The 112,846-nt window shown below is 71.1% G+C and carries 108 protein-coding genes, 2 tRNA genes and 2 pseudogenes; 52 read left to right on the top strand and 60 right to left on the bottom strand.

Translation table 11 applies throughout. The features are described from left to right. Nucleotides 1–59: 59 nt before the first annotated feature. Both ABZ714_RS09340 and ABZ714_RS09335 read right to left on the bottom strand, forming a co-directional pair. Entirely contained in the window at nt 60–305 is a 246-nt protein-coding gene (locus ABZ714_RS09340) for a hypothetical protein (RefSeq protein ID WP_358824544.1), read from the bottom strand. Next, nucleotides 302–550 (bottom strand): hypothetical protein, encoded by a 249-nt coding sequence (locus tag ABZ714_RS09335; RefSeq protein WP_358824543.1) that lies wholly within the window; start codon nt 548–550, stop codon nt 302–304. Before ABZ714_RS09335 ends, ABZ714_RS09340 begins: the two co-directional genes overlap by 4 nt. Nucleotides 551–739: 189 nt before the next feature. Between ABZ714_RS09335 and ABZ714_RS09330 the strand changes: the two genes are divergently transcribed. Further along, nucleotides 740–1,450 carry a GNAT family N-acetyltransferase gene (locus tag ABZ714_RS09330; RefSeq protein ID WP_358824542.1) on the top strand — a complete coding sequence of 237 codons (711 nt, stop codon included), beginning with the start codon at nt 740–742 and terminating at the stop codon, nt 1,448–1,450. 263 nt (nt 1,451–1,713) lie between these two features. On the opposite strand, the gene ABZ714_RS09325 is transcribed toward ABZ714_RS09330, so the two are convergent. The 3 genes from ABZ714_RS09325 to ABZ714_RS09315 are packed head-to-tail and all read right to left on the bottom strand — an operon-like array spanning nt 1,714 to nt 2,337. Then, nucleotides 1,714–1,896, bottom strand: a complete 183-nt coding sequence (locus tag ABZ714_RS09325; RefSeq protein WP_358824541.1) for a hypothetical protein — start codon at nt 1,894–1,896, stop codon at nt 1,714–1,716. Further along, on the bottom strand, nt 1,893–2,138 hold the full coding sequence (locus tag ABZ714_RS09320) for a hypothetical protein (RefSeq protein WP_358824540.1): 246 nt from the start codon (nt 2,136–2,138) through the stop codon (nt 1,893–1,895). Before ABZ714_RS09320 ends, ABZ714_RS09325 begins: the two co-directional genes overlap by 4 nt. Beyond that, nucleotides 2,128–2,337: a hypothetical protein gene (locus tag ABZ714_RS09315; RefSeq protein ID WP_358824539.1), complete on the bottom strand. Its 210-nt coding sequence runs from the start codon at nt 2,335–2,337 to the stop codon at nt 2,128–2,130. Before ABZ714_RS09315 ends, ABZ714_RS09320 begins: the two co-directional genes overlap by 11 nt. Before the next feature lie 104 nt (nt 2,338–2,441). Between ABZ714_RS09315 and ABZ714_RS09310 the strand changes: the two genes are divergently transcribed. From ABZ714_RS09310 to ABZ714_RS09295, 4 genes are read left to right on the top strand one after another with little or no spacing between them, the layout of a single operon-like run. Then, complete coding sequence (locus tag ABZ714_RS09310; protein WP_358824616.1) at nt 2,442–3,269, top strand: helix-turn-helix transcriptional regulator; 828 nt, start codon at nt 2,442–2,444, stop codon at nt 3,267–3,269. Next, nucleotides 3,266–3,469 (top strand): DUF397 domain-containing protein, encoded by a 204-nt coding sequence (locus tag ABZ714_RS09305; RefSeq protein ID WP_358824538.1) that lies wholly within the window; start codon nt 3,266–3,268, stop codon nt 3,467–3,469. The genes ABZ714_RS09310 and ABZ714_RS09305 overlap by 4 nt, the downstream gene beginning before the upstream one ends. Before the next feature lie 53 nt (nt 3,470–3,522). After that, nucleotides 3,523–3,726: a DUF397 domain-containing protein gene (locus ABZ714_RS09300; protein WP_358824537.1), complete on the top strand. Its 204-nt coding sequence runs from the start codon at nt 3,523–3,525 to the stop codon at nt 3,724–3,726. Continuing rightward, nucleotides 3,723–3,938, top strand: coding sequence for a DUF397 domain-containing protein (locus tag ABZ714_RS09295; protein WP_358824536.1), 216 nt, complete (start codon nt 3,723–3,725; stop codon nt 3,936–3,938). The genes ABZ714_RS09300 and ABZ714_RS09295 overlap by 4 nt, the downstream gene beginning before the upstream one ends. A 13-nt stretch (nt 3,939–3,951) precedes the next feature. On the opposite strand, the gene ABZ714_RS09290 is transcribed toward ABZ714_RS09295, so the two are convergent. Further along, nucleotides 3,952–4,503, bottom strand: a complete 552-nt coding sequence (locus ABZ714_RS09290) for an alpha/beta hydrolase (protein ID WP_358824535.1) — start codon at nt 4,501–4,503, stop codon at nt 3,952–3,954. Between the two features lie 122 nt (nt 4,504–4,625). On the opposite strand from ABZ714_RS09290, the gene ABZ714_RS09285 reads away from it, so the two are divergent. After that, nucleotides 4,626–5,081, top strand: a complete 456-nt coding sequence (locus ABZ714_RS09285; RefSeq protein WP_358824534.1) for an Lrp/AsnC family transcriptional regulator — start codon at nt 4,626–4,628, stop codon at nt 5,079–5,081. 19 nt (nt 5,082–5,100) lie between these two features. Here ABZ714_RS09285 and ABZ714_RS09280 read toward each other — a convergent pair whose 3' ends face one another. The 4 genes from ABZ714_RS09280 to amcB are packed head-to-tail and all read right to left on the bottom strand — an operon-like array spanning nt 5,101 to nt 7,802. Then, nucleotides 5,101–5,817, bottom strand: a complete 717-nt coding sequence (locus ABZ714_RS09280; protein WP_358824533.1) for a hypothetical protein — start codon at nt 5,815–5,817, stop codon at nt 5,101–5,103. 13 nt (nt 5,818–5,830) lie between these two features. Next, nucleotides 5,831–6,505, bottom strand: a complete 675-nt coding sequence (locus tag ABZ714_RS09275) for a pentapeptide repeat-containing protein (RefSeq protein WP_358824532.1) — start codon at nt 6,503–6,505, stop codon at nt 5,831–5,833. A 60-nt stretch (nt 6,506–6,565) separates the two neighbouring features. Then, the gene (amcA, locus tag ABZ714_RS09270; protein ID WP_358824531.1) at nt 6,566–6,751 is read right to left on the bottom strand and encodes a multiple cyclophane-containing RiPP AmcA; all 186 of its coding nucleotides are present in this window, start codon (nt 6,749–6,751) and stop codon (nt 6,566–6,568) included. Next, nucleotides 6,729–7,802, bottom strand: a complete 1,074-nt coding sequence (gene amcB, locus ABZ714_RS09265) for a cyclophane-forming radical SAM peptide maturase AmcB (protein ID WP_358824530.1) — start codon at nt 7,800–7,802, stop codon at nt 6,729–6,731. Before amcB ends, amcA begins: the two co-directional genes overlap by 23 nt. Before the next feature lie 223 nt (nt 7,803–8,025). Here amcB and ABZ714_RS09260 point away from each other — a divergent pair, with 223 nt between their 5' ends. The 6 genes from ABZ714_RS09260 to ABZ714_RS09235 all read left to right on the top strand — a co-directional run bounded on the left by ABZ714_RS09260 (nt 8,026) and on the right by ABZ714_RS09235 (nt 13,918). Further along, nucleotides 8,026–9,246, top strand: a complete 1,221-nt coding sequence (locus ABZ714_RS09260; protein ID WP_358824529.1) for a helix-turn-helix transcriptional regulator — start codon at nt 8,026–8,028, stop codon at nt 9,244–9,246. Between the two features lie 168 nt (nt 9,247–9,414). After that, nucleotides 9,415–10,062 carry a hypothetical protein gene (locus tag ABZ714_RS09255; RefSeq protein ID WP_358824528.1) on the top strand — a complete coding sequence of 216 codons (648 nt, stop codon included), beginning with the start codon at nt 9,415–9,417 and terminating at the stop codon, nt 10,060–10,062. Between the two features lie 88 nt (nt 10,063–10,150). Continuing rightward, nucleotides 10,151–10,600: a nuclear transport factor 2 family protein gene (locus ABZ714_RS09250; RefSeq protein WP_358824527.1), complete on the top strand. Its 450-nt coding sequence runs from the start codon at nt 10,151–10,153 to the stop codon at nt 10,598–10,600. A 275-nt stretch (nt 10,601–10,875) separates the two neighbouring features. Further along, nucleotides 10,876–12,393 (top strand): hypothetical protein, encoded by a 1,518-nt coding sequence (locus ABZ714_RS09245; protein WP_358824526.1) that lies wholly within the window; start codon nt 10,876–10,878, stop codon nt 12,391–12,393. Beyond that, nucleotides 12,387–13,037 carry a hypothetical protein gene (locus ABZ714_RS09240; protein WP_358824525.1) on the top strand — a complete coding sequence of 217 codons (651 nt, stop codon included), beginning with the start codon at nt 12,387–12,389 and terminating at the stop codon, nt 13,035–13,037. Before ABZ714_RS09245 ends, ABZ714_RS09240 begins: the two co-directional genes overlap by 7 nt. A gap of 230 nt (nt 13,038–13,267) precedes the next feature. After that, complete coding sequence (locus ABZ714_RS09235) at nt 13,268–13,918, top strand: LysE family translocator (protein ID WP_358824524.1); 651 nt, start codon at nt 13,268–13,270, stop codon at nt 13,916–13,918. A 223-nt stretch (nt 13,919–14,141) separates the two neighbouring features. Here ABZ714_RS09235 and ABZ714_RS09230 read toward each other — a convergent pair whose 3' ends face one another. Continuing rightward, entirely contained in the window at nt 14,142–14,597 is a 456-nt protein-coding gene (locus tag ABZ714_RS09230; RefSeq protein WP_358824523.1) for a MarR family transcriptional regulator, read from the bottom strand. 92 nt (nt 14,598–14,689) lie between these two features. Here ABZ714_RS09230 and ABZ714_RS09225 point away from each other — a divergent pair, with 92 nt between their 5' ends. After that, on the top strand, nt 14,690–15,808 hold the full coding sequence (locus ABZ714_RS09225; protein WP_358824522.1) for an epoxide hydrolase family protein: 1,119 nt from the start codon (nt 14,690–14,692) through the stop codon (nt 15,806–15,808). Between the two features lie 237 nt (nt 15,809–16,045). Continuing rightward, the gene (locus ABZ714_RS09220) at nt 16,046–16,870 is read left to right on the top strand and encodes a maleylpyruvate isomerase family mycothiol-dependent enzyme (RefSeq protein WP_358824521.1); all 825 of its coding nucleotides are present in this window, start codon (nt 16,046–16,048) and stop codon (nt 16,868–16,870) included. Between the two features lie 249 nt (nt 16,871–17,119). Here ABZ714_RS09220 and ABZ714_RS09215 read toward each other — a convergent pair whose 3' ends face one another. Together ABZ714_RS09215 and ABZ714_RS09210 are read right to left on the bottom strand one after the other, a co-directional pair. Beyond that, nucleotides 17,120–18,367, bottom strand: a complete 1,248-nt coding sequence (locus ABZ714_RS09215) for an MFS transporter (protein WP_358824615.1) — start codon at nt 18,365–18,367, stop codon at nt 17,120–17,122. 155 nt (nt 18,368–18,522) lie between these two features. Continuing rightward, nucleotides 18,523–19,230 (bottom strand): GntR family transcriptional regulator, encoded by a 708-nt coding sequence (locus ABZ714_RS09210; protein ID WP_358824520.1) that lies wholly within the window; start codon nt 19,228–19,230, stop codon nt 18,523–18,525. 332 nt (nt 19,231–19,562) lie between these two features. Here ABZ714_RS09210 and ABZ714_RS09205 point away from each other — a divergent pair, with 332 nt between their 5' ends. Beyond that, nucleotides 19,563–20,480, top strand: a complete 918-nt coding sequence (locus tag ABZ714_RS09205; RefSeq protein WP_358824614.1) for a serine hydrolase — start codon at nt 19,563–19,565, stop codon at nt 20,478–20,480. A 111-nt stretch (nt 20,481–20,591) separates the two neighbouring features. Here the strand turns inward: ABZ714_RS09205 and ABZ714_RS09200 are convergent, their stop codons facing one another. The 3 genes from ABZ714_RS09200 to pdhA (ABZ714_RS09190) are packed head-to-tail and all read right to left on the bottom strand — an operon-like array spanning nt 20,592 to nt 24,252. Beyond that, nucleotides 20,592–22,070, bottom strand: coding sequence for a dihydrolipoamide acetyltransferase family protein (locus tag ABZ714_RS09200; RefSeq protein ID WP_358824519.1), 1,479 nt, complete (start codon nt 22,068–22,070; stop codon nt 20,592–20,594). A gap of 23 nt (nt 22,071–22,093) precedes the next feature. Then, entirely contained in the window at nt 22,094–23,074 is a 981-nt protein-coding gene (locus ABZ714_RS09195; protein WP_358824518.1) for an alpha-ketoacid dehydrogenase subunit beta, read from the bottom strand. Between the two features lie 2 nt (nt 23,075–23,076). Further along, complete coding sequence (gene pdhA, locus ABZ714_RS09190; RefSeq protein WP_358824517.1) at nt 23,077–24,252, bottom strand: pyruvate dehydrogenase (acetyl-transferring) E1 component subunit alpha; 1,176 nt, start codon at nt 24,250–24,252, stop codon at nt 23,077–23,079. A 386-nt stretch (nt 24,253–24,638) separates the two neighbouring features. On the opposite strand from pdhA (ABZ714_RS09190), the gene ABZ714_RS09185 reads away from it, so the two are divergent. The 3 genes from ABZ714_RS09185 to ABZ714_RS09175 all read left to right on the top strand — a co-directional run bounded on the left by ABZ714_RS09185 (nt 24,639) and on the right by ABZ714_RS09175 (nt 27,446). Continuing rightward, complete coding sequence (locus ABZ714_RS09185; RefSeq protein ID WP_358824516.1) at nt 24,639–25,322, top strand: response regulator transcription factor; 684 nt, start codon at nt 24,639–24,641, stop codon at nt 25,320–25,322. A 501-nt stretch (nt 25,323–25,823) separates the two neighbouring features. Then, nucleotides 25,824–26,171 (top strand): pyridoxamine 5'-phosphate oxidase family protein, encoded by a 348-nt coding sequence (locus ABZ714_RS09180; protein ID WP_358824613.1) that lies wholly within the window; start codon nt 25,824–25,826, stop codon nt 26,169–26,171. Nucleotides 26,172–26,186: 15 nt separating this feature from the next. Beyond that, nucleotides 26,187–27,446, top strand: a complete 1,260-nt coding sequence (locus ABZ714_RS09175; protein WP_358824515.1) for a phosphotransferase — start codon at nt 26,187–26,189, stop codon at nt 27,444–27,446. Between the two features lie 159 nt (nt 27,447–27,605). Here ABZ714_RS09175 and ABZ714_RS09170 read toward each other — a convergent pair whose 3' ends face one another. Next, complete coding sequence (locus tag ABZ714_RS09170) at nt 27,606–29,276, bottom strand: protein kinase (RefSeq protein ID WP_358824514.1); 1,671 nt, start codon at nt 29,274–29,276, stop codon at nt 27,606–27,608. Nucleotides 29,277–29,941: 665 nt separating this feature from the next. Between ABZ714_RS09170 and ABZ714_RS09165 the strand changes: the two genes are divergently transcribed. From ABZ714_RS09165 to ABZ714_RS09140, 6 genes are all read left to right on the top strand, one after another. Further along, entirely contained in the window at nt 29,942–31,846 is a 1,905-nt protein-coding gene (locus tag ABZ714_RS09165) for a protein kinase (protein ID WP_358824513.1), read from the top strand. 309 nt (nt 31,847–32,155) lie between these two features. Continuing rightward, nucleotides 32,156–32,941: a hypothetical protein gene (locus ABZ714_RS09160; RefSeq protein ID WP_358824512.1), complete on the top strand. Its 786-nt coding sequence runs from the start codon at nt 32,156–32,158 to the stop codon at nt 32,939–32,941. A gap of 112 nt (nt 32,942–33,053) precedes the next feature. Further along, nucleotides 33,054–33,710 carry a PadR family transcriptional regulator gene (locus tag ABZ714_RS09155; protein ID WP_358824511.1) on the top strand — a complete coding sequence of 219 codons (657 nt, stop codon included), beginning with the start codon at nt 33,054–33,056 and terminating at the stop codon, nt 33,708–33,710. Nucleotides 33,711–34,003: 293 nt separating this feature from the next. Beyond that, nucleotides 34,004–34,780: an ABC transporter ATP-binding protein gene (locus ABZ714_RS09150; protein WP_358824510.1), complete on the top strand. Its 777-nt coding sequence runs from the start codon at nt 34,004–34,006 to the stop codon at nt 34,778–34,780. Nucleotides 34,781–34,967: 187 nt separating this feature from the next. Next, a complete protein-coding gene (locus tag ABZ714_RS09145; RefSeq protein ID WP_358824612.1) occupies nt 34,968–37,724 on the top strand; it encodes an ABC transporter permease in 2,757 nt (918 codons plus the stop codon). 203 nt (nt 37,725–37,927) lie between these two features. Beyond that, on the top strand, nt 37,928–38,473 hold the full coding sequence (locus tag ABZ714_RS09140) for a bacterial proteasome activator family protein (RefSeq protein WP_358824509.1): 546 nt from the start codon (nt 37,928–37,930) through the stop codon (nt 38,471–38,473). A 181-nt stretch (nt 38,474–38,654) separates the two neighbouring features. Here the strand turns inward: ABZ714_RS09140 and ABZ714_RS09135 are convergent, their stop codons facing one another. Together ABZ714_RS09135 and ABZ714_RS09130 are read right to left on the bottom strand one after the other, a co-directional pair. Further along, a complete protein-coding gene (locus ABZ714_RS09135) occupies nt 38,655–39,635 on the bottom strand; it encodes an NAD(P)H-quinone oxidoreductase (protein ID WP_358824508.1) in 981 nt (326 codons plus the stop codon). A 57-nt stretch (nt 39,636–39,692) separates the two neighbouring features. Beyond that, nucleotides 39,693–40,388 (bottom strand): annotated as a pseudogene (locus ABZ714_RS09130) (NAD(P)-binding protein); the annotation flags it as partial. 171 nt (nt 40,389–40,559) lie between these two features. Between ABZ714_RS09130 and ABZ714_RS09125 the strand changes: the two are divergent. After that, nucleotides 40,560–41,669: a potassium channel family protein gene (locus tag ABZ714_RS09125; protein WP_358824507.1), complete on the top strand. Its 1,110-nt coding sequence runs from the start codon at nt 40,560–40,562 to the stop codon at nt 41,667–41,669. A gap of 108 nt (nt 41,670–41,777) precedes the next feature. Here ABZ714_RS09125 and ABZ714_RS09120 read toward each other — a convergent pair whose 3' ends face one another. From ABZ714_RS09120 to pdhA (ABZ714_RS09100), 5 genes are all read right to left on the bottom strand, one after another. Continuing rightward, the gene (locus ABZ714_RS09120; protein WP_358824506.1) at nt 41,778–43,496 is read right to left on the bottom strand and encodes a molybdopterin molybdotransferase MoeA; all 1,719 of its coding nucleotides are present in this window, start codon (nt 43,494–43,496) and stop codon (nt 41,778–41,780) included. Then, nucleotides 43,493–44,398 carry an NTP transferase domain-containing protein gene (locus ABZ714_RS09115; protein WP_358824505.1) on the bottom strand — a complete coding sequence of 302 codons (906 nt, stop codon included), beginning with the start codon at nt 44,396–44,398 and terminating at the stop codon, nt 43,493–43,495. Before ABZ714_RS09115 ends, ABZ714_RS09120 begins: the two co-directional genes overlap by 4 nt. Before the next feature lie 294 nt (nt 44,399–44,692). Then, nucleotides 44,693–46,216, bottom strand: coding sequence for a dihydrolipoamide acetyltransferase family protein (locus ABZ714_RS09110; RefSeq protein ID WP_358824504.1), 1,524 nt, complete (start codon nt 46,214–46,216; stop codon nt 44,693–44,695). Beyond that, nucleotides 46,216–47,250, bottom strand: coding sequence for an alpha-ketoacid dehydrogenase subunit beta (locus ABZ714_RS09105; protein ID WP_358824503.1), 1,035 nt, complete (start codon nt 47,248–47,250; stop codon nt 46,216–46,218). The genes ABZ714_RS09110 and ABZ714_RS09105 overlap by 1 nt, the downstream gene beginning before the upstream one ends. Continuing rightward, on the bottom strand, nt 47,247–48,461 hold the full coding sequence (pdhA, locus tag ABZ714_RS09100; RefSeq protein WP_358824502.1) for a pyruvate dehydrogenase (acetyl-transferring) E1 component subunit alpha: 1,215 nt from the start codon (nt 48,459–48,461) through the stop codon (nt 47,247–47,249). The genes ABZ714_RS09105 and pdhA (ABZ714_RS09100) overlap by 4 nt, the downstream gene beginning before the upstream one ends. Before the next feature lie 190 nt (nt 48,462–48,651). Here pdhA (ABZ714_RS09100) and ABZ714_RS09095 point away from each other — a divergent pair, with 190 nt between their 5' ends. Beyond that, entirely contained in the window at nt 48,652–49,182 is a 531-nt protein-coding gene (locus tag ABZ714_RS09095; RefSeq protein ID WP_358824611.1) for an Lrp/AsnC family transcriptional regulator, read from the top strand. Between the two features lie 202 nt (nt 49,183–49,384). On the opposite strand, the gene ABZ714_RS09090 is transcribed toward ABZ714_RS09095, so the two are convergent. Then, a complete protein-coding gene (locus ABZ714_RS09090) occupies nt 49,385–49,996 on the bottom strand; it encodes a TetR/AcrR family transcriptional regulator (protein ID WP_358824501.1) in 612 nt (203 codons plus the stop codon). After that, nucleotides 49,993–51,657: a 3-hydroxyacyl-CoA dehydrogenase gene (locus tag ABZ714_RS09085; protein ID WP_358824500.1), complete on the bottom strand. Its 1,665-nt coding sequence runs from the start codon at nt 51,655–51,657 to the stop codon at nt 49,993–49,995. The genes ABZ714_RS09090 and ABZ714_RS09085 overlap by 4 nt, the downstream gene beginning before the upstream one ends. 125 nt (nt 51,658–51,782) lie before the next feature. On the opposite strand from ABZ714_RS09085, the gene paaN reads away from it, so the two are divergent. Next, nucleotides 51,783–53,456 (top strand): phenylacetic acid degradation protein PaaN, encoded by a 1,674-nt coding sequence (paaN, locus tag ABZ714_RS09080; protein WP_358824499.1) that lies wholly within the window; start codon nt 51,783–51,785, stop codon nt 53,454–53,456. A 27-nt stretch (nt 53,457–53,483) separates the two neighbouring features. Here paaN and ABZ714_RS09075 read toward each other — a convergent pair whose 3' ends face one another. The 3 genes from ABZ714_RS09075 to ABZ714_RS09065 all read right to left on the bottom strand — a co-directional run bounded on the left by ABZ714_RS09075 (nt 53,484) and on the right by ABZ714_RS09065 (nt 56,589). Beyond that, complete coding sequence (locus tag ABZ714_RS09075; RefSeq protein ID WP_358824610.1) at nt 53,484–54,140, bottom strand: TrmH family RNA methyltransferase; 657 nt, start codon at nt 54,138–54,140, stop codon at nt 53,484–53,486. Between the two features lie 146 nt (nt 54,141–54,286). Then, nucleotides 54,287–55,516, bottom strand: coding sequence for an HTTM domain-containing protein (locus ABZ714_RS09070; protein ID WP_358824498.1), 1,230 nt, complete (start codon nt 55,514–55,516; stop codon nt 54,287–54,289). Next, on the bottom strand, nt 55,513–56,589 hold the full coding sequence (locus ABZ714_RS09065; RefSeq protein WP_358824497.1) for a DUF5819 family protein: 1,077 nt from the start codon (nt 56,587–56,589) through the stop codon (nt 55,513–55,515). Before ABZ714_RS09065 ends, ABZ714_RS09070 begins: the two co-directional genes overlap by 4 nt. Nucleotides 56,590–56,702: 113 nt before the next feature. On the opposite strand from ABZ714_RS09065, the gene paaA reads away from it, so the two are divergent. From paaA to ABZ714_RS09040, 5 genes are read left to right on the top strand one after another with little or no spacing between them, the layout of a single operon-like run. Beyond that, nucleotides 56,703–57,764: a 1,2-phenylacetyl-CoA epoxidase subunit PaaA gene (gene paaA / locus ABZ714_RS09060; RefSeq protein WP_358824496.1), complete on the top strand. Its 1,062-nt coding sequence runs from the start codon at nt 56,703–56,705 to the stop codon at nt 57,762–57,764. After that, nucleotides 57,761–58,060 (top strand): 1,2-phenylacetyl-CoA epoxidase subunit PaaB, encoded by a 300-nt coding sequence (gene paaB / locus ABZ714_RS09055; protein ID WP_358824495.1) that lies wholly within the window; start codon nt 57,761–57,763, stop codon nt 58,058–58,060. Before paaA ends, paaB begins: the two co-directional genes overlap by 4 nt. Continuing rightward, complete coding sequence (gene paaC / locus ABZ714_RS09050; protein ID WP_358824494.1) at nt 58,057–58,833, top strand: 1,2-phenylacetyl-CoA epoxidase subunit PaaC; 777 nt, start codon at nt 58,057–58,059, stop codon at nt 58,831–58,833. Before paaB ends, paaC begins: the two co-directional genes overlap by 4 nt. Further along, nucleotides 58,827–59,345 carry a 1,2-phenylacetyl-CoA epoxidase subunit PaaD gene (gene paaD, locus ABZ714_RS09045; protein WP_358824493.1) on the top strand — a complete coding sequence of 173 codons (519 nt, stop codon included), beginning with the start codon at nt 58,827–58,829 and terminating at the stop codon, nt 59,343–59,345. Before paaC ends, paaD begins: the two co-directional genes overlap by 7 nt. Continuing rightward, nucleotides 59,346–60,431, top strand: a complete 1,086-nt coding sequence (locus ABZ714_RS09040; RefSeq protein ID WP_358824492.1) for a 2Fe-2S iron-sulfur cluster-binding protein — start codon at nt 59,346–59,348, stop codon at nt 60,429–60,431. It abuts the gene before it with no gap. Nucleotides 60,432–60,505: 74 nt separating this feature from the next. On the opposite strand, the gene ABZ714_RS09035 is transcribed toward ABZ714_RS09040, so the two are convergent. From ABZ714_RS09035 to ABZ714_RS08995, 9 genes are all read right to left on the bottom strand, one after another. Beyond that, on the bottom strand, nt 60,506–60,850 hold the full coding sequence (locus ABZ714_RS09035; RefSeq protein WP_358824609.1) for a rhodanese-like domain-containing protein: 345 nt from the start codon (nt 60,848–60,850) through the stop codon (nt 60,506–60,508). Between the two features lie 75 nt (nt 60,851–60,925). Then, on the bottom strand, nt 60,926–61,888 hold the full coding sequence (locus tag ABZ714_RS09030; RefSeq protein WP_358824491.1) for a hypothetical protein: 963 nt from the start codon (nt 61,886–61,888) through the stop codon (nt 60,926–60,928). Between the two features lie 78 nt (nt 61,889–61,966). Next, complete coding sequence (locus ABZ714_RS09025; protein ID WP_358824490.1) at nt 61,967–63,460, bottom strand: DUF2252 domain-containing protein; 1,494 nt, start codon at nt 63,458–63,460, stop codon at nt 61,967–61,969. A 212-nt stretch (nt 63,461–63,672) separates the two neighbouring features. Continuing rightward, entirely contained in the window at nt 63,673–64,344 is a 672-nt protein-coding gene (locus ABZ714_RS09020; protein ID WP_358824489.1) for a response regulator transcription factor, read from the bottom strand. Between the two features lie 104 nt (nt 64,345–64,448). Next, complete coding sequence (locus ABZ714_RS09015; protein WP_358824608.1) at nt 64,449–66,200, bottom strand: histidine kinase; 1,752 nt, start codon at nt 66,198–66,200, stop codon at nt 64,449–64,451. Between the two features lie 447 nt (nt 66,201–66,647). Then, on the bottom strand, nt 66,648–67,823 hold the full coding sequence (locus tag ABZ714_RS09010; RefSeq protein WP_358824488.1) for a methyltransferase domain-containing protein: 1,176 nt from the start codon (nt 67,821–67,823) through the stop codon (nt 66,648–66,650). A 12-nt stretch (nt 67,824–67,835) separates the two neighbouring features. Then, nucleotides 67,836–67,967 (bottom strand): hypothetical protein, encoded by a 132-nt coding sequence (locus tag ABZ714_RS09005; RefSeq protein ID WP_358824487.1) that lies wholly within the window; start codon nt 67,965–67,967, stop codon nt 67,836–67,838. Between the two features lie 243 nt (nt 67,968–68,210). Beyond that, nucleotides 68,211–68,399 (bottom strand): hypothetical protein, encoded by a 189-nt coding sequence (locus tag ABZ714_RS09000; RefSeq protein ID WP_358824486.1) that lies wholly within the window; start codon nt 68,397–68,399, stop codon nt 68,211–68,213. Then, nucleotides 68,399–68,599: a hypothetical protein gene (locus ABZ714_RS08995; protein ID WP_358824485.1), complete on the bottom strand. Its 201-nt coding sequence runs from the start codon at nt 68,597–68,599 to the stop codon at nt 68,399–68,401. The genes ABZ714_RS09000 and ABZ714_RS08995 overlap by 1 nt, the downstream gene beginning before the upstream one ends. A 314-nt stretch (nt 68,600–68,913) precedes the next feature. Between ABZ714_RS08995 and ABZ714_RS08990 the strand changes: the two genes are divergently transcribed. Both ABZ714_RS08990 and ABZ714_RS08985 read left to right on the top strand, forming a co-directional pair. After that, the gene (locus ABZ714_RS08990; protein ID WP_358824484.1) at nt 68,914–69,741 is read left to right on the top strand and encodes a helix-turn-helix transcriptional regulator; all 828 of its coding nucleotides are present in this window, start codon (nt 68,914–68,916) and stop codon (nt 69,739–69,741) included. After that, nucleotides 69,738–69,950, top strand: a complete 213-nt coding sequence (locus ABZ714_RS08985) for a DUF397 domain-containing protein (protein ID WP_358824483.1) — start codon at nt 69,738–69,740, stop codon at nt 69,948–69,950. Before ABZ714_RS08990 ends, ABZ714_RS08985 begins: the two co-directional genes overlap by 4 nt. Before the next feature lie 254 nt (nt 69,951–70,204). Here ABZ714_RS08985 and ABZ714_RS08980 read toward each other — a convergent pair whose 3' ends face one another. The 3 genes from ABZ714_RS08980 to ABZ714_RS08970 form a co-directional block, all read right to left on the bottom strand. Next, entirely contained in the window at nt 70,205–71,038 is an 834-nt protein-coding gene (locus ABZ714_RS08980; protein ID WP_358824482.1) for a recombinase family protein, read from the bottom strand. A 1,046-nt stretch (nt 71,039–72,084) separates the two neighbouring features. After that, nucleotides 72,085–72,456: a hypothetical protein gene (locus ABZ714_RS08975; protein ID WP_358824481.1), complete on the bottom strand. Its 372-nt coding sequence runs from the start codon at nt 72,454–72,456 to the stop codon at nt 72,085–72,087. 99 nt (nt 72,457–72,555) lie between these two features. Further along, a complete protein-coding gene (locus ABZ714_RS08970) occupies nt 72,556–72,738 on the bottom strand; it encodes a helix-turn-helix domain-containing protein (protein WP_358824480.1) in 183 nt (60 codons plus the stop codon). 138 nt (nt 72,739–72,876) lie between these two features. Here ABZ714_RS08970 and ABZ714_RS08965 point away from each other — a divergent pair, with 138 nt between their 5' ends. Next, nucleotides 72,877–73,416, top strand: coding sequence for a hypothetical protein (locus ABZ714_RS08965; protein ID WP_358824479.1), 540 nt, complete (start codon nt 72,877–72,879; stop codon nt 73,414–73,416). Nucleotides 73,417–73,443: 27 nt separating this feature from the next. After that, the gene (locus ABZ714_RS08960; protein ID WP_358824478.1) at nt 73,444–74,712 is read left to right on the top strand and encodes a tyrosine-type recombinase/integrase; all 1,269 of its coding nucleotides are present in this window, start codon (nt 73,444–73,446) and stop codon (nt 74,710–74,712) included. 95 nt (nt 74,713–74,807) lie between these two features. Here the strand turns inward: ABZ714_RS08960 and ABZ714_RS08955 are convergent. Beyond that, nucleotides 74,808–74,894, bottom strand: a tRNA-Leu gene (locus ABZ714_RS08955). 527 nt (nt 74,895–75,421) lie between these two features. Between ABZ714_RS08955 and ABZ714_RS08950 the strand changes: the two genes are divergently transcribed. The 6 genes from ABZ714_RS08950 (at nt 75,422) to pknB (ending at nt 83,696) form a co-directional block, all read left to right on the top strand. Continuing rightward, nucleotides 75,422–76,255 carry a DUF3662 and FHA domain-containing protein gene (locus ABZ714_RS08950; RefSeq protein ID WP_358824477.1) on the top strand — a complete coding sequence of 278 codons (834 nt, stop codon included), beginning with the start codon at nt 75,422–75,424 and terminating at the stop codon, nt 76,253–76,255. Between the two features lie 10 nt (nt 76,256–76,265). Continuing rightward, nucleotides 76,266–76,793 (top strand): FHA domain-containing protein, encoded by a 528-nt coding sequence (locus ABZ714_RS08945; protein ID WP_358824476.1) that lies wholly within the window; start codon nt 76,266–76,268, stop codon nt 76,791–76,793. Between the two features lie 140 nt (nt 76,794–76,933). Then, on the top strand, nt 76,934–78,424 hold the full coding sequence (locus ABZ714_RS08940; protein WP_358824475.1) for a PP2C family serine/threonine-protein phosphatase: 1,491 nt from the start codon (nt 76,934–76,936) through the stop codon (nt 78,422–78,424). Between the two features lie 26 nt (nt 78,425–78,450). Continuing rightward, nucleotides 78,451–79,863, top strand: a complete 1,413-nt coding sequence (locus tag ABZ714_RS08935; protein ID WP_358824474.1) for an FtsW/RodA/SpoVE family cell cycle protein — start codon at nt 78,451–78,453, stop codon at nt 79,861–79,863. Further along, a complete protein-coding gene (locus tag ABZ714_RS08930) occupies nt 79,860–81,329 on the top strand; it encodes a penicillin-binding transpeptidase domain-containing protein (protein WP_358824473.1) in 1,470 nt (489 codons plus the stop codon). Before ABZ714_RS08935 ends, ABZ714_RS08930 begins: the two co-directional genes overlap by 4 nt. Nucleotides 81,330–81,695: 366 nt before the next feature. Then, nucleotides 81,696–83,696 carry a Stk1 family PASTA domain-containing Ser/Thr kinase gene (gene pknB, locus ABZ714_RS08925; RefSeq protein WP_358824607.1) on the top strand — a complete coding sequence of 667 codons (2,001 nt, stop codon included), beginning with the start codon at nt 81,696–81,698 and terminating at the stop codon, nt 83,694–83,696. Between the two features lie 196 nt (nt 83,697–83,892). On the opposite strand, the gene ABZ714_RS08920 is transcribed toward pknB, so the two are convergent. The 5 genes from ABZ714_RS08920 to ABZ714_RS08900 all read right to left on the bottom strand — a co-directional run bounded on the left by ABZ714_RS08920 (nt 83,893) and on the right by ABZ714_RS08900 (nt 87,710). Beyond that, nucleotides 83,893–84,573: a class E sortase gene (locus ABZ714_RS08920; protein WP_358824472.1), complete on the bottom strand. Its 681-nt coding sequence runs from the start codon at nt 84,571–84,573 to the stop codon at nt 83,893–83,895. Nucleotides 84,574–84,660: 87 nt separating this feature from the next. Further along, the gene (locus ABZ714_RS08915; protein ID WP_358824471.1) at nt 84,661–85,854 is read right to left on the bottom strand and encodes a class E sortase; all 1,194 of its coding nucleotides are present in this window, start codon (nt 85,852–85,854) and stop codon (nt 84,661–84,663) included. Continuing rightward, nucleotides 85,851–86,507: an aminodeoxychorismate/anthranilate synthase component II gene (locus ABZ714_RS08910; RefSeq protein ID WP_358824470.1), complete on the bottom strand. Its 657-nt coding sequence runs from the start codon at nt 86,505–86,507 to the stop codon at nt 85,851–85,853. The genes ABZ714_RS08915 and ABZ714_RS08910 overlap by 4 nt, the downstream gene beginning before the upstream one ends. Further along, on the bottom strand, nt 86,504–86,722 hold the full coding sequence (locus ABZ714_RS08905) for a hypothetical protein (protein WP_358824469.1): 219 nt from the start codon (nt 86,720–86,722) through the stop codon (nt 86,504–86,506). Before ABZ714_RS08905 ends, ABZ714_RS08910 begins: the two co-directional genes overlap by 4 nt. A 253-nt stretch (nt 86,723–86,975) precedes the next feature. After that, complete coding sequence (locus ABZ714_RS08900; protein WP_358824468.1) at nt 86,976–87,710, bottom strand: DUF881 domain-containing protein; 735 nt, start codon at nt 87,708–87,710, stop codon at nt 86,976–86,978. 251 nt (nt 87,711–87,961) lie between these two features. On the opposite strand from ABZ714_RS08900, the gene crgA reads away from it, so the two are divergent. Further along, nucleotides 87,962–88,216, top strand: coding sequence for a cell division protein CrgA (crgA, locus tag ABZ714_RS08895; protein WP_358824467.1), 255 nt, complete (start codon nt 87,962–87,964; stop codon nt 88,214–88,216). Between the two features lie 481 nt (nt 88,217–88,697). Here the strand turns inward: crgA and ABZ714_RS08890 are convergent, their stop codons facing one another. Both ABZ714_RS08890 and ABZ714_RS08885 read right to left on the bottom strand, forming a co-directional pair. After that, nucleotides 88,698–89,597: a rhomboid family intramembrane serine protease gene (locus ABZ714_RS08890; protein ID WP_358824466.1), complete on the bottom strand. Its 900-nt coding sequence runs from the start codon at nt 89,595–89,597 to the stop codon at nt 88,698–88,700. A 257-nt stretch (nt 89,598–89,854) separates the two neighbouring features. Beyond that, the gene (locus ABZ714_RS08885) at nt 89,855–90,388 is read right to left on the bottom strand and encodes a peptidylprolyl isomerase (protein ID WP_358824465.1); all 534 of its coding nucleotides are present in this window, start codon (nt 90,386–90,388) and stop codon (nt 89,855–89,857) included. 276 nt (nt 90,389–90,664) lie between these two features. Between ABZ714_RS08885 and ABZ714_RS08880 the strand changes: the two genes are divergently transcribed. Further along, complete coding sequence (locus tag ABZ714_RS08880) at nt 90,665–91,405, top strand: DUF5324 family protein (protein ID WP_358824464.1); 741 nt, start codon at nt 90,665–90,667, stop codon at nt 91,403–91,405. A gap of 234 nt (nt 91,406–91,639) precedes the next feature. On the opposite strand, the gene ABZ714_RS08875 is transcribed toward ABZ714_RS08880, so the two are convergent. Together ABZ714_RS08875 and ABZ714_RS08870 are read right to left on the bottom strand one after the other, a co-directional pair. Then, complete coding sequence (locus tag ABZ714_RS08875; protein WP_358824463.1) at nt 91,640–91,891, bottom strand: hypothetical protein; 252 nt, start codon at nt 91,889–91,891, stop codon at nt 91,640–91,642. Nucleotides 91,892–92,162: 271 nt separating this feature from the next. Then, nucleotides 92,163–92,252: pseudogene (locus tag ABZ714_RS08870) on the bottom strand (DUF6344 domain-containing protein); the annotation flags it as partial. A 790-nt stretch (nt 92,253–93,042) separates the two neighbouring features. Here ABZ714_RS08870 and ABZ714_RS08865 point away from each other — a divergent pair. Then, nucleotides 93,043–93,978, top strand: a complete 936-nt coding sequence (locus ABZ714_RS08865) for a sigma-70 family RNA polymerase sigma factor (RefSeq protein WP_358824462.1) — start codon at nt 93,043–93,045, stop codon at nt 93,976–93,978. Nucleotides 93,979–94,069: 91 nt separating this feature from the next. On the opposite strand, the gene ABZ714_RS08860 is transcribed toward ABZ714_RS08865, so the two are convergent. The 4 genes from ABZ714_RS08860 to ABZ714_RS08845 all read right to left on the bottom strand — a co-directional run bounded on the left by ABZ714_RS08860 (nt 94,070) and on the right by ABZ714_RS08845 (nt 97,060). Further along, on the bottom strand, nt 94,070–94,432 hold the full coding sequence (locus ABZ714_RS08860) for a hypothetical protein (protein ID WP_358824461.1): 363 nt from the start codon (nt 94,430–94,432) through the stop codon (nt 94,070–94,072). A 109-nt stretch (nt 94,433–94,541) separates the two neighbouring features. After that, nucleotides 94,542–96,113 (bottom strand): MFS transporter, encoded by a 1,572-nt coding sequence (locus ABZ714_RS08855; RefSeq protein ID WP_358824460.1) that lies wholly within the window; start codon nt 96,111–96,113, stop codon nt 94,542–94,544. Nucleotides 96,114–96,231: 118 nt separating this feature from the next. Next, nucleotides 96,232–96,687: a penicillin acylase family protein gene (locus tag ABZ714_RS08850; protein WP_358824606.1), complete on the bottom strand. Its 456-nt coding sequence runs from the start codon at nt 96,685–96,687 to the stop codon at nt 96,232–96,234. A gap of 103 nt (nt 96,688–96,790) precedes the next feature. Continuing rightward, on the bottom strand, nt 96,791–97,060 hold the full coding sequence (locus ABZ714_RS08845; protein ID WP_358824459.1) for a hypothetical protein: 270 nt from the start codon (nt 97,058–97,060) through the stop codon (nt 96,791–96,793). A 550-nt stretch (nt 97,061–97,610) separates the two neighbouring features. Between ABZ714_RS08845 and ABZ714_RS08840 the strand changes: the two genes are divergently transcribed. Further along, nucleotides 97,611–105,026 (top strand): LamG domain-containing protein, encoded by a 7,416-nt coding sequence (locus ABZ714_RS08840; RefSeq protein WP_358824458.1) that lies wholly within the window; start codon nt 97,611–97,613, stop codon nt 105,024–105,026. 360 nt (nt 105,027–105,386) lie between these two features. On the opposite strand, the gene ABZ714_RS08835 is transcribed toward ABZ714_RS08840, so the two are convergent. Further along, nucleotides 105,387–105,459: transfer RNA gene (locus ABZ714_RS08835), tRNA-Ala, on the bottom strand. Nucleotides 105,460–105,643: 184 nt separating this feature from the next. On the opposite strand from ABZ714_RS08835, the gene ABZ714_RS08830 reads away from it, so the two are divergent. Both ABZ714_RS08830 and ABZ714_RS08825 read left to right on the top strand, forming a co-directional pair. Then, the gene (locus ABZ714_RS08830) at nt 105,644–106,192 is read left to right on the top strand and encodes a DNA-binding protein (RefSeq protein WP_358824457.1); all 549 of its coding nucleotides are present in this window, start codon (nt 105,644–105,646) and stop codon (nt 106,190–106,192) included. A 123-nt stretch (nt 106,193–106,315) separates the two neighbouring features. Beyond that, nucleotides 106,316–107,797 (top strand): serine/threonine-protein kinase, encoded by a 1,482-nt coding sequence (locus tag ABZ714_RS08825; protein ID WP_358824456.1) that lies wholly within the window; start codon nt 106,316–106,318, stop codon nt 107,795–107,797. Between the two features lie 150 nt (nt 107,798–107,947). On the opposite strand, the gene ABZ714_RS08820 is transcribed toward ABZ714_RS08825, so the two are convergent. From ABZ714_RS08820 to ABZ714_RS08805, 4 genes are all read right to left on the bottom strand, one after another. Beyond that, entirely contained in the window at nt 107,948–108,082 is a 135-nt protein-coding gene (locus ABZ714_RS08820; protein ID WP_003958712.1) for a DLW-39 family protein, read from the bottom strand. 435 nt (nt 108,083–108,517) lie between these two features. Then, nucleotides 108,518–109,771: a tyrosine-type recombinase/integrase gene (locus ABZ714_RS08815; RefSeq protein ID WP_358824455.1), complete on the bottom strand. Its 1,254-nt coding sequence runs from the start codon at nt 109,769–109,771 to the stop codon at nt 108,518–108,520. A gap of 267 nt (nt 109,772–110,038) precedes the next feature. Continuing rightward, a complete protein-coding gene (locus tag ABZ714_RS08810; RefSeq protein WP_358824454.1) occupies nt 110,039–110,272 on the bottom strand; it encodes a hypothetical protein in 234 nt (77 codons plus the stop codon). Between the two features lie 148 nt (nt 110,273–110,420). Beyond that, nucleotides 110,421–110,855 carry a transcriptional regulator gene (locus ABZ714_RS08805; RefSeq protein WP_358824453.1) on the bottom strand — a complete coding sequence of 145 codons (435 nt, stop codon included), beginning with the start codon at nt 110,853–110,855 and terminating at the stop codon, nt 110,421–110,423. Between the two features lie 233 nt (nt 110,856–111,088). Between ABZ714_RS08805 and ABZ714_RS08800 the strand changes: the two genes are divergently transcribed. The 4 genes from ABZ714_RS08800 to ABZ714_RS08785 form a co-directional block, all read left to right on the top strand. Beyond that, nucleotides 111,089–111,577: a hypothetical protein gene (locus ABZ714_RS08800; protein ID WP_358824452.1), complete on the top strand. Its 489-nt coding sequence runs from the start codon at nt 111,089–111,091 to the stop codon at nt 111,575–111,577. 41 nt (nt 111,578–111,618) lie between these two features. Further along, nucleotides 111,619–111,825, top strand: coding sequence for a hypothetical protein (locus tag ABZ714_RS08795; RefSeq protein ID WP_358824451.1), 207 nt, complete (start codon nt 111,619–111,621; stop codon nt 111,823–111,825). A gap of 96 nt (nt 111,826–111,921) precedes the next feature. Then, on the top strand, nt 111,922–112,311 hold the full coding sequence (locus tag ABZ714_RS08790) for a hypothetical protein (RefSeq protein WP_358824450.1): 390 nt from the start codon (nt 111,922–111,924) through the stop codon (nt 112,309–112,311). After that, nucleotides 112,311–112,846 (top strand): hypothetical protein (locus ABZ714_RS08785; protein WP_358824449.1); only part of this gene is annotated, 536 nt, incomplete at its 3' end. The genes ABZ714_RS08790 and ABZ714_RS08785, both read left to right, overlap by 1 nt.

The raw sequence follows: 112,846 nt of genomic DNA, 5'->3' as shown, positions 1-112,846 counted from the left end.
GCGGGACGTCCGATCCGGTCACACGGCCTGCCAGGGCCCTCACTGATCACGCTCTGGTGTCACGGCGGAGGAACCATCCGAACCACCGTGATCTTCACAATGTTCTCGGCGACGTAGTAGCGAATGAAGACGCCCGCGATGGTCGCCTCCCGACGGTCGCGCTCCCCGCCGACAGCCGTGGATCCATGGCCGTACGGGTCCCGGCCCAGCGTCGACGCCATCGCGGCCCGGAATCCGGCGGCCCCGGAGTACTGCTTGAGTGCTGACTCCGCGACTGGCGCGTACGCGATGGCATAGCGGCTCACGCCACCCCCCGGTTTTCCGCCTCCAGCCGTGCGAACTCCTCTTCGTCCTCCGGATCGGAGGCGAGTTCGAGGATCCAGTGCCGTACGACGTCGGCAACCGTCTCCACCGTGGCCCGGCCCAACTCCTCATCGAAGAGAAGCCTCTGCGCATCGGGCAGCGCGGCCCGGACGGCATCGACCGTGGTCGGCACGTCCACCCGCTCCTCATGGCGAACCGTCCATCGCGACGGCCCGGGTTCGGACATCTCTGGTTCCTCTCCTTGGGCTCCGGTGGAGCGCCTGCCGCCCGCCGGGGCGGGGCCAGCGTAGGTCGAGAGGCCCCCTCCGGTGGCGTATGAAGAAGGGGCGCGCGCGGCAGTTCAGGGGCGCATAGGCATATGCCCGCGAGGGAAGATCTCCCCTCCCAGCCGAAAACCGAAGCTAGCCTCTCGGCCATGAGCTGGGACGAAGGACGACTGCTGGCCCTGGAGATCGACGCGAACTACGGACTCGTCCCGGACGCGGTGCCGGGCAGAGCGACCCTGAGAGATCCGTCCCCGCTCGCGGTGTGGGCCTGGTCCCCGCGCGCACGGCTCCTGGCACTCGCGCCCGGACTCCCGCTCCCCGGCTCCCTCGACGGCATGGAGCAGGAGTACGTCCCCGACCGGCTGCCCGACGTCGTTCGGCATCTGGGCACGTCCCTCGAAGACCGGACCGTGTCCGTCGAGGGCGGCCCGTGTTGCGTCTTCCCGGACCGTCTCACCGTGCCGGAACCGGCTCCGTTGCCCGTCATCGCCTCCACCTCCGAAGGCCGGGACACCGCCCGGGATCTCGTACGGCCCGACAATTGGCAGCCCGGCGAGTGGGACGAGCTGATCGGCGGGCGGATGGGGAAGTGGGCGATGGCCGTTCACGACCGGGAGCCGGTCTCGATCTGCTTCACCCCGGCGTCCAACGCCACCGCCGCCGAGACCGGCATCTGGACCCGCCCCGACTGGCGCGGCAAACGCCTCGCGCCCGCAGTCGTAGCGGCTTGGGCGGAGCGTGAGCGCCGTACGCGGTCCGTGCTCTTCTACAGCACCACCGCCGACAACCACGCCTCCCGATCCGTCGCCCGCGCGCTCGGCCTCACGCCACTGGGCTGGATCTGGACCGCACGCTGTTGACGTCTTCGTCGGGGGTGGGTCCGGCGGTGTGACGGAGTACGCAGCGGGGACAGGCGTACAGCACGACGGGCGGCCCGCTCGTCCGCTCTATCACCCCGACTTCGACGGGTGCGCAGGTTCGTTGCCCGCATTGGACGCAGGTGGCGTCGACGGGCTCGGGCGCCTGGGAGAGCAGGGCGTCGCGGGTCATGGCGGGGTTCTCCACGGTTCCCCCGGCGGGCGGTCGGCGGGTCCGCCGGGGGAAGTCCTTCGTGCGGGGTGGATCAGTCCTCGGCCGTCGTCCGGGGCCGGTGGTGCTCGGCATCCCGGTGGCGCTGGAGGAGTACGCGGCAGTCGACGGCCAGGGACTGATCCCCCGCGGCCTTCGCCGCCCGCTCCTGCTCCACCAGCTCACGACAGAGCGTGCACCCGGCGGCGGCGGGGGCGGTGATGGGCTGCTCGGTCATCCGAGGTCCCCCTTGCTGGAACGCTCGTTGGCCTCAGCGACGGCCTCAGCGAGCAGCTCGGCCGTGGTAACCGGGCGGAGGTCGGCGGCGGGGACGTCCCACTCGATCCCGCCACCGATGGGCCGGAGCCAGTAACGGCCGTACGTACGGTCCATCACCCGGCCGACCTTGTCGCGGGTCGCATCGCGGGCGTTGCCGCCGATCTGCGGGGTCCAGTCAGGGGTGTTGTTGTCAGTGCGCATGGGTCCGCCCCCTCCGCAGCCGCGCCGTCTCGTTCTGCACCAGCCGCCGGAGGGCGGCGAGGGCCGTGATCAGAGTGTCCCGGTCACGGGCGTATCCGGTACGCGGCACCCAATCCGGCGCGAGCCCCCAGTAACCACCGGCCGCGATCAGAGCATCCAACTGGGACTCCCGGGCCGGACTGTGGACAACAACAGGCATGACCACTCCTCTCTGTAGCGTTCCCACTACGCGGAGCATCAGAGTCGCCTACAGTCGGAGTCTCCTCAACTTGCGTGAATTGCACGGATAGTTAGGTGGGAACGTTGAACAGGAAAGAACTCAACCCCGACGAGTCCCCGGGCGCCGCCTTCGGCCAACGTCTCCGCGCCTTACGGGACGAACGCGGCTGGACACAGGACGACCTCGCGGACCGAATGGGGTACTCCGGCACGCATATCTCCGCCATCGAAACTGGTCGGCGGTCTCCAACTGCTCGATTCGCGGCAAGTGCCGACAAGGCGTTCGGAACGGGCGACAAACTTGAGCGTCAGGGCCAGGCCGTGCGAAACAGCGCGATCCTGGAGGGGTTCCCGGAGTACGCCGCACAAGAGGCGCACGCGGTGGAAATCCGGATGTTCGAAGTGGGTATCGTCCCGGGCCTGCTTCAGACTCCTGAGTACGCGCAGGTGCTGGCGGACGCCGACGTACGGCGAGGGTTGTTCACCGAACAGCAGGCTGAGGAACGGCTGGCACTCCTTGCACGACGACAAGCGTCCCTGGAGCGGACTCCCGCCCCGCTCGTGTACACGGTCCTGGACGAGAGCTGTATCCGGCGCCCCATCGGTGGCCCCAAGGTAATGGTCGCCCAGATGGACCGCCTGATCGAGTTCGCCGAGCAGCCAAATGCTGCCCTCCAAATCGCGCCGTACGGCATGGGAGAGCGGCGGTCCTTGGATCTCCCAGTATGGCTCCTGACCCTCGCAGATCGATCAACGGTGTCCTACGCGGAATCGGCCGCTCAGGGGCGGCTGGACAGGGATATTCGAATCGTCGTACGACTGTTGACGGCCTACCATCAGCTACAGATTGAAGCGCTCCCCCAGGCCGCTACCGTGGCCATGATCGACCAGCTACGAAAGGGCACACTGTGACCGAGCCGCAGTTCTTCACCTCCTCGTACAGCAACCACGGCGGTGCATGCGTCGAGGTCGCCGCCAACCTGGTCATATCTCACGGCACTGTCCCGGTTCGGGACTCCAAGAACCCCACCGGACCGGCCCTCGCCCTCCCCGCGCAGGCATTTTCAGCCTTCCTGACGGGCGTCAAGACCGGCGACTTCAAAGCCGTCTGACCCCGCCCTACGCTGAGCCGGGTAGCTCCACGACCGCTGCGAAAGAGGTCACTGTGATCGCACCCGCGTTCCTCAAGTCCTCGTACAGCAACCACGGCGGCGACTGCGTCGCGATCGCCGCCAACCTGGCCGACACGTACGGCATCGTGCCCGTCCGGGACACCAAACTCCCGGACGGGCCCACCCTCACCATCCCCACCCCCGCCTTCGCCGCCTTCCTCACGGGCATCAAGTCCGGCGAGGTGGTCTCGCCATGACGGCGTCACCCGACACCCTGGCGTGGATCAAGTCCTCGTACAGCAGCAACGGCGGTGCCTGCGTCGAGTGGGCCCCCGAACACACCGCGACAACCGGCGTCGTCCCGGTCCGGGACTCCAAGAACCCCACCGGACCGGCCCTCGCCATCGCCGCACCCGCCTTCGCCGCGTTCGTCAACGGCGTCAAGACCGACGGTCTTCGCGGCGTCTGAGCAACCGCCCCGTTCAACTGTCGCCGTCGACCAGCCCCCGCAGCAGTTCCAGCCCTTTCGGCCAGTCCCCCAGACCGCTGTCCGAGTTGATGTGACCCCGGCCCTCAAGAACGAGGGCCCGCGTCTGCCAACCCTTCGCGAGGGACAGGGATGTCTCCGCGTCGCAGTACGGATCGTCGTCACTGGCCACCAGCAGGCTCGGGCCCGGCAGGGGAAGGGCCTCCAGATCCACGAACGTCCGGGCCGCGTCGCGCGGGAAGCGGGGGTCATGGGTGTCGGGCGGGGCGACCAGGAAGGTCGTCACCGCGTCGGGGCGGGTCTCCCGGAGCCAGTGCGCGACCGCCCAGCAGCCGAGGCTGTGTGCCACCAGCGCCACCCGGTGGTCGCGCCCGGCGGCGATCTCGTACGCGGACTGGATCGCGGCGACCCAGTCCGGCAGATCGGGCTCGCTCCACGACGCCGGGGCGGTCCGGACCGCCGAGGAGCCCCATCGCTTCTCCCACCGGCTCTGCCAGTGGCGCTCGTCGGAGCCGTAGATCCCGGGGATGATGACGTACGCGACCATCGTCTGTCGCCCTTTCCGTCTCGGGCCCCGCCGATACGGGGGCGCCTCGGGGCGATTCTCGATGGAACGGCGACGGAATCGGGCCCCCGCAAGCGATCTCAAAGAAAGTGGGGGCGACAGCGATGGAATCACTCGACCCGATCGACCGGGCCATCCTGGAACTCCTCCAGAACGACGGCCGTCTCACCGGCGCGGAGGTCGGCCGCCGCGTCGGACTCTCCCAGCCGGCCGCCGCCGCCCGCATCCAGCGCCTGGAAAAGCTCGGGATCATCACCGGCTACCGGGCCGTCGTCGCCCCGGCCGAGGTCGGTCTGAACATCCATGCGGTGATCCGGCTCCGTACCACCCCCGTACGGCTCGCTCCGGCGCTCGCCCTGGCCGCCGGGACCCCCGAGATCGTCTCGACGTACCGGATCACGGGCGAGGAATGCCTCCTGCTCGACGTCCACTGCTCGCACGCCGAACGCCTCGAACAGATCGTGGACTCCCTGGCCCGGTACGGACCGGTCTCCACGTCGCTCGTCCTGCGCAGCTACCCGCCGAAGCCACTGCCGACGACACCACCGGCCTCGTCCTGAGCCGCCCGCCGCCCGGCGGCTAGATCAGCGACGGCAAGATCCCCGATGCCCAGTTGCCGAGCCAGAACGCGGCGGTCGAGGGGTGGTCCTGTCCTTCGGTCGAGCCGTCGTGCAGCAGATATTCGGTGGGAGCGATGTAGCCCTCTCCCGGCGCAAGGCGGATGCGGTGAACCTGGATCGTCTGCCCGGCACCCACGTGCTTTCGGTAGTCGTCGGTAGCGGGATACCGGTACATGTAGTCCTCGGGATACACCGCCCGGCACACAGCTTGCGCGTCGAGCGTGCCGACGATGAGGTACCGGGTGCCCGGCCCCAGGTTCAGGGCGAGGCGCCGCCGACCTCCGGGTTTCTTCCCGTAGATCAGTTTGTCCCAGTTGTCGAGGTGCAGGCCGATCAGTCTGCCGTCCCGGTAGTTCTCCGTCGTCGTTGCCGTGCCGGGCCCGGAATGAGTCTGCCCGAGGTAGTGCGCATCGTCGTCGCCCAGCGGTTTCGCCAGATCTTCCAGCCCCTTGTCGCTCGGAGCAGGTGGGCGGACGATCTCCACCAGTGTCGTAGCCCGTGTACCGGGCCGGGCGGCCAGCGAGAGGGCATCCGCCTCCGTGAGCGGCTGCCACGGGCCGGAGGGGACCACAGCCCCCTCTTCGTATGCCGGATCCACGTTCACCGTGTGAACCGTGGCCGTCTCGCACCGCTCCCGCAGTACGTCCAGGTCGTTCAACGCGATGTGCAGGGGCACGTGGGCCTCCTGTTCAGTCGTCTCCGATGGTGATGTCGAGTTCGTTCACAAGGGCCTGGGCAAGGTCCATTTGCTGCCCCGGGTCGATCCGGACCTTCGCCAGGTTGGTGACACCCCGGATCCGCGAGAGGTCGTTACCCCGCAGATCGGTGTCCCGGTACCGGCCGCCCCCGAACTCGGTCAGTCCGAAAACGCATTCCGAGAACACCGCACCGGACAGGTCGCAGTCGGTGAAAGTGGCCTCGGTGAAGACGCAGCCGACGAAAGCGACGGGGCCGGTGGCCCGGACCCTTTCGAAGGCGGTGTAGTCGAAACGGCACTTCTCGAAGAGCACGTCGTCCAGGACCAGGTCGTCCATCGCGGCCCCCATGACCTTGCAGTCGCGGAAGTGGACCCGGGTGAGCTTGCTGCCGCGCCAGCGGACGGAACCGAGGTCGCTGCCGGTGACCTCGACCCCATGAAGGTCGACGGCGTCGAACTCCACGTGCTCCGCGCGGACGTCGCTGATTCTGCCGGTGAGGAGTTGCGCATCGGCGAGGACGAGTGCGCGCAGGCCCATGTCCCCGTACGCAAAGTCCTGCACAGTGCCACGAGGGCTGTCCAGCGAATCGACCCTGGTCAGGTACAGGCCAGGTTCGTCGAGGTCGGGAGTGGTCACTGTGGTGTGGCCGAAGGTACGGCTGGCCATGGTGCTCCTTCAACGCGGTACCGAGACCGCCCGCCATCGCCGACGGGCGGCCCCATCGGACTACTTCTTCTTCCAGTTGTCCCAGGTGGGACGGTTGTCGAAGACGGGCGTGGGGTTGTCCCAGGTGGGACGGTTGTCGAACGGACCGCTGTTGCGCGGGGCGGGTCCGGCCTCCAGGAGGGATGCGAATCCCGGGGCCGAGTTCATCACGAGCCCGATGGCGTCAGGGGCGGTGCGCACGGACATGTCGCGTCACTCCTTCGATCAAGGCGATCTTGGCGGTGGTGCAGTACCGGGTCCTGGTTCCGTCGAAGCGGCCGTCGTGCTCGAAGTACCTGTTGGCCGCGTGGGCTCCTCCGCAGAACGCGAAGGTGGGGCAGGTGGCGCGGCAGGAATCCACACCGCTCCAGAATTCGGTGATCCAGGGGGTGCGGTGTTCGGCGTCGGACACGAGGACATCCAGGTTGGTCCTGATCACATTGCCGGTGGTGAAGTCGCCGAAGCGAGCGTCGGTGAACCCGGCGAGCTCCGGAGAGAGCATGACCACACCACCGTCGTAGGCGACGGTGGGCATGGGATCCCAGAGGGCTGAGGCCGGTGCCGGGGACGTGACACGGCGGCCCAGGACCGCACCGACGAAGTCGAGTACGCGGTCCACCTCGCGCAGCCGGATGACCGGATTGGCCCGCCAGGCGTCCACCAGAGCGGCCCAGAATTCCGTTGCCCGTACGGGATCGGCGCATTTCACGCCCCGGTTGACTCCTTCTTCCTCCTCGACATTCACTCCGAGGGTGGTCACGCCCAGGTCGGCGAAGAAATCGTAGAACCGGCTCGCCTTCTCCGGAGCAGGGTCGGAGACGACCGCGATGGCGGAGAACGGGATCCCGTGGCGGCGTAACCGTTCTACGCCGCGCATGATGACGCGGAAGCCCGGGCGGCCGGCGACGGTCAGCCGGTGGGTGTTCATGTCCTCGGGCCCGTCGATGCTGATACCCGTACGGATCCGGTGTTCCAGCAGGAACTCGCACCACGCGTCATCGATCAGGGCCGCATTGGTCTGCACGGAGTGCTCAATGCCCTCGAACGGCGCCATGAGGGCGGCCCAGTGCTCGCGTCCGGCCGCCAGCGGCTCCCCGCCGTGCCATACGACCTCGAACCTCGGGTTCGTCCTGGCCCACTCATTGACAGATCCGGCCACGGCTTCGGCCACCTCTACCGACATGAGGTGCTTCGCCTTTCGGAACGGCAGATAGCAGTACGCGCAGTCCATGGGCAGGCACTGCGTGGTCGGTTGCATGATCACTGATCCGGGGATGCGAGCGAGCCGGGTAGGCATCGTGCTCCTCTCCATGCCGGGTGCAGGGCCGACTCGAGGCCGTCGGCGGCCGTGGTCCACTCCGTATTCCGCAGGGCTGCGTCAGTATGCGACGCGGCCCGTGCTCCGGATGCTCGACCACCTTGGCGGGCCGGGAGTCCCGCGGCCACTACGGCGTCCTATAGGGCCGTCCTATATTTCGGTGATGGAGCCGGAGCCGAATGTGTGGGCACACCCCGGGCTGCGCGCAGCCGCCTCAATGGAGGACTGGCCGGTACTGCTGAAAACCTGGCGCAAGCTCACCGGCAGCAGCCAGAGCAAGCTCGGTGCCCTCGTGGGTCTCGCGCAGCCGGATGTCTCGGCGATCGAGAACCGGCGGCGCACGGTGACGTCCGCCGAAGTTCGGCAGCGAATCGTGCTCGGCCTTGGTGTCCCTCTTGAGCTACTGGGTGTGCGGCGCGACGAACTTCCCATGCCGTCGCTCGTGCTGCCCGGGGTGGTGTCCGATACCGACGTGGAGAGGCTGATCGCCATAAGGAAACGCGGACTGCGCCTGGATGCCGCCTCGCTCGACGCGATGGACGCCTTACTGGCCGCGCATCGCCGGGCAGAGGACACCGTGGGATCACGCTCGATCGCCCCGTTGGTGACCGCCCAGTTCGAGGAAGTGGCCGCCCTCTACGACCAGGCCCGGGGACCGTTGGCGGATCGCGTGGTCAGGCTGCTGGCCGAGTACGCGCAGTTCCTGGCCTGGATGGCGCAGGACCAGGACAACGCCCCGGTGGCGCTGGGGTGGTTCGACCGGTCCTACGACTGGGCGCTGGAATCCGGGTACGGGGACATGGCGGCCACCACCATGAGCATGAAGGCACACCTGGCGTGGTCACGGGGTCGGGGACGGCGCTGTGTCCGGCTCGGCGAGGCCGCCGCGTCGACGGCGGGAGCGAGCGACGCCACGAGGGCCATGGCTGTCCAGATGGCCGGACGCGGGCACGCTCTCGAAGGCGACGCCGGTGACGCGTACCGCAGGCTGGACGAGGCTCAGCGGATCATCGGGGCGGCATCGGACGCGCCACCGTGGCTGTACTTCTACGGGGAGTCGTGGTTCGCCGCACAACGCGGTATGGCCGACCTGCATCTGAAGGAATGGGCGAGCGCGACCGGGAACCTGACAGCCGGATTGGCGGGATTCGCTCCCGCTTATCGCAGGGACCGGGCCTGGTACGGGTCCTGCCTGGCCCACTCGTACGCGGGCGCCGGAGAGGCGGAGGCCGCGCTCTCCGCAGCTCTGGGCGTGTTGCCCGACGCCTCCGAGGTCGGCCGCCCTCACGCATGGGGAGAACTGCGCAGAGTGGCGGGGATCCTGATCCGCCGGAGGGCCTCCGAGGGCCGGGAGCTGTTCGATGCTCTGGCGGCACTGGACTGAGCCCGGAACCTCCCACCGCCGCCCACGAAAGACGAACCGGCAGACGACGCCTCCGGACGAACCCCGAGCCTCTACCGCCCGGGGCGACCACCCGGTCCGGAAACCCGGAGTCGCCGAACCTCGGTACACCTCATGGTTGTTGACGGAAACACGGAAACCATAGGTTGTGTGTCCATGACCACCGGGCCTGATGGCTATCCGCCCCGCACCCACCCGCTGCCGCCCTACCAAGGCCCGCCGCCGCCCCGGCCGCAGCAGCCGCGTTGGGCGTGGTGGCTGGTCGGCATCGTCATACCGGTCACCGGAATCATCGTGACGCTGCTGGTGAGCGGCCGGGGATCGTCCTCGGGCAAGGAGCCGTCGGGCGCGGGCGGTACGGGGAAGGACACGGCGGCCACCACGACGGCGGCCCCGGAGAAGGGCACTCCGCCGAAGGTCCGGTTCTCGGGAGAGGTACGGATCAAGCTCACCAACGGCGGCGAGGAGATCGACCTCGACTCCGCGCCCCCGATCGTCGGCCAGAGCTTCAAGGGTGTGGACATCCACATCGGCGCCACCTCGGGCGACCCGACGATCGGTACCGAGGACAGCGCCCTGGTCCTGGCACCCCTGCCTCCCGGCTCCGGCCCGGTCCCCGGCGAGGCCGAATGTGCCGAGCGGATCGAGAAGAACGGCGGCTACCACTCCGAGCTGACCCGGGGCGCCCGGTTCTGCGTACAGACCCAGGACGGACGCACCGTCTACGTACGAGCCGTAGCCGCCCCGGCCAACGGCCCCGTCCGGCTCGCCGTGACCGTCTGGGAGCAGCCGGACTAAAGCGTGTTGCGGAAGTGCCGACTCCTCCGCACGACGCGATGTCTGATTGCCGCCAGCAAGATCCTCCTGTGGTGACCATGCTGGCGGCATGACGATGTCACCCCATACGCAGTCAGCAACAGTTCTCGCCGGCATGTACGCGGCTGAGGCGGAGTACCTGGCGGCAGGAGGCCCCGGCGAGGCTTCGTTCGACCTGCTCGCCCCCTTCTTTGCGCCGGATGTCGAACTGCATCAAGCAGATGCTCTGCCCTATGGAGGCACTTGGCGTGGACACAAGGGCATGACGCAGTTCTTCCTAAAAATGGGAGAGGCGTGGGAGTCGTTCGACATGGTGGAACAGGAGTTTCTTGCCACCGGTGAGACTGCGGTCGTGCTCACACAGGTCCGTGCTCGCGCTCGCGCGACCGGCCACGAACTCAACTTCCCGATTCTGCAAGCGATCACGGTCAAGGACGGGAGGATCACCAAGGTCCGTCCGTTCTACTGGGACACGCAGGCTATCGCCGACGCCTGCGCCGTGCCCACACCATCAGACTGAGGCCGACAACAAACCCGCCGTTCACAGCCGTTCGTTGAGGACTGCCATCAGCACGGTCGCCTCGTAGCGGACGGCCGGCTTGCCGTACCTCGTGGCCACGGCCCGGTGCCGAGACCTGCCTCACCCGTCCACAACCTCCCGGGGCAATACACCCAGCGCGTTCGGGGGGACTGTCAGTGGGTCGTGTCAGCATCGTGGCACGGTGGTCGTGGGGACGGTCGCCGGCCGGTGCGGCCAGGGGGCCGGGGGCAGCCGGGGCGTGAGGGGCGGGGCGTATGACGGTCGACGGCGTCGGTGAACGGGTGGCCGCGGCCCGGCGGCCGGGGACGCCGCCGGAGCGGTTGCGGGAGCTGGCGGAGCCGGATCCCCGGATCGCCCGGATCGTCGCCTCCAGGATCGGGCTGCCGCCGGAGCTGGCCGACGAGTTGGCCGGATGGGCGGCGGACCGGGGCGAGGCGTGGTGGGGGGTGACACGCGCGCTGGCGGCCGAACCCGCCGCCCCCGCCGCCCGGCTGGCCGGGTACGCGACGCACCCCGACGCCTCGGTGCGCCGGGTGGCGGCGGTGCACCGGAACACTCCGCGCCGGGCGCTGAAGAAGCTGGCCGGGGACGGGGAGACGGCGGTCCGCCGCGCCCTGGCGGGCCGGGAGGAACTGCCCAAGGGCCTCGTCAGGCGGCTGGCGGGCGACGCGGCGGGGGACGTCCGGCTGACCGTGGCCCGCAGGACGGACACGGACCCGGCGGTGCTGCGGTCGCTGGCCACCGACGAGGACCCGAGGGTCAGACGGGTGGTGGCCGCCCTCGGGCAGGGGGGCGGCGCGGAGTTCGACGACGAGGACCCCGTGGTACGGCGGAACGCGGTGCGGCGGGCCGGGCCCGAGGTGATCGCGCCCCTGGTGGCCGCCCTCGCCCGCGACCTGGACCCGGAGGTACGCGCGCTGGCGGCCGAGCAGTGCCGCAACCGGGACCCGCTCGCCCTCTCTGTCTTCGCCGGCGACCTGAACGCCGGGGTCAGACGGCGCGCGGCGGCCAACCGGTTCACCCCGGTGATATCGCTGATCTCACTCGCGGACGACGACGACCCCGAGGTACGGAACGCACTCGCCGAGAACGCCGACGCGCCGCCCGAGGCGCTGGCCCGGCTGGCGGACGGTCTGCTGGAGAGATGGCACCCCGACGACCCCGACACCGGTTCTCTCGGCCTCGGCAAGCGCCCGCTCGTGTTCGCCCTGCTGGACCACCCCGCGACACCGCCCGGGACTTTGCGCCGTCTGTACGAACGCGGGCCGTCCGGATTCCAGCAGGGCAATGCCGTCAGCGGGCCCAACTGGCCGCCGGAGCTGATGGCCCGCTTCGCGCTCGACTACTGCGCCGGCCTGCTCGACGGCGAGGCGGAACGCGCCAGTCATACGGCGATCGGCCGCGCCCTGGGCACGGCACCGGTCGAGGAGGTGCTGACCGCGATGGTCCACAGCCCCGTCTACTGGCTGCGGGGCGCGGTCGCCAACCGTCATGTGCCGCCCGGGGTGCTCGCCGACTGCGCCGGGGAGGTGGACCGGGGCGAGCGCACCGACCACGTCGAAGCCCTGGCGGCCAACCCCGCCCTGCCGCCCGAGGTCCAGGTCCGCTGGGCCCGCGCGGGCCTTCGGGTCTACAACCTGCTGCGCAACCCCGAGCTGTGCGAGGCCGCGCTCCTGGCCCTGGCGGACGGGCCCGACCAGTACTGGGCCGAGGAGGCCCGGCTGGCACTGGAGGTCCGGGAGCACCGGACCGGAACGGATGAGACGTGCTGACCCTCTCCACCTGGCGGGCCCGGTTCGATCCGCTGTCCGACGCCCCGGCCGTCGCCCGGCGGACCGGCGGACAGATCGCCGGTCTACTCGCCCAGAACTACGGCTGGTACCGCCATGAGGGAGACCTGGTCCTGCCGGAGGACACCGATCTGGACGTCTCGTTGGTCGTGGACGGCGACTTGGTGGTGCACGGCTTCCTCGACGACTGGGTCTCCGGCACGGGCATGCTGGTCGTGCTCGGCGATCTGGTGCTGCGGGACCTGGTGTCCTGGGGCTCCGTCCACGTCACCGGTGACCTGCGGGCCCACGGCATCGTCCACTCCGTCTACAACGACCATGTCTTCGAGGTCGGCGGCGCCGTGCACGCGCGGGCGCTGGTGCTGAGCGACAAGAGCGCCGACTACCGCACCGGGGAGGTGGAGGCCGAGATCGACCCGTACTACCCGACGCGGGCCCAGTTGCGGGCGGCGCGCGGCATCCTGGTGCCCCAGGTGTACGACGGCTGGCGCCGCCGCGCCGCCGAGGGCAGACCGCCGAAGCTCCGCCGCCCCTCCTACGACCGCGTACGTTCCCGGCTGCACCGCGACAAACCACTGTTCCGGGAGGACCCGCCGACGGCCACCGGAAGCCGCCCCCGTCACTGACGGCCGCCGCCCGCGCGAGGGCCCGGACGCGTCCCGCCCGCCCGGTGCGCGGCAACGCACCGGGCGGACCGAACCGGGCCGGGGTCAGCGCCGGGCAGAGGCCGGGCTCAGCCGGGGCGGATGTCGCCCTGGCCATCGGGCGGGAATACCCGCGTGACGCGCCGAGTTGATACCGGGGAGCTTCTTGTGGCGCGGCACGACTGGGCGAGTGGGCGGACGGGGGGAGTGCTGTGATCGAGCTGGGAGCCATCGCGGGGATCGGTCTGGTGGCGTTCGGGATGGTGATGACGCCCGGGCCGAACATGATCTATCTGGTGTCCCGTTCCGTTCTCCAGGGGCGTACCGCCGCGATGATCTCGCTGGGCGGGGTCGCCGTCGGGTTCGTGGTCTATCTCGTCGCCGTGTCCGCCGGGATCGCCGCCGTGTTCGCGTTGGTGCCGGAGATCTATCTGGCGATCAAGCTGGCGGGGGCGGGGTATCTGCTGTGGCTGGCCTGGAAGATGATCCGGGCGGGTGGCCGGCCGGCCGCCGCGAACCGGGAGCTGACCCCCGACCGGCCGCTGAAGCTCTTTCTGATGGGGCTGCTGACCTGTCTGCTCAACCCCAAGATCGCCATCCTCTATATATCCCTGCTGCCGCAGTTCGTCGATCCGGAGCGGGGCAATGTCGCGTTTCAGGGTCTGGTGTTGGGGCTGACACAGATCGCGGTCGGGGTCGCGGGGAACGCGTTCTTCATCGTGACCGCCGGTTCCGTCGCCGGGTTCTTCGCCCGAAATCCCGTCTGGCAGCGCGTGTACAGCTATGCGATGGGGACCGCGTTGGCGGGGTTCGCCGTACGGATGGCCACCGACCGGTCGAGCGCGGCGGTCGCCCTGCGCTGACGGCGGGTCGCCCCTCGGCGGCGCTCGACACATCGCGGTCGGTGAACACGGCCTCGGTGAGGACACGGCCGGCGAAGAGGACGGGGCCGGTGGCCCGGACCTGTTCGAAGAGTACGTCGTCCAGGGCGGGCGCCCGCAGGTTCATGCCCTCGTACGAGAAGCGGGGCCGTCCGGCGAATCGACCCCGGTCGGATACAGGCCGGGCTCATCGGGGGGGGGACCCCTACGCCTTCTCCTCCCGCTCCACCACCAGCCTCAGCAACCGCACCAACTCCTCGCGTTCCTCGAAGGTGAGCGGTGCGCAGAGGTCGTCCTGGATGCCGGTCAGGACCGCGCCGAGGGCCGCGAGGCGGGCGGCGCCCTCCGGGGTGAGGGTGACGACGTTGCGGCGGCGGTCCGCGGGGTCGGGGGTGCGGGCGATCAGGGACTGGGGTTCCAGTTCGTTGAGCGCCGCCACCACGTCGCTGCGGTCGATCCCGGTACGGCGGGCCAGTTCCGCCTGGCTGGCCGGACCGTGTTCGGTGAGGGCCGCCAGCAGGCGGTAGTGGTAGCCGCGGGCGTCGACCGCCGCGAAGCCCTCCGCCAGGAGCCGGTGGTGGTACGCGCCCGCCTGGCCGATCAGCCAGCCCGGCATGGTCCGCAGCCGGGTGAGCGGCGCCGGGTCGCCCTTCGTCGTCATGGACGTCAGCCTACGGAACTGTTGGTCGGACCCACAATCCGCTATCGTTGGGCGCGCCAACATTGGCAGTGCCAACAATAAGGGGGAGAATCATGATCAAGCCGTTCCGGATCGCCGTCCCGCAGACCGCCCTCGACGATCTGGCCGACCGGCTCGCCCGGACCCGCTGGCCCGACGAGGTGGACGGCGCGGGCTGGGAGTACGGCTTCCCGCTGGCCCGGCTGAAGGAGCTCGCCGAGCACTGGCGGACCCGCTACGACTGGCGCGCCCACGAGGCCCGGCTCAACGAACTGCCGCACTTCACCACCGAGATCGACGGTCAGAACATCCACTTCGTCCATGTCCGGTCCCCGAAGCCGGACGCGCTCCCCCTCGTCCTCACCCACGGCTGGCCCGGGTCGTTCCTGGAGTTCCTCGACGTGATCGAGGAGTTGTCGCGGGACTTCCACCTGGTGATCCCGTCCATACCGGGATACGGCTTCTCCGGCCCCACCCGGGAACGCGGCTGGGACCTGGTCCGGATCGCCCGGGCCTGGGCCGAGCTGATGCGGCGGCTCGGATACCGGCGGTACGGCGCGCAGGGCGGCGACTTCGGCGCGGGGATCTCGCTGGCCCTCGGCTCCGTCGCACCCGAGCGGGTCGTCGGCGTACATCTCAACTATCTGCCGACCCCACCCGACCCGGACGCCGATATCGAGCTGTCGGCGGACGATCGGGCCCGGCTGGCGACGATCGAGGGGCTGATGGCGGCCCGGCCGCCCTATCAGGCGCTCCAGGCGCTCACCCCGCAGACCATCGGCTACGCGCTGACCGACTCGCCGGTCGGCCAGCTCGTCTGGATCGCCGAGCGGTTCGCGCACTGGACCGATCCCCGTACCCCGGTCGACGACGAACGGATCCTCACCGACGTCTCGTTGTACTGGCTGACCGCCACCGCCGCCTCCTCCGCCCGGCTGCACCACGACGCGTCCCGCGGGTCCGCCCGCTGCCCGGTCCCGGTCGGCGTCGCCGTCTTCGCCCATGACATCACCCGCTCCGTCCGGCCGCTGGCCGAGCGGCGCCACGACATCCGGCACTGGTCGGAGTTCGACCGGGGCGGCCACTTCGCCGCGATGGAGGTGCCGGAACTGCTCGCCGGCGACGTCCGGGCGTTCTTCCTCGAACAGAGGGAGAAGGCGGGGGAAGGGGAGGGATCGGGGGCCGCCGATTGAGGGCGGGGAGACGGACCGCCCGGGACGATACGTGGCGTACCCTCGCCGTCCTGGCTTCCCGGGGTACTCCGGCCTTGCCCCCGGGCCTACGATCGTGGTGTGAAAGCCCTGCCGGGCCGCAGTCCGGCAGCGTAGCTTTTACTGTCGAACCTCCCCCGCCCGTGCCCGACAACGCCCGCCGTCCCGTTCACACCAGCAATCACACCGCCAGCCACCGCAGAACCGTCGAGGGGTCCCGTGACCGTCCATCCCAGCCTCCAGACCTACGCCGATGCCTGGACCCACGCCGTCGAGTCGATAGCGGAGCTGGTGACGCCGCTCGTCGAGGGCGAGTGGAACCGGCCCACGCCGTGCCCCGCCTGGTCGGTCCGGGACGTGGTCTCGCATGTCATAGGGCTGGAGACCGAGTTCCTCGGGGACCCCCGGCCGATCCACACCCTGCCGCGCGATCTGTACCACGTGAAGAGCGACTTCGCGCGGTACATGGAGATGCAGGTGGATGTACGGCGGCATCACACGGCCCCCGAGATGGTCGCCGAGCTGGAGTACGTCCTGATCCGCCGCGCCCGTCAGTTGCGGAACGAGAACCGGGCGCCGGACGCGGTGGTCCGGGCGCCGCTGGGGGCCCAGCAGACGCTGGAGCTGGCGATGCGGATGCGGGCGTTCGACAGCTGGGTGCACGAGCAGGATCTCCGGGCGGCCCTCGGGCAGCCGGGGAATCTGGACTCGCCGGGCGCGCTGATCGCCCGGGACGTCCTGCTGGAGGCGCTGCCGAAGGTGGTCGCCAAGGACGCGGGCGCCCCGCCGCACTCGGCCGTGGTGATCGATGTCCACGGTCCGGTGGAGTTCCTGCGGACGGTCCGGGTCAACGCCGACGGGCGCGGCTCGGTCGACGGTTCGCCGTCGCTGGGGCCCGTGGTGTCCCTGGCCACCGACTGGGAGACGTACTACCGCCTGGCGTGCGGCCGGGTCCGGTACGGCGCCGTCGCGGACCGGGTGAAGATCGACGGGGACCAGGAGCTGGGCTCCGCGATCCTGGGCGCCTTCGCCGTCACCCCCTGAGGCGCAGGCCCCCGCCGGGGCGGAGCCGTAGACCCCTGATGCGGCCCTGATCCGGCCCGGATCCGGTGGCCGACAGCCGATGGCCGGTGTGCTCATGGTTCGGTGAGCCGTTGAATTCGGCCGTCACCGCCGTGCGCCGCTCGCGCGTGCCCGCGTCCTCCTCGCGGGGCACCCTCCCGCGCGAGCCCGTAAGCCCATACCCCCGTACGCCCGTGAACCCTTGAGCCGTGTCCCGTACCGGGAGAAGCGTTACGCCTCCGCCGGGACGTGGACCGCCTCCACCCTGCTCGCGACCAGCCGTTCCCGTTCGCGGCGGGCCGTACGGACCCGGAGCCGCAGGATCTGCGCGACTCCCAGCGCCTGGAGGACGAAGACACTGGCGAACGCGGTCCGGTAGTCGCCGCCGCTCGCGTCCAGCAGCAGGCCGACCGCCAGCAGCGTCGTCATCGACGCGGTGAAGCCGCCGACATTGACGATGCCCGACGCCGTGCCCTGCCGCTCCGGCGGGTTCGCCGGGCGGGCGAAGTCGAAGCCGATCATCGAGGCCGGGCCGCAGGCGCCGAGGACCGTACCGAGGACGATCAGCAGCCAGAGCGGGGCGCGTTCCCCGGGCCAGCCGAGGACCGTGGCCCAGACCGCCGCCGTACTCAGTACGGTGCCCAGCGCCAGCGGCAGCCGGGCCTTGTGGTGCCGGGCGATGATCTGGCCGAAGACCAGGCCGATCACCATGCTCACCAGCACGATCAGGGTCAGCAGCGCCCCTGCCGCGTCCCGGGTCAGGCCCTCGGACTCCACCAGGAACGGCAGGCCCCAGAGCAGCATGAAGACCATCGCCGGGAACTGGGTCGTGAAGTGGACCCACATCCCGAGCCGGGTACCGGGCTCGCGCCAGGAGTCGGCGATCTGGCGGCGGACGAACGCCGCGCCCCGGTGGCGGGCGGGCGCCGGTTCGTACCCCTCGGGGTGGTCCTTGAGGAAGCAGAGCACCAGGACCAGGACGACCGCCCCGGCGACCGCGCTGCCGCCGAAGGCCGCGACCCAGCCGAAGTCGGTCAGGAACCGGGAGAGCAGCACCGTGGAGATCAGGTTCCCGGCCATCCCGAAGAGCGCCGCGACCTGCCCGATCAGCGGTGCGCGCCGGGCCGGGAACCAGCGGGTCCCGAGCCGCAGCACGCTGATGAAGGTCATCGCGTCGCCGCAGCCCAGCAGGGCGCGGGCGGCGAGCGCCGTGCCGTAGGAGGGGGAGAGGGCGAAGGCGAGCTGTCCGGCGGTGAACAGGGCCGCGCCCATCGCCAGCACCTTTTTGGTGCCGAGCCGGTCGACCAGCAGGCCCACCGGGATCTGCATCCCCGCGTAGACCAGGAGTTGGAGGATGGAGAAGGTGGAGAGCGCGGAGGCGTTGACGTCGAAGCGTTCGGCGGCGTCGAGCCCGGCGACCCCGAGGGACGTACGGAAGATCACCGCGACGAAGTAGACGGCGACCCCGATGCCCCACATCACGGCGGCGCGGCGGCCACCGGGCGGGTCACCGGGCAGGGATATCGCCCCCGATGAGCCGGAAGTGCCGGAGGAGCCCGAGGAGCCGGAGGAGCCCGTCGGCCCCCCGGTCTCGGATGGTCCCGAGGAGCCCGGTGGGCCGGGAGTCGGCTGGCTCATCGGAGATCGCCCCTGGCCAGACTGTTGAACCAGCCGACATGGCGGTGGATCATCGCCGCCGCCGCGTCCGGGTCGCCGGCCCGCAGCGCCTCCAGGATCTCGCCGTGCTCGGCGACGTTCTTGGCGATCCGGTCGGGATGGGCGTGCATCACGGCCACGCCCATCCGGAGCTGGCGGTCGCGCAGCTGCTCGTAGAGCCGGGAGAGGATCGCGTTGCCGCCGCTGCGGACGATCTCCAGATGGAAGTTGCGGTCGGTGACGGCGACGGCGGCCAGATCTCCGGCCTCGCCCTGCCGCCTCTGCTGCTCCAGCAGCTCTTCGAGCCGGGCGATCAGCCGGGGCGACGCGGGTACGGCCTTACGGGCCGCGTGCTCCTCGACCAGCAGCCGGGTCTCCACCACATCGGCGATCTCCTGCGCCGACACCGGGAGGACCAGGGCGCCCTTCTTCGGGTAGAGCTTGATCAGCCCCTCGACCTCCAGCTTGAGCAGCGCCTCGCGGACGGGGGTCCTGGAGACGCCCACCGCGTCGGCCAGCTCCCCCTCGGTAAGCAGGGTGCCGCCCGCGTAACGCCGGTCGAGCACCCCCTGCTTGACATGGACGTACACCCGCTCGGCGGCGGGCGGTACGGGCGCGGGCGGGGCGGGCGGTACGGGCGCGGAAGACGTGGGGGCAGCGGCGGGTACGGAAGCGGGGGCGGCCATGCGCACAGCTTAGATACAACACAGACGCATGCCCAGAGGGTGTCCGAACGGCGAAACACGGCCACGGGGGACGGTTCCCGGACCCGGTCGGCAACTCCCCGGCGCATACAAGGGCACGGCCCGGTCCCCGGCGGGTCCGGCCGGGAACTTGTCGAAAAGAATTCCGTTGATTCGCGCATCCATGCGAACCGATCAGGCGTCTAACACCTCGACCCCTGGCGGCTCTTCGGCCACTCGGGTCCCCCCATTCTCGGCAAGACCCCAGATTTTCCTGACATTCGACGCATTCGCCCTTTTTCGGAGCGTTTCTTTTGATACTCAGCAGCGTGCGCGTGCGCAGAGCCGCCACCGTTGTCCTCACCAGCGGACTCCTGCTCGGTGCCTCCCCGCTCGCCGCGTCCTCCGCGACGGCGGCCCCGGCCGTGCCGACGATCAGCGCCAAGGGCGCCATCCTGATCGACAACGCCAACGGCAAGGCGCTGTACTGGAAGGACCGGGACACCCGCCGTCAGATGGCCAGCACGACGAAGATCGTGACCGCGGCCACCGTTCTGACGACGCCCAAGCTCGACCTCAATCGCAAGATCACCATCAAGAAGACCTATGTCGACTATGTGATCCGCGAGGGCGGCAGCTCCGCCCAGCTCAAGGTCGGCGACACCCTGACGGTCCGCCAGCTCCTCTCCGGGCTGATGCTGCCGTCCGGCTGCGACGCGGCCTACGCCCTCGCCGACACCTTCGGCACCGGCAGCACCACCGCCGCCCGGACCAAGTCGTTCATCGGCAATATGAACAAGAAGGCCGCCCAGCTCGGCCTGAAGAACACCAAGTTCGACTCCTTCGACGGCATCTCGCCCGGCGGCCAGAACTACACCACGCCCCTCGAACTGGCGAAGCTCTCCCAGCACGCCTTCTCCAACGCCACCTTCCGCGAGATCGTGAAGGCCCCGACCTACCAGGCCGTGGCGACCGCGTCGAACGGCAAGAAGCGCACGTACACCTGGAAGAACACCAACCTGCTGCTCGGCTCGTACAAGGGCGCGGTCGGCCTGAAGACGGGTACGGGCACGGCCGCCGGGCCCTGCCTGGTCTTCGCCGCCACCCGTAACGGCAAGACGTACATCGGCGTCGCCCTCAACGGCAAGGACCGCTTCAACGACGCGGCCAAGCTGCTGGACTACGGCTTCAAGTCGTCGTCCGCCAAGTCGATGAAGCTGCGGTCGCTCCCGGCGGACGCCCAGCGCGACTGATCCGGTCTCCGAACGACGGCCGAAGCCCCGTGACACTGTGCCGTGTCACGGGGCTTCGCCGTACGTACCGTCAGGCCGTCCGGAACCGGGCGCGGAACCGGAACCGGGCCGTCAGACCCAGGTGATCAGCCGCTTGGGCCGCTCCAGCACCGCCGCCACATCCGCCAGGAAGCGGGAGCCGAGTTCGCCGTCGACCAGCCGGTGGTCGAAGGAGAGCCCCAGCGTCGTGACCTGACGCGGCCTCACCTTCCCCTTGTGCACCCAGGGCCGCGGCTTGATCGCGCCGACCGCGAGGATCGCGGACTCGCCCGGGTTGAGGATCGGGGTCCCGGTGTCGACACCGAAGACACCGACATTGGTGAGAGTGAGCGTGCCGCCCTGCATCGCGGCCGGGGTGGTCTTGCCGTCCCGGGCCACCGTGACCAGCTCGCCCAGCGCCGCCGCCAGTTCGGGCAGCGTCTTGGCGTGCGCGTCCTTGATGTTCGGCACGATCAGACCGCGCGGGGTGGCCGCCGCGATGCCCAGATTGACATAGTGCTTCTGGACGATCTCCTGGGCCGCCTCGTCCCAGGACGCGTTGATCCCCGGGTTCCGCTTCACCGCGACCAGGACCGCGCGGGCGATCATCAGCAGCGGATTGACCCGGACCCCGGCCAGCTCCGGATCGGCCTTCAGCTGGTCGACGAGCTTCATCGTCCGGGTGATGTCGAAGGTGATGAACTCGGTGACGTGCGGTGCCGTGAAGGCGCTGCCGACCATGGCCGCCGCCGTCGCCTTCCGTACCCCCTTGACCGGGATACGGGTCTCCCGCGCACCGGCCGCCGCGACGGCCTGGCCGCCTACGGACACCGGCTCGGGCTCGGGTTCCGGTGCCGCGGCGGGCGCCGGGGCCTCGGCAGGCGGGGCGACGGCCGCGCGGACGTCGTCCCGGGTGATGATCCCGTCCGGGCCGGTCGGGGTGACCTCGGTCAGATCGACCCCGAGGTCCTTGGCCAGCTTCCGGACCGGCGGCTTCGCCAGCGGGCGGGCGCCGCCGGACCCGGCCGGGAACTCGCCCGGGGGCGGTGCGCCGTGGCCGTTCAGCTCACTCCGGACCGCCGCCGCCACGGCCTGCTCCGGCACCTGCGCGACAGGCGCGGACACCGTCGTCGTGGTGGCCGCCGGGGCCTTGCGCGGCCTGCGCCGGGTCGAGCTCTCCGCGACCCCGTAACCGACGAGTACCGGCTGCCGCCCCTTGGGCGCCTCCTCCTCCGGCTCCGAAGCCGAGTCCGGAGCCGCCGGGGTCCCGGTACGCGTCGCGGCGGGGGCCTCCCCCGAGGCGGCCCCGCCCGGTGCCACGTCCACCGAGATGATCACCTGGCCGACGTCGACCGTCGTGCCCTCCGGGAAGCGGAGTTCGCGCACCGTACCGTCGTACGGGATCGGCAGCTCGACCGCCGCCTTCGCGGTCTCGACCTCGCAGACCACCTGGCCGTCGGTGACCGTGTCACCGACCTGGACGTACCACTTGAGGATCTCCGCCTCGGTGAGTCCCTCGCCCACATCGGGCATCTTGAACTCACGGAAGCGGTGAGCGGTGTTCTCCGTCATGTTTCTCGGCACTCCCTCTTCCCTCAGTACGCCAGCGCGCGGTCGACGGCGTCGAGCACCCGGTCGAGACCCGGGAGGTACTCCTCCTCCAGCCGCGCCGGCGGGTAGGGGGCGTGGAAGCCGCCGACCCTCAGCACCGGTGCCTCCAGGTGGTAGAAGCACCGCTCGGTGATCCGGGCGGCGATCTCCGCGCCCGAGCCGTAGAACACGGGCGCCTCGTGCACCACCACCAGCCTGCCGGTCTTCTCCACCGAACGCTGGATCGCGTCGAAGTCGATCGGCGACATGGAACGCAGATCCAGCACCTCGACCGAGACGCCCTCCTCGGCCGCCGCCGCTGCCGCCTCCGTACAGACCTTCACCATCGGCCCGTACGCCGCGAGGGTGATCCGGCCGCCCTCCCGGACGACCCGGGCCTGGTGCAGCGGTCCGGGGATGGCCTCGGTGTCGACCTCGCCCTTGTCCCAGTAGCGCCGCTTCGGCTCGAAGAAGATCACCGGGTCGTCGGACTGGATGGCCTGCTGGAGCATCCAGTAGGCGTCGGAGGAGTTCGAGGGCGAGACGATCTTCAACCCGGCGACATGGGCGAAGAGGGCCTCCGGCGACTCGCTGTGGTGCTCGACCGCGCCGATCCCGCCGCCGTACGGAATCCGGATCACGATCGGCAGCTTGACCAGGCCGAGCGCGCGGGCGTGCATCTTGGCGAGCTGGGTGACGATCTGGTCGTACGCGGGGAAGACGAAGCCGTCGAACTGGATCTCGGCCACCGGGCGGTAGCCGCGCAGGGCCAGACCGATCGCGGTACCGATGATCCCGGACTCGGCGAGCGGGGTGTCGATCACCCGGTCCTCGCCGAAGTCCTTCTGGAGCCCGTCGGTGATCCGGAAGACCCCGCCGAGCTTTCCGACGTCCTCACCCATCACGAGGACCTTGGGGTCGTTCTCCAGCGCCGTACGGAGGGATTCGTTCAGCGCCTTGGCGAGGGGCAGTTTCTGGACGGCCACGATCAGTGCCCCTCTCCGTGCGAACCGGTCTCGGGAGCGTCCGCGAAGGACGCCTGGTACGCGGCGAACTGGGCCCGCTCCTCGTCGACGAGCGCGTGCCCGTCCGCGTACACATGGTCGAACATGGCCATCGGGTCCGGGTCGGGCATCGAGCGGACCGACTCTCGGACCCGCCGGGCCAGTACGTCGCTCTCCTCCTCCAGGGCCGTGAAGAACGCCTCGTCGGCGTGGCCCTCCCGTTCCAGATGCCGCCGCAGCCGCAGGATCGGGTCCTTCGCCTCCCAGGCCGCCCGCTCGTCGTCGTGGCGGTACTTGGTGGGGTCGTCCGAGGTGGTGTGCGCGCCCATCCGGTAGGTGAACGCCTCCACCAGGGTCGGGCCCTCGCCGTTCCTGGCCCGCTCCAGCGCCCAGCGGGTCACCGCGAGACACGCCAGGACGTCATTGCCGTCGACCCGGACGCCGGGGAAGCCGTAGCCCTGGGCGCGCTGGTACAGCGGGACCCGGGTCTGCCGCTCGGTGGGCTCCGAGATCGCCCACTGGTTGTTCTGGCAGAAGAAGACCACCGGCGCGTTGTAGACCGCGGAGAAGGTGAACGATTCGGCCACATCGCCCTGGCTGGACGCGCCGTCGCCGAAGTACGCGATCACGGCCGAGTCGGCGCCGTCCTTGGCCACGCCCATGGCGTAGCCGGTGGCGTGCAGGGTCTGCGAGCCGATGACGATGGTGTAGAGGTGGAAGTTGTTGCTCGTGGGGTCCCAGCCGCCGTGGTTGACCCCGCGGAACATCCCCAGCAGCTTCGTCGGGTCGACCCCGCGGCACCAGGCGACACCGTGCTCACGGTAGGTCGGGAAGACGTAGTCGTCGTCGCGCAGGGCCCGGCCGGAGCCGATCTGCGCCGCCTCCTGACCCAGCAGGGACGCCCACAGACCCAGCTCGCCCTGCCGCTGGAGGGCGGTGGCCTCGGCGTCGAAACGGCGGGTCAGAACCATGTCCCGGTAGAGTCCGCGCAGCTCGTCGGGGGTGGGGTCGTACGCGAAATCGGGGTGCGCGACCCGATTGCCCTCGGGGTCGAGCAGCTGTACGAGCTGGGGCTCGGAACTCTGGGGTTTCTTCGCGGCGCTGACGCGCTTGCCGGCGCCGCGGCGCGGTTTACGGGCGGCAGTGCTCTCCACGGTCACGTGCGTGCTCCTCCGTCTGTCCGGTCCCCCGGGGTTGCCGGGAGCCTGGGGTCGCCCCTGTCTCGTGGAGACAAGGGGAGGCTCGCCTGGTCCCGCTCCCCGCACGGGGTGGGTGCGGCGCCGGGAACAGACGTGACAGGTGCCCCGGCGAGCGCCCTGTCCTCAGCACGTTACCCAGTGGGCCGCATTCCTGCGAAACCCCATTTGACCTGCGTTTTTGCTTGGATTTCCAAGTAAATCGCGAAATGGGGCGGCGCGGCGGACGACAACCACTGGTCAGGGCCTCGGACGCGGCCTTGGTGGCGGCCTGGTGAACCGCCGGGAACAGTCGCACGGTATCCCGGCCACCCGGGGCACGGGAAGAGTCGATGTGTGAGACTGCAACCGTGCGAGAAGAAGGAAAAATCACCGTATTCCTGCTCGATGATCATGAAGTCGTCCGTCGGGGCGTGCATGAACTGCTCTCCGTCGAAGACGACATCGTGGTCGTCGGGGAAGCCGGGACGGCGGAGGACGCCCTCGCCCGGATCCCGGCCACCCGGCCCGATGTCGCGGTCCTCGACGTACGGCTGCCGGACGGCAGCGGAGTGGAGGTCTGCCGGGAGATCCGCTCCCGGGACGAGTCCATCAAATGCCTGATGCTGACGTCCTTCGCGGACGACGAAGCCCTCTTCGACGCGATCATGGCCGGGGCCTCCGGCTATGTCCTCAAGGCGATCCGGGGGAACGAACTCCTCTCGGCGGTCCGCGACGTGGCGGCGGGCCGGTCCCTGCTCGACCCGGTCGCCACCGCCCGGGTCCTGGCCCGGCTGCGGGACGGCAACGGCCCCAAGCCGGACGACAAGCTGGCGGCCCTGACCGAGCAGGAGCGCCGGATCCTCGATCTGATCGGCGAGGGCATGACCAACCGGGCGATCGGCGAGCGGCTCCATCTCGCCGAGAAGACGATCAAGAACTATGTCTCCAGCCTGCTGAGCAAGCTGGGGATGGAGCGGCGGTCGCAGGCGGCGGCGTATGTGGCGCGGCTGCAGGCCGAGGGCCGGACCTCGTCCCACCGGACGACGCACTGACCGACACCTGACGTAACAGGCGCCTCACGCACGGCACGGGCGCCGATCCTGGGGGGATCACTTTCCGTGACGTACTCACCCGAACCCGGTGGCCCGCCCGGCCCTGCGACGACGGGACCAACGTCCCCGCCGAGCAGGGGCGGCGGCCCCTTCCGCCCACCGCTCCCGAAGCCGAGAGTGGAGGCCATGTCCACCGAGTCCGCCGCGCCCGCCGCGCCGACCGCGCCCGCCGGCCTCCCGGGCGGCCCCGGCGGCGGGACGAACGCCGACGGCGCCGCGGCCGGGGCCTTCGCCGGGACCTTCACCGAGACGTCCGCCGGGCCTTCCGCCGGGCCTTCCGCGGAACCTTCCGCCGGGCCTTCCGCCGATGTCGGGCCTTCCGCGCGACCTTCCGTCGGTACGGGGGCCGGGACCGGCGCCGGGGCCGACCCGGGCGCCGGGGACATCGCCCACGCCATCGACCTGCTCGGCCGGGTCTGGTTCGGCCGGCTCGCCACCAGCATGCGCGCCATGCCGTTCGTCGCCCCCGCCCGGCACATCGTCCACCACGGCTCCGTGGTGCTCCGGATCCACCGCGGTTTCGGCTACCACCGCGCCTGCAACGGCAGTGTCGTCGCGTACGGCGCCGACTCCTTCGACCGCGGCGGCCGGAACGTCTGGTCCGTCCAGTTCATCGGAACCGCCCGGATCGTCTGCCCCACCGACGAGGAACGGCGGCTCTTCGGGCCCGAGCCCGAGCGCGCGGACGGCGAGCCCTTCGACCCCGTCTTCATGCGCGTCGAACCTCAATTCGTGACCCTGCATACGTTGGATTATCGCGAAGAGCAGCCCAGCGGACACGCTGCGTGATCTACCATCTGGCGAGTGCCGCGCTCATATGACAACGCCGTCCCACCCGTCGGCGCCCTGCTGCGCCGCTACGACGGGCCCGGCGAGCCGCTGACGTGCGAGCCGGTCACCCAGGGCCTGCTCAATCGGGGATACCGGCTCGCCACCACTCACGGGGCCTACTTCCTCAAGCACCATCTCGACGGCGATCTGGAGGCCATCGCCCGCCAGCACCGGGCGACCCGGCTGCTCGAAGCCCTCGGAGTGCCGGTCGCCCCGGCCGTGGCCGACGCCCGGGGCGACACGGTCGCCGTGATCGGCGGCCACTGCTACGCCCTGCACCCCTGGGTGGACGGCCGCCACCGCGACGGCGCCCATCTCTCGACCCTCGAATCGCAGCGGCTGGGCGCGCTCCTCGGCCTGGTCCACAACGGTCTCGAACAGGTGATGAGCCACCAGGACCAGCGGCCGGGCGGACGCACCGGCACGTGGAACCCGCCACCGGACCACCAGCCGGGGCCGCTCGCGAGACTGCCCGGGCCCCAGCGGGGGCCGCTCGACCGGCCACCCGGCCACCAGCAGGAGCCCCGGGACGGCGGCGGACGCGGCGGAGGACCGCCCGGGACCGGCGGGCCGTACGACCGGCGGACGGTGAGCGGCGGGGCGTACGACCGGGGGGCCGAGCCCGGCGGAGCGTACGACCGGGGGGCGGAGATCGGCGGGGCGTACGAGAGCGCCGACCCCCGGGAGACCTTCTCCCTGATCGACGAACTCCTCGCCCTGATCAGGGCGGCGGGCCCGCGCGACTCCTTCGACTTACTCGCCGAGCACCGGCTGCTGGAGCGCCGGACCATGCTGGAGCTGCACGCCGATCTGCGGCCGCCCGCCGCGTCCGCCGGGGGCTGGGTGCACGGCGACTTCCACCCCCTCAACCTGCTCTACCGGGGCGCCGAACCCGCCGCGATCGTCGACTGGGACCGGCTGGGCGTCCAGCCCAGGGCGGAGGAGGCGGTCCGGGCCGCCGCGATCTTCTTCGTACGGCCGGAAGGGGCGCTGGAGCTGCCGAAGGTACGGGCCTACGCCCGCGCCTACCGCCATGCCGTCGGCGCCGACACCTCCGAACTCGACGCCGCCGTCCACCGGGTGTGGTGGGAACGGCTCAACGACTTCTGGATACTCCGCTGGCGCTATCAGCTCCACGACCGAAGGGCCGACCCGCAGTTCGCCGCGGTGTCGGCCCTGGCGGTGTGGTGGACCCGGGAGTACGAGGCCGTACGGGAGGCTTTCGCCACCTGACACCGGACGCGCCCCGCCGCGTCAAAGGGGGGCGCCTCCGGAGTGCGGGGGCGCGCGACCGCCGCCGCGCGCCGGCCAGTTGTCCCGCGCATCCGTTGGTTTCGGGGCGCGGGACGGGCGCCGGGCCCTCGGACCCGCGCGCCTTCCGCTGCCGGGCCGTCAGCCGCCGTTGGCCTGGCCCGCCGCCGCGTCGCCGCCGCCGGCACCGCCGTTCGCCGCCTCACCACCGGAGCCGCCCGCGGGGTTGCCCCCCGCGCCGCCCGCCGGATTGCCGCCACCGGGGTTGCCGCCCGCCGGATTGCCACCCGCCGGGTTGCCGCCGCCGATGAGCCCGCCCGAACCGCCGCCCGCCGGGTTGCCGCCCGAGTCCGCGCCGCCGTCGTCGCCGTTGCCCGGCGGCTTGGAGCCCGGGTTCTCCGACTGCTTCGGCGGCTCCTTGCTGGGGTCGTCCGTCGGGCCCTCGGAGGCCGACTCCGACGCCGACGGGGAGTTCCGCGGATAGCGGGGCTTCTCCGTGTACCGGGGCTCCTCCTCCTCGTACTCCGGCGGGGAGGACTTGGTCTCCGGGCTCGGCGACTCGGACTCCTTGACCGACGGCGAGTCCGAGATCTTGGTGTCGTCCCGGGGCTTCTTGCCGGTGTCCTCGGTGGCCCTCAGGGCGAACGCGACGCCCATCACGACCGCGATCACCGCGAGCGCCGCGAACAGCCAGACCTTCCCGCGACCGCGCCGGCCGCCGGACCCGTTGTCATAGCCGTTGAAACCGCCGTCGTCGGGGTTGAGCGGCGGCAGGATCGGGCCCTGGGACGTCTCGCCACCGGGTACGGCGGGGTGCACCGCGGTCGCCGCGGTCGCGCCCAGCGCCCCGGCGGGCGCCCCGTAGGTGTCGACCGGGCCGGTGTTCCAGGAGCCGGTGTGGCCGCCCTGCTGCTGGAGCATCTGGAGGGCGTACTGCACCAGCCCCCGCATCTCCTCCGAACTCTGGAACCGGTCGTCGGGGTCCTTCGCCAGCGACCGCATCACCAGGCCGTCCAGCTCCGGCGGGACCGCGTCCAGCACCTCGGACGGCGGTACGGGCACGTCCTGGACGTGCTGGTAGACCACCGACAGCGGGGTCTCGCCGGTGAACGGGGGACGCAGCGCCAGGAGTTCGTAGAGCAGACAGCCCGTCGCGTACAGATCGGAGCGGTGGTCCACCGCCTTGCCGAGGGCCTGCTCGGGCGAGAGGTACTGCGGCGTGCCCATGACCATGCCGGTCTGGGTCATCGTCGTCGAAGCGCCGTGCAGGGCACGGGCGATGCCGAAGTCCATCACCTTGACCGCGCCCGCGTTGGTGATGATGACGTTGGCGGGCTTGATGTCCCGGTGGACGATGCCGTGCTGATGCGAGTAGGCCAGCGCCTCCAGCACCCCGGAGACGATGATCAGCGCCTGCTCGGCCGGGGGCGCCTCCGCGTTGATCAGCAGATCGCGGATCGTCCGCCCCTCGACCTTCTCCATCACGATGTACGGGACGGCCTGGCCGCCGACGACGTCCTCGCCGGAGTCGTAGACCGCGACGATCGCATGGTGGTTCAGGCCGGCGACGGACTGTGCCTCCCGGGTGAACCGGGCCTTGGCCACCGGGTCCTCGGCGAGGTCGGCGCGGAGCAGCTTCACCGCCACCTCACGGCCCAGCCGGACGTCCTCGGCGGCGTAGACCTCGGCCATGCCGCCGCGTCCCAGGCGGTACGTCAGGCGGTAACGGCCGCCGCCGACCAGGCCGCCCGACCCCCAGGAGTCCCCGGATTCCGGCGTGCCGCCGACGCCTGCTTCGGGTTCGGGTGCCATCAGTCCTCGCCGTCGTCTATTCAGTGGAGCCGTCGGGTCCGCTGGATCTGCTGTGTCGCTGCGTGTCTGTGGAGTCGTACCGCTCGTCCGCCGTCCCGGCCGGGTCCGGATCGGTGACCGGGATCGGTGATCGGTACGGGTGGTCGGTCGGTGTCGTTCAAAAGGCGGGCGGTCGGGTCGGTCGGGATGTGTTCGGAAGGTGTCGGAACACGGGGGTCACGGCCGGGATCGCGGAGATCGCCGACCGGATATCGGACGCGGAACAAACCGGAGCGCCGGGCCCGTATTCCTCGGAACGTCCGGGGCGGGCGTTCCGTTGCCTCACGCTACAGCCTTCCACCGACACGACCGCGCGGGATGGACCGGTCATCAAACCCGTTGTGAGCACGGCCACGCAAATCACCCCTCATTCCCCACGATTCCCGTCACACTCCCCTCACTCACCCGAATCGCCTTCCGTGCGGAGGGTCACGGAACGGGCACCCGGCTTGACGTGCCGGTGCACTGGGGCAGACTTGCCCCCGTACCACGGAGCATCGCGTGAGCAAAGAGGCAGCCGGAGCGCACCGCGGGGAGAGCCACCCGCCCCGCGCGCCGCGTACCGCCGCGATCCGCGCAGCGGCACCCGGCCGCGACGGACGCCCACGCCGAGGGGGAAGCAGAACATGAGCCAGGACGGCGCGCAGGGCCACCATGTCGGCGGCTCGGTCGCCCGGGGCCGGTACCAGCTCCGCGATCTGCTCGGGCAGGGCGGCATGGCATCGGTCCATCTGGCGCACGACTCGGTGCTGGACCGGCCCGTGGCGATCAAGACCCTCCATACGGAGCTGGGGCGCGAGCAGTCGTTCCGCGAGCGGTTCCGCCGCGAGGCGCAGTCGGTCGCCAAGCTCTCCCACAACAACATCGTCTCCGTCTACGACACGGGCGAGGACGAGCTGAACGGCACGCTGGTCCCGTACATCGTCATGGAGTACGTCGAGGGACGGCCGCTCGGTTCCGTATTGCAGGAGGACATCCGGCATTACGGGGCGATGCCCGCCGACCGGGCCCTGCAGGTGACGGCCGACGTCCTGGCCGCCCTGGAGACCAGTCATGAGTTCGGCCTCGTCCACCGGGACATCAAGCCCGGCAATGTGATGCTGAACCGGCGCGGCGTCGTGAAGGTGATGGACTTCGGCATCGCGCGCGCCATGCAGTCGGGGGTCACGTCGATGACCCAGACCGGCATGGTGGTGGGGACGCCGCAGTACCTCTCGCCCGAACAGGCGCTCGGCCGGGCGGTGGACGCCCGCTCCGACCTCTACTCGGTCGGGGTGATGCTCTTCCAGCTCTTCACCGGGCGGCTGCCGTTCGACGCGGACTCGCCGCTGGCGATCGCGTACGCCCATGTCCAGGAGGAGCCCGCCGCGCCCTCCACCATCAACCGGTCGCTCACCCCGGCCATGGACGCGCTGGTCCTGCGGGCGCTGAAGAAGAACCCGAACGAGCGGTTCCCGAACGCCGAGGCGATGCGGGCCGAGTGTCTGCGGGTGGCCGGGGGCGGCCGGGCCGCCGCGCCCTCGATCGTCGGCGGGGCCCCGGCGCCGTCCAGCGGGGCGGGCGTGGGGTCGGCGGTCTTCCCGTCGCCGCAGGCACCTCAGGCCCCGCAGCCTCCTCAGTCGCAGCCGCACGCCGGGCCGGGGCATCCGCAGTCGCCGCCGCACGGGATCGCGAACACCCCCTACCCGCAGCATTCACAGCACCAGCAGTACCCGCAGCAGCACCAGACCGGACATGCCGCCGCGCCGTACGGGCCGGGGCACGGGCCGGGGACGCCTCCGCCGCATCCGCAGCAGCAGGGCGTCCCGCAGCACGGGATGCCCCAGGGACATCTCCAGCAGGGTCATCCTCAGCAGGGGATGGCCGGGCCTCAGGCACCGCGGCCGTACGGCTATCCGCACTCCGGCGGCCCCGGGACCCCGGCGCCGTACACGGGGGCGCCGACACCCGCGCCCGTGCCGCCGCAGGCCGGTCGCACCGGGCCCGGGCGGGGGCGGCGGCTGACCTTCATCCTGCTCGGCTCCTTCGGCGCGCTGCTGCTGCTGAACTTCGGCTTCCGGGCGCTGGACAGCTTTATGCGCGACGACCCCGTCGAGGTCACGGGCGTAGAGGAGCCGAACGGGCGGGCGGCGGGCGGCTCGGGCTCCGGCTCCGGCTCCGGTGGCACGGACGGCAAGACGGACAAGGGGACGGACACCGATTCGGACTCCGGGTCGGACTCCGGGAGCACGGACGCGATCCCGCCGGACCGGACCCGCACCATCAAGCCCGAGAAGTGCTCGGACGCGATGGAGTACAGCACCGACCCCGGCAAGGTCTACGCGCCCGACCTCCTCTACAAGGACGTCCTCTCCGTCAAGGAGTGCCTGCGGTCCGCCGGGTGGACGTGGAAGGTCACCGAGACCGACAACCCGCAGTACCCCAAGGACGCGGTGGTCAACCAGTTCCCCAGCGGCAACAGCCCCGTCGGCGAAAGCCAGCAGTTCGAGCTGACCATCTCGACGGGCAAGGGCGGCCAGGTCGGCGGCTGACGGTTACGGCCGCGCGGGCGCGGCTCGGGGGCAGGGCTCACGGGCCGCGGTCGTACCGGTTCGGCGCGGTCGTACCGGTGAGGCGCGGATCGCGGAATCCGGTCATACAAACGGATGGCGGTACGGCGGGGTACCGGCACGGCGCCGAGGCGGGACGCGGGCACAGGCCCGGTGACGGGCGCCGCGTACCCCTCCCGTGTGGAACCCGGGCGCCCGAGATGCCGGACGGGCCGGGCCGTGTGACGCTGAGTCCGTGATCACGGCCGTCCGCCGCCGCCTCGCGGCCCGCACGGGAGGGGGCTCTCCCCGGTGTATCCCAGACCCGGCCCGCGATGGGCGATCGCCGTCGCCGCCCTGGCCGTCCTCACCCTCCCGCTCGCCCGTACGGAGGGGCCCGCGCCCCTCACCCGGAGCGCCGTCGCCGCCGCTCCCGTAGCGGTCGCGGCTCCGGCGGCATTCGCCCCCGCCGCCGCACCCGGCCCGCCCGGCACCGGCACCGGCACCGACGGCAGCGGCAGCGGCCCGTTCGGCGGTACGGCCGCCGGATCCGAGGCATCCGGCGGATTCGGTACGGCCGCCGGGACCGCGCCCCGGCCCGGCCCGGAGGCGGCGCCACCCGCCCCCGACCCCGTCAGGCCGTCCCTGGCCGGGCACCCTGCGGGGGAGGGCCGGCTCCGGCCCGGACGACCCCCGCACCGGTTCCCCTCGCCGCCGCGCGCCGACGACGGCGCCACGCCCCCGGCGGATCTGTCACAGTCCGGTACTGGTTCACCGTCGGAGCGGCCCACCGCGACCGGCTCCGGCGACCCCTCCACCACCCCCGTGGAGCCGGACACCGACCCCGGCGACGAGCCGGCCGCGGACGGCGGCGTACGTCCACCGGGGGACGGCCGTCCCGAGGACGACCCCGGCGGGACGGCACCGGAATCCGCCCCCGCCCCCACCGCCGACACCCACTCAGCCGCAGGTCAGCATCGCGCCCGGGCTACGGGCCAGCCGACCGGGCAAGAGATGTCGCCGCTGTCCCTGGGGTTCGGACTGGCCCTGATGGGCCTCGGAATCGGCTTTCTCGGCATCCGGCTCAGGCACCGCTGAGCACACCCCGGCTCCACCCCGCGTACCGGCCGAGGTCCCCCCTGAGTCGGATTCGGGACATCCCTCCGGGGATGGTTGGACCGGGGCCGCATACCCGGTATACATACTCGGTATGTCCATCCGTCACGGGCTGCTCGCCCTTCTGGAGCACGGCCCCCGATACGGTTCTCAACTCCGTACGGAGTTCGAGGCGCGCACGGGGTCGACCTGGCCGCTCAATGTCGGCCAGGTCTACACGACGCTGAACCGCCTCGAACGCGACGGCATGGTCGCGCAGCACGGCGCCGACGAGGCGGGTCACGCGCTCTACGTCATCACCGAACCGGGCCGTCGCGAGCTGAAGGTGTGGTTCGAGGCACCGGTGGACCGGACCAGTCCGCCCCGGGACGAGCTGTCGATCAAGCTGGCGATGGCGATCGGCGCGCCCGGGGTGGACGTCCGTCAGGTGATCCAGGCCCAGCGGCACCACACCGTCAAGGCCATGCAGGACTACACCCGGCTCAAAGTGCAGGCCCTGGCCGCGATCGAGAACGGGGACGGTTCGAGCGAGCGGGACGACATCGCCTGGCTGCTCGTCCTGGAACAGCTGATCTTCCAGACCGAGGCCGAGGCGCGCTGGCTCGACCACTCCGAGTCCAGGCTGGTCAGGCTCTCCGCCACGGCCGATCGGAGAGCGAAGCGGAACCGCCAGGCCACGCCCCGGGCGGACGGCGCCGGAAGAACCGGCTCGACCGCCCCGTACTCCGGAACCACGACGCGCTCCAGCTGACGGCTCCGGAGCCGTACGCACCACCCGAGGACCACGCACGATCCGAAACACCTGAAACACCCGAGAACGCCTGAACACCCGAGAACGCCTGAAACGCCTGACACCTGAACACCGAACACCGCACATCTGAAACGCCCACGGATACGCGTACGCGTACCGGCTGACGCCCCGTCCGACCGATCGACCCGCCCGGCCGACCATCCCGAACCGGCCGCCGGGCCGATTCCGGCTGCCCGCAACGGCGGCCCGGGGCATTCCGCTCACCATTGTCCGCCCCAGGGGGGAACCCACTCATGTCCACAGCCAGTCCCCAGAAGTCACAGCAGCACCACGGGCACCAGCAGAACCAGGCGATCCTGCGCCTGGTCGAGCTCGGCCGGGTCCACGGCAGCGGAGAGACCGAGGTACACGCCCTGCGCGGGGTCAACCTCGATGTCTTCCCCGGCGAACTGGTCGCCGTGATGGGCCCGTCGGGCTCCGGGAAGTCCACCCTGCTGACCCTCGCGGGCGGGCTCGACATGCCCACCACGGGCCAGGTCATCGTCGAGGGCACGGACATCACCACCGCCGACCGCAAGAAGCTCGCGGCCCTGCGCCGCCGCAGCATCGGCTATGTCTTCCAGGACTACAACCTGATCCCGGCCCTCACCGCGGCCGAGAACATCGCCCTCCCCCGCGAACTGGACGGCGTCAGCGCCCGCAAGGGCCGGGTCGAGGCCCTGGCCGCCCTGGAGGAGATGGAGCTGGGCCATCTCGCCGACCGCTTCCCCGACGAAATGTCCGGCGGCCAGCAGCAGCGGGTGGCGATCGCCCGCGCCCTGGTCGGCGACCGGCGTCTGGTCCTCGCCGACGAGCCGACCGGAGCGCTGGACTCGGAGACCGGGGAGTCCGTACTCGCCCTGCTCCGGGCCCGCTGCGACGCGGGCGCCGCCGCCGTCCTCGTCACCCACGAGCCGCGGTTCGCGGCCTGGGCGGACCGGGTCGTCTTCGTCCGGGACGGCTCCGTGGTCGACCAGACGGTCCGTAGCGACGCCGACTCGCTGCTGACCGCCCAGGGCGCCGACCTGTGAGAAACGCACCGCGTTACGGACGTACGGCACCCCGGCCGGGGACGAAGACCAACGGACGCCCCTCGCGGGCGGGCCGAGAAGCGAACGGGACGGCACAGTGAACTGGCTCCATTCCTGGCGGGCGGCGCTCCGGATAGCCCGCCGTGACGCCTGGCGCTCCAAAGGACGCAGCTTCCTCGTCCTGGCGATGATCGCCCTGCCGATCGCCGGTGTCAGCGCCGCCGATCTGACCCTGCGCAGCGCCGAACTCTCCACCACGGAGAGGTTCTCCCGAGACCTCGGCGCCGCGGACGCCCGGATGAGCGACCCGGGTATGGGCGGGGTCCCGATCTTCCAGGTCCCGGCCGGCGACAACTACGACACGGCGAAGGTCCTCAAGGAGAACGAGCCCTACCCCCAGGGCGAGGGCGATCTGGACATCCGCGAGATCGCGCCGACCGGCGCCCGGCTGCTGCCGGACACCGGCAGCTCGGCGAAGCTGGAGACCGCCCACGGCCTGCTCAATACCGACGTCCGTGAGCTGAAGTCCACCGACCCGATGGTCAAGGGCATGATGACCCTCACCGAGGGCCGTTTCCCGGGCCAGGACTCCGAGGTCGCCGCGACCACCCACTTCCTGAAGGAGAGCGGGCTGAAGGTCGGCGACAAGCTGACCGCCCGCCATCTGGACCGCGAGTACCGGATCGTCGGCGCCTACGAGCTGCCCAGCTCGCTGAAGTCCACTCAGGTCAACGCGTTGCCCGGCGCCCTCATCAAGCCGCTGAACCAGGCCCTGGTCAAGGCCGGTCTGGAGCCCAACGGTTCCAGCACCACCTATCTGGTGGCGCTGAAGGGCGGTTTCACGTGGAACCTCGTCAAGGCCGCCAACACCAAGGGCGCGCTGGTCGAGTCCCGTCAGGTCGCCCTCGACCCGCCCGCCGACTCCGAGGTACCGCTCTACCAGAAGCCCGGCTACCAGAACTGGAAGTTCGACGACTCCATGGGAGTCGAGGAGCTGACCGGTGTCGCGACGGTCGTCGGTCTCGCCCTGCTGGAGATCTGTCTGCTGGCCGGTCCGGCCTTCGCCGTGGGCGCCCGGCGCTCCCGCCGCCAGCTCGGCCTGGTGGGCGCCAACGGCGGTGACCGCCGCCATATCCGGGCCATCGTCCTCGCGGGCGGTCTGGTGATCGGCTTCGCCGCAGCGGTGATCGGTACGGCCATCGGTGTGGTGCTCAGCATCGCCCTGCGCGGCACGTTCGAGGGAATGATGGGGGAGCGGTTCGGCGCGTTCGACGCCCGTCCGCTGGAGCTGCTCGCGATCGCCCTGCTGGCGGTCCTCACCGGTACGCTCGCCGCCCTCGTGCCCGCCGTCACGGCCTCCCGCCAGTCGGTACTGGCCTCGCTCACCGGCCGCCGGGGCGTCCGCCGCAGCAGCCGGGTCCTGCCGGTGATCGGTCTGATCGCCGTGGCGTTCGGTACCGCGGTCGCCCTGGGCGGCTCCCTCCTCTTCAAGAGCTTTGTGATCGTCGCGGCCGGCGCGGCCGTCGCCGAGCTGGGCGTGGTCGCCCTGACCCCCGTCCTGGTGGGCCTCTTCGGCCGGCTGGGCCGGTTCCTGCCGCTGTCGCCGCGGCTGGCGCTGCGGGACGCGGTCCGCAACCGGGGTCGTACGGCCCCGGCGGTGGCGGCGGTCCTGGCGGCCGTCGCGGGCACCGTCGCGGTGGCCACGTACGCCGCCAGCGACGAGGCCCAGCGGAAGGCGCAGTACACCCCGTCGGCCCCGTACGGCGCGGTATCGGTCCAGGCCGAGGAGAACAGCCAGGACATGCCCGCGATCCGGGCCGCCGTCCAGCGGAACTTCCCGATCGACGTCCGGGCCGACATCGACCGGATCGTCGTCGGCAAGAACACCTGCAGTTCGTACTCCGACGCCCCGGGCTGCGGCCGGTTCACGGTCATGGTCCCGAAGGAGAAGCGCTGCCCGCTGCACCACTACGGCGTCGGCATGGACGACCCGGCGGCCAAGTACAGCGTCGCGGAGCGCCGCAAGCTGGCCAAGGACTGGCGCTGCGCGAGCGGTGACGGCGCCTGGGTGGCCGAGGCCGTCGTGGCCGACGAGAAGCTGTTGAAGGTGCTCGGCGTCAAGGACGCGGCGGCCGAGCGGGCGCTGAAGTCGGGCGGCGCCGTGACCTTCGCCCGGAAGCACGCCCACGGCGACGGAACGGTCCGGATCAAGGTGATCACCGACCTCAAGGCCGCCGACAAGGCCATGGAACAGGGCAAGGAGGAGCCGGGGGCCGTCAGCGCCGTCAAGGTCCACGAGGTCGCCGGTGATCCCGAGGTGTACGGCTTCCAGACCGTGCTGTCACCCGCCGCGGCCAAGGCCGCCGGGCTGAAGACCGTCCCCTTCGGCGCGTACTTCTCCACGGACCGGCTGCCCAACAGCAAGGAGAAGCAGAAGCTGGAGGACGAGCTGTCCCGGATCAGCACCTCCACCGGGCTGTCGATCGAGCGGGGCTACGAGTCCGAGATGAACTTCGTGCTGGTGGCGCTGGCGGCCTTCGCCGGACTGATCACCATCGGCGCCGCGGGTATCGCCACCGGTCTCTCGCAGGCCGACGCCGAGGCCGATCTGAAGACCCTGAGCGCCGTCGGCGCCCCGCCGAGGGTCCGCAGGACGCTCAGCGGCTTCCAGTGCGGGGTGGTCGCCACCATGGGTGTGGTGCTCGGTTCGGCGGCCGGAATGGTCCCCGCGATCGGGCTCGTCCTCACCGACCGCCGGGAACAGGAGGACTGGTACCAGACCGCCCTCGACCAGGGCTATGCGGGCGTCGAGCCGTACGTCCCGATCATCATGCCGTGGACCACCCTCGGCGCGCTGCTGATCGCGGTACCGCTGGGCGCCACCCTGCTGGCGGCGCTGCTGACCCGCTCGCGGGGCGCGCTGGCCCGCCGCGAGACGACCTGATCCGGGGATACCCCCAGGTGGTGGGCCCGGGACAGCGGGCCCACCGGTCTCCGGGCCGCCCGGGGACGTCCCCGGGCGGCTCCGGGGCGGCTCCGGGACCGTAAGGAACCGGCCGACCGCGCGAATGTGCCCTCGTGTGGGAGTGATCACTCCCGCCCGGGGGCACACCCCGTGACGCGGTCGGTGTGCGCGAGAATGGCGGCATGGATATGCCGAGGAACGAACGCTCGCAGGAAAGCCCCCATGTCCTCGTCGTGGGGCAGGACGGCATGGCTCTCGGCGGCGGTGACGGTAGCGGCGACGACCAGTCTCGTGAGGTTCCCGTGACGGAGATGGTGGAACAGCCCGCGAAGGTCATGCGGATCGGCAGCATGATCAAGCAGCTGCTGGAAGAAGTCAGGGCCGCTCCTCTGGACGAGGCCAGCCGGGTCAGGCTGAAGGAGATCCACGCCAGCTCCGTGAAGGAGCTGGAGGACGGGCTCGCCCCCGAACTGGTCGAGGAGCTGGAACGGCTCTCCCTCCCCTTCACCGACGAGGCCGTCCCCTCGGAGGCGGAGCTGCGGATCGCCCAGGCCCAGCTCGTGGGCTGGCTCGAAGGGCTCTTCCACGGCATCCAGACGGCCCTGTTCGCCCAGCAGATGGCGGCCCGGGCCCAGCTGGAGCAGATGCGCCGCGCCCTGCCGCCCGGCGCGCCGCACGACGAGGAGAACCCGATGGACGGCGCGCTGCGCTCGGGGCCGTATCTGTAGGCCGCGGCACCCGGGCCGTACCCCTCGGGGCCCGGCCCGGGGCGCGGCTGCCCGGTACCGGCACCGGCTCGGGAAGCGGCCCGGGCGTCGTCCCGGCGCGTACGGATGCGTACGTACGGTCCTGTGTACGGATCCTGTGTACGGATGCGTACCGGGACGGCCTTCCCGGTCGCGGCCGGGGTCAGGCCGCCCTGAGCAGGATCTTGCCGATATGCCCACCGGCCTCCAGCGCCTCATGGGCGGCGGCGGCCTCCCGGAGCGGGAACTCCCGGTCGATCACGGTCCTGACCCGGCCCGATTCGATCAGCGGCCAGACGTGCTCCCGGACGGCCGCCACGATCGCCGCCTTCTCGTCCAGCGGCCTGGCCCGTAGCGATGTCGCGGTGATCGCCGCCCGCTTCCCCAGCAGCGTCGCCAGATTCAGCTCGCCCTTGGTCCCGCCTTGGAGGCCGATGACGGCCAGCCGGCCGTTGACCGCGAGCGCCCGGACGTTCCGGTCCAGGTACTGGGCGCCCATGATGTCGAGAATGACATCGGCACCGTCCCCGTCGGTGGCCCGGCGCAGTTCGTCGGCGAAGTCGTCCCGCCGGTAGTCGATCAGGATGTCCGCGCCCAGCTCGGCGCAGCGCGCCAGCTTCTCCGGGCCGCCCGCGGTGACCGCGACCCGCGCCCCGACGGCCTTGGCGAGCTGGATCGCCATCGTCCCGATCCCGCTCGCCCCGCCGTGGATCAGTACGGTCTCCCCCGGCCGCAGCCCCGCGACCAGGAAGACATTGGACCAGACCGTCGCGGTGACCTCGGGCAGGGACGCGGCGACCGCGAGATCGACACCCCGGGGCACGGGCAGTACCTGGCCGGCGGGGACGGCGACCCGCTCCGCGTATCCGCCGCCCGCGAGCAGGGCGCACACCTCGTCGCCGAGGGACCAGCCGGAGACCCCGGTCCCGATGCCGACGATCCGGCCCGAGCACTCCAGGCCCGGATAGGGCGACGCGCCCGGCGGGGGGTCGTAGAACCCCCGGCGCTGGAGGACGTCGGCACGGTTGACGGCGCTGGCCACCACCTCGACGAGGACTTCGCCCTCGGCCGCCACGGGATCGGGCACCTCGGCCCAGACCAGCGCCTCGGGCCCACCGGGTTCCGGAATCGTGATCGCATACATGGCCGCGAGGCTACTCCGGCGCCGTCCCCCGCCCGCCGCCTGGTGCGGAGGGTGTCTTCAGGGCCGGTGGGGCTGCTCCGGCCCGGCGGGCGGGGCAGGTGCGGCGGGCGGGGCGGGCGCGTTCGCCCGGACGATGGTGATCAGACGGTCCGTCAACTGGAGCGGGCTCGCCGCCGGGTCGTCGTACCCGATCAGCCGATGGCCCCGCAGCACACTGACGACCAGATCGCCGGTGTCCCGGACGTCCTTCCCCACCTCGGCCTTTATCACCGGCCGCTCGACCAGGTCGAGGCCGCTGCCCTGATGGATCAGATCCTCCATCACGGCCCCGGCGTTCGGGCTGAGCACGGAGAGACCCAGCAGCCGCCCCGCCGCGCTGGCGCTGGTGATCACCGTATCGGCGCCCGACTGGCGCAGCAGGGGCCCGTTCTCCTCCTCCCGTACCGCCGCCACGATCTTCGCCTGCCGATTGAGCTGGCGCGCCGTCAAAGTGACCAGTACGGCGGTGTCGTCGCGCTGGGTGGCGATGACGATCTGCCGGGCCCGCTGGGCCTCCGCACGGAGCAGTACCCCGCTGCGGGTGGCGTCGCCGACGACGCCCTCGATACCCTCGGCCCGCGCCGACTCGACCACCTTGCCACTCGGGTCGACCACGATGACCTGCTCTTTCGGCAGGCCCGTCGCCATCAGTGTCTGGAGGGCCGAGCGCCCCTTGGTCCCGAAGCCGACGATGATCGTGTGATCGCGCACGTCCGGCCTCCTCCTCGTCGTTCCCGATCGTTCCCGATCCAGTTGTTCCGCCCGGCCCTCGTGATGCCCATCATCCCGGCACTTCCGACCGAACCCGGCGAGACTTACCCGGACGGATCCGCGACCATGGTCACCCATGCCCCGCGAGACGGCCAAGGCCGGAGGAGACACGCGATGAAGGACGAGGAACATCCGCCGCCCAGGGGGCGGATCTCGATCCTGCGCTCCATCTGGTCCCGTCCCAAGGTGGAGACCAGCGACGACACCGAGGCGGGGCGCGCCGTCACCATGCCCGCCCAGGCGGCCGTACCGCCGCTTCAGCAGGTACTGCGGCGGCTGGCCATGGCGATACTGGTCCTCACCGTCACCACCCTGCTCGTCTGGCTCGACCGGGCGGGCTACAACGACAACGCGGACGGCAAGGTCGACCTCCTCGACGCCGCGTACTACACCACCGTCACCCTCTCCACCACGGGTTACGGCGATATCGCCCCCGTCAGCGACGGCGCCAGGCTGACCAATATCTTCGTGATCACCCCGCTGCGCGTGGTCTTCCTGATCATCCTGGTCGGTACCACCTTGGAAGTGCTCACCGAACGCACCCGGCAGCAGGTCCGCGTGCACCGCTGGCGCTCCCGGATGCGGGACCACGTGGTGATCGTCGGCTACGGCACCAAGGGGCGGCACGCCGTGGAGACGCTGCTCGGACAGGGCCTCAGCAAGGAGAGGATCGTGGTGGTCGATCCCCTCCAGAAGGCGGTCGACGCGGCCAACGCGGACGGGCTCGTCGCCGTCCAGGGCGATGCCACCCGCTCCAAGACCCTGCTCAGGGCGGAGCTGGAACGGGCCGCCCGGGTGATCATCTCCCCACAGCGCGACGATACGGCCACCCTGGTGACCCTGACCGCCCGCCAGCTCAACCGCCGGGCCTCCATCGTGGTCGCGGTCCGCGAGGACGAGAACGTACCCCTGCTGAAGCAGAGCGGCGCGGACACCGTGGTCACCAGCTCCAGCTCCGCCGGACGGCTGCTGGGGGTGTCGACGGCGAGTCCGCATGTGGCGGACACCCTGGAGGATCTGATGACCCACGGCCGTGGGCTCAGCCTCACCGAACGGGGCGTACGGAAGGACGAGATCGGCCGGACCCTGCGGGAGTGCACGGATCTGGTGGTCGCCGTCGTGCGGCGGAAACGGATGCTGGACTACGCCGATCCGGAGGCCGCGACCATGCAGTTCGGGGACCGGCTGATCATCATCGGCCGGGAGGAACCCGAGTACCACTGACGATCAGGTGTTCCGACGGCCACCGGCTGTTGGTCACTGACCGTGTTTCACGTGAAACACGGTCAGTGACCGGTCCCGTGACGGGCCCGGTGACAGGCCCCGTCACGGTCAGAGCACGTCGGCGCCGCCCCGGCCCGACGGGAGGTCCAGTACCTCCAGTTCGTCCCCGGGCCGGGCCCCGCCGGGTGGTACGACCGCCAGCCCGTCGGCCGAGGCGATACCGCGCAGCATCGCCGGGCCGTGGTACCGCAGCGGCACCAGCAGCGCCCCGCTGTGGACGACGGGGACGAGCCGGGTGTCCCGGGGATGACCGGACACCTCGTCACGTACGGGCGCGGTGTACGGCACCGGCTCCGGCAGCCCGCCCAGCGCGCGCAGCAGCGGCGCGGCCAGGGTGAGCAGCCCGGAGACCGCCGCGAGAGGGTTGCCGGGTAGTCCGACGAGGCAGCGGGGGCCGGGTCCGTCCGGGAACCGGGCCAGCAGCATGGGATGGCCGGGCCGTACGCCGACACCGTCGACGACCAGGGTGGCGCCCGCCTTCCGCAGCACCGGGTGGACATGGTCGACGGGCCCGGCGGCCGTACCGCCGGTGGTGATCACAAGATCGGCCGCGGAGCCGGTCACCGCCCGGTGGAGCGCCTTCGCGTCGTCGCCGATCCGGCGGGTGCCGAGGACCTCGGCGCCGAGCGCCAGCAGCCAGGGGGCCGTCATGGGGCCGAGCGCGTCCCTGATCCGGCCGTCGTGGGGGAGTCCGCCGTCGAGGAGTTCGTCCCCGAGTACCAGCACTTCGACGGTCGGGCGGATGACGACGGCCAGTTCGTCGTAACCGGCCGCCGCCGCGAGCCCGAGCACGGCCGGGGTGACCGTCGCCCCGGCGGGCAGCAGCCGCTCACCTGACCTGCACTCCTGGCCCCGGGGCCGGATGTCCTGGCCGTGGGCCACCGTCCGGGACGGCAGCAGCAGCCCCCTGGCCGGGTCGGTACGGGCATGCTCGGTACGGATCACGGCGGTGGCATCGGGCGGGACCCGGGCGCCGGTGGCGATCGGTACGGCGGTGCCGTCGGGCAGCGGGGGTACGTCATCGCGCCCCGCGAGTACGGGGGCGGAGTCGTCGAGGTCCCAGGGCCCGGGTCCGGCCACGGCCCAGCCGTCCATGGCGGAGGTGTCGAACGACGGCAGATCGCAGAGGGCGGTCAGCTCCTCGGCCAGCACCAGGCCCAGGCCCAGTTCGAGCGGCACCCGCCGGGTCCGATCGCCGCGGAACACCTCCCGACCGGCCCTCGCCGCCGCCGCCCGGGCTTCGGGCCAGGCCGTCCCCGCCCGCCGCTCCCCGGCCGCTTCCGCCGACCCCTTCGGTCCCGTCCGGCCGGTCGGCGCCGTCGCTCCCGCCCGGCCGGTCGGCCCCGCCCGGTCTGCGGACCGTTCCGCGCCGCTCCCGTACGCGACCCGGCGGACGAGCGCGAGCGCGTCCTCGACACCGTCGTCACCGCCGGGGACGTCCCGCGCGGCAGGCTCCCGCGAGGCGGCCGGAACGCCGCGGGGAGCGGACCGGCCGACCAGCCCCAGGACGTCCTCGAAGCCGTCGTCGCACCCGTCATCGCGCTCGGCATCGCGCCCGGGGGCATCGGCACCGGTGTCGGCGCGAACCTCCCGCGAGGCCGCCGGGTCGTACGCCCGCCCCACCAGCGCGAGGGCGTCTTCGACCCCGTCGTCGGTGAGGTCGGTGAGGTCGACGGGGACGGTGGGGGCCGTGGGGGCCGTGGGGGCGGCGGCGGCCAGGCTCCCGCCGGTGGCCTTCCGGCCGCCCGGACGGGACCCGCCGCTCACGCCCCGCTCCCGTCAGGGCGCTGCTCGGTCTCCTCTGCCCAGCGGCGGGCGAGTTCGGTGGCCTTGCGTACCGCCTCCGCCACCGCCTCGGGGCCGCCGCCGCCCGCCGAAGCCGCCGCGTACCCCACGAGAAACGTGGTCAGCGGCGCGGCGGGCCGGGCGACGCCGTGCGCGGCGTCGCGGGCCAGATCGAGCAGCAGATGGGTGTCGACGTCGAGGTCGACACCGAGATCGTCCTTGACCGCGGTGATCCATTCCTCCAGCACGGTGCCATGCTCCCTGATCCGGGCCCTGGCGACGGCGATGTCGTCCCAGGTGTCGCAGTCGAACGAGGCGAACGGCCCCGCCTCGATCCGGTCCGGGTCCAGTTCCCGGACCAGCAGCCGCAGCGGCAGCCCGGCCAATGAGCCGTACTCCGTGGCGAGCAGGGCGATCTCCCGGCGGAGCGGCTCCGCCCGATAGGCCGCCACCAGCGGCTGGTCCCGCCCGTCGGGGTCGGTCAGCACGACGCCCTCGCGCCCGTCGGGGCCGAGCGCCTCCACCAACCGGCGCACGGTCGCAGGGACGAGGAACGGGAGATCGGCGGAGAGCACCACGACCGCGCCGTCCGGTGGTGTCCCGAGCTGCCGTACGCCCGCAGCGAGCGCGGCCAGGGGCCCGGCGCCCGGCGGATCCTCCCGGGTCCAGACGACGGGCCGTAGGGTGGGCCTGCGCCCGCCGACGACGACCGTGCGCCCGGCGTCCCGGCAGGCGCCGAGCACCCGGTCGAGCAGGGCCCGCCCGCCCACGGCCACCCCCGGCTTGTCGGCCCCGCCGAGCCGTTTCGCGCCTCCACCGGCGAGAACGACGGCGTCGTACCCGTCGGCCGAAGCGCCCGGCCCGGGTCCGGCCGCCGCGGTCATTACTGCGGTCCCGAGATCGCGGTCATACCCAGCAGTATGATCGCCCGCCGTCTCCCGGGTGAAGCGCTCCTCCCGCCCCGTGCGGACCGGTACGGGGCCGGAATCCGCCCCCTGGCCGACCGTCGGCGCCCGTACGTACGGCCCGGTCCCGGTCGGCGCGACCGGGCTCCGGCCGCCGCGGCGGGCCGGTGGCAGGGGGCGGCGGCCGGACCGGACCGCCGCCCGCGTATCCCTGTGTCCGGGCCGGGCGGCCGACGGGCCCCGCGCTCCGGGGTGACGCCGCCCCGTCCCTGGTCAGAGCGTCCGCAACAGCACCGCCGGTTGTTCGACGCAGTCCGCCACGTACCGCAGGAAGCCGCCCGCCGTGCCGCCGTCGCAGACCCGGTGGTCGAAGGTGAGGGAGAGCTGGACGACCTGACGCACGGCCAGCTCGCCACCGTGCACCCACGGCCTGGGCACGATCCGGCCGACGCCGAGCATCGCCGCCTCCGGGTGGTTGATGATCGGCGTGGAGCCGTCGACCCCGAACACCCCGTAGTTGTTCAGGGTGAACGTCCCCCCGGTCAGCTCGGCCGGGGTCAGCACGGACCCGCGGGCCGCGTCCGTCAGCCGGGCGAACTCCTCCGTCAGCGATTCGGCGCTCCGGCGGTTCGCGGACCGGACCACCGGGACGACCAGGCCCCGCTCGGTCTGGGCGGCGAAGCCGAGATGCACCTCGGGCAGCCGGACGATCTCCCGCCGGTCCGTGTCGATCCTGGAGTTCAGCTCCGGATAGCGGGCGAGCGCCGCCGTACAAACCCTGGCGAGCAGGGCGAGCAGGGATATCTTCGGTCCGCCCGCCGCGTTCATCGCCGTCCTGGCGGCCAGCAGTTCGGTGGCGTCCGCGTCGACCCAGCAGGTGGCGTCGGGTATCTCGGAGCGGCTGCGGGTCAGCTTGTCGGCGACGGCTCCGCGCACCCCGCGCAGCGGTATCCGGACCTCCTCCGACGGAGCCGAAGCCGACGCGTCAGCCGCCCCGCCCCTACCGGGACCGGGTGACGTCGCCGAGGCGGCCGGAACAGGGGCGGGAGCAGAACCGGAAGCGGGAGCGGGGGCCGGAACGGCGCGCTCCGCCGGGCCAGCCGCCGCGTCACCGATCGCCCGTTCCACATCGGAGCGGAGGATCAGCCCCTCGGGGCCCGATCCGGTCAGCTCCCGCAGATCGAGACCGCTCCGCCGGGCCAGCCGCCGCACCAGCGGCGAGATCACCGGCACGGGCCCGGCCGGGACGGGATCGGGGGTGACGACACCGGGCTCCCGCAGGACGGGCGTCCCGGGACCGGGCCGGGCCGCGGTGGGGGAGACCCGGCGGCGGCGCGCGGCGGGCGCCCCCGTTCCGTACCCGACGAGCACATTGCCGGACGACTCGCTCGAAGCCCCCGAACCCGAACCCGAATCGGAGCCCGAGCCGGAGCCGGTGCCTGAACCGGAGCGGGAATCCCCGCCCGCGGCCGTACCCGAACCCCCGCCCGCACCCACGCCCGAGGCAGCCGCCGAAGCCGCCGGGGCACCGTCACCGACACCGTCCCCCGGCGCACCCACCGCGACCGTCAGCAGCGGTGCTCCCACCGGGAGTTCCGTGCCCTCGTCGCCGAAGCGCGCGGTCACCACCCCGCCGTACGGACAAGGCACCTCCACCATGGCCTTGGCCGTCTCGACCTCGACCACGGGCTGGTCGACGGCGACCACATCGCCGACCGCGACCAGCCAGCGCACGATCTCCGCCTCGGTCAGCCCCTCCCCGAGATCGGGCAACCTGAACTCCAGCACCTGGGCCATCAGCTCTCCGCCTCCCACTGCAACCGCGCCACCGCGTCGAGAACCCGGTCGACCCCGGGCAGATGGTGCCGCTCCAGCATCGGCGGCGGATAGGGGATGTCAAAACCGGCGACCCTCAGCACCGGTGCCTCCAGCCGGTGGAAGCAGCGCTCGGTGACCCGGGCGGCGATCTCACCGCCGGGTCCGCCGAAGCCGGTGGCCTCGTGGACGACGACCGCCCGCCCGGTGCGCCGGACCGAGGCGCAGACCGTCTCGTCGTCGAACGGTACGAGGCTCCGCAGATCGACGACCTCCAGGTCCCGGCCCTCGGCGGTGGCCGCTTCGGCCGCCTCCAGGCAGACCGGGACCGAAGGACCGTAGGTGATCAGGGTCGCGTCGCTCCCCCGGCGCCGGACCACGGCCCGGCCCAGCGGCTCCACCCGCTTCGGCGCCTCCGGCGACCAGTCGGCCTTCGACCAGTACAGCCGCTTGGGCTCCAGGAAGACCACCGGATCGTCCGAGGCGATCGACTCCCGCAGCAGTCCGTAGGCGTCCTCGACGGTCGCCGGGGCCACCACGTGCAGCCCCGGGGTGGCCATGTAGTACGCCTCGGAGGAGTCACTGTGGTGTTCGACGCCGCCGATCCCGCCGCCGTACGGCACCCGGACGGTGATCGGCAGCGGCATCGCGCCCCGGGTGCGGTTGCGCATCCGGGCGACATGGCTGAAGAGCTGCTCGAACGCGGGATAGGCGAAGGCGTCGAACTGCATCTCCACCACGGGCCGCAGCCCGTACATCGCCATACCGACGGCCGCCCCCAGGATCCCCGCCTCGGCGAGCGGGGTGTCCGTACACCGGGTGTCGCCGAACTCGGCGGCCAGCCCGTCCGTGATCCGGAAGACACCGCCCAGGGTGCCCACGTCCTCGCCCAGGACGTGTACCGCCGGGTCCTCGGCCATCGCGTCCCGCAGGGCCCGGCGCAGGGCCTGGGCCATGGTCGCGGGCTTCGCCGGGGCCTCGGCCCGCCCGGCCGGTGTGGTCGTCGCCGTGCTCATCGGTCCCCTCCTCGCGATCCGTCCGATCCGTCCGATCCGTCCGTCGGCCCGGCCGGGTCGTCCGGGCCCTCCTCCGCCGCCAGCTCGGCCCGCAGCTGGGCCGCCTGCTCCCGGAGCTGGCCCGTCCGCTCCGCGTACACCTGGGCGAACAGATCCGTCGGGTCGAGCACCGGATCCGCGTTCATCCCCGCGCGCAGCTCGGCGGCCATCTCCTCGGCCGCGTCCGCGACGGCCTGTTTACGGGCGTCGTCCAGCAGCCCGCGCGCGGTCAGCTCCCGCTCCATCAGCAGGATCGGATCGTGGTCGCGCCAGACGTCGACGTCCGTCTCGCCCCGGTACCGCGTGGCGTCGTCGGCGTTGGTATGCGCGTCCATCCGGTAGGTGACCGCCTCCACCAGCGTCGGACCGCCGCCGCCGCGGGCCCGCTCCATCGCCTCGGAGAGCACCCGGTGGACCGCGGGCGCGTCGTTCCCGTCGACGAGCCGGCCGGGCATGCCGTACCCCACGGCCTTGTGGGCCAGGGACGGCGCCGCGGTCTGCTTGGCCAGCGGGACGGAGATCGCGAAGCCGTTGTTCTGGACGAGGAAGACGACCGGCGCCCGCCACACCGCCGCGAAGTTCAGCGCCTCGTGGAAATCGCCCTCGCTGGTGCCGCCGTCGCCGACGAGGGCCAGCGCGACCACGTCGTCCCCCTTGAGCCGGGCCGCGTGCGCCAGCCCGACCGCGTGGGGCAGCTGGGTGGCCAGCGGGGTGCACAGCGGGGCGATCCGGTGCTCGTGCGGGTCGTAGCCGGTGTGCCAGTCGCCCCGGAGCAGGGTCAGCGCCTGTACCGGGTCCAGTCCGCGGGCGACCGCCGCCAGCGTGTCCCGGTAGCTGGGGAAGAGCCAGTCCCGCTCGCGGAGCACCAGCGCGGCGGCCACCTCGCACGCCTCCTGGCCGGTGCTGGACGGATAGACGGCGAGCCGCCCCTGCTTGGTCAGCGCCGTCGCCTGGGCGTTGTACCGGCGGCCCCGGACGAGCTGGGTGTAGAGGGCGAGCAGGAGATCGGGGTCGGCCGACGCCGCCGCGTCCGTACCGAGCACACGGAACGGCTCGGGGTCGGGGAGCAGGGGCGCGGGGTCGGTGCGGGGCCGCCACGCCGGGGGCGGGCTGGGGCGGTAGGCGGCGGAGCCCGGCAGCTCCTGCACGGTCGTGCTGCTGCTCTTGCGCAACGCGAGCACCTCCTCGTGGGGGCGACGAAGGAAGCGGTCCGGCTGTGGCCCGCCTCACCTACCGATTGTTCGGTCGTCGGCGCAATTTGGCTACAGGCGCCTCCAGCCTGTGGACAAACGGTTCCCCACAGCCTGTGATGGGCACAGGTCGTCCATACCGGGGAAGCGGGGGGACATGGGAGCTGAACAAATGGCCGACGGCGCGGCCCGAACCGGACAACCGCTCGCCCCCCGTCCGCTGGACGCGATCGACCGGGACATCCTCCGGATCCTCCAGGCCGACGGCCGGGCCTCGATACGCTCCGTGGCCGAGCGGGTGCACGTCTCCAGGGCCAATGCCTACGCCCGGATCAACCGGCTGCTCGACGACGGTGTGATCCGGGGCTTCAGCGCCCGGATCGACCATGAACGGGCGGGCCAGGGGGCCTCCGCCTACATCACCCTCAAGATCGTGCAGAACTCCTGGCGCACTGTGCGCGAGCAGCTCGAAGAGCTGCCGGGCGCCGCGCACATCGCCCTGGTCAGCGGTGATTTCGATGTACTGCTGCTGATCCACACCCGGGACAACAGGACCCTGCGGGAGCTGGTACTGACCCGGCTCCAGGCCATTCCGGAAGTGCTTTCCACCCGGACCCTGCTGGTCTTCGAGGAGACCGATCTCGACCGGGGCACGGGCGTCCCGGCGCCCGCGACGGCCCCGGACGACGACCCGGCCGACTGACCACCGCGCGGCGCCGTACGCGCACCGGGCGCGAAGCACCCGAAGCCGCCCGGGTCCGTCCCCGGAACGGGTCGCGAACGGGCGGCCCCCGCCACCAGCTCCCCGAACGGTCCGGAAGGGCCGTGGAGAGCCGCGGAGGGGCCCTGAAAGGCCGCGGGAAGCTGCGGGAGACCGCGGGAAGGCTTCCGGAGGCGTGGGAGGCTCAGCCCGCCGCCCGGGGCCCGTCGGCCGTCCGCAGGCCGTCGAAGGCGATCCGTACCACCGTCTCCGCCACCTGGTCCCCCTCCCAGCCGCCGCCGGGATGCGGCCGGTACCACTCGACCAGGGAATTGACCATCCCGAAGAGGAGCCGGGTGGCGAGCCGGGTGTCCACATCGGCCCGCAGATCTCCGTCGGCCGCCGCCGCCCGCAGCAGATCGACCACCCGCTGGTCGAACTCGCGGCGCCGGTCCATGGCCCACCGCTCCGTCTTGGTGTTCCCCCGCACCCGCAGCAGCAGCGTCACATACGGCAGATCCGCCACCAGTACTTGTACGGTCCGCCGCACCACGTACTCGACCCGCTCCACGGCCCGGCCGCGCTGCGCCCCCGGTTCTTCGAGGATCGCGAAGAGCCCGTCGATCGCCCGGCTCACCGCCCGGCGCAGCAACTCCTCCTTGCCCGCCACATGGTGGTAGATCGACGATTTGGAGATCCCCGCCGCCTGGGAGAGGTGCTCCATGGAAGTGCCGTCGTAGCCGCGCTCGTTGAAGATCCGCACGGCCACCGTCAGCAGTGTCTCCGGTGTGTACGTGTCCCGCTTCGCGGTGGTCATCCGTCCGCTCCCTCACCCTGGAAAGTCCGCCGGTAGAGCGCGTATCCGGGGGCGTAGCGCCCCGACGGCAGATAGCCGTGCATCTCCTCCAGCTGGTGGTACGCCCATCCCGGCGGCAGCCGCCGCTCCCAGCCGAACGGGCCCACGGGATGACCGGCGCCGTGCCGCATCGCCCGGTCGACGTCCGTTTCGCTCGCCACGCCCCGGGCGACCGCGTCCGCGGCGATGTCGATCAGCATCGCCACCGTGCGGGCCACGATCAGGCCCGGTACGTCGGCCACGACGCTGACCTTCTTGCCCAGCGCCTGGAAGAGGCCGACCGCCTCGGCGGCGGTCCGCTCCGACGCGGTCCGCGCGGGCGCGATCGCGACCCGGGTCGCGGCCCGGTAGTCGAGCGCCAGATCGACCTGGACCCATTCCCTCCCCCGGCCGGGCGGCGCGCCGGTGGCCGGTACGACGAATCCGCCGCCCGGCAGCTCCAGACCGGGCCGCCACCGCCCGTCGTTCCCCTCGCGTACGGGGATCCCGGCCTCTGCCACCAGCTCCGCCAGTTCGGCCGTGAGCCCCTTGACGGCCCCGACCGTGACATAAGGAGGCGCGTCGACGGGCTCCGCGGTCCGCGGAAGGGGCCGTTCCGCGCCCGGTGTGTGGTCGTACCAGCCGTGGCCCGTCTTACGGCCCAGCAGCCCGGCCTCCACGAGCCGCCGCTGCGCCAGGGACGGGAGGAACTTCGGGCTCTGGAAGAAGGAGTTCCAGACGGAACGGGTGACGGCCTCGTTGATGTCCTGGCCGATCAGATCGGTCAGTTCGAACGGGCCCATCGGGAAGCCGCCGCACTCGCGGAGCACCGCGTCGATCGTGGCCGGGTCGGCCGCCCGCTCCTCGTACAAGGCGAAGGCTTCGGCGTAGAAGGGCCGGGCCACCCGGTTGACGATGAAGCCGGGTTCGTCGGCGGATTCGACCGGGACCTTGCCCCAGGCCTCGACGGTCGCCCCGGCCAGCGCCGTGTACCGGGCGCCGGTCGTCCGGCCGCCGACGACCTCCACCAGGGGCATCAGGGGCGCGGGGTTGAAGAAGTGGAGTCCGACCAGCCGCTCCGGGCGGCCGAGCGCGCCCGCGACGGCGGTGACCGAGAGGGAGGAGGTGTTGGTGGCGAACAGGCAGTCCTCCGCGACCAGGACTTCGAGGGCCCGGAAGAGGTTCTGCTTGACCTCCAGGTCCTCGGCGACGGCCTCCACGACGAGGGCGGCGTCCGCGAGCCCGGAGACACTGTCGACCGTACGGAGCCGGGAGCGGGCGGCGTCCCGCTCGACCGCGTCCATCCGGCCCTTCTCGACGAGCCGGTCGAGGCGGGCGCCGATGTCCTTCACGGCCTCGGCCGCGCGCTCCCCGTCCTGGTCGTAGAGGTGTACGGGGTGTCCGGCGGCCAGGGCCACCTGGGCTATGCCCCGGCCCATCGTCCCGGCGCCGACGACCGCGACGAGGGCGCCGGGCGGCAGCGGGGCCGCAGGCTCGGCGGACTCGGCGGATCCGGTGGATTCAGCGGATTCGGCGAGCGCGGCGGGGACCTCTGGAGCGGCGGTCCGGCCGGGCCCGGCGCGGTCGGCGGACCCGTCGCCCGGGGCCCGCCCGGCGGCGGTCCCGGGCTCGATGGCGGTCATGGAGGTGATCCTCCCCGATGAGTTGTCCACAGCTTCGACAGGCCCCCTTGTACCGACCGATCGTTCGGTTACTCTAACCCTGTCCGCTCATCCCCGCCCACAGCTCGACGAGGAGTTGGTCCGTCATGACCCTGACCGAGGCCCGGCTGACCGGCCACCGGGCGACGCTCGACCAGGCCCTCGAAGCGATTCGCACCCGGGCCTACTGGTCCCCCCATCCCGAGCATCCGAAGGCGTACGGGGAGAGCGCCCCGGCCGAAGGACTCGCCGCCTTCAAGGCGCTCGAGGGCACCCGGTTCGATCTGGGCCAGCCCGGCACGGACGGCTGGGCGGGCGCCGAAGTCTCGCCTTACGGGCCCGAGTTGCGGATCGAGTATCCCCATGCCGACCCGGATGTGCTCCTTCCCGCGATGCGCGCCGCCGTACCCGCCTGGCGGGACGCCGGGCCCGAACGGCGGGCCCTGGTCTGTCTGGAGATCCTCGCCCGGATCGCGGCGCGGACGCATGAGATCGCCCATGCCGTGATGCACACCAGCGGACAGGCGTTCATGATGGCGTTCCAGGCGGGCGGGCCGCACGCCCAGGACCGGGGCCTGGAAGCCGTGGCCTACGCCTATCAGGAGCAGACCAGGACCCCGGGGACGGCGGACTGGGCCAAGCCGCAGGGGAAACGGGACCCGCTGAAGCTGCGGAAGTCGTTCACCACGGCCGGGCGCGGTGTCGCCCTGGTCATCGGTTGCAACACCTTCCCCACCTGGAACGGCTATCCGGGGCTCTTCGCCTCCCTCGCCACCGGCAATCCGGTGCTGGTGAAGCCGCATCCGAGGGCCGTGCTCCCGCTCGCGCTCACCGTCGGAATCGCCCGGGAGGCGCTCGCGGACGCGGGCTTCGACCCGAATCTGGTCTGTCTGGCCGCCGAGCACCCCGGGGAGGGCATCGCCAAGACCCTCGCGCTCCGCCCCGAGGTCAGGATCATCGACTACACCGGCTCGACCGCCTTCGGCGACTGGCTGGAGACCCACGCCCGCCAGGCCCAGGTCTATACCGAAAAAGCGGGGGTGAACACGGTCGTCGTCGACTCCACCGACGACTACCAGGGCATGCTGTCCAATCTGGCCTTCTCCCTCTCCCTCTACAGCGGCCAGATGTGCACCACCCCGCAGAACCTGCTGATCCCGCGCGACGGCATCGCCACCGACGCGGGCCACAAGTCGTACGACGAGGTGGTGGGCGGTCTCGCCGCGTCGGTGGGCGGACTGCTCGGCGACGACGCCCGGGCCAACGCCCTGCTGGGCGCGCTGGTCAATCCGGATGTGAAGACGCGGCTGGACGGGGCGGCCGGACTGGGCGAGGTCGCGCTGCCCTCCCGGAAGGTGACACATCCGGAGTTCCCGGACGCGGTGGTCCGTACCCCGGTCATCGTCAAGCTGGACGGGGGCGAGCCGGACTCGGAGGCGGTCTATCTCTCCGAGTGCTTCGGTCCGGTGTCGTTCGCGGTCGCGGTGGACTCCACGGCCGCCGCGGTCGAACTGCTGCGGCGCACGATCCGCGACCAGGGCGCGATGACGGTCGGGGCGTATACGACGTCGGAGAAGGTCGAGCGGGCCCTGGAGGAGGTCTGTCTGGACGAGCCGGCCCAGCTCTCCCTCAATCTCACCGGCGGGGTGTACGTCAACCAGACGGCCGCCTTCTCCGACTTCCACGGCTCGGGCGGCAACCCGGCGGCCAACGCGGCGCTCTGCGACGGGGCGTTCGTCGCCAACCGCTTCCGGGTGGTGGAGGTCCGCCGCCAGGCGTAGGCCGTCTCTTGTGGATCCTGCCGGGGGTCAGGAGGGCGCGGAGATCTCGGCGTACCGCTGGACCCAGGCGTGCATGGCGATCGCCGCGGCGGCCCCGGCGTTGATCGACCGGGTCGAGCCGAACTGGGCGATCGAGCAGACCATGGCCGCGTGCTCCCGGGCCTCCTCGGTCAGCCCCGGGCCCTCCTGGCCGAAGAGGAGCACACAGCGGCGCGGCAGCACGGTCCGCTCCAGCGGTACGGCGCCGGGGAGGTTGTCGATCCCGATCACCGGCAGCCCCTCGGCCGCCGCCCAGGCCGTCAGGGCGGCGGTGTCGGGATGGTGCCGGACGTGCTGATAGCGGTCGGTGACCATGGCACCGCGCCGGTTCCAGCGGCGGCGGCCCACGATATGGACCTCCCGGGCCAGAAAGGCGTTCGCGGTCCGGACGACGGAGCCGATATTGAAGTCGTGGCTCCAGTTCTCCACCGCGATATGAAAATCGTGCCGCCGGGTGTCGAGATCGGCGACGACGGCCTCCCGCGTCCAGTAGCGGTAGCGGTCGGCCACATTGCGGCGATCGCCTCCGGCCAGGAGTTCGGGGTCGTAGCGCTCACCCTCGGGCCAGGGCAGCGGATGCGGCCCGACCCCGATCTCGGGGCCGTAGCCGTCGTCGTACTGCACCGGCTCGTCCGTCCCGGCCACCTGGCCGCCGTCCCCGGCGGCCCCGCTGATCCCACTGACCCCACCGGCCTCGGCAGCACCGGCGTACACGGTGGCGCCGGACGCCCCCTCGGGGACGGCCGGGACGGCCGCCGGATCGGCTTCGGGCGCGGTACCTCGGGTCGTGCTCACCCCACGAGCGTACGGGGCGCGCCGGATTCCCCGGTCCGCTGCTCCGGCAGTACGGCCCCGGGGCCCGCCCCCTCCGGACCGTCCCCGGCGTCCGGCCGCTTCCCGCCCCGGCCCAGCAGCCGGTCCCGGCCGCGCGTCACCCGGACACCGAGCCAGACCAGGAAGGCGGTCGGCAGGAAGACGGCGTCGGCGGCGATCATCGCCATCGAGAAGAACGGCAGCCCCATGATCACGGCGATCGCCGCGTGCTCGGCGATCATGACCACCAGCAGGACGTTCTTCACCCGGCGGTGGAAGAGGGTGAAGGGGAAGGCGACCTGCACGACGACCGTGCCGTAGGTCAGCGCCATCACCATCAGCCCGTGCGAGCCCAGCATCTCGGAGAGGGCGGGCCAGGGGGCGAAGTAGTCCAGCTCCAGGGTGTAGTAGAGCGCCGTGCCGTCGCCCCAGCGGGAGCCCTGGATCTTGTACCAGCCCGCGGTGGCGTAGATCAGACAGACCTCCGCCATGATCACCACGAGTCCGACGTTGTGCCCGATGTTGGCGAGGGTGTCCAGCAGGATCCGGGGCTGCTCCGGCACACCGGGCCGGTGCGCCAGCCACCACAGGGCCAGCCCGGCCCACATGCCCCAGAGCACCAGCAGGATGAAGAGGCCGGTCCGGTTCTCCACCGTGGCCAGCAGCAGGGCGGTACCGGTCACCACCCACAGCACCGGGCCCACCCGGTCGGGCGTGCCGGGTGCCTTACGGGCCCGGGCGGCGTCCAGCGACCAGACCCGGCCGCACCGGGTGACCAGCAGATAGATCGCCATGATGTGGATGACGTTGTCGCCGCCGTCGCCGACGAAGATCGTCCGGTTCTGGAGCGACAGCACACCGACCATGAAGAGGGCCGACATGGTGCGGGTCCGCCAGCCCAGACAGAGACCGAGCGCGGCCAGGCCCGCCAGGACGTAGACGATCTCGAACCAGAGCTCGCCGTCCGACCACATCAGGACCGTGAAGGAGTCGTTGCCGGAGATGAAGCCGTCCGCGAGCTGCCAGCTCCACGGCCCGTCGGGGCCGTACAGCTGATGGCGGTGCGGGAACTCCCGGAGCAGGAAGAACAGCCAGGTCGCGGAGAAGCCGATCCGGATGATCGCGCTCTGGTAGGGGCCGAAGGCGGTCGCGGTGACCTTCTGGAGCAGTTCGGCGGTCCGGGTGGAGCCCTCGTTCGTACCGCTCATCGGGCCGCCTCCGCGCGCTCGCCGTTCGCCCCGGCGCCGTCCTTGCCGCCGTTCTTACCGCTGTCCGCCGCGCGGACGCCGTGGCCGAGCGGCCGGTCGGCGTCGGTGACGTTCCACCACGGCAGCACCCGGTACGAGGGCCGGGTGTCGGCCTTCTCCTTCGACCACGGCGGCGCCTGCACCAGGATCGCCACCGAGCGGATCTGGATCCGCTCCACCCTCCCCCCGAGATCGTGGTCCCGTTCGATCCGCAGCATCACCAGCCGCCGCAGATAGGTCTCGGACTGCTCGCCGCGGAGGCCGGTGGCCCGGTTCTGGTCGTCGTGCGAACCGGTGTAGAAGTCCCAGGCCCGGCGGAGCTGGTTCTGCGCGGTGTGGCTGGGCAGCAGGCTGCCGCGGATCGCGTCGACGTCGTCGGCGCCCAGATCGATCCACTCCGTGGTCTTCTTCTCGCCGCCCGCGCCGGACAGCTCCGCCTTCACCTGGATGGTGATGTTCTGCTGGAGCGGGTTGGGGGCGAAGAGCTTCCAGTTCTGCTCGAACTCGGGCAGCACCCAGCCGTCCACGGCTTCGCTGTACTCCTTGCTGGCGGTATTGGAGGGCGCCACGTGCAGAAAGACCATCAGCAGATGGACGGCGCCGACCAGGGCCGCCAGGCCCAGCACGACGGCGGCGGTGACCTGGTACGGGAAGGAGAGCGCGGCGAGCCCCGCGGTGGGCGCGGCACCCGGGCCCTCGTCTCCGGCGCCGGGGGTCCTGCCGGAGCCGGGACGGCCGGGGCCTTCGCCGGATGCGTCGCGGCCGGGCTCGCTCACCCCACCGGCGGATCCGGCGGCCGAACCCGCGGGGACGCCCGTGGCGGTGCCGTCGGCGGCCTTGCCTCCGGCGGTGCCGTCGGCGGCCTTGCCTCCGGCGGTTCCGCCGGGGGCCGAGGCCTCGGCGCCGGCAGCGGCGGAATCGGGGCCGGACTCACGTTCCCGCCGGTCGGAGGGGGGAGGCGGGGTGCCGTCCGGTGGGGAGCCGGGCCGTCGGCCCCTCTGTTCCCGTGCGCCTTCGTGCTCGTAGGAGTCCATCCCGCCCCGATCCCGCCGGTCCCACCTCGGTTATCCACAGGGTTGACACCTTAAGGGCCGCCGACCCACCATTGAAGTCAATGAACCGAACGATCGGTCGGTAGGGGGTTCGGATGACGTCAGTGACGGCGGATACGCCGGAGATGTACGGCCCGGCGCCCGGCGCCGGCCCAGGATCCGCCGGGGCCGCCGAGTCCTCGGGGGCCGCGAGAGCCTCGGAGCCCGGGGCGTCCGCGCAGGAGGTCTTCGACGCGGCCGTGGCGGCCGACGAGCGGATCGAGCCGCGCGACTGGATGCCCGACGCCTACCGGGCCACCCTGGTCCGGCAGATGGCCCAGCACGCCCACTCCGAGATCATCGGCATGCAGCCCGAGGCCAACTGGATCACCCGCGCCCCTTCTCTGCGCCGCAAGGCGATCCTGATGGCCAAGGTGCAGGACGAGGCGGGCCACGGCCTCTATCTGTACAGCGCCGCGGAGACCCTGGGCGTCAGCCGCGACGAGCTGCTGGACAAGCTCCACGCGGGCCGCCAACGGTACTCCTCGATCTTTAACTACCCCACCCTGACCTGGGCCGACGTCGGCGCCATCGGCTGGCTGGTGGACGGCGCCGCGATCACCAACCAGGTGCCGCTGTGCCGCTGCTCCTACGGTCCCTACGCCCGCGCGATGGTCCGGATCTGCAAGGAGGAGTCCTTCCACCAGCGCCAGGGTTACGAGCTGCTGCACGCCCTCTCCCGGGGCACCCCCGCCCAGCACGCGATGGCCCAGGACGCCGTGGACCGCTGGTGGTGGCCGTCGCTGATGATGTTCGGCCCGCCGGACGACGAGTCGGCGCACTCGGCGCAGTCCATGGCCTGGAAGATCAAGCGCCACTCCAACGACGAGCTGCGGCAGCGCTTCGTGGACATCTGCGTCCCCCAGGCCGAATCCCTCGGCCTCACCCTCCCCGACCCCGATCTCCGGTGGAACGAGGAGCGCGGCCACCACGACTTCGGCGCGATCGACTGGGCCGAGTTCCACGCGGTCCTCAAGGGCAACGGCCCCTGCAACGAAGAGCGGCTGTCCCAGCGCCGCCGGGCCCACGAGAACGGCGCCTGGGTCAGGGACGCCGCCGCGGCCCACGCCGCCAAGCGGTCCGCCCGCACCACCGCGTCCCTGGAGGCCACGGCATGAGCGGCAGCAGCGGCACGACGGAGTGGCCCATGTGGGAGGTGTTCGTCCGGTCCCGGCGCGGCCTCTCCCACACCCATGCCGGAAGCCTGCACGCCCCGGACGCCGAGATGGCCCTGCGGAACGCCCGGGACCTGTACACCCGGCGCGGCGAGGGCGTGTCGATCTGGGTGGTGCCGTCGACCGCCGTCACCGCCTCGTCGCCGGACGAGAAGGACCCCTTCTTCGAGCCCTCCGCCGACAAGCCCTACCGCCATCCCACGTTCTACGAGATCCCGGACGGGGTGAAGCATCTGTGACCGCCGCACCGGCCGAGGCCGACGCCGCGGCGCTCGCCCTCGGAGACGACGCGCTGGTGCTCTCGCACCGGCTGGGGGAGTGGGCGGGCCACGCCCCCGTCCTGGAGGAGGAGGTCGCGCTCGCCAACATCGCCCTCGATCTGCTCGGCCAGGCCCGGGTACTGCTCTCCCTCGCCGGCGACGAGGACGAGCTGGCCTACCTCCGCGAGGAGCGCGCCTTCCGCAATCTCCAGCTGGTCGAGCAGCCCAACGGCGACTTCGCCCGGACGATCGTCCGCCAGCTCTACTTCTCCACCTACCAGCATCTTCTGTACGAGCGGCTGGCCGCCGCCGAGAGCCGCTTCACCGCCCTCGCCGCCAAGGCGGTCAAGGAGGTCGCCTACCACCGGGACCACGCCGAGCAGTGGACGCTGCGGCTGGGTGACGGCACCGAGGAGAGCCGGCGCCGGATGCTGCGGGCCGTCGAGGAACTGTGGCGGTTCACCGGGGAGCCGTTCCAGTCCTTCACCGGGCTGATCCACCGCACCGACGACGCGGCCGACCCCGTCAGCGGGGCCGGTGGGGCGGGGGTCGACGGGCGGGAGCTGGAGGCCGCGTGGCTGGCGTCCGTGACCGCCGTGCTGACCCGGGCGACGCTCCCGGTACCCGAAGGTCCGCGCACCGGCGGCTGGACCGCGGGCGCCGGACGGCAGGGCATCCACACCGAGCCCTTCGGCCGGACCCTGGCCGAGATGCAGCATCTGCACCGCAGCCATCCGGGGGCGTCATGGTGAACGGCACGACACCGCGCCCCGCCGGGGACACCGCCCTGGAGGCGGAGCTGCGACGCGTCGCGGGAGCCGTCCCCGACCCGGAACTGCCGGTGGTGACCCTCGCCGAGCTGGGCGTGCTGCGCGACGTCAGGGTGCTCGGACCGGGCCGGGTGGAGGTGGACCTGACCCCGACCTACACCGGCTGCCCCGCCGTCGAGGCCATGAGCGACGACATAGAGCGCGCCCTGCTCGGACACGGCATGGCGGAGGTCTCCGTCGTCACGGTGCTCTCCCCCGCCTGGTCGACCGATGACATCACCTCCGAAGGGCGGCGCAAGCTGGCCGAGTCCGGAATCGCCCCGCCCCGGCCGCACCCGGCGTCCGGGCCGGTCCCGGTGGGCCTCTCCGTCCGCTGTCCCCACTGCGGTTCCACCGAGACCGAACTGCTCAGCCGGTTCTCCTCGACCGCCTGCAAGGCGCTGCGCCGCTGTGTCTCCTGCCGTGAACCCTTCGACCACTTCAAGGAGTTGTAGATGTTCCATCCGCTCCGGGTCGCCGCGGTCGACCGGCTCACCGACGACGCCGTCGCCGTCACCTTCGACGTGCCGCCCGAACTGGCCGCCGAGTTCCGGCACACCCCCGGTCAGCACCTCGCGCTGCGCCGCGTCGTCGACGGCGCGGAGATCCGCCGGACTTACTCGATCTGCGCCCCCGCCGCCCCGCCGCCCCGGGACGGCGAGGACGACACGGCCCCGGCCTTCCGGCCCGTCCTCAGGGTGGGCATCCGGCTGGTCGAGGGCGGCGAGTTCTCCACCTGGGCACTGAAGGAGCTGGCCGTCGGCGACCGGGTCGAGGTGATGCCCCCGATGGGCCGGTTCCGGCTCGATCCCCGCCCCGGATACTTCGCGGCGATCGTCGGCGGCAGCGGGATCACCCCGGTGCTGTCGATGGCCGCGACACTGCTGGCCCGGGAACCGGACGCCCGGTTCTGTCTGATCCGGAGCGACCGGACCGTCGCGTCGACAATGTTCCTGGACGAGGTCGCGGACCTCAAGGACCGCTATCCGGACCGGTTCCAGCTGGTCACGGCGCTCTCCCGGGAGGAGCAGTCATCGGGTCTGCCGTCCGGACGGCTGGACGGCGAGCGGCTGGCCGGGCTGCTGCCCGCACTGCTCCCGGTGGCCGCGGTGGACGGCTGGTTCCTGTGCGGACCGCTGGGCCTGGTGGCCTCGGCCGAGCGGACCCTGCGCGGGCTCGGGGTCGACCGCTCCCGGATCCACCAGGAGATCTTCCATGTCGACGACGGCTCGGCGCCCGCGCCCGCCCCGCTGCCCGTCCCCGACCGGGCCACGCTCACGGCGACCCTGCACGGCCGCTCCGGCGACTGGCCCGTCCGGGAGCGGGAGTCGCTGCTGGAGACCGTGCTGCGGAACCGGTCCGACGCGCCGTACGCCTGCAAGGGCGGCGTCTGCGGAACCTGCCGGGCGTTCCTGGTCAGGGGCGAGATCCGGATGGACCGCAACTTCGCCCTGGAGCCGGAGGAGACGGAGGCGGGCTATGTCCTGGCCTGCCAGTCCCACCCGGTGACCCGGGAGGTGGAGCTGGACTTCGACCGCTGACGCCCGGCTGCCCGGCTGCCCGGTCGCCCACGCGCAGTCGCCCGCCCGGCGCCCGGGCGGGCCGAAGGGTGCCTTCAGAGGACGATCGCGGGGCCTTCGCCGTCCGTGATCATCGGACGTCCGGCGGCCTCCCAGGCGTACATTCCGCCGTCGATGTTCACCGCGTCGATGCCCTGCTGGGTGAGGTACGCCGTGACCTGCGCGGACCGGCCGCCGGACCGGCACATCACATAGGCGCGCCGTCCGTCCTCCACGGCCTCGGTCACCTCGCCGAACCGGGCCACGAAGTCGCTCATCGGCACATGGAGGGCGCCGTCCACATGACCGGCCGTCCACTCGTCGTGCTCACGGACGTCCAGCATCAGCCCGTCGGCCGGTACCTCGGCCACGGTCACCGAGGGCAGCGGGGCGAAATTCATGCGTAAAGCCTCTTCTCGTACGTCATGGGCGACGGGCCGGACCACCCCCTTACGGGCGGACGGCACCCCGCCAACCTAACCGAGGAACGCGGCCAGCTCCCGCTCCCGCTCGGCGACCTGCGCCAGCAGCTGATCGGCGATCTGGTCCAGCAGCCCGTCGGGATCGTCCGGCGCCATCTTCAGCATCGCGCCGATCGCGCTCTCCTCCAGATCCCGGGCGACCACCACCAGCAGTTCCTTCCGCTGGGACAGCCACTCCAGCCGGGCGTACAGCTCCTCGGCCTCCCCCAGCGGATCCCGGACCGGCTCGGGACCGGCCTCCCACTCGGCGGTCAGCTCCCGCAGCGCCTCGGCGTCGCCCAGCGCGTAGGCGGCGTTGACCCGGGTCAGGAACTCCTCGCGGCGGGCCCGCTCGGTCTCCTCCTGGGCCAGATCCGGATGCGCCTTACGGGCCAGCTCACGGTAGAGCCGCCGGGCCTCCTCGCCCGGCCGGACCCGCTGCGGGGCCTGGACCGGCCGCCCGGTCAGCATCGCCGTCGCCTCGGGCGACAGCCCCTCCGCGTCCATCCAGCCGTTGAACAGCTCGTCGACCCCCGGCATGGGCAGTACGGCGGCCCGGGCCTCCCGGGCCTTGCGCAGATCCTCGGGGTCGCCGGTACGCGCCGCCTTGGCCTCGGCGATCTCCGCGTCCAGCTCGTCGAGGCGGGTGTACATCGGGCCGAGCTTCTGGTGGTGGAGCCGGGAGAAGTTCTCCACCTCCACCCGGAACGTCTCCACCGCGATCTCGAACTCGATCAGCGCCTGCTCGGCCGCGCGGACGGCCCGCTCCAGCCGGGCCTCGGGACGCTCGGCCGACGCCCCGGCCACCGCACCCCCAAGACCGCCCGGTCCGTCCCCGGAACCGCCGTCCGCCGCCGCGCCGGAGTCGGCCCCGGCGTCAGCTCCGGCGTCGTATCGGGTGCCGTCCTCGATGTCGTCCTGGGCGGGGGTCCGGCCGTCGTCACGGGTCGTCGGCCCGCCGGGTGCTTCGTGGGTCACCCGCCCAGCCTACGGGCGGGCGCCCACCGCGGTCACCCGCCCGCCCCGGCCACCGTCACCCGCCCCGGGCGAACGGCCTCACACGCCCTGTTCGGCCGCGATCCGCCCGGCGCCGACCGCCGCCACCAGATCCGCGTGATCCGCCTCCGTGCGGTCCGCGTAGGTCACCGCGAAAGCGGCCACGGCCTCGTCCAGTTCCTCGCCCCGGCCGCAGTACCCGGCCAGCAGCCTCGGATCGGCGCTGTGCGCGTGCGCCCTGGCCAGCAGGGCGCCCGTCATCCGCCCGTAGTCGTCGAGCTGCCCGGCCGAGAGCTCCGCCGGATCGACACTGCCCTTGCGGTTCCGGAACTGCCGGACCTGGAAGGGCCGCCCGGCGACCGTCGTCCAGCCCAGCAGATGGTCGCTGACGACCTGCATCCGCTTCTGGCCCCGGATGACCCGGCGGCCCTCGTGGTCCACCGCGGGGACCGGGAACCCGGCCGCCGCCAGATACGGCAGCAGCGCCGAAGGACGGGCCTCCTTCACCTGGAGCACCAGCGGATCGCCCCGGTGGTCCAGCAGCAACACCACATACGAGCGGGTGCCGACACTGCCCGTTCCCACCACCCGGAACGCCACGTCATGGATCGCGTAGCGGGCCAGCAGCGGCAGCCGGTCCTCCCCCACCGTCGTCAGATACTCGCCCAGCGCCCCGGCGACCGCCGCGGCCTCCTGGTCCGACACCCGCCGCAGCACCGGAGGCGCGTCGACGAACCGCCGCCCGCCGCCCTCCTCCTCCGGCACGGCCCGGGTCGACTTGGCCGCGAACCGGGCACTGGTGTTGTTCCGGGCCTTCTCCGATACCCGCTCCAGGGTGCCCGCCAGATCGCGGGCGTCCGTATGGGAGACCAGCTCCTCGTCCGCGATCGCGTTCCAGGCGTCCAGGGCGGGCAGCTTCGCCAGCAGCCGTACGGTGCGGCGGTACGCGCCCACCGCGTCGAAGGCGGCGCCGCGGCAGACGGTCTCGTCCACGCCCCCGGCCCGGCCCGCCAGCACCAACGAGGCGGCCAGCCGCTTGAGGTCCCACTCCCAGGGGCCGGGCACCGTCTCGTCGAAGTCGTTGAGGTCCATCACCAGACCGCCCCGGGCGTCCCCGTACAGCCCGAAGTTGGCCGCGTGGGCGTCACCGCAGAGCTGGGCGCCCACCCCGGTGACGGGGGTACCGACCAGGTCGTGGGCCATCAGCCCGGCCGCGCCGCGCAGAAAGGCGAAGGGGGAGGCCATCATCCGGCCGACCCGGATCGGGGTCAGCTCCGGCACCCGGCCCCGGCTGGACTCCAGTACGGCCGCCACCGCGTCGGGCCGCCCCGGGGGCAGCTCCAGCACCGCATGCGCCGACCGCGGTATCCGCTCGCGCAGCGCCTTCCCGGCCTGCTTGGGCGAGACGGCCGCCCCCGCGGGGACCCCGCCGCTCGGTACGGCACCCGCCGCACCGGCGGTACCGCCGCCCGGGGCGAACCCCCGGACCGCCGGAATCCGTGCCCCGCCGCCGGTGGCTCCCCCCGCCGCCGTCTCCGACTCGGTCCAGCCCATCGCGCGCCGCCTCCCCCACTCGGTACCAGAATCCGGCCGGGTAACTGTTCTCGGGCCCGGCTGCCCCGACCGTACCGCCCGGCGTCGAACACCCATACCCACCCCGGACCGGCGGCCGACCGGCGCCCCGCGGACCGTTTCACGTGAAACACCGCGAGCCGCACCCGCCGACGGACCGCACCGGGCGCGGCGGCGCCCTTCGGCGGCCCGGCTCATTCCTGGGGGCCGAGCCCCGCGTCCCGGGCCATCAGCGCCGCCTGGACCCGGTTCTCACACTCCAGCTTGGCCAGGATCCGGCTCACATACGTCTTCACGGTGGCCTCGCTCATATGCAGCCGCCGCCCCGCGTCCGCATTGGAGAGCCCCTCGCCCAGCAGCGCCAGAACATCCTGCTCCCGCCCGCTGAGCTGGGCGATCCTGGCCCGGGCCTGCTCGCCCCGCCCCACGGACCGGCCCGTCGCGAGCTGGTCGATCACATGCCGGGTGGCACCGGGCGAGAGGTAGGCGTCCCCGGCGACCGCCGCCCGTACGGCACCGATCAGCTCGGCGGGCGCGGTGTCCTTCAGCAGAAAACCGGCCCCACCGGACTCCAGGGCCCGCAGCACGTTCTCCCGCTCCCCGAAGGTGGTCAGGATGATCACCCTGGTGGCCGGGACGACCCGCCGAAGCTCTCCCATCGCCGTCAGCCCGTCCATCACCGGCATCTGGATGTCCAGCAGCACCACATCGGCGCCGTGCGACCGGGCGGCCTCCACCGCCTCCCGGCCGTTGGCGGCCTCGGCCACCACATCGATCTGCCGGTCGGAGGTGAGGATCATCCGGATCCCTGCCCTGATCAGCGGTTCGTCATCGGCGACGACCACCCGGATCCGTTCCCCCGCCATCGCGTCCTCACCCTCACCCTTGTCATGACCGGTCCGTACCGGCCGCGCCCCAGTCTGCCCGGTCCCCGGACCGGCGGCGCCCCCGCCCGGGCTTCCGAGACCGGCTAGAAGTCGACCTTCACCTCGTACGACTTCTTCTCGATCAGCTTCCCGTCCAGGAAACAGAACCGGAACACGGGTTCGCGGTCCAGATCGCTGCCGCTCTCCTCCGAGACCACGACCAGGCACTCCGACCCCTCGGGCTTCTTCGGATGCCCCTCGCCGTCACCGATACCGGTGGACCAGAACGAGTCCCCGGACGGCATCTCGCTCCGCACCTCGTCCTCCGGGGTGCCGAGCGCGATCGCCTCGTACTCCTTGTTGCTCACCAGGTTCTCCTCGGCGGAGCTGAACAACAGGAACCCCCCGACCGCCACCAGGGCCCCCAGCGCCATCACGACCAGGACCGAGATCCCGCATCCCAGTCCGACCCCGCCCAGCATCCCGCCGCGCCGGCCGCCCGCCGTCGGCCCGTACCCACCGTTCATCACCGGCTCCTGTCCCGCCATGGTGTTCCAGTTCATCGCCGGAACACCATGGCCGGGCGGGCCGAACCCCGGCTGCGTCGGAAAGTCTTCGTCCGGTGCGACGAAAGGCGCCTTCTCACCGGCCCCGTACGGCAGCACACCGGCCACCCGGAAGCCACCGCCCCCGACCGCCCCGGCATGGACGATCCCGCCGACCAGCCGGGCCCGCTCCCGCAGCCCGGTCAGCCCCTGACCGCCGCTGACGACCTCCCCCACCGGCCCGCCGGGCCGGGCCGGACCGTTGACGATCTCCACCACCAGGGAGTCCGGCTCGTACCGCAGCTCCACCGCGATCGAGGCCCCCGGCGCGTGCTTGTAGGCATTGGTCAGCGCCTCCTGGACGATCCGGTACGCCGCGTGATCGGCCGCCGCCGCCAGCGGCCGGCGCTCCCCGCACTGCCGCAGCGCCACCTCCTTGCCCGCGCCCCGGGCCGCCGCCACCAGGGCCGCCACCCCGGCCGTGCCCCGGGCGGCCCGCCCCGACTCGTCCACCGGCTCCGGCCCGGCCGTCTCGCCGTCCCGGAGGATGCCGACGACCTCCCGCAGTTCGTGCATCGCCCCGACCGACGCCTGCCGCAGCACCCCCACGGCGTCCCGCTGCCGCTCGGTCAGCTCGGAATCCACCTCCAGCGCCCCGGTGTGCACCGCGATCAGCGCCAGCTGATGGCCGAGGCTGTCATGCATGTCCTGGGCGATCCGCTGCCGCTCCCGCAGCCGCGCCTGCCCCGCCACCATCCGGCTCTCCCACTGCAACTGGGCGTTCCGCTCCCGCAGGGTGTCGAGCAGGGTCTGCCGCTGGGCCACATAGCGTCCGCCCAGACCGGGCACCACGACCAGCGCCAGATAGAGCAGCGCGCCCAGGCCCACCATCAGGGGCGTCAGGATGACACCGGGGCCGTAGTCCAGCAGCCCGATCACATGGACCACGAGGTACGCCCCGATGAAGGTGGCCAGGGTCCGCCCGGACTGCTCGATCCGGCGCCCCGCCGACCAGGCCATCAGGGGCAGGGCGAGCGCCATCCCCGCCAGCCAGCCGGAGGCGGCGGCGGTGACCAGGAACACAGTCGCGGGATACCGCCGCCGCAGCAGCGTCAGTACGGCGACTCCGACCCCGAGCAGCACCAGCCAGACCGTCCGCCCCTCGTCGAACAGCAGCCCCAGCACGGTGGAGAGACAGCCCGTGACCAGGGCGATCGTCAACTCCGTCCCGGGCGCACGGCGGCTCCTCGCAACGGGCTCCAGCCACTCCCAGCCACGGCGTATGCGCCCGGTCCAGAGCTTCATCGACATCTCCACACCGGCACCCTAGGCACCCCGCCCCACCCCCGACGGCCCACTTTCGTCCAGCCCGGCACCGACGAAGGTCGCCGTCGTGGCCGGTCGCGGCCCCGTCCCGACCGGCCCCTTCGCCTCCCTGCCCGGCCTCGCCTCGCCCCGTCTCAAGGGGCCCGGGCACATCCCCGTAATTCCCGGCCCGGTCCCGGGAACGCAGAAACGGCCGCCATCGTTTTCACGATGACGACCGTCTCGTCTGGTGCGCGAGGGGGGAGTTGAACTCTCCACTCGCGCACCATGCGTTTACCGCTCTGACCTGCGGTTACACCCTGCTCAGAGCCGGACTCGACTGGCCGTGTTCTCCGTGTCTTTCCTGCTGTTTCCGCCCGGCTCAGAGGGCTGTTGGTCATGCGTTGGTCATGCGTGACCAAACCGACCGACCAGCGTCACGGGCCACCTGTCTCAGACCGGCCAGGACTCTTCCGGGGTGTCGAGCCAGGCGGCTTGCCCGTGTGCTGTCACGGTGAGCCCGAACCGTTCGTGTCCCGGCTTCCCCTTGTTCTCCCACCACTGGTAGGCGGCTTCCGCTTCGTCCCAGAGACGACGTGGTCCGGACTGCCAGACCCGCGCCTTGTCCCCGTCCCGGAACATCACGCACGCCCATGAGCGATCGGTGAGCCCGTAGAGCCACACCGGCCGCGCCCCGTCCCGCTTCTCCGCGATCACGTGGTGGCAGTTCGGTACCCGGAGGCTGACGGCGAACCGCTGGGGACTGAACCGCTCCCCCATGAACGCGTCCTCCGTGAGGTCCGTGGACGACGTGTCCCGGTCTCCCGGGCCGCCTGTCACGTAGTCGCCGTGGACGACGGGGGAGAGGCGCTGCGCCCGGAGCTTCATGAACTCCACCGGCCCGGTGAAGGGCCCTGACGCGCTCCTCCCGTCCCGTGCGACGACGAGCCGGGCGACGGTGTCCCCGTTGCCGTAGTGGGTTCCCCAGGGGGCGACGATCAGCCCTCCCGGGCGGGCCTGTTCCACCCAGGCGAAGGGGATGTGCCGCACCCCGGCGGTGACGATGATCCGGTCGTACGGTGCGCCTTCCGGGTATCCCTCGTATCCGTCCCCGTGGATGACCCGTACGGGCGTGCCGAACCGCTTGAGGGATTCCCGCGCCCGTTCGGTGACCGCACTGTCCACCTCCACCGTGACGACGTTCCCCACCCCCGTGCGGTGGGCGAGCAGAGCGGCGTTCCATCCGGTCCCGGTGCCGACTTCCAGCACCCGGGCACCCGGGTGTACATCCAGGTCCCGGAGCATCCGGAACACGACGCTCGGCATGGATGCCGAGGATGTGGAGACCTGCCCGGGTTCCGTGCCGGTGTGCTGTCCGTCGTCCCACTGGGTGACGACGGGTACGTCGGCGTCCGCGTACCCGAACCACGCCCCGGGGTCGTCCGCTCTGGACACGGCAACGCTCGTGCCCGCGTCCATGTCGAAGGGCCACATCAGATCGGGGAGGAATGCCGACCGGGGAACGGCCGCGAACGAGGGGGCCCAGTCGGAGGAGAGGAATCCGGCTGACATGAGGACACGCCCCAGCTCTGTGCGGCTGGGGCGGTCCTGGTGTGCGTTGGCAGTCACTGGGTGACTACCTCACTTCTTCGGAGGGTTGGGGACGCCGGGCCCGCCGTCCGGCGTGGGCGGGGCGGGCGGTCCGGGCCACGGCTCGCCCGGCAGGCCGTCGCCTCCGTCGCCGCCCCTGTTGGTCAAGGTGTCGTGGATCATGACCTTCTCCTCTCGGTGTCGTTCCTTGCGATCCGTCCGGCTGCCGACCGTCACGCAGACAGCCGGACGGGGTCTTGCCCGCCCCTGCCGGATTCCATCGAGCTTGGGGAAGCCTGATCGGTTGGTGTCCGGCAGGGGCGGAGTCTCGTTAGGGGCCGTTCCAGGCGAGTGAGATCAACAGGCCCGCGCAGATGGCATAGGCGACGGCCATACCAACGGCCACGGCGTAGGGGCGAAGCTTGTTCATGCCACCCCCCAGTTCTTCGTCCGGCGGGCGTTGTCCTCCCGGACGCGTGCCCGCAGCGTGGCGAGTGCGGGACTGTCCTTCCCGGAGTCGGCGGGCTTGGTCCGCTCCACCGGCTCGGCGGTCGCCCGTTCCGGGCAGTCGGGGTTGGGGCACTGGCACGGCGGGAACCTGAGCGGGTTGTCCATCACCGCGCCCCGTCCCGCTCGGCCGCACTGCGGTGCGGGTGCTGCTCGATCATGGCGCTGTACTTGCGGACCCCGGGAACGTCGCCCCGGTGCCTGCACCGGTCACGCCCGTTCGATGCCGCAGCACAGATCGCGCACCCTTCCACGGGCACCGGCTCCAGCTCGGAGCCGCGCATCACCAGGGGCTCACTGCCGCTCACGGTTCACCACCTGGTCCCGGTACCACTGAAGTCCGCCCTCTACGCGTCGCAGAACGTCCCGTGACCCTGCCGTCCACCCTTGGCGGGGTTCAAGGGTGACCCACCGCCAGGGGCCGTGAGTCCGTAAGCGAGCGACCATGGCGGCGATGTCGTCGCCCTGAGCGTGCGTGTCAGTCATGGTCGGTTGCCGTACCTTCCCGCCTAGGCTGTTCCTGTGCGTGACTTACTGGTCACAGGATTACCGGCAGGGGCGTACGCTCGACAGACCGGAGCGTTGGACAACGTCAACTGTCCAAGGGGAGCGGGAGGTTCATATGACCGTTGAGTCCGAGACCGACGAGCTGGACTCCACCGCGTCACCACTCGCGCACTTCGGTAATGAGGTCAGAATTGAACGTGAGTTGCTGAGTATGTCGCGCGCCGAACTCGGCAAGGAAGCGACCTGTAGTCCCTCGCTGGTGGCCAAGATAGAAACTGGGGACAGGGTTCCTCAGCTCTCATTCGCGGAGACGTGCGATCGCGTCTTTCCCCATGCGCGCGGGCGCTTCGTACGCCTGTGGCCGCTGGCTCTCCGCTACGCCTTCCCGCCCTGGTTCCGGCGCTACGTGGAACTGGAGTGGAAGGCCACCACGGTGCATATGTTTCACCCGCTACTCCTGCCCGGATTGGTGCAGACGCGGGAGTATGCGACGGCCATACTCAAAGAAGGTCGGCCAGAGAACTTGGAGGACCTCGTGACGGCACGGCTCGAACGGCAGCACATCTTGCAGCGTGAGCGTCCTACCCGCCTCTGGCTTGTGCTCCATGAGCGCGCGCTACGCAACGTAGTCGCGGGCAGGGAAGTGATGGGGAGGCAGCTTGGTCGGCTGCTAGAGCTTGCCGAGACACCGACACATCGAGTGCAGATCATCCCTGACGACGGCCGTCAGCGCGGCCCCATGGCAAGCCCCTTCGGGTTGCTCGGATTCAGTGAGGGGGCGGACGTAGTGCACGTGGACGGCTTTCCCCGGGGCTACGTCCTGGCGGAAGCACCAGACGTAGCGGACGCGCATGATGCCTATGATCTGCTCAAGACCTTGGCCGCGCCGCTGGACAAGTCGGCAGAGCTGATCGCCTCCATCTCAAAGGACTGTTACTCATGACCCGTGCCCGCATCCCTGCGCAGGACTGGACGAGTTCGAGCTACAGCCAGGGCAATGGCGGTGAGTGCGTGGAGTGGGCCCCGGCGTACGCGGCGGCCACCGGCATAGTGCCCGTACGGGACAGCAAGGTGACGGGCGGATCGGTCCTCATGCTCACTTCTGACGCGTTCGCCGGACTGGTGACGCTCGCCCGCGACACCCACATCTGATCGCCCCCGTGGGGCCCACAGGCCCGATCTGAACCCCTGCTCCCTTCCGGGCGGGGGTTCTGTCATGAGGCCGTCCACGGCCGCCTGCGCCCCCCGGTCCGCCTGTCCGGCAGGGGGAACGACGAGACCCCCAAGCGCGATGCCCGGGGGTCGTGGTGTGGCCGGTGAGTCCGGCCGCGACGGTCATGTACGTCATCGTCCCGCCCGGTACGTCAAGCACATGACGTACCGCACGGAGCGCCTGTGCGCCTGTCTCAGGCGCTCTCTCCAAGATGCCGGTACAAGGTGGTGCGCCCGATCCCCAGGGCCTTGGCGATGGACGTGACGCTCTCGTCGTTGGCGTACCGGGCGCGGGCTATGGCTAGCTTGTCGTCATCCATGACGGACGGGCGTCCGCCCACGTTGCCCTTGCGGGCCGCAGCGTCCAGTCCCTCAAGGGTCTTCTCCCGGATGCCCTCCCGCTCGACTTCGGCACTGACGGCGAGGACGGCGAAGACGATCGCCCCCGCGCCGTTCGGGTCGTACACCCCCGTGAGGGGACCGGAGAGCAGTTCCAGTTGGATGCCGTCCGCTTGCAGGGTGGATGACAGGGTCATGAGTTCAGCGGCGCTCCGGGCGAGACGCTTCATCTCCACCACGGTGAGGATGACCGGCTGGTTGGGTGCCGCCGTCTTGATCTCCCGGGCGAGGGTGAGTGCCTTCTCAAGCTCCGGGCGTTCCTTGATCCGGCTGCTGATCTTCTCGGAGAAGACCCGGGTGCACTGAGCGCGCGCAAGGCCGTCCAACTGGGACTGGAGTTCCTGCCCGACCGTGGAGCAGCGGGCATAGCCGACGCGTATCGCCGCGCCCGGGGTCGCTACCGGCCTAACCGGAACCGGGTCTCCCGCTTTCCATGGCTTGCCGGGGTTCCGGTCGGCGGGGGTCTTCACCGTCAGCTCCGCCTTGAGTGAGGGCACCAGGACGAAACGGCCCGTGTGGTAGTTCGCTGCCACCTTGCCCGTGGTCGTACGGCAGGGGCTTCCTGCGGGGGCCGTGCACTTCGGGCAGTCGTGGCGCTCGACCTGTTCGGCCGGGATGTTCGTGGTCATGATCGGGACTGTTCCATAAACGTGTCCCGAAAGCTAGATCCGGAGGGGGTCTTTCGGGACGAGTTTCGGAACACTCGCGAGGGGGTGAACCGGGCCTCCCTCTCGGCTCCGCCGAGTGTCCCGATAACGAGGGTTTACGGGACGCCCCTTCTCTGCCCTCTGCTCTGTCGTGCTGTTGGTCCTGGCGCTCATTTTGACCGGGCGCGACCGCGCCCGACCTGGGCTTACTCGTAGGGCTGTGCGCCTGCCTGAGCGCCCGCCGCTCCCCTCCGCCCCCCGGCCTTGCCCGTGACGGACTGTCGGCCGTCCACGGGGCGCACAGCCGTTCGCCTGCCCATCGGGCAGGGGTGAGCCTGCGACGGCGAAGCGGGCGGAGCCAAGGACCAGCCCGGAGCGCGACGGCAAGAGGGGTGGGGGATGACCCCCTGAAGGCGACTTCGAGGACCGGCGTGTCTTGGCGGCTCAGATTGGGCCACAGTCCCAGGGTCGATGGGGGCGACGGCGAACCGGTGGGGGAAGGTGCCACCGGTAAGACATGGCAGACCCCTCCTTGCCACGGTTTCAGGGTCTTTGTGCCAACCCTCAAGCCCCCCGCCGGCTGGGGCATAGCCCCAGGTCAGGGCGTTGCGTCGAGTTTTGTACCACGCTGGAGAGCTGCACAGGAATGAAGCCTTGAGAGGCTTGGCGAAGGGTCTTCCCAGGTGGGCCGCGTAGCGGCCCTTACCCGAAGCGGGCTTCCCTCTATGGCGGCCGGACGGCCGCCCCCTGCCGCTTACCTCTTCGCCGTCGCGCTCACCCCTGTGAGGGGCGCTACCGCGCCCCCTCTTCTCTTCGCCGCTGAACGAAGCGGCTTCACGCTGTCGGCCCCGAAGGGGCCGCACTCCGTCTACCCGTCTTCTCTCTGTGGCGGCCGGACGGCCGCCCCTTGGATGCTTCCTTGGTCTTGCCCTTATACAGATATAGAAGGGCACGAAGAACTTCCCAGGTCAGATGGGTGCAGCTTCACGCCGGGCGTGAAGCAGCTTCACGTTTCCCGTGGAGGGTGGCTAGGAACGCCACACCCGGGCGTTGTGCTGGCTGCATGAGATCGCCCCTTTCCCCGTTCGGGCGTGGTGGTGCGACAGCATCAGGCACCGGGCGTTGGACTCGCCCTTGATCAGCCCCTTGTCCTTCGCTCGGGCGACGGCGTTGGCCACGCTCCCGTCACTGGGGCGCTTGCCGTTCTCGTCCGCCAGGATCTCCGCAAGCTCACCGGACTGGAACTCGGCATGCCCGATCTGGTTCAAGCGCCACTGCGCGGCGAAGTAGGCGCGGAGCCAGAGCGGGAGATCCGCATCCCGGGCGATGCGCCCGCAGTCGGTCTTGGAGACCTTGTTCCAGAACATGCCCGGGCCGAAGCCTTCTCGCATCGAGCGCACGCGTCCTTACCTGTGGGGCGTACGCGGGTACGCCAGTGACCCCCGCCGGACGGCGGGCCATGTGCCTCCTCTCGTGAGGCGGGTGGGTAGCGGACGCGGCTACGCGGCGGCCGAGCAGTCCCGGTCGATCCAGCGGTCCACGTCTGCGAGGCGGAAGCGCAGGTGCCCGCCGACCTTGCGGGCGGGGATGTTCAGCGGGCGGTGGTTGTTGTAGACCCACGCGGGCGTCACGCCCAGGTACTCGGCCAGCTCGGTGACGCTCATGAGACGGGCGCTCTCCAATGGATGTCCTCCTGTGTCGGCAACAGGGAGGCGCTCCTCCCCGGCCACCCATCCTCAGCTATCGGTCCAGTTCAGTCAAAGCCAGATGGGTCACATCTGGACTTGCCTGACGGGTAGAGGTTCCGTATGTTGCCGCCCATGACAGATGACTCGCCACGTGTAGGCATCACGACGACACAGCGCATTGGCCCCTGGGCCGTCACCATGTATCGCCCCATCGGATTCGCTGCCGGTGGGCCGCAAGAGATCCGCGTGAAACCGGCCGACGATGGCGACCCCCAAGAGATCGCTCGCGGGATCTCCTCCACCGTTCTCCGTCAGATCGTCACGGCGACCCCCGGGGAGTTGGCGCGGCAGGCGAGTGAAGAAGGCGCGCTGGATGACCTCTCCGCCACGCTGCGCCAGATGCCACGAGGGCTCTCGGATGAGTACCTGGCGTTCCTTTCCGCCGTCTACGTCCGCGTGGTGGAGGTCGGGAAGCGTGCCCCGATCCAGGACCTTGAGCAGGTCACGGGGACCAAGCAGGCGACGTTGAAGGGGCACCTTCGGGCGGCGCGGCAGCGCGGCTTCCTGACCAAGGTCGAAGGCAAGGCCGGGGGCCAGCTCACGGACAAGGCGGAGGAAGTGCTCAAGAGGGTTCAGCCCCCTGGCGGCACGGACGCCAAGAACGCCAACTGACCACGGCCGAGCAGGAAAGGTAGCTAGGTGACAAAGCGAGGCAACGGGCTCGGCGGGACTCCGGTGGAGATCCCGCGCAAGGGGAGGCCCAACACGTGGGGCGTGCGCACCCCGCTGCACCTCAACAAGGCGACCGGGAAGAAGGGGCGCTACTGGATCGGGCGCGAGTACAAGAACAAGACCGAGGCCGAACGGGCGCTGCGCAAGTGGCACAACGACCACGAGGCGGGCAAGGCTCCCGCCCGTTCGGACATGAAGCTGAGCGCGTGGCTCGACAAGTGGATGGGCACCCACCGGAAGGAGGGAACGACCATGGCCGGGTACGAGACCAAGATCCGGCTTCACATCAAGCCGCACATCGGAGACCTGAAGCTGTGCGAGGTGACGGATGACGCGCTGGATGATCTCTACCAGCTTCTGGAGACCCAACCGTGCCCGTCGAACCAGGGCAAGCCCCTCGGGGCCAAGAGCGTGCGGCACGTCCACAACATCCTGTCGGGCGCTCTCGGCGCGGCGGTGCCCAAACTGATACCGAGCAACCCGGCCGCGACCGCGCACCCACCGACTGCCCGACAGATCCGGGCGCAGGAGAACCGGTACCCGACGCTGGACGACGACCAGACCTCCCGCTTCCTGGCGGCGGTCTGGGAGCCGTGCGGCGGGCGGCGGTGCGGACCCCTGCACCACTGCCTTCGGGACGCGGTTCTCTGGACCACGATCGCCGTGACCGGCGTCCGGCGCAGCGAGGCTCTGGGGATGAAGTGGTCCCTGATCCGGTGGGACCAGTGCGCCATCGAACTGGAGTGGGTCGTGGTGGAGGAGGGGAACACCTTCCGGCTGCGGCGGCTCACCAAGGACGGCGACGACAACGCGGTGATCTACGTCGATCAGTCTCTGATGAGCGCGCTCAAGCGCCAGCGGGAGTACCAGCAGGCGGAGGCGGAGCGCCTTGGTACCGGCTGGAACGACCATGACTTGATCTTCGCCCGTGACGGTCACCGGCTTCGGAAGGAGAGTCGGGCGGGCGGAGCCCAGGACCCCGAGAAGGTGTCGGCCCGCTGGCGCAGGCTTCGCACACGCCTTCGCCTCCCGGAGGATTTCCGCATCCATGACCTACGTCATAGCCAGGTGACCAACGCTCTGGAGGCGGGGCAGAACCCCGTGGAGGTGTCCGCGAACGTCCGGCACCACTCGCCCGGCTACACGATGGCCCGGTACGGGCACAGCCGTAAGGACGGGGCCCGGAAGCTGGCCGCGAACAACGCCAGCCGGGTCGGGCTGGCCAAGCTGGTCTGACCACTGACCAGCAAAGATCGGGATGGGTTGGTCACGCAGTTGGCCACGCCGCCCCCTGAAAAGCAGAAAAACCCCAGGTGAACTGGGGTCTCTCTTGGTGCGCGAGGGGGGAGTTGAACCCCCACGCCCTTTCGGGCACTGGAACCTGAATCCAGCGCGTCTGCCTATTCCGCCACCCGCGCATTGGGTGTTGCCGCCGGGCTTTCCCGCCTTCCGGTGGTTTCGCCTGCCGACATCCAGAAGATTAGCACGCTGGAGAGGCTGGGTTCACATCCCTTTCGGCGGAGCGGGCAGCCGTGGAAGGAAGGGCCGCGCACCGACCGCCGGGCCGGTTCGGCGGGCCGTACGGCGACCTGGACGACCGGGGCGGCCGGGAAGCCCGGACGGAATCCGGGAACGCGTCCCGGGGAGAAACCCGGGAGAAGGCGGGCAACGGACGAGAGAGGACGGGAGGAGACCGGGGGACGGCATCCGGAGGGCCAAGCGGAAGGCTTCCCGGGAGCCCGGGACCGGCCCCGGGACGGCGGGGTCGCGCCCCGCTCCCGCCGGGTCCGCCCCGGGTGCGGGACACTGGCAGCGAGCCGCCTCTACGATCCGTGTGAGAGGTGACACTCATCGACGGGGCAGACAAGGGGAACCAGCCGATTTCCCGACGCGTGGATACGATCAGTAAGCAGTATGAGGACGGCAGCGCCGGAGGAGGTGCCCGATGGGAGTTCTGAAGCGTTTCGAGCAGCGTCTCGAAGGTCTGGTCAACGGCACCTTCGCCAAGGTGTTCAAGTCCGAGGTCCAGCCGGTCGAGATCGCCGGCGCGCTCCAGCGGGAGTGCGACAACAACGCGACGATCTGGAACCGCGACCGGACGGTCGTCCCCAATGACTTCATCGTCGAGCTGAGCACCCCCGACTTCGAGCGGCTGAGCCCGTACTCGGGCCAGCTCGGCGACGAGCTGGCGGGTCTCGTCCGGGACTACGCCAAGCAGCAGCGCTACACCTTCATGGGACCGATCAAGGTCCATCTGGAGAAGGCCGACGACCTCGACACCGGGCTGTACCGGGTCCGCAGCAGGACTCTGGCGTCGAGTACGTCACAGTCCCCGGAGCGCGGCGCGGGCCATCCGCCCCGCCCGGCCGGCGGCCCCTCGGGCGCCCCGCCCATGCCCGCGGCCCCGCCGCCCGGCGCCGGACGCCCCGGTCTCGCGGCCGTCGGCCCGGACCGCGGCGCCGGTGGCTCCGGCGGCCCCGGCCCCTTGCCCGGGGCCCAGGTCCGGCGCTGGATCGAGATCAACGGCACCCGCCACCAGATCTCCCGCCCGACCCTGGTGCTGGGTCGCAGCACCGAGGCCGATGTCCGGATCGACGACCCCGGCGTCTCCCGCCGGCACTGCGAGATCCGGACCGGAACGCCCCCGACGATCCAGGATCTCGGATCCACCAACGGCATCGTGGTGGACGGGCAGCACACCACCCGCGCTACGCTCCGCGACGGCTCGCGGATCGTCGTGGGCAGCACCACCATCGTTTACCGGCAAGCCGAAGGGTGAAGCGGGGGCAATGTCAGAGCTGACCCTGACGGTCATGCGGTTGGGTTTCCTGGCCGTTCTGTGGCTGTTCGTCATCGTGGCCGTCCAGGTCATCCGCAGTGACCTGTTCGGTACGCGGGTCACCCAGCGGGGATCGCGCCGGAACGCCGAGCCGCGCGCCCAGCAGCGGCAGGCCGCCGCGGCCCCGCCGCCGCAGCGCCAGCAGCAGCCACCGCCGCAGTCCGGCGGGCGCCAGCGGCGCGGCGCCCCGACCAAGCTGATCGTCACCGAGGGCACCCTCACGGGCACCACGGTGGCGCTCCAGGGCCAGACGATCGCCCTGGGCCGGGCGCACGACTCGACGATCGTGCTGGACGACGACTACGCGTCCAGCAGACATGCCAGGATCTATCCGGACCGTGACGGCCAGTGGATCGTGGAGGACCTCGGGTCCACCAACGGCACCTATCTCGACCGGACCCGGCTGACCACGCCGACCCCGATCCCGCTGGGCGCGCCGATCCGTATCGGCAAGACCGTCATCGAGCTGCGGAAGTAGACACGACCAATGACAGCGCGCGAGCGGAGCGAGCGAGCCGCGGTCCCCTCGGCGGACCGGGGCGGGCTCCCGACCGGAGGGTGGGCAGTGTGGCGAGAGACCGGCTGTACCCCGATCCAGGTTCACCGGGGCAGGTGCGTATGAGTCTGTCTCTGCGCTTCGCCGCCGGGTCCCACAAGGGCATGATCCGCGAGGGGAACGAGGACTCCGGCTACGCCGGGCCGCGGCTGCTCGCGATCGCCGACGGCATGGGCGGCCAGGCGGCCGGCGAGGTCGCCTCGTCCGAGGTCATCTCGTCGCTGGTCGGTCTGGACGACGACGTCCCCGGATCCGACATCATCACGGCCCTCGGTACCGCGGTCCAGCGCGCCAACGAGCAGCTGCGGCTGATGGTCGAGGAGGACCCCCAGCTCGAGGGCATGGGTACGACCCTGACCGCCCTGCTCTGGACCGGCCAGCGGCTCGGTCTGGTGCATGTCGGCGACTCCCGGGCCTATCTGCTGCGCGACGGGGTGCTCACCCAGATCACCCAGGACCACACCTGGGTCCAGCGGCTGGTCGACGAGGGCCGGATCACCGAGGAGGAGGCCACCACCCATCCGCAGCGCTCCTTGCTGATGCGCGCGCTGGGCAGCGGCGACCACGTCGAACCCGATCTGTCGATCCGCGAGGTCCGGGCCGGGGACCGCTATCTGGTCTGCTCCGACGGCCTGTCGGGGGTGGTGTCCCACCAGACGATGGAGGACACCCTCGCCAGCTACCAGGGCCCGCAGGAGACCGTCCAGAACCTGATCCAGCTCGCCCTGCGCGGCGGCGGCCCGGACAACATCACCTGCATCGTCGCCGATGTCTTCGACACCGACGCCAATGACGCGGCGGCGGGGCATCTCAGCGACATCCCGGTCGTCGTCGGCGCGGTCGCCGAGAACCAGTACCCGCTGAACGACGGCGGCGCGATGCAGACCCCGGCGGGGCGCGCGTCCGGTCTGGGCCGGCCCGCGCCGCAGCAGGGCGGCTTCGGCCCGCCCGGCAGCGGGGGTTACGCGGGCCGGACGCCCGACGGCTCCCAGGAGTCGTACGACGGCTTCGACGAGTACGACGACGACCTCGGCAAGCCGCGCTCCGCGGGCCGGGTCTGGTTCGGCCGGACCCTGATCGGCGTGCTGGCGCTGGCGGTCGTCGGCGGCGCGCTCTACGGCGGCCACCGCTGGACGCAGACCCAGTACTACATCGGTACGAAGGACGGCCATGTCGCCCTCTACCAGGGGATCGACCAGGACCTGGGCTGGGTGTCGCTCTCGAAGGTGAAGAAGGACCACCCCGAGATCGAACTCAAGTACCTGCCGCCGTACCAGCAGAAGCAGGTCGAGGGCGCCCTCCCCCAGGACAGTCTCGACCGGGCCCGGGCCAAGATCGAGGAGCTGTCGCTCCAGGCGGGCGCCTGCAAGAAGAACGAGGAGCGCAGGAAGGCGGCCGAGCGGGCCGCGTCGGCGACTCCGCCGCCCGCCGCCGAGAACGCCAAGGGCGACCAGAAAACCACCGACAAGCCGCCGACCACCGCTTCCCCCGCTCCGGGACCCACCCTCTCGGAGGAGGAGCAGAAGCTGGCCTCGAACTGCGGTAAGCAGTAACTCAGCCGTAGGGGGCCTTCTCGACCATGAGCGTTGTCACCAACACCACCACGATCGGCGCCATCGACGCACCGAGCCGCCGCAACACCGAGTTGATGCTGCTCGGCATCGCCGTGGCCATCGCGGTCTTCGCGTACGTCAATGTGGGCCTCGCCATCGACGGCAAGCTGCCCGCGGGCGTCTTCGGCTACACGGCGGGGATCACCCTGCTGGCGGCCGTGGCGCATCTGGTGGTGCGCAAGTTCGCCAAGTACGCCGACCCGCTGCTGCTGCCGCTGGCGGTGGTGCTCAACGGGCTCGGCCTGGTGATGATCTGGCGGCTCGACCAGTCCAAGCGGCTGATCCAGCGGGCCGAGAACTCCTGGGGCTCGTTCTCCCCGGACGCCCCCAAGCAGATGCTCTACTCGGCGATCGGCATCGCCCTCTTCGTCGGGGTGCTGCTACTGCTCAAGGACCACCGGATCCTCCAGCGGTACACGTATATCTCGATGGCGGCGGCGCTGGTCCTGCTGATGCTGCCGATGTTCTTCCCGGCCCGTAACGGTGCCCGGATCTGGATCAGCCTCGGTCCGGTCAACATCCAGCCCGGCGAGTTCGCGAAGATCATCATCGCGATCTTCTTCTCCGGCTATCTGATGGTGAAGCGGGACGCCCTGGCGCTGGCCAGCCGCCGGTTCCTCGGCCTCTATCTGCCGCGCGGCCGGGACCTCGGACCGATCCTCGTGGTCTGGGCGATGTCGATCCTGATCCTGGTCTTCGAGACCGACCTCGGTACGTCCCTGCTGTTCTTCGGGATGTTCGTGATCATGCTCTATGTGGCCACCGAGCGGACCAGCTGGATCGTCTTCGGTCTGCTGATGTCCGCGATCGGCGCGGTCGGCGTGGCCTCGGTCTCCCCGCACGTCGGGGCCCGGGTCGACGCCTGGCTCGATCCGTTCTCCTGCTACGAGACCAGCAACGCCTGTGAGCAGATCTCCAACGCGATCATGTCCTTCGGCGCGGGCGGCACCCTCGGTACCGGTCTCGGCCAGGGCAATTCGGATCTGATCGGCTTCGCCGCCAACTCCGACTTCATCCTCTCCACCGTCGGCGAGGAGTTCGGCCTGGCCGGGATGATGGCCTTCCTGATGCTCTACGGGCTGATCGTGGAGCGCGGCATCCGGACGGCGCTGGCCGCCCGTGACCCGTTCGGCAAGCTGCTGGCGATCGGTCTCTCCGGCGCCTTCGCGATCCAGGTGTTCGTGGTCGCGGGCGGTGTGATGGGCCTGATCCCGCTGACCGGTATGACGATGCCGTTCGTGGCGGCCGGTGGTTCCTCCGTGATCGCCAACTGGGCGCTGATCGCGATCCTGATCCGGATCAGCGACACGGCGCGCCGCCCGGCCCCCGCCCCCGCCCCCTCTTCCGACGCCGAGATGACCCAGGTGGTCCGCCCGTGAACAAGCCCCTGCGCCGGATCGCGATCTTCTGCGGACTGCTCGTCCTCGCCCTGCTCGTCCGGACGAACTGGCTCCAGTACGTCCAGGCGGACAATCTGAACACCCATGACAAGAACCGCCGGGTGCTGATCGAGCGGTACGCCAACGAGCGCGGCAACATCATCGTCGACGGCAAGCCGATCACCGGCTCGGTGAAGACGGACAGCGCCGACTTCGCGTACAAGCGGACCTATGTCAACGGTCCGATGTGGGCGCCGGTGACCGGCTACGCCTCCCAGGTGTACGGCGCCAACCAGCTGGAGAAGCTGGAGGACGGCATCCTCACCGGCAACTCGGACCAGCTCTTCTTCGACCGCACGATGGCGATGTTCACCGGCGACAAGAAGAAGGGCGGCAATGTCGTCACGACCCTGAGCGGGGCCGCGCAGAAGGCCGCGTTCGAGGGGCTCGGCTCCAAGAAGGGCGCGGTCGCCGCGGTCGAGCCCAAGACGGGCAAGATCCTGGCCCTCGCCTCCACCCCCTCGTACGACCCGGGCGCCTTCGCGGGCGGCCAGAAGAAGGACGAGAAGGCCTGGGCGACGCTCTCCTCGAAGGACAACAAGGAGAAGCCGATGCTGAACCGGGCGCTGCGGGAGGTCTACCCGCCCGGTTCCGTCTTCAAGGTGGTCACGGCGGCGGCGGCGCTGGAGCACGGCAAGGTCGAGGACATCAACGCCCCGACCGACACCGAGGAGCCGTACATCCTGCCCAACACCCGGACCCAGATGAAGAACATGGCGAACGGGTGCGAGAACGCCACGCTGAAGTTCGCCCTCCAGATCTCCTGCAACTCGGTCTTCGCCAAGCTCGGTGACAAGGTGGGCCGGGACGACATGGTGGAGACGGCGAAGAAGTTCGGCTTCAACGACGACGAGCTGGACACCCCGGTCCGGGCCGCGATGTCGCGGTACAACGACACCATGGACCGGCCGGGCAACGCGCTCTCCTCGATCGGCCAGTTCGACACCGCGACCACGCCGCTCCAGATGGCCATGGTCGCCGCGGCGATCGCCAACGACGGCAAGCTGATGAAGCCGTACATGGTGGACCAGTTGGTGGCGCCCAATCTCGATGTGATCTCCAAGACGAAGCCGCAGGAGATGAGCCGTCCCCTCTCGGCCGAGAACGCCCAGCTGGTGCGGGACATGATGGAGAACGTCGTGGAGAACGGCGGCGGCAAGAAGGCGGCGCTCGGCGGCGGGGTGAAGGTCGGCGGCAAGACCGGTACCGCCCAGCACGGCGAGAAGAACTCCAAGCGTCCGTACGCCTGGTTCATCTCCTACGCGATGACGGCCGACGGCTCCCCGGTCGCGGTCGCCGTGGTCGTCGAGGACAGCGGCGCCAGCCGTGAGGACATCTCCGGCGGCGGGCTCGCGGCGCCGATCGCCAAGGACGTGATGAAGGCGGTGCTGGACAGCAAGCGGTGACGTACCCGCTCCCCGGGCCCGAGTGCGGCGGGCCCGCGGGACGGCACGACGGGCCCGGAGTGGGACGGGCCCGGGACACGCCCCGCGGACCGGGGAACCGAGTGCCCGGTCCGGACCGTCTCATCCCCGTGGCCGGGCCCCGGCCATGATCACGGGTCCCGGCGGGCGGCCGTCCCGGTGACGCATCTCACGTCCGGCCCCGATACCTGCACATTGCGATACCGGTCGGGTATCAGGTGAAGGTCACGGGCCGATCGGGTGGTATGGGCCCGGTAGCGTATATCGAGCGGCTCACCCGCCGGATCGGACGCGGGTGCGGTGGCGGAGACGAGTGCAGTGGGGACTGACGGAGAGGGCTGGAACAGTATGGAGGAGCCGCGTCGCCTCGGCGGCCGGTACGAACTGGGCTCGGTGCTCGGCCGCGGTGGCATGGCGGAGGTCTACCTCGCCCACGACACCCGGCTCGGCCGCACCGTCGCCGTGAAGACGCTGCGGGCCGATCTGGCCCGTGATCCGTCTTTCCAGGCCCGGTTCCGCCGCGAGGCCCAATCCGCCGCGTCGCTCAACCATCCGGCGATCGTCGCCGTGTACGACACCGGCGAGGACTATGTCGACGGGGTCTCCATCCCGTACATCGTGATGGAGTACGTCGACGGCTCCACCCTCCGCGAGCTGCTGCACTCCGGGCGCAGACTGCTGCCCGAGCGCACCCTGGAGATGACCACCGGCATCCTCCAGGCGCTGGAGTACTCGCACCGGAACGGCATCGTCCACCGCGATATCAAGCCCGCGAACGTGATGCTGAACCGCGACGGCCAGGTCAAGGTGATGGACTTCGGCATCGCGCGCGCCATGGGCGACGCGGGGATGACGATGACTCAGACCGCCGCCGTCATCGGCACCGCGCAGTACCTCTCGCCGGAGCAGGCCAAGGGCGAGCAGGTCGACGCCCGGTCCGACCTCTACTCCACCGGCTGTCTGCTGTACGAGCTGCTGGCCGTGCGGCCCCCGTTCATCGGCGACTCGCCGGTGGCCGTGGCGTACCAGCACGTCCGGGAGGAGCCGCAGCCGCCGTCGGTCTTCGACCCCGAGATCACGCCCGAGATGGACGCCATCGTCCTGCGGGCTCTGGTCAAGGACCCCGACTACCGCTACCAGTCCGCCGACGAGATGCGGGCCGATATCGAGGCCTGCCTCGACGGCCAGCCGGTGGCGGCCACGGCGGCGCTCGGCGCGGCCGGTTACGGCGCCGGCGGCTACGGTCCGCAGGACCAGCCGACCACGGCGCTGCGGCAGGCCGATCCGGCCGCCGCCCAGACGTCGATGCTGCCGCCGATGAATCCGGACGACGGCGGCTACTCGGGCTACGACGACCGGCCGGACCGGCGCCGTCAGCAGAAGAAGTCGCATACGTCGACGATCCTGCTGGCGATCGCGGCCGTCCTGGTCCTGGTCGGCGCGATCCTGATCGGGCAGACGATCTTCAAGGGCAAGGAGAAGACGGCCCAGGTCGTCGTGCCGGTCCTGGTCGGTCAGACGATGAAGGAGGCGCAGCGGCTCGCGGACAACGCCGAGGTCAAGCTCTCCCAGTCCGGAACCGAACCGTGCGACAAGCCCGCGGGCACGATCTGCAGTCAGACGCCCGAGACCGGCAAGATGGACCAGGGCGACACGATCCAGGTCGTGGTCTCCGAGGGCGCGGCCAAGGTCGAGGTGCCCGATGTCACCGAGAAGTCCCGGGAGAACGCCGTCGAGGCGCTCGAACGGAAGGGCTTCGAGGTCGAGGTGAAGACCTCCGAGTCCAGTGATGTCGAGGCCGGCAAGGTGATCGAGCAGAAGCCCGACGGCAACTCGATGGCCGCCAAGGGGTCGACCGTCACGATCACCGTGGCGACCGAGGCTATGGCCTTCGTACCGCCGGTGGAGGGCCGTCAGCTCAGCCAGGGCGAGAACCAGCTCAAGAACGCCGGTTTCGACGTCTCGGTCGAGATGGTCGACTCGGAGAAGCCCGCGAACGAGATCATCGAGCAGACCCCGCGCGGCGGCACCAAGGCCGGTGAGGGTTCGACCATCAAGCTGAAGGTATCCAAGGGCCCGCAGCAGCAGACGCAGGCCCCGATGGTGATGGGCCAGACGCTGGCGCAGGCCAAGGCGACTCTGGAGCAGCTGGGGCTGCAGCTCGGCGAGATCAAGGGCCCGAAGGGCGAGAACGCCCGGATCATGCAGCAGAACCCGACGCCGGGTACGCCGATGAACCAGGGCGACGCGGTCAATGTCGAGACCCAGGAGTTCGGCGGCAATCCCGGTGGCAACGGCAACGGGAACGGCAGCGGTGACATAGGGGACTGGCTGAACGGCAGCGACTGACCGCCCGCCGGACGCCCGCCGCCCCGGAGCGGCGGAACGCGACGTTGGTACGGGGGAGGCCCCGGCGCCCTTCGGGGGTGCCGGGGCCTCCCCCGTACCGTCTCGTCTCCGGTCGTTCGCCGTTTCCGGCCTGTCCGCCGGTCCTGGTCCGGGGACGGGACGGGGACGGGTCCGTACGTCGGTACCGGCAGGCGGATTACCGCAGTTCGGCGGGTTTGGTGCGCTCCCGGTCGACCCGCTCCTCGCGCACCAGCTCGCCCCAGACGATGTAGCGGTAGTCGGAGGTGAAGACGGGGGTGCAGGTGGTGAGGGTGATGTACCGGCCCGGCTTGGTCTTCCCGGATTCCTTCGGAACCGGGTCCAGTACGTCCACGTTGTACTTGGAGGTCTTCGGCAGCGTCTTGTAGACCTTGTAGACGTACCAGACGTCCTTGGTCTCGAAGACGACCGGATCACCGTTCTTGATCTTGTGGATGTTGTGGAACTTGGCCCCGTGGCCGTCGCGGTGCGCGGCGAGGGTGAAGTTGCCCCGGGGCTGCCACGGCAGCGCCGACGCGATGGGCTCGGTGTAGTACCCGGCGATGCCGTCGTTGAGCTTCTTGGGGTCGGTCCCCCGCTTGACCAGCACCTCGCCGTTCTTCATCGCGGGTACGTGGAGGAAGCCGATGCCGTCCCGGGTGTCGAGGCCCGGCGGCGCGTTGTTGGCCTTCCAACCGTCGCGGACCTCGTCGCTCATCTTGGCCGCCGCCCGGTCGGCGAGGACGTTGGTCCACCAGAGCGAGTAGACGACGAAGAGGGCCAGCACCACGCCCGCGGTGATCAGCAGTTCACCGAGGACACTGATGACACCGGCGATCCGGCTGCGCGCACGTGACACTGCTGCACCTGTTCCCGTCTGGTTCCCCGGGGGCCGTGGATGGCTGCCCCCGGTCCGGGGCGGGGGCCGCCCGGTTCCGGTCCGGCCCTACCCTACGAGTGCGTCCGGTTTGCCCTTGCTGCGAGGTCGTTCCTCGACCATCGTGCCCCATACGATCATGCGATAGGTACTGGTGAACTCGGGCGTGCAGGTGGTGAGGGTGATGTACCGGCCCGGCTCGGTGAACCCCGAGCCGCGCGGTACCGGATCGAGCACCGCCACATTGGAGGGCGAGGTCTCGGGGAGGATGCTCGCCATCTCGTAGGTGTAGTAGGCGTCCCGGGTCTCGACCACGATCGGATCGCCGGGCTTCAGCCGGTTGATATAGCGGAACGGTTCGCCATGGGTGTTGCGGTGGCCCGCGACCCCGAAGTTGCCCTGCCGGTCGGAGGGCATCGCCGTCTTCAGGGAGCCCTCGGCGTAATGGCCCGCCATCCCCCGGTCGAGGACCTTCTTCTTGTCGATGCCCTCGGCGACCGGGACCACGACGTCCAGCTTGGGGATGTACATGATGGCGAAGCCCTCACCGGGCCGGAAGGCGCCGGGTCTGCGCTTCTCGTCCTTGAAGCTCTGCTCGATCCGGTCGCGTTCCTTGCCCGCCTCTATCCCGGCCCGGACATTGGTCCACCAGAGCTGGTAGGTGACGAAGAGGAGCATCACCACACCGCAGGTGATGAAGAGTTCGCCCATGGCGCGGCTGGCGATCACGGCCGGGCTGTCCTTGGCGGCCCGGGCCGCGCGACGGGCCTCGACCCGGGTCATCGGCCGGTCCCCGGCACCTCCGGCGGCCCCTCCCACGGTTCCGCTTCTGGTTCCGCTTCCGGTTCCGGTTCCGGTTCCGTCCGGGGTGCCCGCCGCACCCTTCGAGGGCCTACGGCCCCGGCCCCGGCCCTTCCTGGCGGCGGCAGCGGCGGCCCTGCGGCGCTCGGCCCGGCCGGGCCCGGCGGGAACCGGCGGCACGGACGACTCGGGACCGGCCGACGGGGCACCGGAGAAAGAAGGGCCGGACAAAGGAGGGCCGGGCGTCGGCGGGGCGGGCACCCCGGGGGCGGATGCCGTCGCCGGGCCGGGAGCCGCCGGGCGGCGTACCCCCGCGGGACCGGGGGCCGGTCCGTCGTCGCCGGGGTCGTCCCGGACGACCGGCATGACGGCGGTATCCGGCTGTTCGGGCCGCGGCCGGGTGCCCGCCGAGAACCACGGCGAGAGACCGTCGTCCCCCCGGCCCGGCTCCCGCCCGGTCACACCAGGGCCTTGCCCACCACCGGCGCCAGCCCGGCCGACCGGGCGACCGCCCCGGTGTCACCGCACCGCTCCAGCCAGTTGGCGAGCATCAGATGGCCGTGCTCGGTGAGGACCGACTCGGGGTGGAACTGGACGCCCTCCACCGGCAGTTCCCGGTGGCGCAGGCCCATGATGATGCCGTCCGCCGTCCAGGCGGTGACCTCCAGCTCCGCGGGGACCGTGGCGGGCTCGGCGGCCAGCGAGTGGTAGCGGGTGGCGGTGAACGGCGACGGCAGCCCGGCGAAGACGCCCTTGCCCTCGTGGCTGACGGGGGACGTCTTGCCGTGCAGCAGTTCGGGCGCCCGGTCGACGACCCCGCCGTACGCCACCGCCATCGACTGCATCCCCAGGCAGACGCCGAAGACGGGGACACCGGTCGCGGCGCAGTGGCGGACCATGTCGACACAGATCCCGGCCTGCTCGGGGGTGCCGGGGCCGGGCGACAGCAGTACGCCGTCGAAGCCGTCCTGGGCGTGCGAGAGGGCGACCTCGTCGTTCCGTACGACCTCGCACTCCGCGCCGAGCTGGTACAAGTACTGGACCAGGTTGAAGACGAAGCTGTCGTAGTTGTCGACGACCAGGACACGGGCGGGCCGGTGGTGCGATGCGTTCATCGGGCGATCCCCTCGGGTGCGGATCCCGTTCCGGTCCCGGTTCCGGTTCCGGTCCCAGTTCCGTCTACGGTCACGTCATTGAACGGAAGCAGCGGCTCCGCCCACGGGAAGACGTACTGGAACAGCAGGTAGACGACGCCGAGGGCCAGGACGAGCGAGAGAAGGGCACGCACCCACACGTTGCCCGGCAGATGCCGCCAGATCCAGCCGTACATGCCGTCCCTTTCGTTTCGGTACCGCACCAGGTTACGGGGCGGCGCGGGGCCGCGGGCCGGCTGCGTGAAGCTTCCGGTTTGCCGTGCGTCACAGCCGGACGGCGCCGGGCCGGACCCGCGTGGCCGGCCTGCGGATGCCGCCCCACTCCGGATCACACGTGGTCGGGGCGGGGTAGCGCCCGGGTTTTCCGAAAAGCGGCCTCGTGGGACCGGATTCGATCACCCGGCCACCGAACGGGATCGTTCGGCGGTACTAACGGACGGGCTTCGCGTAATGGAGATCCACCGGGCCCGAGTACCCCGGAAGATTCACGGTGTCGCGCTCGTCGACCTTCCAGCCGAGCCCGTACGCCTCGACGTACAGCTGGTAGTTCCGCAGCGCCGGGGAGCGGTCCAGGGCCTTCCGCAGCCGGTCCTGGTCCCCGACGGCGGTGATCTTGTACGGCGGCGAGTAGACCCGGCCCTGGAGGATCAGGGTGTTGCCGACGCACCGTACGGCGCTGGTGGAGATCAGCCGCTGGTCCATCACCTGGATACCCCGGGCGCCGCCCGCCCACAGGGCGTTGACCACGGCCTGGAGGTCCTGCTGGTGGATCACCAGGTCATTGGCGCCGGGCTCGGGATAGCCGGGGGCGGCCCTGGCGTCGGGCGGCGCGTCGTCGAGGGTGACGGTCAGTCCCCGGCCGGTCACCTTCTCGGTGCCGGACGCCCGCTTCAGCGCGCCGAGCCGGGCGTCCTCCTCACGGGTGTATCCGTCGTCGGCGCGGGCGAGCGCGTCGACCCGGCCGCGGAGCTTCGCGGTGGACTCGTCCAGCTCCCCGTTGCGGTCGCTCCGCTCCTGGATCAGGTCGGAGAGCTTCAGCAGGGAGTCGTCGGTCCGCAGGTTGGTGCCCCGGGCGGTGTTGAAGCTGGTGACGAAGATCAGCCCGGCGAGGGCGAAGACGGCGGCGGTCAGCGTCCGGAGCACGATCGTGCGGCCGTTGCCCATCACGTGATACCGCGGGACCGGCGGTAGATCGCGGCCGTCGTGCCGTTCGTCCACATTCCGGTCAGCCCCCTGTCCCCGCGCCCCTGCCCACCGGCAGAATTGCCCAGCGTACCCTTATCTCACCAGGCGCCTTGGAAGCACTACGCTAACGGACGCCCGGGGGAGGCAGTGGTACCCGTCGCTCCTCCCGGATCCGGCGCCAGCCACCGTTATCTGCGCGGTAACGCAGCGCATCGACAGGAGAGTCCCTCGTGCCGAAGTCACGTATCCGCAAGAAGGCCGACTACACGCCACCGGCGGGTAAGCAGGCGACGAGCATCAAGCTGACCAATCGCAGCTGGGTCGCGCCGGTGATGCTCGCGTTGTTCCTGATCGGTCTCGTCTGGATCGTCCTGTTCTACGTGACCGACGGCAGTCTGCCGGTCGAGAGCCTGAAGAACTGGAACATCGTGGTGGGCTTCGGCTTCATCGCCGGTGGCTTCGCGGTCTCCACCCAGTGGAAATGACCACCGGAGGGCGTCTCCGGGGTTTCCCGGAGTAGCCGTCGGCGCACCCTCCCCAGGGTTGTCCCCACCTTTGTCCACAGAGTTGTCCACAGTGGGGAAAAGGTCAGACGATCTGTGGATAACCTTCGGGATGTTGACGCCGGTGTGACTGCGTGAGCCGCCGTCCGCCATACCGGTGGTTCCCCGTACCCCTTGTCCCCGCTGGGCAGAGCCCGGCCGGGACAAGGGGTACGGGCTTTTACCACACCATGCACAAGATCCGGCACGTGCTGTGGACAACCGGGCAGTGGGCCGGGGAAAAACCCTGTTCAGCGCGGCCACGTCGGACAGATTTTCGGGCCGGACGACAGAGGCCCCGGGTTGACGCCCCGGGGCCCTTCACTGTCCGGCTCCGTCCGGATGCCGGTCCGCCGTCCGGATGCCGGTCCGCCGTCCGCCGGGGTCGCCGTCCGCGATCCCGGGCCCGGCACTCCGGGTCGGGTCAGGTCAGGTAAGCGGTCCTGGCGGCCAGGGCCACCACGAGCGCCAGCACCACCAGCGCCGCCGCTCCGAACTGCACCAGGTTCCGGTGCGCCCGGGGCGCGTAGACCATGGCGAGGGCGAGGATCCCGCCCGTCAGCAGTCCGCCCAGATGGGCCTGCCAGGAGATCTCACCGGGCCGGACCACCGTCAGCAGCACACTGATCGCGATGATCAGGCCGACCGGCCGCAGATCGAGGTTCATCCGCCGCAGCAGTACGGCGAAGGCGCCGACCAGTCCGAAGATCGCGCCGGAGGCGCCGATCGTGGCCTGGTTGGGCTCGCTCAGCAGATAGACGAAGACATCGCCGCCGAGCCCGGAGATCAGATAGAGCGCGAGAAAGCGGCTCCGGCCCAGCGCCGGTTCGACCATCCGGCCCAGAAACCACAGGGCCAGCAGGTTGAAGGCGATATGGGAGAGCTCCTGGTGGAGGAAGACCGAGGTCAGCAGGCGGTACCACTGGCCGTCCGCGAGCCCGACGACCTCCCCGAGGAGCGGGCTGTACGCCAACCCGATCAGGCTCGTCTCGTCGACGAAGCGGTCGCCGAGCGTCAGCACGGCGACGAAGACCGCCAGATTGATCCCGATCAGGATCTTGGTGACCAGGAAGGAGTCGGCCGCGATCGCGCCGCCCGCGATGGTCTTCGGCTGATTGGCCGCCGCGCCGTGCCCCGTACCGGAACCGGTTCTCACGCATTCGGGGCACTGGAAGCCCACGGAGGCGCTGATCATGCACTCCGGGCAGATCGGCCGCTCACAGCGGGTACAGCTGATGCCCGTCTCCCGGTCCGGATGGCGGTAACACCCGGGCAGGCCGTGCGCGCCGCGCGACTCCTGCGGTTGGCCTGGCGCCTGGTCCATGAAACTCCCACGTCCTTCACCGTCCGGCCGGGTCACGGCCGGTCTCCCGGCAGCCGCCCGGGATGCGTCGCCGAGCGGATACCCCGGTCGGGCGTCCGGCAACACACCGCCCCGTCCATCAGACGGATGGACGGGGCGGATTTGTTCCCGGAACCACGGCCCGGGTAGGGCCGGAACGCGATCGGCGCCCCTCGCGGGGGCCGGACCGGGGCCGGACCGGGGCCGGACCGGACCAGGGCCGGTCGGCCGGGCGGGTCTCAGCCCTCGCGGGTCTCGACCACGACGGACTCGATGACGACGTCCTTGACCGGACGGTCGGTGCGCGGGTTGGTGTCGGCGGTCGCGATCGCGTCCACGACCTTCCTGCCCGCCTCGGTGCTGACCTCGCCGAAGATCGTGTGCTTGCCGGTCAGCCAGGTGGTCGGGCCGACGGTGATGAAGAACTGCGAGCCGTTGGTGCCCGGGCCCGCGTTGGCCATGGCCAGCAGGTACGGCTTGGTGAAGGCCAGCTCGGGGTGGAACTCGTCGGCGAACTTGTAACCGGGGCCGCCGGTGCCGTTGCCCAGCGGGTCGCCGCCCTGGATCATGAAGCCCTCGATCACCCGGTGGAAGACCGTACCGTCGTACAGCCGGTCCGTGGTCTTCTGCCCGGTCTCGGGGTTGATCCACTCGCGCTCGCCCTGGGCCAGCTCGACGAAGTTCTTCACGGTCTTGGGCGCGTGGTTCGGCAGCAGCCGGATCTCGATGTCGCCGTGGTTGGTCTTCAGGGTGGCGTAAAGCTGCTCAGCCACGATCCTGCCTTCCGGTGGGTGCTGACGGTCATATCGGTCGGCCCCGATCCTCGCACGGATGGGCGGCGGGCACCGAAAACGGCCCGGAAATGCCATGGAACACCCCCGCCGGGGTACGGGCCCGGTGACCCGGATGCGCGTACCGCATGCCGAGGTCCCGGCCCGAAGGCATGATTTTTCCACGGACGGATAGGCGATACGACGTTATGTACTGAACCGGGATGTACGCGGGCTTTGCCCGGTGCGTTCCGGAACGCCACCGATGAGGAGGTTCCCGTGACCCGCTTGGAGAGCGTGCGCGCCGCGACCGACACGGCGAAGGAGAGCGTGCTGCACGCGGCGGAGGTGGTGGCGCCCTACGCGGACTCGGCCCGGGACCACGCCGCTCATTACGCGCAGGAGGCCCGGGTACGGATCGCGCCCCGGGTCTCCGGGGCGGCGCGGGCGACCGCCGCTCAGGCACGCCTTCAGTACGGCGCGCATGTCGCGCCGCATGTGCCGCCGAAGGTGGACGCGGCTGCGCACCGGGCGGCGTACCGGGCCCGGAAGGCGGCTCGTCAGGCGGCGGATTACGGCAAACCGCGGATCGAACACGCGGTGGCCGCGGCCCAGCCCATCGGCGAGGAGGCCGTGGTCAGGTCGAACGCCGCACTGGCCGCGCTGCGCGGCGGGGTGACGGCGGGCGAGATTCAGGGTCTGGTCAGGCGGCACGAACGGCGGGCCAGGGCCGGCCGGTTCGTCAGGGGCCTCGCGATCGTCGGCGGGACGGCGGTGGTGGCGTTCGTGGCGTGGAAGTGGTGGGACCGGCAGGCCAATCCCGACTGGCTGGTGGAGCCGCCGGAGGCGACGGAAATCCCCGACCCGGGCCGCGATCCGCTGTCGTCCGTCGACGGCAGTCCGGAGGCGCTGGATCCCGAGGTACGGGCGAAGCAGCACGAGGCCGATGCGGCCGACGCCGCAGGTGAGGCCGGCGAGACCGGTGAGACCGGTGAGGAGAACCGCGACGGCCGTGCCTGAGCGGTGTGCCGCCGCTCGGTGAGGTGACGCCGTGCGGCGGGATGGTCTCGTGGTGAGCGCCCGGCGGTTCGCCGGTGCCGTGGTCGTCTGCTCGGAGGCCGTCCGGGGTGTACGGGTCGTACGGCGGTCGTCGCCGTCGGCCGCCGGTGCGGTCGGTGCCGTCGGTGGCCCGGTGGGCGATCCGGCCGGTGGTCCGGTCCGGGTCGTCGGTCCGGTCCGGGCCGTCGGTCCGGTTCACCGGTCCTCGTGCGGACCGGGTGTGCTCCGGGCTCCGGTGGATCCCCGTACGCCGGTGTCCCTCCCGGCCTGACCGGTCGTCCCCAGCACGGTGCCGGTGGTCCGGTCGGTGGTCGGGTCCGCCGCCGTACCGCTGGTCGTCGGCACCATCGTCCGGCCGTTCGTACGGGCCGGTCGCGGCGGGCCGGGCGGATGCCCGTCACGGCGCTGCTGGTCCGTCTCGTACGGCTGCCGGAACGGCACGGACACGACGTCCGGCGTCTCATGCCGCCGTGGTGTACGAGGAGCGGGCGGCCGGGACGGCGGTACGACCGGCCGGCACGGCACCCGGTTCGGCCGGGGCGCCCCCGGCCGCGGTGCTTTCCGCCGGTGTGCCGCCCGTGGCGACGCCGGACGTGCTCCGTTCCGTACGGTCCGCCCGGTTCGCGTCCGCGGCCCGGCCGTGCGCGGCGGCCTCCTGGTCGGACTGATCGGACTGATCGGACGCGGTGGCCGAGGCGGGCGCGGCATCGGTGTCGTACAGCGGGATCCTGCGGACCGAGGGCGACGAGCCATGGGCCTCGGCACCGATGCGCTGCTTGATCGTCGGCGGTAGCGACCTCTCGCGCGGCCCGGTGTGCAGCCGGGCCGTCTGGGCCGGGATCAGTGCCGACATCAGCGACCGTACGGACCGGCCGCGCTCATGGTCCCTGATCAGACCCCTGAGCCGGTCGGGCACCCGGTCCCGCCACCGTTCGCGGTCCTGTGCCCGCTCCGACGTCCGGCCGCTGTCAGGACGGCTACCGTCCTGACGGCCGCCGTCCGCCTGGCGCGGCATCTCCGCCGTCCGCGCCGGGGATCCGCCGGGCGGTGAGCCCTGACCGGCCGCCGTGGCACCGGCCCCGGCGGGCGACTCCGCGCCGCGGGCGGGCGGGACCGCCTCGCCGGAGACTCCCCCGGCGGCTCGTGCCGTCCCCGCCGAAGCGGTGGAGAACCCCAGTGACGCCATCAGCGCCACAAGCGCCGCGACGAGCGCGGCCCACACATTTCTGACCTGCTGGACTGCCATGACCCCTCACATTCGAGTTGGGCGATCTACATACCTTTCTCATGATCTGTATGGATCCCGAGTTGCGAAGGAGCGACGCCGTTGCTAAGAGGTTCTTCCGATGAACACCACCCGGTCGGCCCATTCCGGGTGGCGGGGACGGTACGGGCGTCGTACGGTGCGCCCGTTCCGGCCGGTTCGCGCGATCGGTGGCCGGACGGCCTCCGCCGGGTGCCGCCGTACTTCTCCGGCCTCCTCCGACGGCCCAGTACCGGCCCGGGAGAATCCGTGCCGCCGGATTTCCCCGGTCCCGTCACATCGGAGGGTCCCGGCGGGTCATCCCGGTGAGACCGATGACGGAGGAAAGCCACCCATGAACGACCACACGCCCGACGCGCGGCCCGGCGGACACCCCGGCGGCCAGGACCGGGCCGAGCCCGGCGACGAGCTGCTGGCCGCGTTCTTCGAGGAGCACCGGGGGCGGCTGCACGCGGTCGCCTATCGCATGCTGGGCTCGGCGGCCGAGGCGGACGACGCCGTTCAGGAGTCCTGGCTGCGGGTCAGCCGGGCCGGTACGGACGGGGTGGAGAATCCGGGCGGCTGGCTGACCACGATCGTCAGCCGGGTCTGTCTGAACATGCTCCGCTCCCGTACCCAGCGGCGGGAGGACCCGCTGGACATCCGGCTGCCGGAGCCGGTGATCGCCAAGCCGGAGGGTGAGAACCCGGAGTACCAGGCGGTGCTGGCGGACTCGGTGGGGCTGGCGATGCTGATCGTCCTGGAGACCCTGTCACCGGCCGAGCGGCTGGCGTTCGTGCTGCACGATCTGTTCGCGATGCCGTTCGAGGAGATCGCGCCGATCGTGGACCGTACCCCCGCCGCGACCCGGCAGCTCGCCAGCCGGGCCCGGCGCCGGGTCCAGGGGACCCCGGTCCCGGACGCCGACATCACCCGGCAGCGGAAGGTCGTGGACGCGTTCCGCGCGGCGGCCCGCGACGGGGACTTCGAGGGGCTGATCGCGGTACTCGACCCGGAGGTGGTCGTCCGCTCCGACACCGGCGGACCGGGACCGGTCCAGGTCTCCCGGGGTGTGGAGCAGGTGGCCCGGAACGCGATCACCTACTCGCGGCTCGCCGCCTCCGTCCGTCCGGCGCTCGTCAACGGCATGGCGGGCTTTGTCTCCCTGGGGGCCGACGGCTCGCCGTACTCGGTCCTGGCCTTCACGATCCACGAGGGGCGGATCGTCGAGATCGACGCCCTGGGCGGCGACCGGCTCCGCAGCCTCGACCTGGCCGTACTCGACGACTGAGCCCGGCCCGGGCCTGTCGCCGAACCACCGGGCCCGCCGTCCGCCGCCGCCGGGCGGTGTTTCACGTGGAACGTTCCACGTGAAACACCGCTCAGTGGATGAAGCTGTAGCTCTTCCAGGGTCCGGCCCCGGGGGCGACCACATCGGAGGTCATGGTCGCCACATAGATCGATCCGCCGGAGCAGTCGTCCGTGGGGTAGGCGAGCAGATCGACCAGCGTGTCATTGGTCAGGGCGACCGCGCCCGGCGACCCGAACCGGTGGCAGCCCTTCACCGGAGGACTGTTCACCAGGACATGGTCCTTCTTCTCGGTGTCGTAGAAGACGGGACCGACGGAGGTCCGGCCGAGGCCCGAGCAGCCGCCGAGGACCAGGGTCAGCAGCCCGGCCCCCACGGCGACGGCACCCCGGCGACCACGGTTCGCCGGCCGGGGCCGACGGCGATCAACAGCCATAACCAGTCCTCGTCCCTGTCCCTGCCTGCCTGCCTGCCTGCCTTGTTCCTACGGGTCGCCGCACCGGTTCCGCCACGGCACGAACGGCGGAAAGCGGCGGGAGATCCGCTTATGCGCCACCCTGCCGCCCCGCCCCCGTTCCGGCATCCGGGGTGCGTCCGCCCGGGCTACCCGCCCGGCGGTCCGGTCCGTCCACCGCTCCGACCGCCGGGGCGTCGACCGCTCCGACCGCCCGGGCCTCCGCCCGGCGGCGGCCCCGGGCGATCAGTACGGTCAGCAGCGCCCCGCCGACCAGGATCCCGGCCGCCGCCCAGAGCGCCGTCGTATAGCCGTGGACCGTCCCCGCCCGGACCGCCCCGGGGCCGTGCTCCCGCAGATACGAGGCGGTGGCCCCGGCCGCGATGGAGTTCAGCAGCGCCGTCCCGAACGCGGCACCCATCTGCTGCACCGTGTTGTACGCGGCCGAGGCCACCCCGGCCTCGGCCGGGGCCAGTCCGGCGGTCGCCCGTTCGGTCGCCACCGCGAGCAGACAGCCGAGCCCGAGACCGGTCAGCACCATCGCGGGCGCGAGGAAACCCACCAGGACCTGAGAGCTGTCGGCGGTGACCCGGGTGAGGACGAGCATCCCGGCCGCCGCGGCGAGCAGACTGCCCGTGATCAGTACATCGGGTCCGGTCCGGCCCCGGGCCCGCTGGGCGACCACCATCGCGCCGACCGTGGTGGCCAGGGCGTTGATCAGCAGGGTGAGCCCGGCCTCCACCGGTGAGTAGCCGAGGATCATCTGGGTGTAGTAGCTCAGGAAGAGATAGAACCCGAACATCGCGATATACATCGCCAGTACGGCGACGAACGCCCCGCCCCGGACCCGGTCGGCCAGGATCCGCAACGGCAGCAGCGGACTTCCCGACCGGGCCTCCACCAGGACGAAGAGGCCCAGCAGCAGCGCGCCGAGCAGTAGCAGACCGAGCACACCGGGGTCGCTCCAGCCATGTGGCTCGGCCTCGGTGAAGCCATGGACCAGAACGCCGAGTCCGGCGGTGCTCAGCAGCACCCCGGGCAGATCGAGGCCGTGCGGTACGCCACCGGGCCGGTCGCGCGGGATCAGCACCGTCCCGGCGAGGGTCACCAGGGCCATCGGGACGTTGATGTAGAGGCACCAGCGCCAGTCCGCGTACTCGGTGAGCAGTCCGCCCGCGACCAGTCCGAGCGCCGCTCCGGCCGCGCCGACCCCGGCGAAGACCCCGAAGGCGCGGCCCCGTTCGCGGCCGTCCGGGAAGGTGAGGATCACCAGCGACAGCGCCGCCGGGGCCAGCAGCGCCGCGAAGACGCCCTGTCCGGCCCGGGCCGCGAAGAGGGCGGCCGCGTTTCCGGCCGCCCCGCCCGCCACCGACGCCGCGGCGAACCCCACCAGCCCCACCGCGAAGGCCCTGCGGTGCCCGATCGCCCCGGCGATCCGCCCGCCGAGCAGCAGCAGCCCGCCGAGGGCGAGGGCATAGGCGGTGATCACCCAGTGCCGTTCGGCGTCACCGATACCCAGCTCGGCCTGGGCGGACGGCAGGGCGATATTCACGATCGTCACATCGAGGACGACCATGAGCTGCGCCAGGCTCACCACCCCCAGGGCCCACCACCGGGTACGCGTCCCGTCCGCCCCCGCGCCCGTACCGATCTGTTTCCGCATGGCCGTCCACCCCGCCTGGAACATTGATCGATGCACTGGAACATCGATCCGGAGCCGGTGACGCTACCCCTCCCCGCGCACCGGTCCCCGGCGCCGGACGGCATCATCAGGCCAGCCCTTATCTGGGGATGAACCCTGTGAAAAGCCATGCCTCCGAGGCCGGTCGGCCGGGCCGGGGCGCCCGGTGGTCCGGGGGAGGCCGGTCAGCCCCGGCGGGGTGCGGCAGGAACCGGTCGGCGGCGGCCGCTTCCACCGCCGTACGGCCGTAGAGCAGTGGGAAGGGGTCTCCGGCGGCCCAGCGCCGATGCGGATCGGCATGGTGCGGACCGCGGCGGTCACCGGACCGGCCCGGGGCGTCGAGGGCGCGGGAGGCGTCCCAGGAGCCGACGTCCGGCACCATGCCGAGGGTCGCGCCGCCCGCCTCGGCGAAGCAGCCGGGGAAGTAGCGGGAGATCTTCGGCGTGTGGTGCGTACCGCCGCGCGGTATCGGCCCCAGGGCGGCGCCGGAGACCGGGTCGAAGAAGGTGTGGGTAGGCAGATCGCCCCAGCGCCAGGCGGCCGGATCCGGTCCCAGCCGGCCAGCGGCGGCTTACCTCACGGGCGGCCGTCAGTCGGGAATGTGCGGGTCGTTCACCGAGCGGGCAGCCGCAGCGCGGACAGCGGGTGCCGGGCACGGTTCACTCCTCGGGGTGCTGCCCCGGTCGCTCCGCGGCCGTCGAACCTTCCGGAATCTTCGCCGGGACGGGAGAACGACGTCGTCCGTCGCCGTTCGAAGGGACGACACAGAAGGGCTCCACCACCCCGTCGGCCGTGATGTCGGCCGGGAGGGCGGCGGGCACCTGGACGTCCCGGAGGTTGCCCGGGTGCGCGGCGAGGCCGGCGCCGGGGATGGCGGCCCACTGGGCAGGGGCGGTCCGGACATCGGCCCGAGCCGTGGTGTTACTCATCGTTCTCCGACTTTCCGGTGAGAGCTCCCGCCGGACCGGCCGGCCCGGCGGGAGCCGTTCGGGGGGTTGCCCTCCCCCTCCGAGAGAGAACCCGCCGGTGGCACCCCTGCCCTGGTGACCAGCCGGACGGTGTCCGCACGTGAGTTCGACATAGGTGCCGCAACCGGTCAATGCCCAAGCGCGAGTCCGGTCTGCTTCGTCTCAGTACCAGTCCATCATCCATCTACGCGGCTCAGCGGGCGGGAACTCACCTCTGCCTCCCACCTGGACCGACCCGGGTCCATCCCGGCGCGCACCGGGCTCGCGCCCGAGTCATGCGACGAGTCCCGCTTTACCGTTCTTATGAGCCATTGATGCTTTGTTCGATATACGGGTCACATTCGACCGTGGTGCACTGGCTCCCGCGTCACCCGGCCCCGCTCGTGCCCGGCCGGTCCCTCGCCGCCCCAGGGCGGCCAGTTCGTCGTGCTTCTCGGTTCATCCTGCACCTTCGTCCTGCCCTTATGCCCCCGTGCGCGGGGGTACGGGTGTGCACAGAACGGGATGGTTCATGACCACAGCAGCAGACCAGAACCTCTTGAAGACCTACAGCGACCGTGCCTACACCCACACCACGATGGTCCGCCACCAGGGCACCGCCCTCGCCTTCGCGATGGACGACAAGCGGCGCATCGTCTACACGGTCCTCGACCTCTCGGCCCACGACCCGAAGCGCGGCGAACTGGACGCCGCCTACTGGTCCGACAACCCGGCCGAACTGCCCTTCCCCGACGAGATCCTCAAGGTCGGCTACGCGGTCGCGGGCGCCGTACGGCTGCCCGCGGTCAAGCGCGGCGGGCGGATCGAGGCCCGGCGGGACGAGACCCTGACGGCGGAACAGACCGACCTCTTCCTGTCGAGCACCGCGCGGCTGACCGCCGCCGCCCCGTTCCAGGTGCTCTCCGACGGCACCCATGTGGTCGTCCTGCGCCAGGCCATCAGCGCCGGTCACACCGACGCCGTACACATCCTCTCCGGCGGCGGCGTCTCCGGCGACCCCTCCCGTACCGACTTCCTCCAGTCCTCCGGGGCCAAGGTGGCCCTGGTCGCCGACACTCTGCTCTGCGACCGGTTCCTGCTGGTCAGCGGGAAGCTGAAGCCGGTCGCCGAGGTCCGCTACCGGCGCAGTCGCCACAAGACCGAGCCGAAGACGGCGAAGGACAGCCTCGGCGCCGCCGACATGGACGGCAAGCTGTTCCACGAGCCCACCCATGAGCTGGCCTTCCTGCGGAATCTGACCGAAGGACGGTTCGCCGCGGTCCTCACCCCCACCGCGGTGCAGACCCAGCGGCGCTGGCAGTTCTTCGCGTACAACAACCTCACCAGGCGCATCGACTCGTTCAATGTCGAGCAGGCCCCCGACGGCCTCTTCAACACCCAGGGCACCCGCTACTGGACCAGCCCCGAGCCCCGCTACCGCGCCTCGGTCTACGAACGGGCCCCGGGCCTGTGCCCGTTCACCGACCGGGCCCTGGTGCCGGTGAGCCCGGAGGGCCATCTCGCCGAGTCCGCGATCCAGCTGAATCTCAACGGCGGCAGCGCCTACGTCGACCTGGGTACCGCGACGACGCTGAGATTCCAGGGCGGGGGGTACACCGTCGAGGCGTGGGTGAAGCCCCAGCCGGCGGGCGGGCCCGTCCTCGCCCGCTGGAACGGCGCGGGACAGGGCGGCTTCCAGCTGCGGGTCTCCGGCAGCGGCCAGGTGATCCTGGAGCACAGCGGGGCGAGCTCCCTCACCGCCACCCAGACCATCGCCTCCGGTACCTGGTCCCATCTCGCCGTCTCCTACAACGGCACCACAGCGACCCTCTACGTCAACGGGGAGTTCGCGGGCAGCGCCACGATCGCCTACGCCGCCGACGGCGGCGCCGCGCTGCGCATCGGCTCGACCCAGAACGGCACCTATTTCAGCGGCGCCGTCGACGAGGTACGGATCTGGAACCGGGGCCGCTCCCAGGCCGAACTCACCGAGGACCGGTCCTACCGGCTGATCGGCAACGAACCCGGGCTGATCGCCTACTACCGCCTCGACGAGGGCTCCGGCACCCTCGCCTACGACCAGACCGACTCGGCCGTCAATGGCACCGTCACCGGGGCCGCCGCCTCCTGGGTGACCTCCGACGCGCCCATCGCCGACCACCCCGGGGTGCGCAGGGACAGCTTCACCCTCTCCGGGCGCGATGTGGTCTCCGGTCTGAGCGCCACCCTCTACTACCAGCAGGAGGACACGACCTCCGGCTACGACGAGGCGGCCAAGCCCGCCAAACGGCAGGCCAGGGTGCTGCTGGCGTGCGCCACCCGCCCCAGCGGCAACACCGCGGCCGAGGCGCATATCGCCACCGTCGACCTCGGGGTCGGCGTGGACGGACGGCTGGCCGCCGTCCCGGACGTGATTACCCTGGCCGAGCTGGGCCGCCCCGTGGAGGAGACCAGCGACCGGGTCTCGGCGCAGGAGAGCCGGGTCAGGCAACTGGAGCAGGAACTCGCCACCATGGAGTCAGAGGCCCATCTCCTCGTGGTGGAGAAGGAGTCGCTCCAGGCGGGCGCCGCGGCGGACACCGACCCCGCGAAGTGGGCGGTCCGTCTGCACTACACGTCATCGCTCAACCGCCTGTACTTCTTCTCGCACTACAAGTCCGGCACCGTGGAGTCGACCCGCGTGGCGAGCGCCGATGACACCAGCGCGACCAGGGAGTGGCGGCTGATGCCGGTGCCCGGGAGCGCCGGGCGCTACGGAAACCCCGCTTATGTACTGGTCAGCCTGGCTTCCGGCAATCCGGTGGTGGTGTCCCCGAACGGCACCAGGGAAGCCCCGCTCACCGTCTCCCGGATCTCCCTCACGAGCCCCGTTCCGGCCTCGGCCCAGTGGTACATGAGAGGCGGGCTGGACTCCCGCGTCCAGTTCCAGAACGTCGAGACCGGGATGTGGATCTGGTACGGCTATGCGCAGGGGCAGGAGACCGACGCGTACACCTTCTCGATCGAGCGGGTGGCGGGCAGCTCCGACCCGGCCCGTCGACTGCGGATCAGCGAGCTCGGCAACCGTCTCCTCCAGGCCGACCGGGACATGATGGCCAAGAGCAATGAGATCACCCAGGCCCGGGAGGAGCTGGCCCGGCTCAGCGGCGGGCTGCTGGGCGCCGGCGACCTGGTGATGCCGGTTCCGCATCTCGCCACCGATGTGAACGGGCTCGGCGCTGCGGGCGCGCTGCTGAAGTTCGCCCGCACCGCCGCCACTCCCGCCCTGGTGGACAGTGCCTCGGGCCGGGTGACGCTCTACTTCCAGGGCGCCAACAACCAGTTCTTCGCCGCCTACCTCGACACCTCGACCGTACGAGGGGTCCAGCAGCTCACCGGCGGTGGGCTCACGGCGCTGTTCACCGCCCGGGACCCGGGCGTCGACCTCTCCACCACCCAGACCCAGATCACCGTCGCCGCCGCTGTGGTCAACGGGGTGACGATGGACGGTCTGTGCAATCTGACCATCACCCGGGGCACCGAGACCGAACGTTTCACCCAGCTGCCCCGGCGGGCCGGGGTACTGGCCGCCGTCCTCAACGGCACGGGGGACGAACCGGTCCAGGTCGGCACGGTGGCCAGTGTCTCCAACGACGAGGTGCGGCTGACCAAGGAGACCGCCGTCGCCGTCGCCAGGGGCTCGTACGTCCGGATCGGGGAGAAGAACCATCTGGTGACCGTGGACGCCGCCGCGAAGGCGACGGTGCTGCGGGTGTATCCGGCGCCGCCACCGGGGCTCGCCGCGGGCACCACGGTGTCGGTGGTCCGCTACGACCACGCCGGCGCCACCGCCTCCCGGCCCGGCGCGTCCCTCGCGAGAGGGTCGCGCTGGGTGACGGTCAGCGCCGACAAGGCCGACCTCCCCGTCCCCAACGGCACCGCCACCGCACGGCTCAGCGGCTACGGCAGCCGCTGGCGCGGGGACGCCCCGGGCCGTGCCTTCCGCTTCGAAGGACTCCACCACCGGCTGACCCTGCCCACGGGCCGACTCGACCAGGTGACCGTCCCGGCCGGGGATCTGACCGTGGAGGCCTGGACCAAACCACAGCGGATACCGGCGACGCGCTCCCGCGTCCTGCATGTCAAGCGGGGCGAAACCAAGGCGGCGCTGACGCTGGTCCCGGGACCGGCCGTGACCGGCGGCATGGTCCTGGACGGCACCAATGACGCCATGCTGATCGAGGGCGCCGACCCCACGGGGACGGACTTCACCATCGAATGCTGGCTCAAGCGGACCACCGGACGCACGGTGGCGGACACCATCGTCGCGATCGGCGCCAACGGCCTCACCATGGGCTTCACCGCCGACGCCAAGTTCAGCTTCGGCTTCGGCACCGGCACCACCGCCCAGATCCTCACCACCACCGGCGCCTACACCGACGGCGAATGGCACCACTGGGCGGTCACCTTCAACCGCGCCACCCGGGTACAGACCATCGTCCGGGACGGGGCGGAGGTCGCCCGCCGCACCGCCACGGCACTGCCCGGCGGCACCGGAGGTCTGATCGTCGGCCGCTCCGACAGCGGCACGGTGCGCAGCTACTCCGGGCGGCTCGCGGAACTGCGGACCTGGAGCGTCGCCCGTACCGCGACCGAGATCGACGCCGACCGGGCCCAGCGGATCTCCCGGGCACCGGGACTGACCGGCGCCTGGACCTACGAGACCGCCGCCACCACCGACGGCGACCGCAAGTTCACCGACCTCGGCCCCCAGCAGCGCCACGGCGGTGTCTGGGGCAGCCCCGCCACCTCCGAATCGGCGCTGACCACCCACCGGATCCAGGTCGCCGTCGGTGACAAGGCCCGCCAGAGCCGCGACACCTACCCCAACGGGGAGTGGGCCCATCTCGCGGTGGCCTACGAACAGTCCTGGGCCCTCGGCTTCGACGGCACCGCCTGGGCCGAGACCCCGGACGCCGAGACCCTCGACCTCACCGAGGACCTCACCATCGAGGTCTTCGCCAGGATCGACGCCATCGGTGCCCGGCAGGGTCTGGTGTCCAAGGGCCGGCTCGGCAGCGGCGACGGCGGCAGTGCCCCGTACCAGTTCGTGTTACGCCCCGACGGAAAGCTGGAGTTCGCCTTCGAGGAACCAGGGCCGGTCGTCCGCCGCTTCACCTCCACCAGCGCCGTCACCGCGGGCTTCCACCGCTTCGCGGTGGTCCGCAAGGGCGGCAGCACCACGGAGGAGACCAAGGGGACCCGCGACATCACCTACACCGACGCCGACGGTACCCAGCGCACCCAGCGCGTCGACGTGGTGGACAAGGTCGAGGCCAAGAAGTGGGACGACATCCGCTTCGTCGTGGACGGCACCGAGATCGGCACCAGCCGCTACACCGGCCCCGGCCCCCGGGGCAACGACGGCGCGCTGCAGATCGGCCGGGCCGTGGACGGCACCGCAGTCCATTCCCTGAAGGGCACCGTCGGCGAGGTCAGGATCTGGAGCAAGGCCCGGGACACCAACCGGCTCGGCACCGCCCTCCAGCCCCGTGACGAGGGGCTGGTCGGCCGCTGGACCTTCGAGGAGAACACCGGCAGCACCAGCGAGGACGTTGCCGGAGGCCACGATGTGAAGCTGCGCGGGGCCCGCTGGGCCCCCGACCCCGATCCGCTCGCCAGCTCGTTCCTGGTCCTGCGCAACGGCCAGTCGGTCCCCTTGGAGATCCCGGCGGCCAACCCGCTCACGGACTGGGGTGACGACCAGCTCACCCTCGGCGCGGTCATCCGCTCCGGCACGGGGTCCGAGTACTACGACGGGGTACTGGAGGAGGTCCGGCTCTGGCGCACCGCCCGTACCCGCGAACAGCTCCTCGACAGCCTCTTCACCCGGCTCAAGGGCGACAAGCAGGACCTCGTCGCCTACTGGCCCTTCGACAGCGAGTCGACCACCGCCACCGCCGAAGCCGTCCGCGATCACTCCCTGCGCGGCAACGACCTGGGCCTCGACGCCAGCTCGCCCAATATCGTGCTCTCCACCGCCCCGGTGTCCACCGACACCGCGGCCGTACGGTCCGCCCTCGCCGGGGTGAGCACCCCCTTCCACCAGAGTGTCTCGGCACCGCCGTCCGCCGCCGAGTACGCCGACCTCCAGTACACCGCCACCGGGGAGGCGTCCGGTGTCCTCAAGCGCGCCTACGCCCACATCAGCAACGGCACCTGGCAGCTGACCACCGGCTACAAGGTCGGTGACCTGATCAGCGAATGGGTCGGCCAGGTCCAGTTCGATCCCCAGCTCATCGGCTATATCGAGGGCGCGCCCCCCGTCCCGTCGGAGAACCTCACCGGCGACAGCGACCCGACCGGGGCCTCCAGCGTCACCTTCAAGCAGGCGGAAGAGGTGACCTCCACCCTCTCCTCGGCCCGTGAGCGCAGCGTCGACGCGGCCTTCAGCATGTCGGCGGGCCTGGAGGTGGACGCCCAGGTCCTGCTGCTCACCGCGCCGCTCGGCTTCGGCACCGCCCAGCCCCTGGTGGACGTCACCGTCAAGGGCCGGATCGGCGGGAGCTTCGAGTACTCCAACGCCTGGACCGACGAGACCTCCGTATCCCAGGGCACCAGCACCTCACGGGACACCACCGCGAGCCTCACCGTGACCCGGGAGCCGGAGAACAAGATCCTCAACACCGATATCGGCCGCCGCTACGTCCCGGCGAACAACGGCTACGCCCTGGTGCAGTCGGAGACGGCCGATGTCTACGCGCTGCGGCTCGCGCACTCGGGAGCCCTGGTGGCATACCGGATCATGCCGAACCCGGACATCCCCAAGGACTGGAACATCATCTCGTTCCCGGTCAACCCCCAGTACACCAAGCAGGGCACCCTGGACGGGGCGGTCGGCTTCAACGCCCAGGGCAAGGTCCTCGACCCCTCCTATCCGAACGCCTCCCAGCGGGGGGAGCACAGCTACTTCAAGCCCCGTGAGGCGTACGCGATCAAGCGGCGGATCCTGCGTGAGCGCCAGGAGCTGGAGACGTACTACGCGAATGTCTCCACCGAGACCCACACCCCCGACCCGACCGAGGGCCGGGCCGCCCGGGTGCTGGAGTCCTTCGTCGGGACGACCCCGGGCGCCCCGGGCAAGAACCCGCCCACCGAGTCCGCGGGGTCCTTCGCCAACCGCAATATCGTCAACACCTATGTGTGGACCGCGGACGGCGGCTTCTTCGCCGAGACCACCGGTACCACCGATGTGGTCACCCAGACCACCGGCGGCTCCTACAGCGTCTCCGGCTCCCTGAACACCTCACTGGAGATCGGCTTCGAGGTCGCGGGCGTCGGGGTCGGCCTCCAGTTCGACGCCTCCCTGGGCGGCGGGATGACCGTCACCCGGCAGCGGGCCGGGGAAGCCACCCGCTCCCACAGCCTGGAGGTCGTCTGCAACCCCACCCGGGACATCCAGAAGCGCGACGCCAACAACAAGCTGATGTACGACACGGCAGGTCGGCCGGACCGGGTTCCCGGGAAGGTCGACGCGTATCGCTTCATGACCTTCTACCTCGGCCAGGACACCAGCCACTTCGACGACTTCTACCACAAGGTCGTCGACCCCACCTGGCTGGCCACCAGCAACGAGCCCCACGCGACGGCGCTGCGCCAGGCCCGCCACAGTGACCGCAAGCCCCCGTGCTGGCGGGTGCTCCACCGGGTCACCTACATCTCCCGGGTCCTGCCGCCGGTCCCGCCGGCCGACGCACCCCCGCTGGAGAAGGCGCTGCGGGCGGTGGACGTCCCCAGCAACTACGAGCTGATCCGCCGCCTCGACCCCTATGTCTCCACCGCGATCGCCTCGGCCTCCGAACTCGCGGCGGCCACCCGGACCGCGCTGGCGACACATCTGCCGCAGTTGCTGCCGCACGAGGTGGAGATCACCAAGTTCCTCGTCAACTACTACGGCGTGACCGAGTAACCGCGGAAACGTCCTGAACGGGGCGATGGCCGGGCCGGACACCTACGGATGTCCGGCCTCGGCTACTGGGCGATCGTCCCGGACAAGATGCCACCGTTCCCGACGGACGACTCCGGGCGCACCGCGACCGGCGGAGACCTCGTTGTCGAGGTTCTCGGATTCCCGCTTCGCGTTCCGGCCTCCGCCCGCCCGCCGCCACAGCACGGCGTAGGTGACCGTTCCGTCCCTGTTCTCACGGCTTCTGATCGATGCCACGAACGGCACGCCATGCGAGAGGCGTGTTGACACGATGTTGGCGTGACGAACACAAAGAGGCCCTCCGATCTACGTTTCCGCAGGTCAGAGGGCCTCTGAGGGCTGTGGAGCCTAGGGGAGTCGAACCCCTGACATCTGCCATGCAAAGACAGCGCTCTACCAACTGAGCTAAGGCCCCCGGGCGGGAGGTGGACGAAGACGCGGAGCTGTGACCCCGGTGCTCGTCGGGACCAGAATACCGGGTGTGGGCCGTTATCCCGCAAAGGGATTGGGACTCCCGATGGACGACCACTCTCCGTAAGATGCACGGCGTGGTTCGCAGCAGTGAAGCGCGCCTCAGGGGAAGCGATGGGGAGACGCACATGGACGCCGCTCAGCAGGAGACGACCGCCAGAGCCAGGGAGTTGCAGCGCAGCTGGTACGGGGAACCGCTCGGGGCGCTCTTCCGGCGGCTCATCGACGATCTGGGGCTGAACCAGGCCCGGCTCGCGGCCGTGCTCGGGCTGTCCGCGCCGATGCTGTCGCAGCTGATGAGCGGCCAGCGGGCGAAGATCGGCAACCCCGCCGTGGTCCAGCGGGTCCAGGCGTTGCAGGAGCTGGCCGGTCAGGTCGCCGACGGCAGTGTCAGCGCCGTCGAGGCGGCCGACCGCATGGAGGAGATCAAGAAGTCCCAGGGGGGATCCGTGCTGACCGGCACCGGACAGACGACCAGCAGCTCGGGCGCGCCGACGGTCCGCCGGGTGGTGCGGGAGATCCAGTCGCTGCTGCGCTCCGTCTCCGCCGCCGGGGACATCATCGACGCGGCGGACTCCCTCGCCCTCACGCACCCCGAGCTGGCAGAGTTCCTCCGGGTGTACGGGGCGGGCCGGACCGCGGACGCCGTCGCGCACTACGAGGCGCACCAGAGCTGATCCCGGCGGTCCGGGGCCCGCCCGGCGGCTCCCGGGAGCGGCCGCGGGGCGGTATCGAGGCGGGGCAGGCGCCTCACGAGGGAAACGGCGCCTCTTGAGGGAACGAGGAGCGGGCACAGCGCCATGGGTGAGGTCTTCGCCGCTCGGTACGAGCTGATCGACCCGGTCGGGCACGGGGGCGTCGGCGCGGTGTGGCGCGCCTGGGACCGCCGCAGGCAGCGCTATGTCGCGGCCAAGGTGCTCCAGCAGAGCGACGCGCACACCCTGCTGCGGTTCGTCCGCGAGCAGGCCATGCGGATCGACCATCCCCATGTCCTCGCCCCGGCCAGCTGGGCCGCCGACGACGACAAGGTGCTGTTCACCATGGATCTGGTGGGCGGCGGGTCGCTGGCGCATGTGATCGGCGACTACGGTCCCCTGCCGCCGCGCTATGTCTGCGCGCTGCTCGACCAGCTGCTCGCCGGGCTGGCGGCGGTGCACGCGGAGGGCGTGGTGCACCGGGACATCAAACCGGCGAACATCCTGATGGAGGCCACCGGGACCGGCCGCCCCCATCTGCGGCTCTCCGACTTCGGGATCGCCATGCGCAAGGGCGAACCCCGGCTCACCGAGACCAACTACGTGGTGGGGACGCCCGGCTACTTCGCGCCCGAGCAGATGACCGGCGCCGAGCCCGACTTCCCGGCGGACCTCTTCGCCGTCGGTCTGGTGGGCCTCTATCTCCTCCAGGGCCAGAAGCCGGACGCGGGCGCCCTGGTCGACCACTTCACCGAGCACGGCACCCCGGGCGCCCCGCTCGGGATCGCGGAACCCCTCTGGCAGGTCCTGGCCGGGCTCCTCCAGCCCGACCCGGAGGACCGCTTCCGGTCCGCCGCGGGCGCCCGCAAGGCACTGCTCGCGGCCGTGGAGGCGCTTCCGGAGACCGGTGAGGACGAGGAACCGGTCGAGATCTTCGACCAGTTGGAGCCGCTGCCGCCGGGCTTCGGCCCCGAGGGCCCCGAGCCCGTCCCGAACACCCCCTCCGGCTCCGACGCCCCGGCCGCCGCCCCGGCCGACCCGGCCGCCCCCGGCGGAACACCGCCACCGCTCCCCGCGGGGTCCGCCGGCGGCCGAGTCCCCGTACAGCCGGACCGTCCACCGGCCCCGGCGGCGCCACCGCACCCGCACACCGGTGGTGTCGTCGCCATGGTCCCGGCGCCGCCCAGCCAGCCGCCGACTCCACCACCGCACCCGATCGGCGGCTCGCCCGCCGCCATTCCCGTGCCCGGCCCGGCCACACCACCGCCCGCGCCACCGGACGCCGCTCCGAAACCGCCGCCACCCGTCCCGCACGGCACACACCCCCTCCCCGGCCCGGCGCCCAGGCCACCCCACCCCACCGGGCAGACCGCTCCGACGACCCCGCTGCCGTACGGATCGCCTCAGGTACCTCCTACTCGTACCTACACCGCCCAGAGCCCCGGGGTTCCCCTTTCCCGCGCGGAACTCCGCCGGGCCGCCCGACGCCGCCGCCGGGCCCTGCCCGCCGCGAAGATCGCGGTACCGGTCCTGGTCCTCGCCCTGCTCTGCTACGCCGTCGGCATCTGGGCGCTCACCCGGAGCTGACCCTCGGCCCCTGACCGGAAACCACCCCCCGCCACCCCCGCCCCTACCGGGCCGGACCAGGTCCGAGCAGCGTCCGGGCAGCAGAAAGCCCCGGTCTCGCCGAGCGACGACCGGGGCTCTCAGAGCCGGTTCGACTATGACCGCCGGGGCTCACACACCGGAACCTGCGGGCACGGAGTCGGTCGCCTCCGTCCACAGATCCTGCTCGGCGCGGTCCGCCTGGATCTGGCGGTACACGAGGAGCCCGCCGATGGCGGCCAGTGCGACCAGGAGAAGCTTCTTCACCGCGCGACCTCGTCTTTCCTTGACGTATGAGGACTTCTGGCGCCCGACTATACACACCGACCGATACCGATCGGTGACCTGCGTACCCCTTGCAGAGCGCCCCCGAATCGCCCGAGGCCATACGTTCGACCGCCGCCCGCGCGCGGGTCTTCCCAGCCGGAGCCGCCACCCCCGGGCCCCGGCCGGTTCCCGTGGGACGGCCTCCGGCCCCGCGGTACGCGCCACCCGGGCACGCCCGCCCCGATGGCCTCCGCCATGAACGCGAAGACCCCCGATCACGATTGATCGGGGGTCTTCGACACTGTGGGGCTAACAGGATTTGAACCTGTGGCCTCATCCTTATCAGGGCAGAGGCCAGATATCCGGATCTCTGCAGGTCGCGGCGACCTGCAGAGATCTGGTCTTCTACCTCTTTCTACAGCGTGAATACGTCCTCTACCCCTGTGCGGCGTAGGCCCTCGCTGGGGTAGCGGCGGGGTAGTCCTGGGGTACGTCGGCGGTCGGCACCACGCGCAACGGCCGTGGCGGCCGCGCGGCCGTCGCCCGCTTCCCCTGCTCCAAGGCGGCTAGCACCTGCCCTGGGTAGTCAGCCGCAGCATGGGTATACAGCCACGTCACCCGGCCAGCCCGCTCGTGCCCGAGGATCTCCTGGGTGATCACTTCCGGCACCCCCGCCGCATGGAGGCGGGAGGCGAAGGCATCCCGTGTGTCCGAGAAGACAGGCCACCAGTCGGTACGCTCCACCACCCTCGGCAGCGCCCGGCCGGTCGCTTCGTCGTGAGACTGAACAGTAAGGACGCGCACCTTCTGTCTTGCGACCCCGGCCTCCTGGATGGCGTCTATCCACAGGCGGCGGAATGCGGATCGCCGGAGCGGGGCCCGATACGCCTCACCGGCACCGCCGGATGTCCGGGAGCCGCGGCGGATCTTGTTCCGGCCGTGGAAGACCAGCTCGTCCTCGCAGAGGCCGGCCGCCGGATCGGAGACCTCACGGCTGGCTGACGGCTCGTTCGCCCACAGCTCCCGCAGCGCACGACAGGCCAGGCCCGTCAAGGGGACGGTGCGTAGCCCGGCGTCAGACTTCGGGTATGCCTTCCTCTTGATCTTGCCTCGAGGTTCGATCAGTACCTCCCGAACGTGAAGCCGTCGCCCGACGAGGTCGACGTTGCACCATCGCAGGCCAGCCAGTTCCTGGAAGCGCAGTCCCGTCTCCTGGGCGACGATCAGCAGACCATGGAAGTACTCGGGGAGCTTCTGTCGGATGAGCCAGAGCTGGGCATAGCTGGGCGGTCGCCGATCCTCGGGATGCTTCTGTTTGATCGTCGGGAGCTTGATGCCGTCGGCTGCGTTATAGGGGACACGGCGGTCCAGCTTGGCCGCTGTCAGCATCCGATCAAGCACCTGGAAGCACTTGGTGACCGAGCTGGCGGAGAGGGGGCCGCCGTTCTCAATGGCCAGGGCGTTGACCCAGGTCTGGATGCCGAGCCATCCCAGATCTACAAGGCGGGTCGCCCCCAGGCCGGGGCCGATGTGGTTGCGCCACATGCCGTCGTCGCGGAGCTGAGACTGCGTCCAGTCCTCGATGCGCTGGGGTCCGGTCTGCTTTGTCTGAGTTGGCCACCACAGCGTGTACCAGGCGGCGAGGGTGATTTCCCCTCGGGCGGGGTCGATCCACGTCCGGTCCCGCATCTCCGTACGCACCTTCTCAAGGAAGGCGATGGCCTCTGTCTCGCTGGGCCTGGTCTTGCTGCGGCCGCGACCAGCCGGATCGGTGTACCGCGCCTCCCAGCTCCCGGTGTGCTCATCGGCAGCGGGCCGAGGCTTGGCGGGGAACTTGACGAGGCATGGAGGGCACCCGCATTTCGGGCTGGGATTCGGCCTCGGATTCGGTTGGGGATTTCGTGCCGCAATTGCAGCAGCATTCTTGCGTACCACGATTCAGCTTTCCCTACTGATCTACGCTGCCCAGACGGCGGCCCGCTCGCCCGGTATGGTCACGGGCTCTCCGCAGAAGCACGCCAGGGCACCGGTGGCGGTGGTGGGTGCGCCGAGGTCAATCGCCAGAAGGGCGCGCAATTCGGTGATCAGTAGGTGAGGGTGGGTGCCCCGTTGGACGGTGATGACCACTTCGTCCGGGTCCCAGACCGCGATTTCTGACTGTACGTCAACCTCGATGACGTGAATGCACACAGGTGTCCCCCATGGATACGCGACTGTCATGCGCCCGGTGCGGGAGGACAACGGGAGGCCGACATTACTTCGTACACAGTTTCCATGGAAGGTCTTCGTGGTGCCTACATCTGAAAGCGAAAGTCTCCTTTACTCAGGCAACCCTTAGCTATTTACGGCGCGCTGCCCCTTCGAGCAGCTCGGCATGCTGCAGCAGCGCGCGCTGCCCGGAAACGGGCAGCGCGCGATAGATCCGGAGGAGTCGCGCCTCGCGCTCATCCCCGGCCCTTCCGGGAACGGCACGGCCGGCCGCCTGGAAGACCTCGGCGACACTGACGTCAGCCCCCCAGTGGCGGAGGGCGGCCGTGAGGGCCCGGAGGTCATCCGGAGCGATGCGGGAGGTTCCGCGCGTGCCGCGCAGCCAGTGATTGAGCCGGGTGTACGTGATGTTCGATGCCGCCGCCAGGTCCTTCTGGGACCTGTCGACCTCGGCCAGGGCCCGGGTGAGCAGGGTAGCCAGATCCTCGGCCTCGCCAACGGAGGCGCCATCGGCGCCATCGGAGGCGTCGGAGGCGTCGCCGAGCTGGCGATGGGTGGTCATCACGAACCGAGGATCGCAATCTACATCTACATGTGCAAGTAGATCAGCCCGCCGAACACCGCTATTCGGCCGCCTTCACCACTTCTACACGACCCCTGTGCGCCCCAACGGCCCATACCGACCGCCCCCTTCCCCGGAACGGCACCCTTGACCGATCTACGCTCTACACGTAGATTGTAGATCTCGCAGGTCACCGGGGCCTGTGAGCATGGCACCGCGCCCGGGAGGTTCCCCTCATGCGACGACTGGACTCCGGAGCGCCGATCCGGGCCGCGATGCGGGACGTCGGACTGACCATCCCTTCGCTGGCCGCACGGACGGCGGAGATCGACCCCGACGGCCTCTCTGCGGCCTATGTCGGCTTCATCGCAGGCGCCGGAAAGACGGCACGGGACGAGTGCAGCGACCGAGCCGCACGGCTGATCGCCGCAGCACTCGACCGGCCAGTCCTCGACCTGTTCGAAGAACCCGAACCCATACCCAAAAGATCTACATCTACGCGTAGATCGTCTATTTTTCGCGCCCCTGAGCACCTCATGACCCAAAAGGAGCTGGCGAAGTACTTGCGGAAGTCGACGTCCTGGATCGACAAGCAGATCCAAGACGCAAAGGACCGCGGCACAATTTGGCCCGGTCTCCTGTACGTCGGCGAGTCAAGGCGGTTTGACCCCGCGCGCGTCCTGGCTGCTCAGCAACGGCAGCACCAGGTCATGGAGGACTCATGACCGCGTACTCCCGCGTATACCGGTCCCTCATCGATAGCGGCATGGCCCCCACCGAGGTCGCCGTAGAGCTGGCCGACCTGCGCCGTGAGATCGGGGACGAACTGGCCTCCGGTCTGCTCACACAGGCCACCGAGCACTACACCCCGGCGCCCACCGACACCCACGGCATGGCCCGAATCAAGAGACGGGCGTACGGCGTAACTCGCCGCGCGGCGGACTGGATTTCGCAAGCTACGGCCCCCACGTAGCACGCGGGGTCGCCCGGACCGGCCAGGGCCCGGGCGACCCCTGCGCATCACCCATCCCTATCCGACCAGCACACGGTCGAGAGAGGAGGGGGACACGTGTCCTCCATCATCCCATCCCCGATCATCGGCCCGCCGCGTGTCCGCACGCTGGCGTCGCAGTCCCGACCGGTCCATCTGCTGGCAGGCCTGCTCGCGACTTGGCCCGGCCTCCCTGCCGCGCAGCTGACGTTCTCGGCGGCGGTGCCGGACAGCTTGACGATCTCTCTCCATCACACCGGGATCCGGGCGTTCGAGGCGTGGCGAGCCGCGCTCGGTCTGCCTGCCCCGGTCGTCCATTCGCGGCACGGCCTGTGGTGGCTGTCCTCGTCCGGCGTGGCGCAGGACTGCCCGGTGAACCTGGTCGTCCACGAGGACGAGGCCACGGTGCGTGGCTACCAGGCGCCGCCCGCCGGTTCCCACGAGGCGGGTTCGGGGGGTGGGTCCTGATGATGGGGGTGCAGGGCACGTACCTGGGGTGGCAGGAACTCGGGCACTCGCCGGAGTGCCGCCGCCCGGTGTGGACGGCGGAGGTCTCGACGGCGACGGCGTACCGCAACTCCTATACGGGCGCGGAGCGGCACCGGTGCGCCGATACGGAGTGCGATCACGGCCCTTCGTACGAGCGGACGGTGCTTCGGCTGGTGTGCCGGTCGTGCGGTGTCGTGCACCAGGTGCGCGGCGAGATGGACGGCACCTCGGTCTCCTCCTCGGCCCAGGCCGGGATCGGCCTGCCGCCGCGGCGCGCGGCCGGGCTGTTCCTGTGGCCCGGGGAGCCGTGGCTCGCCGTCGGCCGCAGCGCGGAGCCGTTCGACTTCCTGGTGACGCGGACCGAGGTCGCCCGGGTCACCGAGGCGACCGTCGTCGGGGAGATTACCCAGTCCCTGGGGCGCCGCGGCGGGGTCCGGTGGTCGGGGGGGGGCGGGGGCCCCGCGGCCGGGCCGGACGGGCGGCGCGCGGGGGGCGGGGGGCCCGCCGCGGAGGG

Source organism: Streptomyces sp. NPDC006798, from assembly GCF_040635975.1.
In the GTDB taxonomy this organism is placed as follows: Bacteria; Actinomycetota; Actinomycetes; order Streptomycetales; family Streptomycetaceae; genus Streptomyces.
This window is presented reverse-complemented; position numbering and strand designations above follow the sequence as displayed.

Bases quoted from the DNA above. Each gene is read 5' to 3' on its own strand.
- ABZ714_RS09335 (WP_358824543.1), bottom strand. From the start codon at position 550: ATGTCCGAACCCGGGCCGTCGCGATGGACGGTTCGCCATGAGGAGCGG.
- ABZ714_RS09330 (WP_358824542.1), top strand. From the start codon at position 740: ATGAGCTGGGACGAAGGACGACTGCTGGCCCTGGAGATCGACGCGAAC.
- ABZ714_RS09325 (WP_358824541.1), bottom strand. From the start codon at position 1,896: ATGACCGAGCAGCCCATCACCGCCCCCGCCGCCGCCGGGTGCACGCTC.
- ABZ714_RS09320 (WP_358824540.1), bottom strand. From the start codon at position 2,138: ATGCGCACTGACAACAACACCCCTGACTGGACCCCGCAGATCGGCGGC.
- ABZ714_RS09315 (WP_358824539.1), bottom strand. From the start codon at position 2,337: ATGCCTGTTGTTGTCCACAGTCCGGCCCGGGAGTCCCAGTTGGATGCT.
- ABZ714_RS09295 (WP_358824536.1), top strand. From the start codon at position 3,723: ATGACGGCGTCACCCGACACCCTGGCGTGGATCAAGTCCTCGTACAGC.
- ABZ714_RS09290 (WP_358824535.1), bottom strand. From the start codon at position 4,503: ATGGTCGCGTACGTCATCATCCCCGGGATCTACGGCTCCGACGAGCGC.
- ABZ714_RS09285 (WP_358824534.1), top strand. From the start codon at position 4,626: ATGGAATCACTCGACCCGATCGACCGGGCCATCCTGGAACTCCTCCAG.
- ABZ714_RS09275 (WP_358824532.1), bottom strand. From the start codon at position 6,505: ATGGCCAGCCGTACCTTCGGCCACACCACAGTGACCACTCCCGACCTC.
- amcA (WP_358824531.1), bottom strand. From the start codon at position 6,751: ATGTCCGTGCGCACCGCCCCTGACGCCATCGGGCTCGTGATGAACTCG.
- amcB (WP_358824530.1), bottom strand. From the start codon at position 7,802: ATGCAACCGACCACGCAGTGCCTGCCCATGGACTGCGCGTACTGCTAT.
- ABZ714_RS09260 (WP_358824529.1), top strand. From the start codon at position 8,026: ATGGAGCCGGAGCCGAATGTGTGGGCACACCCCGGGCTGCGCGCAGCC.
- ABZ714_RS09250 (WP_358824527.1), top strand. From the start codon at position 10,151: ATGACGATGTCACCCCATACGCAGTCAGCAACAGTTCTCGCCGGCATG.
- ABZ714_RS09245 (WP_358824526.1), top strand. From the start codon at position 10,876: ATGACGGTCGACGGCGTCGGTGAACGGGTGGCCGCGGCCCGGCGGCCG.
- ABZ714_RS09230 (WP_358824523.1), bottom strand. From the start codon at position 14,597: ATGACGACGAAGGGCGACCCGGCGCCGCTCACCCGGCTGCGGACCATG.
- ABZ714_RS09225 (WP_358824522.1), top strand. From the start codon at position 14,690: ATGATCAAGCCGTTCCGGATCGCCGTCCCGCAGACCGCCCTCGACGAT.
- ABZ714_RS09215 (WP_358824615.1), bottom strand. From the start codon at position 18,367: ATGTGGGGCATCGGGGTCGCCGTCTACTTCGTCGCGGTGATCTTCCGT.
- ABZ714_RS09210 (WP_358824520.1), bottom strand. From the start codon at position 19,230: ATGGCCGCCCCCGCTTCCGTACCCGCCGCTGCCCCCACGTCTTCCGCG.
- ABZ714_RS09200 (WP_358824519.1), bottom strand. From the start codon at position 22,070: ATGACGGAGAACACCGCTCACCGCTTCCGTGAGTTCAAGATGCCCGAT.
- ABZ714_RS09180 (WP_358824613.1), top strand. From the start codon at position 25,824: ATGCGCGCCATGCCGTTCGTCGCCCCCGCCCGGCACATCGTCCACCAC.
- ABZ714_RS09170 (WP_358824514.1), bottom strand. From the start codon at position 29,276: ATGGCACCCGAACCCGAAGCAGGCGTCGGCGGCACGCCGGAATCCGGG.
- ABZ714_RS09165 (WP_358824513.1), top strand. From the start codon at position 29,942: ATGAGCCAGGACGGCGCGCAGGGCCACCATGTCGGCGGCTCGGTCGCC.
- ABZ714_RS09155 (WP_358824511.1), top strand. From the start codon at position 33,054: ATGTCCATCCGTCACGGGCTGCTCGCCCTTCTGGAGCACGGCCCCCGA.
- ABZ714_RS09150 (WP_358824510.1), top strand. From the start codon at position 34,004: ATGTCCACAGCCAGTCCCCAGAAGTCACAGCAGCACCACGGGCACCAG.
- ABZ714_RS09145 (WP_358824612.1), top strand. From the start codon at position 34,968: ATGATCGCCCTGCCGATCGCCGGTGTCAGCGCCGCCGATCTGACCCTG.
- ABZ714_RS09140 (WP_358824509.1), top strand. From the start codon at position 37,928: ATGGATATGCCGAGGAACGAACGCTCGCAGGAAAGCCCCCATGTCCTC.
- ABZ714_RS09135 (WP_358824508.1), bottom strand. From the start codon at position 39,635: ATGTATGCGATCACGATTCCGGAACCCGGTGGGCCCGAGGCGCTGGTC.
- ABZ714_RS09125 (WP_358824507.1), top strand. From the start codon at position 40,560: ATGAAGGACGAGGAACATCCGCCGCCCAGGGGGCGGATCTCGATCCTG.
- ABZ714_RS09115 (WP_358824505.1), bottom strand. From the start codon at position 44,398: ATGACCGCGGCGGCCGGACCCGGGCCGGGCGCTTCGGCCGACGGGTAC.
- ABZ714_RS09110 (WP_358824504.1), bottom strand. From the start codon at position 46,216: ATGGCCCAGGTGCTGGAGTTCAGGTTGCCCGATCTCGGGGAGGGGCTG.
- ABZ714_RS09105 (WP_358824503.1), bottom strand. From the start codon at position 47,250: ATGAGCACGGCGACGACCACACCGGCCGGGCGGGCCGAGGCCCCGGCG.
- ABZ714_RS09095 (WP_358824611.1), top strand. From the start codon at position 48,652: ATGGCCGACGGCGCGGCCCGAACCGGACAACCGCTCGCCCCCCGTCCG.
- ABZ714_RS09090 (WP_358824501.1), bottom strand. From the start codon at position 49,996: ATGACCACCGCGAAGCGGGACACGTACACACCGGAGACACTGCTGACG.
- ABZ714_RS09085 (WP_358824500.1), bottom strand. From the start codon at position 51,657: ATGACCGCCATCGAGCCCGGGACCGCCGCCGGGCGGGCCCCGGGCGAC.
- paaN (WP_358824499.1), top strand. From the start codon at position 51,783: ATGACCCTGACCGAGGCCCGGCTGACCGGCCACCGGGCGACGCTCGAC.
- ABZ714_RS09070 (WP_358824498.1), bottom strand. From the start codon at position 55,516: ATGAGCGGTACGAACGAGGGCTCCACCCGGACCGCCGAACTGCTCCAG.
- ABZ714_RS09065 (WP_358824497.1), bottom strand. From the start codon at position 56,589: ATGGACTCCTACGAGCACGAAGGCGCACGGGAACAGAGGGGCCGACGG.
- paaA (WP_358824496.1), top strand. From the start codon at position 56,703: ATGACGTCAGTGACGGCGGATACGCCGGAGATGTACGGCCCGGCGCCC.
- paaB (WP_358824495.1), top strand. From the start codon at position 57,761: ATGAGCGGCAGCAGCGGCACGACGGAGTGGCCCATGTGGGAGGTGTTC.
- paaD (WP_358824493.1), top strand. From the start codon at position 58,827: ATGGTGAACGGCACGACACCGCGCCCCGCCGGGGACACCGCCCTGGAG.
- ABZ714_RS09040 (WP_358824492.1), top strand. From the start codon at position 59,346: ATGTTCCATCCGCTCCGGGTCGCCGCGGTCGACCGGCTCACCGACGAC.
- ABZ714_RS09035 (WP_358824609.1), bottom strand. From the start codon at position 60,850: ATGAATTTCGCCCCGCTGCCCTCGGTGACCGTGGCCGAGGTACCGGCC.
- ABZ714_RS09025 (WP_358824490.1), bottom strand. From the start codon at position 63,460: ATGGGCTGGACCGAGTCGGAGACGGCGGCGGGGGGAGCCACCGGCGGC.
- ABZ714_RS09020 (WP_358824489.1), bottom strand. From the start codon at position 64,344: ATGGCGGGGGAACGGATCCGGGTGGTCGTCGCCGATGACGAACCGCTG.
- ABZ714_RS09015 (WP_358824608.1), bottom strand. From the start codon at position 66,200: ATGTCGATGAAGCTCTGGACCGGGCGCATACGCCGTGGCTGGGAGTGG.
- ABZ714_RS09005 (WP_358824487.1), bottom strand. From the start codon at position 67,967: ATGATCCACGACACCTTGACCAACAGGGGCGGCGACGGAGGCGACGGC.
- ABZ714_RS09000 (WP_358824486.1), bottom strand. From the start codon at position 68,399: ATGGACAACCCGCTCAGGTTCCCGCCGTGCCAGTGCCCCAACCCCGAC.
- ABZ714_RS08990 (WP_358824484.1), top strand. From the start codon at position 68,914: ATGACCGTTGAGTCCGAGACCGACGAGCTGGACTCCACCGCGTCACCA.
- ABZ714_RS08985 (WP_358824483.1), top strand. From the start codon at position 69,738: ATGACCCGTGCCCGCATCCCTGCGCAGGACTGGACGAGTTCGAGCTAC.
- ABZ714_RS08980 (WP_358824482.1), bottom strand. From the start codon at position 71,038: ATGACCACGAACATCCCGGCCGAACAGGTCGAGCGCCACGACTGCCCG.
- ABZ714_RS08965 (WP_358824479.1), top strand. From the start codon at position 72,877: ATGACAGATGACTCGCCACGTGTAGGCATCACGACGACACAGCGCATT.
- ABZ714_RS08950 (WP_358824477.1), top strand. From the start codon at position 75,422: ATGGGAGTTCTGAAGCGTTTCGAGCAGCGTCTCGAAGGTCTGGTCAAC.
- ABZ714_RS08945 (WP_358824476.1), top strand. From the start codon at position 76,266: ATGTCAGAGCTGACCCTGACGGTCATGCGGTTGGGTTTCCTGGCCGTT.
- ABZ714_RS08940 (WP_358824475.1), top strand. From the start codon at position 76,934: ATGAGTCTGTCTCTGCGCTTCGCCGCCGGGTCCCACAAGGGCATGATC.
- ABZ714_RS08935 (WP_358824474.1), top strand. From the start codon at position 78,451: ATGAGCGTTGTCACCAACACCACCACGATCGGCGCCATCGACGCACCG.
- pknB (WP_358824607.1), top strand. From the start codon at position 81,696: ATGGAGGAGCCGCGTCGCCTCGGCGGCCGGTACGAACTGGGCTCGGTG.
- ABZ714_RS08910 (WP_358824470.1), bottom strand. From the start codon at position 86,507: ATGAACGCATCGCACCACCGGCCCGCCCGTGTCCTGGTCGTCGACAAC.
- ABZ714_RS08905 (WP_358824469.1), bottom strand. From the start codon at position 86,722: ATGTACGGCTGGATCTGGCGGCATCTGCCGGGCAACGTGTGGGTGCGT.
- ABZ714_RS08900 (WP_358824468.1), bottom strand. From the start codon at position 87,710: ATGGGCAACGGCCGCACGATCGTGCTCCGGACGCTGACCGCCGCCGTC.
- ABZ714_RS08890 (WP_358824466.1), bottom strand. From the start codon at position 89,597: ATGGACCAGGCGCCAGGCCAACCGCAGGAGTCGCGCGGCGCGCACGGC.
- ABZ714_RS08865 (WP_358824462.1), top strand. From the start codon at position 93,043: ATGAACGACCACACGCCCGACGCGCGGCCCGGCGGACACCCCGGCGGC.
- ABZ714_RS08860 (WP_358824461.1), bottom strand. From the start codon at position 94,432: ATGGCTGTTGATCGCCGTCGGCCCCGGCCGGCGAACCGTGGTCGCCGG.
- ABZ714_RS08855 (WP_358824460.1), bottom strand. From the start codon at position 96,113: ATGCGGAAACAGATCGGTACGGGCGCGGGGGCGGACGGGACGCGTACC.
- ABZ714_RS08845 (WP_358824459.1), bottom strand. From the start codon at position 97,060: ATGAGTAACACCACGGCTCGGGCCGATGTCCGGACCGCCCCTGCCCAG.
- ABZ714_RS08840 (WP_358824458.1), top strand. From the start codon at position 97,611: ATGACCACAGCAGCAGACCAGAACCTCTTGAAGACCTACAGCGACCGT.
- ABZ714_RS08830 (WP_358824457.1), top strand. From the start codon at position 105,644: ATGGACGCCGCTCAGCAGGAGACGACCGCCAGAGCCAGGGAGTTGCAG.
- ABZ714_RS08825 (WP_358824456.1), top strand. From the start codon at position 106,316: ATGGGTGAGGTCTTCGCCGCTCGGTACGAGCTGATCGACCCGGTCGGG.
- ABZ714_RS08815 (WP_358824455.1), bottom strand. From the start codon at position 109,771: ATGCGGGACCGGACGTGGATCGACCCCGCCCGAGGGGAAATCACCCTC.
- ABZ714_RS08800 (WP_358824452.1), top strand. From the start codon at position 111,089: ATGCGACGACTGGACTCCGGAGCGCCGATCCGGGCCGCGATGCGGGAC.
- ABZ714_RS08795 (WP_358824451.1), top strand. From the start codon at position 111,619: ATGGCCCCCACCGAGGTCGCCGTAGAGCTGGCCGACCTGCGCCGTGAG.